The organism is Porphyrobacter sp. MBR-155 (assembly GCF_040547625.1).
Taxonomy (GTDB): domain Bacteria; phylum Pseudomonadota; class Alphaproteobacteria; order Sphingomonadales; family Sphingomonadaceae; genus Erythrobacter.
Genome location: NZ_JBEPQB010000004.1, coordinates 55,698 through 171,040, shown reverse-complemented (window position 1 = coordinate 171,040; position 115,343 = coordinate 55,698). Strand labels below are relative to the sequence as shown.

Below are 115,343 nucleotides of genomic sequence, written 5' to 3'. Positions count from 1 at the left end.
CACCGCGCAATTCCAGATCCTCCTCGGCGATGCGGAACCCGTCCTGCGTTTCGCGCATCAGGGCAAGCCGCGCGCGCGCGGTTTCAGACAGTGCCCCGCCGCGCAGCAGCAGGCAGGTGGATTTCTCCGCCCCGCGCCCCACCCGCCCGCGCAGTTGGTGCAACTGGGCAAGGCCAAAGCGTTCGGCCTGTTCGATCACCATCAGCGTGGCCGCCGGGACATCCACCCCCACCTCGATCACCGTGGTCGCCACCAACAGCCGCGCCTGCCCGCTGGCAAACCGCTCCATCGCGGCGTCCTTTACCTCTGGCCGCAACTGCCCATGCACCAGCACCACCGCCTTGCCAAACCGCTCTTTCAGCGCGGCATAGCGGGCCTCGGCGGCGGCAATATCGGCAAGGTCAGGCACCCCGTCGATTTCGCGCACCATCGGGCACACCCAATAGGCCTGTTGCCCGCTGGCGAGATGCCGTTCGACGCCCGCGACCACCTCATCCATCCGTTCCTGCGGCACTACGCGGGTATCAATCGCCTGCCGTCCGGGGGGCAGTTCATCGAGGCGGCTGACATCCATCTCGCCATATTGCGCCAGCGTCAGCGATCGCGGAATCGGGGTCGCGGTCATCGCAAGGGTATGCGGAGCGCGCCGTCCCTTCCCCGCCAGCGCGAGCCGCTGCGCCACGCCAAAGCGGTGCTGTTCATCAATCACCACCAACCCCAGATCGCGGTAATTGACGGTGTCCTGAAAGATCGCATGGGTACCAACCAGCAGCTGGATCGACCCATCCATCAGGCCCATCAGTATGCTCTCGCGCTCGCGCCCCTTGGCGCGGCCCGTCAGCAAAGCGATTTCCACCCCTGTCGGGCGCAGCATGGTGCGCAACGTTTCAAAATGCTGGCGGGCGAGAATTTCAGTGGGCGCGAGCAAAGCCGCCTGCTTGCCCGCCTCCACCGCGATCAGCATGGCATTGAGAGCGACCACGGTTTTGCCCGCACCGACATCACCTTGCAGCAGCCGCAGCATCGGCGCTTCCTGCGCCAAATCACCCGCGATCTCGGCAATCGAGCGCGTCTGCGCGCCCGTCAGCGCGAAGGGCAATTGCAGCTTGGCGCGCAAGGCGCCGTCCCCTGCGAGCGCCTGCCCCCAGCGGCGGCGGCCTTCGGCCTTGACCAGCAGCAGCGCGAGGCTGTTGGCCAGCAATTCATCATAGGCGAGCCGGTCACGCGCCTTGGGATGGTCCTGCTTGTGCGCCAGGTGCAACGCATCACGCCACGCGGGCCAGCCAGCCTTGGCGAATTGGCCCGGATCAATCCATTCGGGCAGGTCTGGCAGGCGGGTCAGCGCCTGTTCCACCATGCTCGCCACGCGCGGCTGGGTCAGCCCTTCGGACAGGCGATAGACCGGTTCACACAGCCGCCCCAGATGCGCCGCGCTGGCTTCCTCGACATGATCGGGGTGGACGATCTGGAGCATATCGCCATAGCGATCAAGCCGTCCGGCGATCCAGCGCGTCTCCCCCACAGGCAGCAGCTTTTTGGCGGTATAGGCGGCCTTGCCGAACCACGTCAGCGCGCAGACATTGCCCTTGGCATCCTGTGCCAGCACCCGATACGGCCCGCGGCTTCCGGGGCGGGGGCTGCGGTGTTCAATCGGGGTCAGCGCGATCACCACCTGTTCGCCCTCACCCCCTTCATCCAGATCGGCAATCGCATGGCGACTGACGAAGCGTTCGGGCAGGTGATAGACGACATCCTTGATCCGCGTGAGGCCGAGCTTCTCCAGCGGCTTCATCAGCTTTGGCCCGACGCCTTCGAGCGCTTCGGTTTCGGCGAACAGGGGATTGAGGATTTCGGGCCGCATAAGGGGGCTCTAACCCCAATCATCCGTTCTGCGAAGCCTTACGACGGCGCTTGTTTGCATGGTTAATATGTGGTCTAATCTGCCCTTGACGTTACGACACGCAATGATTGCATTGCTTCGTCCTTGTAACAGTCAAACCAGTAGGGTCGCTCGCAAACGTGTTTTTCACGGGGGGAAGACCTGACTATGATACGGAAACTTATGTTCGGAATCGCCGCTAGCTCAGCGGCGTTGGTTGCCATTCCAGCCGCGCCAGCCATGGCGCAAGAAGCTGAAGAGGCGCGGACCACTTACCGGGTTGTCTATCTCAAGCTTGCCGATGGCGCAGGCCCGCGATGGACGGAAATCCAAGAGACTTATAATGCGCGCGCAGCCGAAAAGGCTGGCTTGAAACCGGTCACGGTGCATTGGTTGATGACCGGAAATTGGGATTTGATGCTTCTCATCCAAATGCCGGATGGTCTTTCCGCGCTCGACACTCATAATCCTCCGGCGCAGGCAGCATATAACAAGGCATTTGTCGAAGTTGCTGGCGGCGAGGAAGCTGCGCGGAAAATTCGCGATGAATTGGGTGGGTTGGTAACGGATTCTCTGGTCACTTACAGCCACACCCACCCATAACCGCGATACTCACTTGAACCTGAATGATTGATCTGGGATTAGGGGCGCCTTTCCAACCGAAGGTGCCCCTTTTTCCATGCCGGAACCGCATAGCTTTGCCGATCGCCTGGCCCGCGCGAAGTTCCGCGCGTGGCATCGCGGCACGCGTGAGGCCGATTACATGATCGGCGGTTACTTTGATCGCTACCACGCCGTTTGGGGCGAACCGGAACTGGCGTGGTTCGAAGCCTTGCTCGATGAAGATGACGTCGATGTGATGGCTTTCGCGCTTGGCACCGCCGCGCCGCCGGAGCATCTGGCGGGCGACCTGCTCACCTCCATGCAGAAACTCGATTACGTTGATATTCCGCGCTGATCGCGCGCGCCGCTTTACTGGAAACCTATGCCCGATCTCTCGCGCATCCTTGCGGCCAATGATCCGCTGACCCTCGCCTCGCTCCCGCGCGGGAGCCTGCCGCTGGTGCTGGTCGATCTCGCCCGCGCTGCCAAACGCCGGGCGGTGTTCATCGCGCCCGACGATGCGGCGATGCGCGCGGCAGTGGACGCGGCGCAGTTCTTCGCGCCCGAGATTGATGTCTTCGCCTTCCCCGCGTGGGATTGCCTGCCCTATGACCGGGCCAGCCCCGCGCTGACGATCAGTGCCGAACGGCTGGCCGCGCTCCACCGCTTGCAGCAACCCGGCAGCGCGCAGCAATTGCTGGTCACGACAGTCAACGCCGTTTTGCAACGCGTGCTCACCCCGTTCCGCGTGCGCGAAAGCGTGCGTGAATTCCGCGTTGGCACCAATATCGGCCATGCCAGCCTTGCCGCGCTGCTGACCCGGCAGGGCTATGCGCGCACCGACACGGTGATCGACCACGGCGAATTTGCAGTGCGCGGATCGATTGTCGATATCTTCCCCTCCAGCCTTGATGCAGGTCTGCGGCTCGATTTCTTCGGTGATGAACTGGAAAGCCTGCGATTGTTCGATCCGGCCACGCAGATGACGGTGGAACGGGTCGATCAGCACCTGCTGCTGCCTGCGTCCGAAGCGCTGCTCGACGACAACAGCATCAAGCGCTTTCGCAGCCGTTACCGCGAACTGTTCGGCGCGAACGCCACGCAGGATCCGCTGTACGAAGCGGTGTCTGACGGGCGGCGACTGGCGGGCATGGAACATTGGCTGCCGTTGTTTGAGGAACGGCTGGCGACGCTGTTCGATCACCTCGGCACGGATGATGTCGTGGTCATCGATCAGGGCGCGATTGGCGCGGCCGAGGAACGGCTTGGTGACATTGCCGATTACCACGAACAACGCGGCCGGATCGCAAGCGAGAAGAAAGGCAGTTATCGCCCGCTCGGTCCCGATGCGCTGTATCTGACGCGGGCTGAATTTGACGCTGCACTGGCCGCCGCCCCCGCCCACCGGGCCAGCGGTTTTGCTGCCGAGGGCAGCGCCAATGTGCTCGATTTCGGCTTCCGTTCGGCGCGCGATTTTGCGCCTGAGCGCGGGCGCGGTGAAAATGTTTACGAAGCCGCCGCAGGGTATCTCAAATCCGTTGCCAAGGTCGGGCGCAAGCCGCTGTTCGCCGCCTATTCCACCGGCAGCGCCCGGCGGATCGCGTTAATCCTTGAAGAAGCCGGCGCGCCAACTATGCTGGCGGACAATTGGCAACAGGCGCTGGGGCTGGCCGCCAAAGGCAAATGCGCGGTGGTTGTCCTGCCGCTGGAAACCGGGTTTGCCAGCGACACGCTCGAACTCCTCACCGAAGCCGATGTGCTGGGCGACCGGCTGGTGCGCCGCAAGAAAAAGCGGCGGGATTCCGATGCCTTCCTTGCCGAGCTTCAGGCCTTGTCGCGCGGCGATCTGGTGGTGCATATCGAACACGGGATCGGGCGCTATCTCGGGCTTGACCCGATCACGGTCGGCAAAAGCCAGCATGATTGCGTCGCGCTGGAATATGCGGGCGGGGACAAGCTGTTCATCCCGGTCGAAAACATCGATGTTCTTAGCCGCTACGGCTCGTCCGAACAGGCGGTGCCGCTTGACCGGCTGGGCGGTGAGGCATGGCAGCGCCGCCGTGCCAAGCTGAAAGAACGCATCACCGCCATCGCGGGCGAGTTGATGCAGGTCGCCGCCGCACGCGCGCTGCGGAAAGCCACGGTGCTGGCGACCGATCACGCCACGCTTAACCAGTTCGTCGACCGCTTCCCATGGTCGGAGACCGAGGATCAGGAACGCGCCATCGCCGATGTGCTGGGCGATCTGGAAAGCGGGCGTCCGATGGATCGTCTCGTCTGCGGCGATGTCGGCTTCGGCAAGACCGAGGTCGCCTTGCGCGCCGCATTTGTCGCGGCAATGGCGGGGCAGCAGGTGGCCATCGTGGCCCCCACTACCCTGCTCGCGCGCCAGCACTATCAGAACTTTGTCGAACGATTCGCAGGCTTCCCGCTCCAGATCGGGCGACTCTCACGCCTCGTCTCCGCCAAGGAAGCGACCGCGACCCGCGAAGGGTTGAAAAATGGCCAGGTCGATCTGGTGATCGGCACCCACGCGATCCTGTCAAAATCGACGCAATTCAAGAACCTCGGCCTTGTGATCGTGGATGAAGAACAGCGCTTCGGCGTCACCCACAAGGAAAAGCTGAAACAGCTGCGCGCCGACGTTCACGTCCTCACGCTCACCGCCACGCCCATCCCGCGCACGCTGCAAATGGCGATGAGCGGCCTGCGCGAACTTTCCACCATCCAGACCCCGCCGGTCGACCGGCTCGCCGTGCGCACCTATGTAATGGAATGGGACGACATGGTGATGCGCGAGGCGCTGCTGCGCGAACACCACCGCGGCGGGCAGAGCTTCATCGTCGTGCCGCGCATTTCGGACATGGCGGGTGTCGAAGAATGGCTGCACGAACACGTGCCCGAGATCAAGGCGATCTCTGCTCATGGCCAGATGGGTGCAGGAGAAATCGAAAGCCGGATGAGCGCTTTCTACGAAGGCAAGTACGAGGTGCTGCTTTCGACCACCATCGTCGAGAGCGGGCTGGACCTGCCCAACGCCAACACCATCATCATCCACCGCGCCGACATTTTCGGCCTCGCCCAGCTCTATCAGCTGCGCGGGCGCGTGGGCCGGGCCAAACTGCGCGCCTATGCCTATCTGACGCATGAAAAAGACGTTGCCCTATCCGAAGTCGCGCAGAAACGGCTGAAGGTGCTTGGCGATCTTGATTCGCTGGGTGCAGGGTTCCAGCTTGCCAGCCACGATCTCGACATTCGCGGCGCGGGCAATCTGTTGGGCGATGAACAATCAGGCCATATCCGCGAGGTCGGGTTCGAACTGTATCAGGCGATGCTGGAGGAGGCGATTCTGGCGGCCAAGGCGGGCGAAATGGGCCTCGCCCCGGCGCGCGACAAGGTTTCGCCGCAGATCACCGTCGATGCGCCAATCATGATCCCTGAGGATTACGTGCCCGATCTGGCGGTGCGCATGGCGCTCTATCGCAGGCTCAATCAGGCCGAGGGGCAGTACGAGATCGAAAGTCTGGCCGCCGAAATGATCGACCGTTTCGGCGACCTGCCGCAGCCGACCAAGAACCTGATCCGCCTGATCGAAATCAAGCATCAGGCAATCGGTGCCAACATTGCCAAGATCGATGTCGGCGCACGCGGCACGCTTGTCACCTTCCACAATGATGATTTCCCCGATCCGATGGGCTTGATCGCCTATGTCGAACGGATCAATCAGGGTGCCAAAGACACCGCCAAACTGCGCCCCGACATGAAACTGGTCATCAACCGCGCATGGGGCGACCCGCAAAACCGGCTGAACGGATTGTTCCAGCTGACCAAGGGGTTAAGCGGGGTTGTGAAGAAGGCAGCGAAGGCGAAGCGCGCGGCCTGATGGCCACATAGGAGGTATGGCCCCAGTTGCGGGATTTCTTCTAGCAACCTTGTAGTTGCCATAGAACTCTTCGCTTTGAGAATGTTGCAGAGTTGGAGTTGCCTTAACCAACTCTCCAGATCAAAGTGATGCTGAGCGCGACACAACGCTTCATCGCGCGCGGTAGAGGCCTCCATGTCAGCAAGAAATGTCCAGATCTACCTGCCCGAGAATCAGATCCCTTTGCTGGAAACCATTCTTGCCCGCCACACCCGGCGTTTTTGGCGCGAGAGCTTGCCGGGAGAACAAGAGAAATACACTTGTATCGTCCAGCAACGTTATACCGAACGCCTACTAACCGATCTGGACGATGCCTTTCGAACTGTGCCGTCCTTCGCGGCCCACGTCGCGCATCTAGAAGCCGTGCTACCAACGCTGGAGGAAAACCCATCGACCGAACTGCTGCTCGCGTCCAATCTTCCACCGCCAACGTGGCTCGAGCGCTTTTTCAGCCGCGACCGCCTTAGCACGGATGAAATCTACGATGACATCGAAGAAAGCCTGAGGATCCGACCTTCGTTCGTGCTGACGGTAACGCTGTCGGCGATCATCGCAGGCCTCGGAATGCTCAGCGGGCAGGTCGCTGTCGTCATCGGCGCAATGATTATTGCGCCCTTGCTTGGCCCCGCGATGGGACTGGCGCTTGCGGCAACGGTTGGCGACTGGACGCTAGGCCGGAAAGCGATTGCGGCCTTGGCACTGGGCTGCGCGCTCGCGGCGCTGACGGGCTCAGTAATTGGAATGATTGTGGCAATAGATCCATTGACCGCTGAACTGCGCAACCGGACGCTGGTTCAGCCGGCTGACATTGCGCTTGCCCTAGCGTGCGGCGCAGCCGGGGTGCTGGCCTTTAGCCGCGGGGCGTCACTCGCGCTAGTGGGCGTAATGATTGCGGTAGCGCTGGTTCCGCCGCTCACCGCTGCGGGCATCTACACCGGAGCAGGATTACCTGCTGCAGGGGCCAATGCAATGTTCCTGTTTACCGTCAATCTCGTGTGCGTGAACGTCGCGGGAATAGTTACCTTCTTGTTTCAGGGACTGCCGCCCAAAAGCTGGCGTATGACTACGGGGATTATGCTGGTTTGGGTACTTTTGCTGGGATTGCTGATGGCGATGATGGCAGGCCGGATCTTGCTCGGCTTAGGAGCAGGAGAAGGTATTTTTTCAGCCCTAGGCAACAGCGCGGTTTGATCGCAAGATAACCTGTTATCGTCAATAAAGATGGGCGTTCTTTACGGAAACTCTTCATCCACTTGCAGCCATCAACAACTCAACTCGCACCATCCGAAAGTTGACAGCTGCCCCCTTACCCGTGCCCTATCCCGCGCGCCGTTCGCGCCAGTGCCAGCACGCTTTCGCTCGGCATCGGCTGGGCGCGCAGGAAGCCTTGCCAGTAGTCGCAGCCTTCGGCGGTGATCGCCGCGCGCTGGATTTCGCTTTCGATCCCCTCGGCATAGACCGCCAGGCCAAGCGCTTTGCCCAGCTGCATGATCGCCCGCAGCACCGCCAGCGCGGTGGCATCGCCCGGCACGCTATCGACCATCGCCTTGTCAAGCTTCAGCGCATCCAGCGGCAATTCGCGCAGGTAGCGAAAATTGCAGAACCCCGCGCCGAAATCATCGAGCGCGGTGCGGAACCCCAGCCCGCGCAACGCCTTCAGCGCGCTGGCCGCCTGCGGCAGATTGCGCAGCAACAAATCCTCGGTAATCTCCAGCATCAGCCGCTGCGGTGCAATGTCCGAACGGCCGATCAACGCGGCAAAATCGGCAGCAAAGCGCGGATCGCCCAGTTCTTCGGGTGTGATGTTGAGCGACAGCGACAGATTATCCGGCCAGGTCGCCGCATCCTCCAGCGCGCGGGCGACCACATGGCGCGACAGCGGGGCGACCAGCGCAGCACGCTCTGCCACCGCGAACAGATCGCGCGCGCCGATTTCGCCCAGCGAGGGGTGCTGCCAGCGTGCCAGCGCTTCGGCCCCGACCACTGCCCCGGTAACGCAGGAAAATTGCGGCTGGAACAATACCTCAATCTCACGCCGGTCGAGCGCGCTGAGCAAGTCGGCTTCGAGCACACCGGTGCTGACGCCGGGAAAGCGCCCGCGCGTGCTGCCGCGCAACGATGTCCGGCCTTGTTCCATTCCGCTCCCTTATGGATCAGCGTTCTTAATCATGGAATCTGCGCAATGCTTGCTTCAATTGCAATCCGCCCAAAACTGGCACATCAGGCCATTCTGCCGACAATGCACCGGGGATAAGTCAGCCGGGATCACGTTCAACCCGGAGGAGAGCGATAGATGGCGAGCAACGCAGCACCCTTTGAGCGCCTCGCGCTGGTGGTTTCGGATGTCCCGCGCGCGCAAGAAGCCTTCGCGGCTTTGCTGCCGCAGCACGATTGGGTGCCGCTGGAACAGGCCGACGCGGTGGTAGTGCTGGGCGGCGACGGGTTCATGCTGCAAACGCTGCACGCGATGATCGATGAGGGCCGCGTGATCCCGGCCTATGGCATGAACCTTGGCTCGGTCGGGTTCCTGATGAACCGCTTTGACAAGCGTGCAGCCATTGCCGCGCGGGTCGCCAAAGCGCGGCGCTGGACGATTGCGCCCTTGCGGGTCGAGGCGATCACGCAAGACGGCAAAAGCCACGCAATGTGTGCGATCAACGAAATATCGCTGCTGCGCGAAACGCGCCAGACCGCCAAGATTGAAGTGACCGTGGGCGACCGGGTGCGGATACAGGAATTGGTGTGCGACGGGGTATTGGTAGCAACCCCTGCGGGATCGACGGCGTATAACCTGTCCGCCAATGGCCCGATCCTGCCATTGGACAGCAAGCTGCTCGCCCTCACCCCGATCAGCCCGTTTCGCCCGAGGCGCTGGCGCGGGGCAATTTTGCCTGACCGGATGAAGATCGTGCTCAAGGTGCTCGAACCGGCCAAGCGCCCGGTGTCTGTCGTCGCCGATCAAAAGGAACTGCGCGACATTGCCGAGGTGCGTCTCCAGATTGCGCAGGACACCCAGTTGACGCTGCTGTTCGATCCCGGCCAATCGCTCGAAGAACGCATAGTGGCCGAACAATTTGTCACGGGATGATTGCAGCGTAGGCAGGCTCAAAACCCCCTTGCAATCCTGTGCCCTGCCCCATATAGGCGCGCTTCCGCTCTTCCTTAGACCGCTTGGAAGAGTTGCTCCCCGATAGCTCAGCGGTAGAGTAGGTGACTGTTAATCACTTGGCCGTAGGTTCGAATCCTACTCGGGGAGCCAATTTCTCAACTGATTTCCGCTGATTGGATATGCAGCGCTGTCACGGCGCTGCGTCAGCCCCACCCTGCTCCACCCTTGAAATCATAGCCTTGTATTGCGTTCACTCGCTTATGCGTTAGTTCGTTGCCAGTGCTTCTCATCATAATCATCGCGCTGATTTTCCTCATCGGATATTCCAGCCAACGCACCGGAGTGTGCATGGTTCGTGCGATGAACGAGGTGATTGAGCGGCGGCGTGGGCACCGTCTTGCAGGGTTCTTGCTGGCAGCAGCAACCGCGATGATGGTGATGGCCGCTGCCGAATATTTGGGTGCGCGGCCCTTTACCACCATCCTTGGCGCGCGGATGGACTGGATCGCTATCGCAGGCGGCGTGCTTTACGGGCTTGGTTCACGGATCAACGGTCATTGTGCGATTGGCACGGCGGCGGCGCTTACGTCCGGCCAAATGTCCCGCAGCGCCTCCATCGCCGCGATGCTCGTCGCGGCCATATGTCTCGGGCCCAATATGTTACAGGCGGCATTGTTGTTACCGATGCGCGAACAGGTTGTTTCACCGCTTGCGGGTAATGCGCCGCTCGCATTGGCAGTTGGCGGAACACTGGCTGCGATGGCTGGTTATTATTTGTACCGCCGCCTTAAATTGCGACGCCCTGGCGGAGGTTGGTCGCCGTTATTGGCGATGGCCTTGATCGGCGCGGCGTCGGGAGCGCTGTTCGCGCTCGACCAGCAATGGCTCTACACCAGCAGCATTGCGAAAATCGCATATGGAGACACGCCCTTTACGTTTCGCGCGATTGCTGTGCCGATTGCGTTGATCGTCGGCATGGTGGTCGCAGTGGTGATCGGCGGTATGTTTCGGTTGCAAACAGGTGGCATCCGCGAGTGGGCCAGAGCGGCCTTTGGCGGCCTGCTGATGGGCATCGGCGCAACCTTGGTTCCGGGCGGCAATGACACGATGCTGTTTACTGGCATTCCGTTGCTGTTGCCCAACCTGCTGGTCGCCTATGCTGCCTTTGTTGTGACCCTTTACCTCGCATTATATGTCGGCAGGCCGAAGGACGGGCAGCACATTTCCGCCGATGTCTGATTCTGATCGAGGCGGCGCGCTTCCCGTTCTTCTCACGCCCCCGCCAGCAGTCGAACTCCCACCACCAGCACCAGTATTGCAGTCAACCAGCGGATCCATTTCGGCGGCAGCAAGCGCGCGGCAAACAGACCGCCGATCTGGCCGCCGATCACCACCGCGATCAGGAGCGGCAGCGCTGTGCCAAGAGCTTGCCCGAACAGGTCGGGGCCGTTCTTGAGCAATTGCCCGGCGAGGCCAAACAGCGAGTTCACCAGAATGAACAGGCTGGCCGTCGCCGCAATGGCACGCGCGCCCTGCCAGCGCGTAAGGTGCAGCAAGGGCGCGAGGAAGATCCCCCCGCCGATACCGACTAACCCGGCAAGGAAACCCAGCAGCGGGGCTGCAACGGGTATACAGCGGGCATAACGCGTCGGCTCACCCGCGTGTTGTTCGGCAATCGGGATCAACATGGTCAAGCTGGTCAGCACCAGACTGACACCCAGAAGCGTGAGAAACGCCTCTCGCCCGATCGGGATCAGCCCGCCGACAAAGCTCGCCGGAGCAGCCAGCGCCACCAGTAGCAGCGCGCCACGCCACGGGGTAATCCGCGCGCGCGCAAACCGCACGCTCGATCCGGCCACAACCACGATGTTGCAGGCCAGCGAGATCAGCGGCAGCAAGCGGTAATCAAGCCCTGACAGCGCCAGCAGCGCCGCATAAGTCGATCCGCCACCAAACCCCACGCTGGCATAGAGCAAAGCGGTGACGAAGAACGCCACCGCCAGCAGTATCGGAACCGCGCCGATCATTACCGCCCCTTGTTACGCATTACGCTCCCGCTCAGGCGTTTTGACGCCCGCTTATCGCGCCGTGGCAATGCTTGTATTTGTTGCCACTGCCGCACGGACACTGTGCATTGCGGCTAATGTCGAGATTGGCGAAGGGATTGTCTGTATTCGCCCCGCCCGGCCCGGTCGCAGCGCGCGGGCTTCCGGCGAGCGATCCGAACAATTCAGGCCGAAGTTCCGAACCATCCCCGTCGCCCGAATTATCAAGCCCGGTCAAAGGATCAATATGGCCGGTGAGGAAGGCAGGCAGATCGGGCAGTGATTGCGGCTGCGGCTGTTCAACCCTGAGTTCGGCCCGGAACAGGATCCTGGTCACTTCCTCACGCAGCGTGTCGAGCATCGATTCAAACAGGCTGAACGCTTCCTGCTTGTATTCGTTGATGGGCTGTTTTTGCGCAATGCCGCGCATCCAGATCACCTGCCGCAGCGCATCGAGCGTAGCGAGGTGTTCCTTCCAGTGATGATCGAGCTGGCGCAGCAGCACGTCCTTTTCGACTATCCGCCAGACTGCCGGGTCTGCGGTCATCTTGGCCTCGGTCATTTCGTCGGTAAGAGTGCGCAGCCGTTCTTCCAGGATCTCAGGTTCGACCTGGTCTTCTGCCAGCCACTCATCGAATGGCGGTTGGAACCCGAAGATCTCCTCAACCTTGGTGCGCAATCCGGCAATGTCCCACTGTTCGGGATAGGAACCCGGCGGGCACGCGGTGCCAACAATCGTGTTGATGGTGTCGTGACGCATATCCACCACGACATCATCGACCGCCTCGGAATCCATGATCTCGGCGCGTTGTTCGTAAACAACCTTACGCTGATCATTCATCACGTCATCGTATTGCACGACCTGTTTGCGGGTGTCGTAATTGCGCGCTTCGACCTTCTTCTGCGCAGTCTCGATCGCCTTTGACAGCCACTTGGAACCGATCGCCTCACCATCGGCAAGGTTCGATTTCATCATCTTGGAAAACAGCGTGTCGGGGCCAAAGATGCGCAGCAGGTCATCTTCGAGGCAGAGGTAAAAGCGCGACAGGCCCGGATCGCCCTGACGGCCCGAACGACCGCGCAGCTGGTTATCGATGCGGCGCGATTCGTGGCGTTCGGTGCCAAGTACGAAGAGCCCGCCGGCCGCGATCACCTGCTGCTTTTCCTCAGCCACTTCGTCGCGGATGCGGGCGATGGCGGCATCGCGATCCGGCCCTTCGGGCAGGTCTGCCAGCTCATCCTGAATGCGGTATTCGACATTGCCGCCTAGCTGAATATCGGTACCGCGACCGGCCATGTTGGTGGCGATAGTCACCGCACCAAGCCTGCCTGCCTGCGCGACGATGCGCGCTTCCTGTTCGTGGAAGCGGGCGTTGAGCACCGCGTGCTTCACCCCCTCCTTGTCGAGGAACTGGCTGAGCAATTCGGACTTTTCAATCGAAACCGTGCCGACCAGCACAGGCTGACCGATCTCGTTCTTGTCCTTGATCGCCTTGGCAATCGCGCCAAATTTGTCGATTGTGCTCTTGTAGAATTCGTCTTCCTCATCGATCCGCGCGACGGGCAGGTTGGTCGGAATTTCGACCACCCCGACCTTGTAGATATCCCAGAATTCCGCCGCTTCGGTGGCGGCAGTGCCGGTCATGCCCGACAGTTTGGGGTACATGCGGAAATAGTTCTGGAACGTGATCGAGGCCATCGTCTGGTTTTCCGGCTCGATCCGCACGCCCTCCTTGGCCTCAACCGCCTGATGCAGACCGTTCGACCAGCGACGGCCATCCATCATGCGACCGGTGAATTCATCGATGATGACGATCTTGCCGTCCTTGATGATGTAATCAGTATCCCGCTTGCGCGCGAAATTGGCGACCAGCGCCTGATCAAGGTGATGGACGACCTGGGTGTTCTCGACATCATACAGATTGTCGGTGGCGAGCAGGCCCTTTTCGATCAGGAGCTTTTCGACTTCCTCCAACCCGTCTTCGGTCAACTGGACACGTTTGACCTTTTCATCGATGTCGAGCCATTCGACCGGGATTTCGCGCGCCACTTGGTCGAGCGCGACGTAAAGATCGGACTTGTCCTCGGTTGGGCCGGAGATGATCAACGGCGTGCGCGCTTCGTCGATCAGGATCGAATCGACTTCGTCGACGATGGCGAAATTGAACGGGCGCTGCGCCATCTGGCTGCGTTCATGCTTCATGTTGTCGCGCAGGTAATCGAAACCGAATTCGTTGTTGGTGCCGTAGGTGATATCGGCGCCGTAGGCGTCACGCTTGGTTTCTTCGGGCATTCCGGGGACAATCACCCCGACACTGAGGCCGAGCCAGTTGTAAAGCCGCCCCATCTCTGCCGCGTCGCGCCGGGCAAGGTAATCGTTCACCGTCACCACGTGTACGCCCTTGCCTTCGATCGCGTTGAGATACACCGCCAGCGTCGCCATCAGGGTCTTGCCTTCACCGGTGCGCATTTCCGCGATTTCACCGCGGTGGAGCACGATCCCGCCGATCAGCTGCACATCAAAATGCCGCATCCCGAACACTCGCACCGATGCCTCGCGCACAGTGGCAAATGCTTCGGGCAGAATGTCATCAAGCTTGGCGCCATCATCGATCAGCCCGCGCAGTTTGGCGGTCTGTCCCTGCAATTCAGCATCAGTCAGCGCCTGCATCTGCGGTTCCAGAGCATTGATCTGATTGACGATCTTGCCAAGCGATTTGACGTATCGGTCGTTGGTAGAACCGAACACGGATTTAACGATGGAATTGAACATGAAAAACAGACCTTTGATCGGGTGCGGCCCTGCAATGCGGGCCTGAATCGGGTTTGGGAGAGAGCGCGCTTGGCCACCGGGCGCAGCGCTAAAACTAAGACGAAGGGCGAACGTGGCCTATTCGTAGGCGCGTTCGATCCCCATCAGCACCGGCAGACGCAGCGCGTGGGGCGTGGCCGGACGGCTGGCGGGGGCTTCAACCTCACGGCTTTCCCGCAAGGTCGCAGGCGCGGGTTGCGCTGCAACGCTTTCGCCGCCCGATGCATCGTCGCCAGTGGTCGCAGCGATGCTGGAATCGCACGCCAGCGCCTCAGCCAGCGACGCCTGCGCCGGGCTACCAATCGCAGCCAGGCCGGTAAGCAGAGCCAGAAGGGCGAGGATATGACGGGTCATAGTGGCGACCAAATAGGGAATCCTGAGCGTTTCGTCCACCAGCTTTGCTGATTTACTGCATCGCAACTCACGCCTAGAGGCTCTCCCCCATGGAAATTGAACGCTCGCCGCTCGCCCGCCCCTTCCCCCAATTGCCTGCAATCGCGGGCGTGACGTTGCGCGTGGCGCGGGCGCGTTACAAGGAATGGAACCGCTGCGATCTGACCTTCGCGGAGTTGGCGGAAGGCACCAGCGTGGCAGGCGTCTTCACCAAAAGCGCCTGCGCCTCGTCAGAAGTGGAACTGGGACGCAAGGCGGTGAAGCTGGGCCGTGCGCGGGCACTGATCGTCAATGCAGGCAATTCCAATGCCTTCACCGGCTATCGCGGGCGCGAGGCGGTGGAGCAGATCCAGTCGCAGGTCAGCGCGGCGCTGAGCTGTGCGGCAGATGATGTATTCGTCTCCTCCACCGGCGTCATCGGCGTGCCCTTGCCGATCGACAAGGCGCGTGCCGGGATCGCTGCTGCTCTGGCGGCGCAGCCCTGCACCTGGGAAGATGCCGCAAACGCTATCGGCACCACAGACACCTTTGCGAAAGGCGCAAGCGCGAGCGCAATGGTGGGCAACACGCGGGTTGAACTCGCCGGGATCATCAAGGGTTCGGGCATGATCGCACCCGACATGGCGACCATGCTCGGCTATGTGTTCACCGATGCAGACATCGCTCCTGCCTTCCTGCAAGACGCGCTGGAACGCGCCAACGCGGCGACTTTTTCGTGCATCACGGTTGATGGCGATACTTCGACCAGCGATACCGTGCTGGTGTTCGCCACGGGCAAGGCTGGCAACGCGCGGATCGAAAGCTGGGACAGCCCGGGAGCGGATGCCTTTGCAGCTGCGCTGGCCGATGTGTGCCGCAATCTTGCGCAGTTGGTAGTGCGCGATGGCGAGGGTGCGCAAAAATTCGTCACGATCCGGGTGTCGGGCGCGGTGAGCGACGACAGCGCGCGGCGGATTGGCCTCACCATCGCCAATTCGCCGCTGGTCAAGACCGCCATCGCGGGCGAGGACGCCAACTGGGGCCGCGTGGTCATGGCGGTGGGCAAGGCTGGCGAACCGGCAGATCGTGACAGGCTTTCCATCGCATTCGGCGGCGTGTGGGCCGCGAGGAACGGTCTGCCGGTCGAAGATTATGACGAAGCCCCGGTTTCAGCGCATCTCAAAGGCGAAGAAATCGATATCGCCGTCGATATCGGCCTTGGCGAAGGCCGCGCGACGGTGTGGACCTGCGATCTCACCCACGGCTACATTGCCATCAACGCGGATTACCGTTCATGAAAGCGGGCCAATTGTCGGCCCTTGACGAAGAAATCCGCGATCTGATGCGCTTCGCTGCGCAACGATCGATGCTGCCACGCTTCCGCCAGCTGGCCGCGCACGAAGTCGAAATGAAGGGCAATGACGATCCTGTCACCATCGTCGACCGCGAAGTCGAAGCATTTCTGACCGAGGCGCTGACCAAACTTGCGCCCGGTGTCGCGGTGGTCGGCGAAGAAGCCGTCCATGCCGACGCGGCGGTGCTCAATCACTTGTCAGGCCAGTGCTGGATCATCGACCCGCTCGATGGCACCGCCAATTTTGCCGAGGGCAAGGAACCGTTCGGCATCATCATCGCGCTTGCCGATGCGGGACGGGCGGTGGCGGGGTGGATCTATGATCCGAACACCGACCGTTTCTGCCATGCGCGCCGCGGCGAAGGGGCGTTTGTGGATGGGGAGCGCATCGCGGCCCGCTCGACCGGGCGGGATCGGCCGGTCGCTGCGGTCAGCCGCATGTTCCTCACCCCGGAACAATCGGCCATGGTCGATGCGAAGATCGCCCCGCATTACACGCTGGTCGACATCCCGCGCTGCGCCGCCGAACAATATCCGCGCCTTGCGCTGGGCGAGAACGACGTCTCCAGCTTCAAACGCACGTTAGCATGGGATCATGCGGCCGGTGTGCTGTGGCTTAACGAATCTGGCGGCAAGGCCGCCCGGCACGATGGCAGCGATTACCGGGTGGACGAGGCGGACAAGCCCGGCCTGATCGGTGCATCCAGCCCGGCGATCTGGGACGAATTTATCGGCCGGATGGCGGGGTAAAGCGCGAATATCCGATCAAAGCTCGCTTTCAAGCCACGCTTTCAGCTGGCCCTTGGGTGCCGCGCCCAGTTTACGCGCGACCGCTTCGCCATTCTTGAACAGCACCATCAACGGGATTGACTGCACGCCAATCTGCGCGGCGACATCGGTGTTTTCGGTGATGTCGATCTTGGCGATCCGAACCTGACCGGCCAGTTCCTCACTGATTTCTTCCAGCGCCGGTGCAATCATCTTGCACGGGCCGCACCAGTCAGCCCAAAAATCGACCAACACGGGGGTGTCGCTGTCCAGCACATCGGCCTGAAAGCTGGCATCGGTAACGTTGACGGTAGCCATAACTGCATTCTCCTGTTTACCGGGCAGCATAGAAGCGCGCGGGCTTATAATGCAATCTAGTGCGCGCGGCTTTTCACTCAATAGCCAGCGGCAAATAGCTTTGCTGCGCGGCGTCCAACCCTGACTTGTGCGGTGCCAGCCGTTCCGGTGCGAGGTCGAACAGCGCAGGCGCATGAGTATAAAGCACGCCCGCTCGCACTTCGCGCCCCGGATAGATTGCCTCCAACGCGGCGACATAGGCGGCCATCTGCCGCAACGTCGCCAGCGGAATCGCATCGGCGCTGGCGGGCGGGCGGCGGGTGGTCTTGAAATCCACCACGGTGATCCGCGTATCCTCGATCAGCAGTCGATCCGCCGTGCCTGCCACCACCACCCCGCCCACCGTCGCGGCCAGCGGCACCTCAGCCAGCGCACGCGGTGAAAACAGCGCGGCAAAATCAGGGTGGGCGAGCACGGCCGTCGCAGAGCCAAGCATTTCCGCACGTTCCGCATCGGGCAGATCGCCTGCCTGCCGTTCCAGCCAGCGGTGCGCGGTCAGCGCCCGTTCGGCCTCGGGCACATCGGGCAGACGTTCGAGCAGACGATGGATCAGGCTCCCGCGACGGGCCGCAATCCGCGCGACATCGGGCGGCAGCGGCGGTTCGCCGCCCTTTTCCTCACCCGCGCTTGATGGAGCAAGCGGGCGCGGTGGGCGCGGCTCGGGGCCGATCGGCGTTGTCATCCATGGCGGAAGCTCAGGCGGCGTTGCCGCGTCCGATTGCGCATTGTCGCCGGGCATCAACGGTTCAGCGTGATGACCCCACTCCTTACGCCATCGCCACACCGGATCAGCGAGTTCCTCGCCGTCGAACAAGGGCGCAAGCCGCGCATACCAGCTGTCATCATGCGGGACGCGGTTCCTTGCTTCGTTCTTGTTGAGCGATCCGCCGATGAACAGCGCTTCTTCGGCGCGGGTCATGGCGACATAAAGCAGCCGCCAATGCTCCTGCATCGCCGCCGTCTTGGCCGCTTCCTCAGCCGCGCTGACCCGCCCCTTGCGTTCCTCCTTGTTCAGCGGAGGCAATAGCACCGCGCGCACCCGTTCAGGATCGTTCGCTAATCCAAAGGCATCATCATCCAGTGCCAGATCGCCTGGCTTGCCCGGTTCGCCCGTGGCGTCGGCAAGGATGACGATCGGCGCCTGCAAACCCTTCGAACCATGCACCGTCATCACCCGCACCTGCCCGGTGGCGCTGTCCGAATCGCGTTTCAGATCACCGGTTCCGGCATCGAACCACTGCAAGAACCCGGCAAGGCTCGGCCAATGCTCCGCTTCAAATGCGAAGGCTGCGTTGACCAGCTCATCAAGCGGGTCGTTCGCCTCGCTCCCCAAGCGTTCAACCAGCCGCGCACGGCCTTGCCACGGGCCGGTCAGCAGCCAGGTTATCAGCGCCTGCGGGGTCTGGTAATCGGCGCGGCGCAGGAGTTCGCGCAATCGTTCAGCCGCGTCCCGCACCAACGGCGGCGCATCCGCGCGGCGCAAATGATCCCACAGCCGCACCTTGTCCGACCGGGGAACGTGGGCGAGGATATCATCCTGCGTCCACCCCGCCAGCGGCGAGGCGAGCAGGTTGGCGAGGCTCAGATCATCGAGGGGTTGCGACGCAAAGCGCAGGGCCGCCAGCACATCCTTAACCGCCAGCGGCGCGCCCAATCGCAGCCGGTCAACCCCGGCCACCGGCACGCCGCGCGCGTGCAGCTTAGCCACAATCTGCGCAGCGAGCGCTTTTCGTTGGCGCACCAGCACCATGATGTCGCCCGCCTGCGCATGGCGGCGCGAGCCTTTTTCCAGCACGAACGGATCGGTCAGGTTCACCCAGCGCTGCACCTGCTGCGCGATGCGATCGGCGAGCAAGGTATCATGCGCCGGCAGCCAGTCGCCGCCATCGTCACCTTCATCATCGCCGTCGCCCTCACCCTCGCCCGCGTGGGGAAAAACGGGCGGCCACAGCGTGACAAGTCCGGGGCGCTCGGCACCTTCATGCGGCGCAGGTTCGCGATCAAGCCCGAAGGCGGGAAAGCCCAAAAGCGCAATCGTGCGATTGACGAAATCGAGCACCACATTGGCTGTGCGGAACGATTGGCCGAGGTCGAGATCCTGCCAGCCCGGCTCGCGCCGATTGATGCGGCTGGCGCGGATGCCGTCACGCGCCTGCATGATGCGCGCCTCAACCTTTTGTTTGGCGCGGGCGAAGTTTTCCGGACTGGTGCCCTGAAACCCGAAAATCGCCTGCTTGTAATCGCCCACGGAGAAGATGGTGCGCAATTTATCCCCGCGCGCGCCTTCGCCGCTGAAGAAATCATCGATCAGCGCGAACACGATGTCCCACTGGCTCTGGTTGGTATCCTGCGCCTCGTCGATCAGGATGTGGTCGAAATGCCGGTCAAGCTTGTAGCGGATCCAGTCTGCCGCCGCAGAATTGCCGAGCAGGTCGGCGGCCTTACGGATCAGGTCGGAAAAATCGAGCAGCCCTTCGCGGGCCTTGCGCGCTTCCCACCTCAGCGCAAACGCCCGCCCGATTTCGAGCGCGGCGGTGACGATTTCGGCGGTGGCGAGCAGCGCACGGCGAATTTCGACTTCCTCAATCGCGACGGCAATCGTCTCCTGATTGTCGATGAAATCAGGGTCAGTCTCCCGCGGCTTCTTGAGGGTTAGGCTCGGCATGCCATCCGCCCTGAGCAGCGTTCCACGGAACCCCGCAGCGGCAGAAATCCGCGCGGGCCAGTCCAGTTCCAGCCATTCCCGCATGAAGCTAAGGCACTTGGCCGCCGTCGCCGTGCCCCACGCTTCAAGCGGGGGGATCATCGCCAGCAGATGATCATCGGGGAAAATATCAGGGTGCAGCGGCTCGTTCGCCCAATCTGCGCCCGCATCGGCTGGCATCCCCAAGGTCTGCCGCACCCGCGCATCCATCGGGGATTGCCACGCGCCCTGCCCTGCCCACAGCTCATGTGCATCGGCGGCGCGCATCAGCCATTTCTGTAACGCGCCCGGTTCCTTGCGGGTGGTGAACAGGGTGGTCGCATCCAGCAACCGGGCATCGCCCGCGCGCTCAGCCCCCTCAATCAGATCGGTGAGAACATCGCGCGCCAACAGGTCGCGGCTGCGATCGTCCATCACCCGCGTGCCGGGGGCAAGGCCCGCCTCATCGGGGAAATTGCCAATCAGAAACTGCGCAAAGGCGTGGATCGTATCAATCCTGAGGCCGCCACCGGGGCAATCGAGCACGCTGGCAAACAGGCTGCGCGCGCGTTCCAGGGTGGCCGGGTCGATATCCGCGCCAAGATGGCCAAGTTCCCGCGCCAGCGTCGCCTCGGGCAATCGCACCCAGCGTGCCAGCACCGCGTTGATGCGGTTGGCCATTTCCGCCGCGCCCGCCTTGGTAAAGGTCAGGCACAGGATCTGCGACGGTGCAACATCTTCGCGCAGCAGCAGGCGCAGCACGCGCGCGGACAATACCTGCGTCTTGCCCGTCCCGGCCGATGCCGACAGCCAGACGTTGTCAGCAGGGTTCGCCGCGAGCCGTTGATTGCCCGCCAGCGGGAATACCAACCCGCCGCCGCTCATGCTGCATCATCCTGATCGGTGAGGCCCACGATCCATTCTTCCAGCCGCATTAGCTGATCATATTCATTATAGCCTTTGTAATCAGGGTTCTCGCGCGCGGTAAACGGTGCGCTGCCCTTGATATATTCGCGAATGGCGTGGCCCAGTCGCTCGGCATGGAAGGGCAGGTATTCGCCGGGTTCAAGCCCGGTTCTTGCGTTCCCTTCTTTCATCGGGGTTTGCTGATAACCGAATCCATCGCCCTTTTGCGGCTTCCCCAGCGACCAATATTCAAACCGCGTCGGCGTGCCGGTCACCACCGTGCCATGGCGTTCAAACCGGCCATGCTGCGCGATCAAGCCAAGGATGCCGAGTTGCAGCGCATAGCCCGCCGTCACCTGTGCCTTGCTTGGCGGCGCGCCGGTTTTGTAATCGACGATGGCCAGTGTCCCATCGGCGAGCTGATCAATGCGGTCAGCACGGCCCTTCACCTTCACGTCATCGAAGGTCATCTCGCCCGAAAATTCGCTGGCCAGCACCTTCCGGCCCTCGGCCGCGGCAGCATCCAGCCATGCCTCGAAACGTTCGAGCGCCGCGATCAGGCGCGGCTGCCACAGCGCCCGGAACAACGGGTGCACCTGTTCGGCGGCGAACTGCGCGGCGGCAAATGGCGCAATCGCCTGCGCCGGGTCAACCACGCGGGCGTGATGCCATTTTTCCAGAATATCATGCACCAACGTCCCGCGCAGCGCCGGATCGCTGAACGGATCAGCGGCGAGCGGCTGCAACTGCCTGAGATTGAGGATCGCCTGCGCATAGAACTGATAGGGATCGCCCAGCAGCCGGTCGAGCGCAGTCACCTTGATCGGCACATCGCGCAAGGCGGGCGCAGGATCGGGCGCAGGGCGCGGATAGGCCGTGCTTCTCGCACGTTCACGGTCGAGATGCGGCAACAGCGCCGGGATTGCGGTTTCGCGGTGTTCGCGCGCCAGATCATCGCCCAGCAACGCCTCTACCCTTAGCAGGAAGCGCGACGGCAGCGTCGGCCCCTCGGCATCGCGCAAGGCCCGGCTTAGCACCACCTGCGGCGCGCCCATTGCCCCGGCCAGATCATGCGCGGACAGCCCAATCCTGAACTCTGCCCCCGGCACGCCGAGCGCGCGCAGGATCGCAGGTGCGAGCAAGGGATCAGCGGCGGGCGGCTGCGGCCAGCTGCCTTCATTCAGCCCTGCGCAGATGACCATATCAGCCCGCGCCATGCGCGCTTCAAGCAAGCCGTAAATCGCCACACGCGGGTGCCCGCCATAACCGGGGCGCACCGCGACTTCATCCATTGCATCGCGCAGGATGCCCGCGATATCGGCGCTTTCGATCACGGTACCGAGCGCTTCGGCGTGGCCGCGCAATTCCTCGATCATGGCGCCAAGCGCACGCCCATCTTCGCGCTCCCATGCCGATGGCCCGGCAAAGGCTTCGCACGCGGCGGCGAGGATTCCGAGCGCGTCGGCCAGCCCAATTTGCTCCGGCCAATCGGAAAGCGGTGCGATCAACCCCGCAGCCTCGGCCCACCACGCAACGACGCCCGCCTTGTCCGCCGCCTTGCGCAGCGGCTCTATCCCCGGCGCAGGGGACGGCCCGCGCAATTGCCGGTCAAAGGCGCGCAGGCCGGTCAGCCACGCCTGCCGCGCTTCGCCGTCACTGCCGCGCACCAAGGGATGCCCGAAAGCCGCAACCAGATTGCCGGGATCGGCCCCATGCGCGGCGATTTCCACCAGCAAGCCCAGCAACCGGCCCGCCGGGGTCAGCGCCAAGGACTGACCGGCGCTATCATCGGCGGCAATATTCCAGCGCGCCAGATGCTGCACCACCCGCCGGGCAAGACCGCGATCAGCGGTGACGATCGCGATCCGCTGTTCGGGTTGTTCAAGCGCTTCGCGCACCATCAGCGCAATCGCCTGCGCTTCGATTTCGATCGTCGCGCTGGTCAGCACGCGAACGCCTGCCAAGCGCCGCTGATCGGGCTTTAACGCCGCCCACGAACGGCTCGCTCGCGGGGGCAGAAACAAGGACGAGATCGCCCGGCTGCGGGCTGGCTCTGCCGCAGCAATCCCGCGCCGGTGCCATTGCTGCACCTCTGCGCGGTTCACCCCCATGCGGTTGAGCAGCAGCTTGAGATGATATTGCGGGTGCGACAGCACATCATCCGTGCCGAACACCGCCCCGCCGGGCGCGTCGGCTGCACCTGCACGGCCCAATTCCTCCCACGCGGCATCATCCATCGCCAGATCGAGATCGGGCAGCACCACCGCGCCCAACGGCAGTTCGGCCACCACGCGCAGCAGCCGTGCCAGCGCCGGGGAAGCACTGGTGACACCGGCTGCAAGGATGGGGTGCGGCGGCGGCGCAACTTTCCAGCGAAGCGCGGCGCGATCAAACAGCAGGTTGCGCCGGGTGGCGGCATCGACCTCACCGCGCGAATCCAGCTCCGCCTGCCAGCGGGTGTTGACCCGCGCGAACAGGCGGACGGCGCGTTTCCAATGATCAGCCACACCCGCCACACTGTCGAGCACCGGTTCGCTCAGCAGATCATCAGCGCGCTTTTCCTCGACCAGCAACCGATCCATCGCCCGCGCCATTTCGCGCGCCAGATTGAGCCGTGCGCGGCCCGGCAGCGGTTCCATGCCCTCGCTGGCGCGCTCCTCGGCAATCAGGCGATCCAGCGCGAGCCAGCGGCGCACAGGATCGCAGGCAGGCGGGATGTCCGCCGCACCCAGCGGATCGAGCGCCGCGCCCAGTTTTTCGTCAAGGTCAAGATCACCCACCGCAATCATGCGCGGCATCAACAGTCCGCCTTCACCCGTTTCCCCGGCATGGCGGATGAAGGCTTCGGACAGGGTGCGCGCGGCGCGACTGCTCGGCACCAGCACAGTAAGGCGGGCCAGCCCGAAACCCGGTTCGCGGTAGCGCGGCACCAGCCCTGCCACCAGCGCATCGGCAAAGCCGCGATGCGCGGCGCTGGAATAGACCAGCGGCCCTGTGCGGCGCGCCTCAGCCACCCTGCAACGCCGCTTCAGTCGGACGGATCGCTTGCGGAGTGCCGACTTCGAACCACAACCCGGTGAAAGACAGGCCGTAAAGCCGCCCTTCTTTGATCGCGCGTTCCCACAATTGCATTGTCCCGAATGGACCAGTCGGCGCATCGCGCATCAAGCGGTGCGAAACCAGTTGGATACCAGTATAGATAAACGGCGCGATCCGGCCATCAAGGCGGCGCGACAGCCTACCCAGCGGATCCATGTGGAAATCGCCCGGCCCGCTAAAATTCGCCGCGCGCGCGTGGGGAACCACCAGCAGCAGCGCGTCCATCGCGTCCGGATCCCAGCGCGACGACAGATCGTGAAACGCGCTTTTCGGACCGTCGAGCCAGATATTGTCAGCGTTCAGCGCAAAGAACGGGTCGGGCAGACGCGGCAGCGCCTTCGCCATCCCGCCGCCGGTTTCGAGCAACAGCGCGCGCTCATCCGAGACACTCACCTGCGGCGCGCGACAAGCAAGCACATGTGCCTCCAGCGCATCGGCGAGGTAATGCACATTCACCACCGCGCGCGCGACCCCGGCCTCGGCCAGCCGATCGAGCGCGTGGTCAATCAACGCCTTGCCCGCAACCCGCACCAGCGGTTTGGGCTGCGACGCGGTGAGCGGGCGCATCCGCTTGCCCAGCCCTGCGGCAAGGATCATTGCAGTATCAGAAGCGAGCGGCCCTGCGGTCATGCGGCGAATGCCCCATTGGCAGCGCGCAATGCGGGCGGGATATTGGCATCGAACCAGCGCGCCACCGGTGCCAGCGCAGGGTGCGCCAGATCACGCTCCATCGCTGCCCAGACGCGCGGGATCATGGTGAGGTATTTGGGCTTGCCATCGCGCCGATCAAGCCGGGTAAAAATGCCGACAATCTTGGCATTGCGCTGCGCACCGAGCCGCGCGTAGTCGGCAAGGAAATCATCATCGCTAATTCCGGCACCAGCGCAATAATGCGCGAGCATCGCACCCTCCAACACCTCTGGCACATCGCGCCGCGCGTCCTGCAACAGAGAGACAAGGTCATAGGCCGGGTGGCCGACCAGTGCGTCCTGAAAATCAATCAACCCCTGCGGCGCGCCCGCTTGCCCGCCCAGCAGCATGATATTTTCGGCATGGTAATCGCGCAGCACGGTAACGCCGGGATGCTGGCGTTCCAGCAAAGGGGTGAGCGCTTCCTCCCACGCCGCAGCATAGCCGGCCCCATCCACATCCAACCCCTGCGCCGGGCAATACCATTCGGTCAGCAACGCCGCCTCGCGGGCATAGGTCGCCATGTCGTAGGCCGGAAATGGCCCCGCTGGCAGGCGGTGGAGCGCCACCAGCGCATCGACGGCTGCAGCATAGGCCGCCGCCTCATCCGCCGGGTTGAGATCGAGCCAATCGCGCATCCGGTCGTTGCCGAAATCCTCGGTCAGCACCCAGCCTTTGGCCGCGTCTTCAGCAAGGATCGCTGGCGCGCGCATCCCGTTTTCATTGAGCCAATGCGCGACATGCAGGAACGGCGCGGGGTCTTCATGCGGCGGGGGCGCGTGCATCAGCATCGCCGATTCGCCGCCTCGAACGAGCCGAAAGTAGCGACGGAACGATGCATCGCCGGGTAGCGGCGCAATATCGGCCCCGCCCCAACCTGCGTCGGCGACAAATTCGGCAAGACCGGAAGGAAGCACGCTCATGGCATCCGCCCTACCCAATCCGAGCCGCCGCGGGCAATCGCAATGCGCCCATCTTCGCCGCTTTCCCCCACCAATTCCAGCGTGATCGAAAGACAGCCTGCCTCACGGTCAAACCCGCCCGCATGATCGGGCCATTCGGCCAGCAGCGCCGCGCCTTCGCGGTAATCATCCAGCCCGATTTCATCGAGCTCACTGGGATGTTCGAGCCGGTAAAAATCGGCATGGACGACAGGTAGGCGCAGCGGCGGCGCATCATAGGTTTCGATGATCGTGAAGGTCGGCGACGGCACCTCGCCCGCATGGCCCAGCGCCGCCAGAATTGCACGCGCGAGCGTGGTCTTGCCTGCCCCCAACCCGCCGGTCAGCGCCACCACATCGCCCGCGCGCAGCCGTGCCGCAATCGCCGCACCGTAATGCGCCATCGCCGCCAGATCAGGCAGGGTCGTGCGCGTCTCGTTCACGGCAGGCGGATCGTCGCGGTGGTGCCTGCGCCCTTGCGGCTGGCGATATCGAGGGTGCCATCATGCGCTTCGATCAACTGCCGCGCGAGCGGAATGCCCAGCCCCGTGCGGCGTTCGGGCGCGCCGTCCTTGCCCGGCCGCACCCCGCCCTGCGCCAGCGCGAGTTCGCGTGACGACATGCCCCGACCGTTGTCGGCGATACTGATTTCGACACCCCAATCCGATCCATCGGGTGCCTTGTTCAGTTCGATCACGATCCGGCCACCTTCGGGCGTGCCAGTGATGGCGTTGTCCAGGAGATTGCCGACCGCCCGGCCCAACTGGCGCGGGTCGGCATCGACCACCCGGCCCCGACGGCCTTTGAGATCAAGGCTCAGGCCCGCAGCGATGATCACCTGTTCGCGTTCGCGCACCAGCGTTGTGAGGAAATCGAGCAGATCGACCCGTTCCTTGCTGATCGGCAGCAGCCCCGCTTCGCTCTGCGACAGGTCGAGCACATTTTCGACCTGCTCGGTAAGACGCGCGACTGCGCTCAGGATGGCATCGACATATTCACCCGCCTGCTCCGGCCCTTCAGCCACGCCGCTTTTCAGCAGTTCGGCATAGCCGCCAATCGTGGTCAGAGGGGTGCGGAATTCGTAGGACATATTGGCGAGGAACCGCGCCTTGACCGCGTCGGCCTCTTCCAGCGCTTCGGCGCGTTCGCGCAGAGCCTGCTCGGCCTTTTGCGAGGCGGTGATGTCGAGCACCGTCAGAAGCCCATTGCCATCGGGCAGCGGAATCCCGGCAAAGCGCAAGCTGCGCCCATCGGCAAGATCAACCTGCCCACCTTTTTCGCGCCGGTCCAATGTCGCCGCGCGCACCGCCGCACCGATCAGCGCCACCTCGTCCGGGCGCACCAGATTGCGTCCAATCGCGCTTAGCAATTCATCCGCGCTGGGGTGCTGATCGAGCAGTTCCGGCGTCAGACCCCAAGTTCCCGCAAAGCTTCGGTTCCACAATTGCACCGACCCATCGGGCGAGAAAATCACCAGCGCTTCGAACAGGCTATCAAGCGTCGCGGTGCGGGTTCGCAGCAGAGTATCGCGCCCAGCGGACAGCGCCAGGCTTTCAGTGCGATCTTCGGTAATCAGCACCAGCCCGCCGTCGGGCATGGGTTGCGCGACCACCCGCAGATGCGTGCCGCCGGGTAGCGGCCAGGCTTCCTCCTGCGTCCCTCGCGCGCCGAACCATGCTGCGCGTTCACGCCGCCATTCGGGAAAATCGCGCACTTCGGGCGTGCTCCCGCGTTCGCGCGCATCGGAAAGGAAGCGGTCAAACGCAGTGCGCTCAGCAATTGCCTCGTCCGTCAGCGCGAACAACCGCCGGAAAGGGCGGTTTGCAAATATCAGACGCTCTTCCGGGTCGAACTGCGCGACGCCGACTGATAGCTGATCCAGCATCACCCGCTGGGCATCGCGAAACGCCCGGAATTCGCGCGCGACTTGCTGTTGCTCCTCAATGTCGATGGCGTAGCCTGCCACGCCTTCCTGCCCCAATGGCAGATCGCTGACACGCAAGGTGCGGCGCGCGCCATGGATCGTGGCGGCGACGATCCGTTCGGATTTATCCTGATTTTGGAGCGCATTGCGCGCGATGTCGGCAGGCGATCGCGCATCATCGGGTTCAAGCAGTTCGATCTGGCTGTCCACGACTTCCGCAGCGCTGCCCGCGCCCACTGCATCGACATAGGCCTGATTGACGAGCTGCAAGGTCAGATCGCTGCCCCTGAACCACATCGGCATTGGCGCCGCTTCGATCAGGCCTACCAATGCGGCAAAATCCCCGGTCGCCCGTGCCGCAGCGGCGCGCAGGCGGGCCAGTTCGCCGTGGCTTTCGGTAAAGTCGAACACCCACACCAGCGCCGCCCCGCCCGGCGAAACCTGCGGATCAGCGAGCGTGCCATGCAGCGCAAGGCTGCGCTGCGAACCGGGCAGGTTGATTGCCATGCGAAACGGAGCAGCGCTTTTCTGCGTCGCCTGCACCCGCGCCCATAATTGGTCCACCTGTTCGCGGGATAGCCCGCCGCCCTTGCTCGTCCCGCCGTCGGGCGCAAGTTCGCTGAGGTATTTCGGCATCGCGGCAAGGCCCAGCAGCCGAGCCAGTTTGTCGGGCGCTTCAATCCGCCCGTCGACTCGCACCAGCAGAGGCAGCGCGGGCGCGACATCGAGCAGTGCCTGCATCCGCTTGAGGCTGGTCTTGAGCGCCCTTGCGCGCTTCATGCCCCGATTGGCGCGGATGATGACCACCGCAGCGCCCACCGCCCAAGCGGCGAGCACCAGCGCAATAAGCACAAGCGAGACGGGCGAGATGTCCATTGCCCCTTCGCTATGCGCGCCCGCGCGTCAGTGCAACGGGGATGACCCCATCCGCCCCCAACCCCGTGAGAAAACAGGGTGGGACGGACGGTTTCTTGCGATCAATAGCGGTAATGATCAGGCTTGAACGGGCCAGCCTGCGGCACACCGATATAATCGGCCTGTTTGTTGCTGAGCTGGCTGAGCTTCACGCCCAGCTTGTCCAGATGCAGCGCTGCCACCTTTTCATCGAGGTGTTTGGGCAGGACATAAACGTCGTTGTCGTATTCATCCGCCTTGGTGAACAGCTCGATCTGCGCCAGCGTCTGGTTGGTGAAGCTCGCGCTCATCACGAAACTCGGGTGGCCGGTGGCGCAGCCGAGGTTTACCAGACGGCCCTTGGCAAGGATAATGATCGACTTGCCATCGGGGAAGGTGACGAGATCGGTGCCTTCCTTGACTTCACGCCAATCGTAATTCGACAGCGCGCTAATCTGAATCTCGCTGTCAAAGTGGCCGATGTTGCAGACGATCGCCATCGGCTTCATCGCCTCCATGTGTTCAGCGGTGATCACGTCTTCATTGCCTGTGGCGGTCACGAAGATGTCGGCGTGCTTGACCGCGTCTTCCATCCTGACAACCTCGAACCCGTCCATCGCTGCCTGCAATGCGCAAATCGGGTCGATTTCGGTCACCAGCACACGCGCCCCGCCATTACGCAGCGAAGCCGCCGAACCCTTGCCGACGTCGCCATAGCCCGCGACGCAGGCGACCTTGCCAGCCAGCATCACGTCAGTCGCGCGGCGGATCGCGTCGACCAGCGATTCCTTGCAGCCATAGAGATTGTCGAACTTCGACTTGGTAACGCTGTCATTGACGTTGATCGCCGGGAACGGCAGCTTGCCCTGCTTGGCAATCTGATACAGCCGCATCACCCCGGTGGTGGTTTCTTCCGACACGCCCTTGATAGCCTTCACCGCCTTGGTGAGATAGCCGGGCTTGGCCGCGACAAACGCCTTTAATGCGCGCTGAAATTCGATTTCTTCGGCATTGGCAGGAGCAGGCAGTTCCTCGCCCGCTTCAATCCGCGCGCCCCACAACACGAACATGGTCGCATCGCCGCCATCATCGAGGATCAGATTGCAGGTAAGATCAGGATCGGCCTCGGTCGACCAATCGAAGATCCGGCCGACATAATCCCAATATTCGCCCAGCGTCTCACCCTTGATCGCAAACACGGGAATCCCGCTCTCGGCAATCGCGGCGGCGGCGTGATCCTGCGTGGAATAGATATTGCAGGTCGCCCAGCGCACTTCGGCACCCAGCGCCACCAGCGTTTCGATCAGCACCGCGGTCTGGATCGTCATGTGCAGCGAACCGGTAATGCGCGCGCCCTTGAGCGGCTGCGCCGCGCCATATTCTTCGCGCAAGGCCATCAGGCCGGGCATTTCGGTTTCGGCAATGCGGATTTCATCGCGGCCAAAACGGGCCAGAGTGATATCCCTGATGACATGTTCCTGCGTCGGGGCGGTAGTGGTGGGGGCGGTTGCCATGATATATCTCCTGTGTCGGCCCACACGGAATTAGCGCGGGCGCTGACCAATGCCGTGCCCCTAGCGACGCGGGCGACGTGAGGCAAATATAAACTTATCTTTATATGTCTATTTGTTGCCCCTGCCGCAGCGATCACTATACAACGGCGCAAGGTTCCCCCGCACAAAGGATGCACACGACATGACGATTTCTGTTGGCGACAAACTCCCCGAAGTCACCTTGGTAAAGGCTACTGCCGAAGGCCCGCAGGCGGTCAAATCGAGCGAATATTTCGCAGGCAAGCGGGTTGCGCTGTTCTCCGTCCCCGGCGCCTTCACCCCGACCTGTTCGGCCAAGCATCTGCCCGGTTTCGTCGACAAGGCCGCCGATCTCAAAGCCAAGGGCGTGGACGAAATCGTTGGCACCGCCGTCAATGATGCCTTTGTCATGGGGGCCTGGAACAAGGCCGCTGGCAGCGACGACATCACCATGCTCGCTGATGGCAATGCCGAATTTGTCGAGGCGATTGGCCTGACGATGGATGGGTCGGGCTTTGGCCTGGGCAAGCGCGGCCAGCGTTTTTCGATGGTCGTCAATGATGGTGTTGTCGAACAGCTCAACATCGAAGAACCGGGCGATTTCAAAGTGTCGAGCGCCGAGCATATGCTCGGCCAACTCTGACCGGCTGCATTTCGGACATAATAAAGGGCACCTTTTGACAGGTGCCCTTTATTGAATTCAGGCAAATCTACCGATCAATAGCCCATCAGGCTCATCACTTCCTTGCGGCTGCGTTGATCTTCCAGAAAACAGCCGAGCACCCGGCTGGTAATCATGCCGACGCCGGGCGTCCTCACCCCGCGTCCGGTCATGCAGCCGTGCTGTGCCTCGATCACCACGGCCACGCCATGCGGTTCAAGATTGTCCCAGATGCACTTGGCGACTTCCGCCGTCAGCCGCTCCTGAATCTGGAGCCGCTGGGCATAGCCGTGCAGCACCCGCGCCAGTTTTGAAATGCCCACGACCTTCTTGTTCGGCAGATAGGCAATCGCCGCCTTGCCTGTAATCGGGGCCAAGTGGTGTTCGCAATGCGACTGGAACGGGATGTCTTTCAGCAGCACAATCTCGTCATACCCGCCAACTTCCTCGAAAATCCGCGAAAGGTGGATCGCCGGATCCTGCTTGTAGCCTTCGCAATATTCCAACCACGCGCGCCCGACTCGCTTAGGCGTATCGCGCAACCCTTCGCGGTCTGGGTCATCGCCCGCCCATGCGATCAGTGTGCGAATAGCATCCTGCACGTGATCGGGCACGTCGGGCTTGCCCAGCGGATTGTCCCCATCGAAATCATCATCGCGATACTGGGCAGAGCTATAATCCATCTTCTGGCGTCTTTCTTCACTCATCGGCTCTGTCGTAGCCCCCTTGTCTGTCGATCCCAAGTGTCCGTTCAGGCCGAGATACGCAAGCCGTTGCGCGCGCGGATGCTGATTGCGCAAAAACATTGTTCCCAATTCGCCATGTAGGAGCGATCATTGCCAATTCATCCCCCGGATTTGGACAGGAGGCACCCATTGCGCGATCACAGCATTGCCGAATTTGAAGCCGCCGCCCGCGCCGTGCTGGCGCGACTGCCAGCGATGTTTCGCGATCAGGTGGCGGATATCGTGTTGCGGGTTGATGACTTTGCCACGGCTGAACAGCTGGCGCTGGTGGGAATTGCCGATCGCTGGGAACTGACCGGACTGTACGAAGGGGTCGCCCTGCCCGATCGTTCGCAATGGGATCACGAGACGATGCCGCCGGTCATCACTTTGTTCCGAAAGCCATTACTGGAGGAAATGGCCCAGACCGGGGTCGCGTTCGAGGCGCTTGTCCGACACGTCGTGATCCACGAAGCCGGACACCATTTCGGCCTGTCTGACGCCGATATGCACGCGCTTGAGCAAAGTGCCGGACGGTGATTCGGCCAAACAGCGCCGAGCCATAAATCAATCAGGCCATGAACCAATAAAGCCCGCCCCTCGGCTGAGGAGCGGGCTTTATTGGTGCACCCGGAGCGATTCGAACGCCCGGCCCCCAGATTCGTAGTCTGGTGCTCTATCCAGCTGAGCTACGGGTGCGCCTTGGAGGGCGGCTCATAAGGGGGTCTCAACCGCTTGGCAAGGGGCCTTGGCCGCCGCTCAGCGATTTTGAAAAAGCTGCTGAGCCAGCATGACATCCAGCGGCGGCTTGGCCAGCGCGAGCGCCTGTTGCGGGGTGAACCAACCGACCTCGCCGCCTTCCAGCGACTCAGGAACCCCGTCCCAACCACCCACTGTGTAAAGCAGAATGACAATCGCGTTTGCCGACTGAGCGATACTGGTCTCGGCAAATCCCGCTGGCGCACATGTTGCCGAATCGCACCGGATTCCGAGCTCCTCGCTTAGTTCGCGAATCAGGGATTCTATCGGCATTTCATCGGGTTCAACCTTGCCGCCGGGGAACTCCCACAGGCCGGCATGGTGTTTGCCGGGCGGGCGTTTGTGCATCAACCAGCGGCCATCGCCCCCCATCAGTGCCCCAGCAACCACCGCAGTCCAGCGCTGCATCATGTCGGTTTTTTTTCCATCTCGGTGGCTCTCATCAACTATTTCTTAACCCGCCTAGGCGATTTTCATCCTCATCAGGACGCAAACAATAGGTGTTACCCCCATGATCCCGACATTGATGAAAGACATTGTCGAAGACCAGCAAGGGGCGACGGCTATCGAATATGGCCTGATCGCGGCTCTCATCGTCATTGCCATGATTGCATCACTTTCGAGCGTTGCAGGTTCAACAATCGAAATGTGGAATGAAGTTGAAGCCAAAAGCAGCGAGGCCATGAGTAATTAATTACCTGCCGCATTCGCGTTAGGAATTTCTCAATAGGTGTCGATTAGCACAATATCTGCCCGCCTTGAAACAGGGGGGTTAGGGTACCGAAGACTGAACCAGGAGACTAGACATGACCTTTTTCAAGAATCTCGTCCGTGACGAACAGGGCGCCACCGCCATCGAATACGGCCTTATCGCCGCTCTGATCGCTGTTGCCGCCATCACCGCGATGACTGCACTGGGCGAAAGCCTCGAAGACACCTTCACCAACGTTTCGGGTACGCTCGATTCTGCCAACACGCCGACCCCGTAAGCTTCGGCACGGTGAAAATGAAAGACGGCGGGGAGCAATCCCCGCCGTTTTTCTTTGTCCGCAAGAAGTGTGCGCCAATCTGGCAGGCAAGCACGCTCGGCATCGTCTGACGCAGCACGAACCGTCCCCAGATCAACCGCGAGAAGCCCAGCACCATGGAGAACAGCCAGACCACCTGCACACGATCCGGCGCATCAACAAAACGCACCCGGAACTGCGCAAAGTCGACCTGAGCCTGCTGGCCCGGCGGAGTCTCGAACCGCACGGCATAGGGCTTGCCGCCCCCGGCCGGACGCATCGAGCGCACCGTGTCGCGCACCGTGCTGTATCCGCCCGTATAGCCTCGGTCGCCAAGCTCACGAGCTAAGCGCTGGGCGCTGAGCCCGGGATAGGCCTCCAGTCGCGCCCGCAGATAATCAATATGTGGATCCAGCAGGCGCTCCCGCGGCTGCCGCGGGCCATAGGTCGGCACCTCGACCCCGCGTGCAATATATTTGCGGACCGTCTTGCGGTCGACGCCCAATTGCCGGGCTATCACGGCGACCTTCACGCCTTGGCGATGCAAATCCAGGATCATCATCAATTCTCCAAGCTTCTTCATCGCAGCATCGCCTCCCAACAGGAGGACTATGCCCGATGTTTCCAATTTGACCCTGTCCGGGGCGCGCCCCGGACAGGGTCAAACAAACGAAGTGGGGAATTTTCAAATGTCACTTCTGGGGCATTTTAATCTGCCAGCGACAGGAGAAAGATCAAGGTTGATTTAGTCATGTACGCCAGCCTGCGAGGCCCATCTCGAGCTCGGTTTATAGTGGATGCAATCGACCGCGAGCTCGCTGGCCCGCTTCGCAATGGGCTAGGGCGTTTCGAAAGCCTGTTGAACGCAGTTGGTATCACCATAGAAATTGATGATAATATCCGGCGCGATATCTTCGAGCTCCAACAGATTAGAAACTGCCTGTCTCATAGGTTTGGAGTGGTTGATTCACGACTGGCCAAAGCTTGCCCATGGCTAAAGAAGCGCGTGGGCGAACGGTTAGAAATCTCAAGGGATGATTTCGTCCGATACGTGAATGCAAGTGGGGGTTTACTACTTGCCTTGCTCTACTCAGTAGCCAATCTAATGGGCCTTGACTTAAAGGGTGACGTTGAGAGACTGACTTCGAAGGCGCATGGTGATGATCCCAATATCCCCACAAAAGAAAGAAGGGCATCAGGGAAGCGCTTAGCTGCTGAAGAGTAGGTTGGCTCAGGCCCCCAGCCTCTCCAGTACCCTCTTGACCCCCGAAGGATGCCAGCTGCCGCCCCTCGGGGCTTCCACGTGCCTCTCATTGAGCCGCTGGGCGATCTCCCTCAGACTGGTGGCACCTGCAGCCCTCACGGCTTCGATCTCCACGGCAAGCTCACGGGCAGCAGCGAGGAACGGGAGCTGAGCTTGCGCCGCTTTGCGGTCCCCTTCCCCCGTGCTGCGGTTGAACTCGCCCTTGAGAAAAGAGGCGACGTCAGTCAGCCAACGCTTCCGCACCTGCCACTTAGCGGATCCGGCTCTACGGGACAGTTTGAACATCTCTTCCATGCCTTCCGTGTAGCACTTTTGCGTAGCAGTCGGAAGGAATAAACCGTTGTTTTTCAGTCTTTTCAACGCTCTATAAGCGTGTGGTGGCAGGGCTTGAATCGAACCAGTCCAATAACGCTATGATATCAATATTGTTATTTAGATCAGATCAAAGCCTCCCCCACACTCTCCCCCACATTTTCGTTAATCTAACGGCAATTCGGTTCAGCATTTTGCTCGAAAAGCTTAACGAATAGGGTGCCTGCAGAATACCAAAGTCCTTGGCTCAGCTCTGGGCGCTGAGTGCTGCCCGCCCTAGGTCGGTAATAAACCAATATGCACCATCGTCGATGTCTAACGGATCGGCAGCCTCACCATCGCGGTTCCGACAGCCTACAAACCCTCTCGTCTGCAAGTCACGAAGCACATCAGTTAAGCCGTCATGCCACCATGCGCTCGATGCCCACATTACGTTTTCGGTTAACTGGCTGAGACAATCGCGTTCATTTTCGTCGAGCATTTGGGGTACCTGTAGATGTGCGTGGCTAGAGTTTTGTCACTTCTCGACCAAATCGTCGGATCTGCCGGTGTAAATCGCAGGGTCTGGAAGCGCGCTTGTTGATGTGCCGAGGTGGCTGCGTACGTCAGGGAACACCTCGATAACATAACGTGCCAAGCGATGCCGCGGACTGAGGCCAAGTGCATGAAGTGCGACATGGTATGCCGCCATCCACTCTGCCGCCGAGGTAGGCCCCGCCATTTCTTTGTCGTTGAGAAAGTTGACCAGCACCAGCCGCGCGTCAACACCTTGATCACGAAGCCAGTGAAGGTGTGCTAGACGGTTGGCGAGCTGATAGAAGACAACATGCCAGTCTGCACGCTCGCGCTTGGCGCGCAGGGCCTCCGCAGTCTCGTACAGGCGGCGTTTTATGAGATTCAGCGAGGCTTCACTCGCACCTGAGCCAGGCGAGCACATTTCCGCAATATGCGCCTTGGCTTCGACAAGGAGCACGGTCCCGCTGGATGTCACGCCAAGGGCATCCCACTGCGGACCTCCAGACGGCCAGAAGGCAGCAAGTTGGGGCCGCAAATGGCCAAGACCAAGCCGTTCAACGAAGGTGCCGTCGCGATACTCGGCATAGTCATCGGCGAGGAGCGGCGATCGCCAATCGATCGTCTGGTCTTTGCCCACCGCATTGAGGATTGGCTCATTAAGCGATGGCCATGCTTCGTTCACGGCTCGCTGGATCCATTTAAGGCTCCCACGCTCACCTGGAGGCTGCGATACTCTGCTCATGGTCGCGACCATGGCGAATTAAGAACGCAAGCCGGCGCTCGGCGCGCGACGTAACCGCTCCAGTCCATCCCATTCGACAGGCTGGGGTGGCCTCGTGCGCGGATCAGCAATGTCGAGCTGCCTGACGGTATAATCGAGCTTGCCAAAGTTACAGAGCGCGCAGCAAATGACGACATTGTCCTCATCAGATCGCCCGCCATGGCTATGGGGCACAACATGATCGTACTGGAGCCAGAAACATGAGAACGCGGCATGTTGCTTCTCGGGCACGCTGCTCACCCACGGCACTGCAGCAGGATAAAGGCTGTGCAAGAGTTTCCTGATGTCTGCATCGATCACGGGAATTCCGCAGTAGCGGCAGCGGTGCCCGTCACGGGCCAACACGTTGCGCTTAGTGGCTGCTTTTGGAGCCCTGATCGGGTCGAGCTGGTCTTTGGGTAGCTTCTTTGTGTCGTTTTCCGGTCTGGGAATGCGGATATTTAGACTTGGCTTCTGCCAATCAACCCACGCCCACTCGTACACCGCCGGCATATTTGCATGGATCAACAAAGTCTCGGCCTCGTCAAAGTGATCTTGGAGATGAGCATCCGCTGCTTGCGAGAGCAGCTCCCATGCCTGAAAAATCTCAGGGATCGGCACTCTGATCGAGTGTCTATCTCGTGTGAGCGTTGTCATTTCCAAACCTGGCGCCTCCCGTTCCGAAAGCCTTTCGCTACGAGCAAATGTGTACCTCGTTCCCATTCGATAACCGCATCAGGTTAAAGAACGCCGAGGCTCCGAGGCGGCATCACGGCTACGACATTGTCCTTTACCATCAACAGAGCCTCTCGTGCCCTTGACCTAGATGCGGAGTGAACTCTGCTGGTCAGGGTGCAAACCGTGTCTATCGTATGCTCATGCCTTGGAGTTACTGCTGTGTCGACTGAACCGTTTCGCCGTATTCTTCTGCCTGAGCCAGTCGCTAAGATCTATGAAGCGGTGCAGGAGCTTTCTGCCCTGTATCCCGGCAGGCCGTTCACCCCTGACGGACATCTCGTCGGTTCGATTGGTGAGGTGATTGCTGCCGAAGCACTCGGGCTCAGCCTTTATCCCCCGTCCCAGCCGCGGCACGACGCCTATGACGAAAATGGCGATGTGCAGATAAAGCTCACTGCGGGGAGGGCGATCTCGATGTACGACACCTGCGATCGGCTCGTGGTGCTGCGGATCGTTTCGCCGCACGAAGCGGAAGTAGTCTACGATGGTCCTGGCGAAATCGCCTGGCTCTCTGCGGGCGCGATAGCGAAGAATGGCCAGCGTCGCATTAGCCTATCCCGTCTCAGAGCCCTGGCCGGGCAAGGCTGGGACGACTGACGCGCCGGAGGGTGGCAGCTTAGCGCTGACCTCAGCTGAAACCAACCGTTCGCCCCGCGAACTACGATCGGCAGCTTCGGGGCAGTTTGATGTAGGGAGGGTTCCGCTCGCTGAGCGCCGGAAAGCAGCAGTCTAATGAGGCAATCAACATCGACATCTGTCGACCAATCCAAGCCGTTCCCCAACCAACGTACGAATGGCCGCTCCTGCTGAAACCCGCCATCCGTTTCCGCCTCGTCACCGATGGTCAATCTCCCCATTCCACTCTTACGAAGGCCTCAATGCTCGCGGCGCGCTCCCGTACGGCTTCCTTATTCCACTTAGTCCCGCTCTGAATTGCACGACCGACATCCATGGTCGCCTGCATGCCACATTCCAGATACCGCGCGGCCTTGTCCTCGGGCGGCTTGTCCTTGAGCGACGAATTCACGTTCGGGGGCAGCATTGTTAGATTGCCGAGCCCGTGAACATAGCTCTTACCCGAACTTTGCGGCATGATGTGTTCAATCGATCGGGCCGGGTCAGTTGCCCAAACCTTCGCCCACTGTGATTCATTGATTTTGACGCCAGCGGCGCGCGCGAGATGCTCCTCGTATCGGAACAAGAGGTATCGCACCTCCTCGTTGTAGCCCCCGTACCACTCGTCCCATGTTTCGGAGTCGATGATGTCGTCAATGTCGAAACCCTCGCCTAGGTCTCTAAGGGCGTCTAAGATATCGTCCGCCGCCATTTTGCTTTTGAGTACGTCGTATCCAAGCCGGACAAATTCTCCGACCTTAGTGCGGCTGTCCTTGCCCGCGAGCGTGAAGATGCGGAAAGTGACCCGTTCCCAGGCTCCAAGCAGCTTTTGTTCTGTCTGATCGTCGAATTCGCGAAGCATAATGGCGATCGCTAGAAACCGGGCCTGCCCAATGCGCGTTACGGCGGCTCTTCGTTGGTCGTTGTGCAGATCGACCACTTTCCCGACGACCAATTTCAGCCATGTGGCCGCTTTGACAATCGTAGCCAGCTTGGTTCCTGCCGCCTTCAACAGAGCCGCTGAAGCGTCCTGTTCGCTCACCACGCGATTGGGCCTGGTTGTTTCCGACCATGTTCCTGCAAACCGCATGGCCTCGTTGCCAAGGCTATCGTCAAGCCCCAGCCGGCGATAGATATCCTTCCAAAGGTTCTGCATCTCATGAAGACCATCAGACCGAGAGCCATTGTCAACATACTCGTAGATGGATGCCATCAGTTGGCTCTTGGTCTTATCGATCCAACGAACGTCGAGCCCGCGGCTATTTAGCACTTCAAAGACCCGGTAGACCGTGCCTTCGTTATCCAGCTCATGATAGATCACCGAGAGCTTGTGTCGAATGGTGGCGACAAGCTCGATCAGCGTTCCGATCGGCTTCCAAGACTCGACGAATGCTTCGCACTCACGCGCTGCGTCGATGACATTCTTGTCCGCCGCCGTGACGATCGCGTCCTTCTTGATCTCGCCAGTTCTAACATAGCTCGCAAAGACATCGCTGCTGTCGTGATTAGTTTGCAGGAGGACGAGATTGTGATCGTCGCCCTTCACCAGAAGGCGCCCCAAATCAGCATGGACCTTTCCCTCTTTTGTGTCATTCGGATCAAGAGCCCTTTCAATCGCCTTGAGCAGGATAACCAGCGTCGTGATGCGCTGCTGGCCATCGACCAACTCTACGACCCCGAATTCGTCTGCGTCGATTGATCTGGTGTCGCGAGCAAGGCCGACCACCGTGGCCATGAAATGGTCGCGCCCAGACCGATGCACTTCTCGGATGTCTTCGAACAAATCTTCGCGTTGACGCTTTTGCCAAGAGTAGGCGCGCTGATATTCCGGGATGCGGAAGAGGCGGCCTTGCATGAGCTTGGCAACGGTAAGGTGCTGGGGGTTGAGTTGCATCGGGTCCTCTGTTGACTTGTTCGATCCCTCGAATACCATGCTCCGGCAGATACACCAGAGATGGTCAGAGTGACGACGACGCGCGCTCGAAAAATACCACAAATGGTTCTTAAAGCGCGATTTTGTGCTCTGCCGCAAATGCTTAAGTCTGTCAGGTGGCGATGTCGAACGGCAGCTTTCCCAGATCACTTCCCGAAAGGCACTGGACCGCTTCCGGCCAGTCATTTCCATTCCGGGCCGTCGTGGGTGTGCGGCTTGTAGGTCCGGTGCTGGTTATAAGGCCGGACCGAGGAAGGCATGGATGGTCCGCAGGCGCAGACCTAGCCTCCGCCATGCTTCTTCAACAGCGACTAGCCCGGCACAGCCTACTGCGAAGGCGCCGCGATGCGGCGAGCTCCTTCTCCGAGGCCGGACGCAAAGATGGTCTTGTGCTGCGGTCGATAGCTGTCCAGAGGCACATGCTTAGTTGCTTAGAGGTGAGCTATGAGCCGCATACAATTCGTGAGCCTTTGCATGTTTTTATCGGCCTGCAACAGCGAAGCAGCAGCTTTAGGAGATGCCGCTAGCAATGCAGCTGTGCCGTCTCTAGGCGAGGAAGTAATCGAAAAGCCCGCGCCTCTTAATGTTACTAGCCCATCACCAATGAGCTTAGCGGCTCAAGCTCTTGAGAATCAACTTAGCTGCAGAACACTTCCCGAAGCCGCGATCGCGATAAGAGCGATGTTAAAGAATAAGATCATCCGCGAGATCGAAGGAGGCGGAGACGGCTCGGTAGTGTTCCAGCCTACAGCATCAATGAGGGTTTTTGACTTACCAGTTGTAAGCGTGACTGGCTGGCAGATGGACGATAATGGCGCGATGAAGCCGTTTTATCGCGGCCCCGGCACTGCGCCTCCTAATTTTATCTCAGTCAGCGTTCGGGCTACCATGGATGAAGCGAAGGCGGCAGTATTGCGAAGGGGCTTTCGCGAGGAAGACTACGTCGAAGATCACACGCCAGGAGCTCCTACGCCATACAGGCGAATATCGGGAGTAAGCTTTGAGGAAGGCGAGGCATTTGAGGATGCACCGGGTGTGGTCACCCTTACGTGTCGTCGCGGGCACCCTGGGGAGCGAAACCCGTAAAGCCGTCTTGGGAATCTACCTCTCTTCGCAGCAGAAAGGCTCTTACGTGCACGGTCCCATGGCCGTCCGATCGGGGGTGATCAGGCTTGGCTCGCCAATCAGTCGATCCCGCCGCTGTCGGTCCACTCGGGCGAACATAGATTGACGGCTTCTGGCAAAACCTGCCGTCGAACACGTCACGCGCCCAAGGGGGGTATCCAAAACATATTCTGTTTGCGCAACAAACCCAGCAAGTGTCGCAGCGTTTGCCAAGGCCGCGACACTCGGTGTCTCGTTGTAATGAAACGGATCAAAGTTGTCAGACCACGCATGAAAACGCCGACGAACCTCAGGCACCTTGCCGAGCCAAGTTGGCCAGTGCTTTGCCTCCCTCGTCCGTTGATCCCCCGTTAGAATGGTAACGCCCATAAGCGCTACTCCCCCCATTTCATTGACAAATTGTGGCAGGTAAACAATAACTTATACGACATCATCCCCGCGAGTTACCGCTGGCCGTTGAGATTTACTCCATAAGTTTTTGGCGGGGCCTAGATATCTGAGCAATTTGTTGTAGGCGGCGCCCCCCTTTAACGACGTTCTAAACCTCAAGCGAAACCATGCTCACCATATGCCTTTGGTCCAAAGCTTATCTGGCTTTGGATCTCCCATGATCTCTGATGCTACGCGAAAGCGAGGCCGAAAGCCGAAGCCAATTGTCGCATTCCCTGAACCAATCGCACCGGGCTGGCTCGATCCGCCAACTTTCCAGGATGCGTTGACCTTGCAGGCACGACGACATGGCGAGACGATCTGTGGCTTGCATCGTGCACTGACCCATCAGGGCGACATCATCGAGCGATCCACGCTTCTGCAGTGGGCAGGTGGCAAGAAGTTTCCGCGCGCCGTAGCCAGCCTGGCGATCCTTCATCAGATTGAGCGGCGGTATCGGCTTCCAGAAGGCTATTTTAAATCGAAGCTCCCGAACCAGTGCCGTGCACCTTCCGGACACCGACGGCTCAAGGGCGTTTCTGATGCTGAGCGGCGGCGGCTAGCTTGGCATTTGCCCGATGACTTCGACAGTCGCCCTGCAGCTGAAAGACGAGATATCCTCGATTGGGTCCGAACTGTCATCATTTCCGGATCAACGGACTATCGCCGCTACCAGGCAATAGCATCAAGGAACCGCTTTGCAGTCCGCTTCCCAAGCTTAACCGGCAGAAAACCGCTGAAACAGACTCGGGATGATGATCGAGATGACGACCGGTTCTTGGACGACGTTGAGCTTGATTTGCTGGATGCCAACATTGATGCGCCTCCGGCCCTTGCCGCTGAGGTCGCTGAGCTCATTCGCTTCAAGACCTCGACGCTGACGGACATCGGGTATCAGCGCAACGGCGTTTGGAACGAGTACACCTCTTCGCAGAAAATCGAGCATCTAGGCCTACTTTTCGGGGCACTTGCCGCATCCCCTCAGAGCAAGGTTCGGGGCTTCGGTGTTCCATCGAAACACTTAACAATGGGCATGCTCATCTTCCCGGCAGTGTGGGATTGGTACATCCAATGGCGTGAGGCCCGGCGTGGATGCTACACCTCCTGGGAAGTCAACATGCTCCAGCTGGGCCTGTCTTTGGCACGCGCGGAAACCGGGTGGCTGCGTCAGAGTCCTGCATTAGGCGATGAGCTCAAGCCAATCCCCGGCCTGGTGTCTGAGGATGAAATCACCGCTTCACGCGCGGATTGGGACGGAGCCTGCGACCAATTTTATCGTTACGGAACAGCCCGGGTCAAAGAGATCCAGCGGCTCGCCAGAGTTCACCGAGACCCGTTTGAGCCGATCATGGTCGTCCTGGAGTCTGATAGTCCGGTTGGCACCTATCGCTTGATCACCGAGGAGATCATGCGGTTGATGCCCGATCCAAAGCGATATCCGCGAACGGCGGCGGAATCAGTGCGCTCTTTTCTGATTTTGCGTTTTGGGCTCCACTTGGGCCTCAGGCAAAAGAACCTACGAGAATTGCTTGTTTGCCCTCGCGGTACGCCGCCGACCTCAGAGCGCAACCTCGCATCCCGCAAGCGCGGAGAACTTCGCTGGAGTGACCGTGACAATGGTTGGGAGGTTTTCATCCCGGCGTCTGCCTTCAAGAACGCGCACTCGTCGTTCTTTGGGAAGATGCCTTTCAGGCTGATCCTGCCTGATCTTCTCGGGCTGTACCTTCAGATTGATGCCTATCTGAATGTGCACCGGGCCGCCCTCCTTGGCGGCGCCGAAGACCCCGGGACGTTCTTCGTCAAGACTGCGAAGTCGACAAGCCTGAATGCGGCTTACGATCAGAATACGTTCTACGAGGCATGGCGTCTCATCATTCAGCGCTATGGGATCTACAATCCCTACACCAATCGCGGTGCCATCAAGGGCCTGCTGCCGCACGGTCCCCATAATGTGAGGGATATTTTGGCGACGCATATCCTGAAACAAACCGGGTCATACGAGCAGGCTAGCTATGCTATTCAGGACACCGCCGACACAGTCGCCAAGCACTACGGAAGGTTCCTTCCTCAAGACAAGGCCGCGCTGGCCGCGCAGATCCTCAATCGCGTTTGGGAGGCAGCCTAACGACCTACTCAGACACAAAAGGAGTGTCCCAAGCCTTTCGCCGTTGGCCTCCCTCAATAACCACTAGGCCAGCGACGTGATTTGCGGGAAAGCCAAATCCCGAGCAAGATTCTCAATCTTCCCGCGCCAAGCCAGCTTTTCGAGCCATGACTTCCGGATGGACGAGGCTCCATACAGAGCTCCCGCTAGCTGACCTGTGATGGCCGCAGTTGTGTCGGCGTCGTCCCCCAGGTTTGCTGCCATGAGCACGGCGTGGTCAAAATTGTCTGTGCTTGCAACGCACCAGAGAGCCGCCTCAAGGCTATGCGCCACAAAACCGCTGCTGGAAATCTGGTGGCGCTGTTTGCCGCGCCAGCTGCCAGCAATGATTGGCGCAATCACAGACCCATACTCGCCATGAGCCTGGGTCAGTGCCCCCTCGAAATCAGCGCCGAGAATGGCTGCACGAAGGATCAATGAGTAAGCGTCGCAGGTATCAAGACAGGCTGGTGCCGCGTGGGTGGTCGCGCTTTGCCGACGTGCAACACGAGCCACGGTCGCGGGATCCTCATGGATTCCCCAGATTGCGACGGGCGCCAGCCTCATGAGCGAACCATTTCCCGCAGAATAGGCGTCAGCTGAGCCCGAAATGGGGTCGCCGGTCGCTTCAAACCGGCTCAGCGCTTGGCTGGTCGTAATCCCGATGTCGAAACAGTCACCTGTCGGGCTGTATGCTCCATTCCTCCACCAATCGACAAAGCGCCGCTGCGCCTCCTCTGGTTCGAAAATCGAGCCCTTGGCTGCGCTCGCAAGTATCGCGTCCGCCAGCGCCAAGGCCATCGATGTATCATCGGTCCACGTGCCCGGCTCCAAACCGAACGGTCCTCCCCCGACCATGTCGGTAATGTGCTCATAGGAATCGCGCGGCCTGAACTCGAGGGTCGTCCCCAAGGCATCGCCCACAGCCAATCCAAGCAAGCATCCACGAGCGCGGTCGTAGATATTCCAGATCGAATGCAGGTGATCTTCTTGAGGCACAGTCTCGATTGCGCCGCGGCGGACTTCGCGCACGCGTGCAATTGCATCTTTCGGCTCGGCTTCTCCCAGCTCAATGAGGAGCCTCGCGGCTACCGTCCCCGCGCGGCCGAGCCCGCCCTTGCAATGAATGAAGACGCTTTGTCCGCTGGCGAGTAAGCCGCGCACATGGGGCCCGGCAGAGCGCCACCCATGCTCGAAATCAGCGCCAGGTGCGGTGACGTCGGGGATTGGCAGGTGAAACCACTGCATCCCTCGAGCTGCCACCTCCGACGCCAGATTTGAAACGCCAAGCGCATCAATCTCATGGTCCTCTATGAGCGAAATCACCGCTACAGCGCCCCACTCAGAGACCGCGTCCAAGTCAACAGCGAGGTCACGCCGCCAGTCAAGTCCACCAACGGACCTACTCTGTTTGCCCGGGCAAAATGATACGCCGATGCGGCCACTGCCAGCTGCCAGCGCCGCAATCTGGATGGGGTCGGTGAAGCTTGTGCGGAAGTTTGAGTTCATTCCGACCTTATATACGTTCTCTACGACAAAATTGGTCGCAACAATGCGCCAGTGCTTGGTGGGTTCATGACGCGACCACGCAGATGCATTTTCAATGACGCTTAGCGGTACTCGATCGCCTTGTGCTCTCTGGCCGTTAGATGCGCCGACAAAGTTTCGATGGCCAGAGCGAGATCACAATCGAAAAGCTCCTTCGAAACGACTGCCGCCCCATTCCGTATCCAGAGCCTTTCATTGCGAAATTCGAAAAGCGAGCGATGCACGGCGATCTCTTTCGCGCCGGCATGTTCTGCCCAAACCGTCATGCAAATCCGCCAGTCCCACGCTCCGCCGTAGCCGTCGAGATTCGCGATGTAGATCCGATTGTCCGGATCGTCGCTTGAGAAGCCGATTTTGATCAAACCCAAATCCGACGACTGGGCAAGGTAAAGGTAGCCTGGCAATTCACTCCGGCGCGCGAATGCGATTGAGGCCGGGAAACACTCAATGCAGTTTCCGTACCGATTGCGCAAAGCATGGCCGTTTTGACACGGCGTGACACCGTAGGCGACGAACTTCCCCTCAGCCTTCATTCTCGGTCGATATTCGGCGCGTTTCAGACCCGGGGCATCAAAAGCTTCTTCGGGTTCGATCCCATGGCGTCTCATGTAGCTCAAATTCGCTTTAGTGAGGCGAGCCATCCGCAGTGATCCCTCGTCAAACCTTCAGCACACCAGGCGAGCCAAGCTCACGCAGGAGCGAACTGGGAGGATCATGAGGGCTTGGCATGTTTAGCCTTAGCCTTGCCCGCATTTTCCGAGGCAACGACGCGGATCTGCAAGTGTCCCGTATCAGTTCGGCGAGATTCGAAACCCCCGGCATTTTCGACCAAGTCGCTCAGCTTGCCTTGGCCATAGGTTCGGGGGTCAAAGTCGGAAGCGAGCGCCGCAAGACGTTGGCCCACGCGGCCGAGAGGTACCCATCCCCCTTCATCATCAAGCTGTGAGATAGCGGTCCGGATGAGAGGAGCCGCGGCTGTGGGCGGTTTCATGACATTGGCTGGACGGGAGTCCTGTCCGCCCGGCTCATCGGGCGTGGGCGCCTCTGGCAGCAGGTTTTCAGTGTAGATGAAGCGGCGACAGGCTTGGCGAAAGCTCTCGGGTGTTTTCTGCTCTCCGAAGCCGTAGACGTCGATGCCCTGCTCTCGGATACGCGAGGCCAGGCCAGTAAAATCACTGTCGGACGAGACAAGGCAAAAGCCATCGAAACGACCGGTATGGAGAAGGTCCATTGCGTCGATAACCAAAGCAATGTCCGAGGCATTCTTGCCACTGGTGTACGCGAAGTTCTGGTGCGCCTTGATCGCATGCGTGGCGAGAACGTCGGCCCAGGATTTCAGTCTTGTGCCTGAGAAATCGCCGTAGATACGTCGGACACTTGCCTCACCGATTTTGGCTATCTCTTCAAAGAGCCGCGGTGCGATCCGGGAGGATGCATTGTCGGCGTCTATCAATACAGCAAGTCGGGGGTTACGAGGTTCAATAGCCATCGTGCATCATTGCCCGAACAACCATTAATCAGGCGATAAAGCTTTGAAGGCGCTGCCTGACGATTGCCTCGTCTTGAGGTAACCTGAGTAGGCGCTTGGCTCTATCATGCGCGAATTCATGCACCTCGAGAACGACTAAGCTATAGCCATATCTGGGCAGCACTTCGGCGCGGCGCTCATCATATCGTTGGCGCTGCTCGCCCCGAGACACGCCGGAAACCGTCGGCTTATCGTCGAAGAACCCGACGCGTTCGCGGTGTTGGCGCTCATGGTATTCCACAACAAGGCCAAGATCCGGGTAAAAGCCATCGACAGGCAATGGTTTTTGGCGACCATGCCGATCCGGATCTCCAGTGAGAAATGGGAAGCAATGCTGCCTGGCAGCCTTCATTCCGAGAACAGCATCGCAGAGATCGAGCACGTAATGCTCGTCGCGGTTTGCAGCCGTAGAAACGCCCTTTACGGCCTTCGAATTCGATCGGCGCCTGACTCGCCCTGCTGCCAGCTGCGCCATGACCCTCTCCATGTCATGGTGCTGATCGCTCCCTCGCACGACCTCCCAACGCCCGTTGTGTGGATGCCAATCGAGATTTGCAGCGCGAAGGGCCGCTCGAAATCGTTTCGGATCTATTCCGCCCGCAACTGCCATATCGACGGCGCTGATCAACTGCCCTGGGATCGACATGCGTGCTTTCCCTTTAAGCCAATCCGCGGACCATTGCTGCTTCGATGCCAGCCCATTCCTGCTCGTGTGATCCAGAATTGTTCGGCATGCCCGCCTTGGTCAAACAGCCTTTTGGATAGGTGTAGCTGTCGATCCGTCGCTCTGGCTCGTCGCGCCAGGCGATGTTGACGGCCCAGAACTTCGGGAAGAAATAGAGGCTCGAATAGGGAAGTTGGTCGTGGATCCACCAGGCCAGCTTTCGCCAATCCCCGTCTGCCTGAAATGTGTCCCAAAATGCCGGAACGACGACGCATGCCGTGGCACCCATCCGGCCTTCGGCATCGCGTCGATCCCAGATATGCCCGGCAAAATTGGCCTCGTTCGACGCGCAGTTGTACCCGCCCTTCCCTGCAGCTTGCATCTCATTGCCCAACCCATTGACTTCGCACGACCGAAAGGCGGATCGAACAGCGATACGGCCAAACCGATCCTGCAACGGTTCAAGCAGTTCTTCGCAGAGCTTACTTCCTGCTGCGATCGCCAGGTCCGGATCATCAGGCACGTTGGTCAGCCCATGAATCGCGGCGATGTCTGAGAACAGAAAATCCCGCATAAAGAATGACTTTGATAGGCGAACACGGCCAAATTCGGTCAGCGCCACAACAGAATCAGGTTTTCTCATGTGCCAAGCCTTTTATCCCAATACGTCAAAAACGGTCGCATCTTGGGCCAATGAACCACTTGATCCCTCATTTTCTCTTGCAAGACATCTAGATGCCCTGCGTCTTTCAGCCGAGACTGACCATCGGAAGGATGGCGAGCAATCAGACCGATCTCACAAGCATCAAGAGTTCCTTGAACTCCTCGTTGTCACTTGCCCCTTTCCAGAAATTTACAAAGCGGCACACGATCTGGATATTTCCCCGGACGTAGTGCCCGCCGCTGTCGATCCTGTCTGGAGACGGCAAAAGATTGCTGTCAGCGTTAGGGCCATGAAAGTGGAAAGGGATACCGGTCAGCGCGCAGCGGTTTCCCTGCAGATCAAGCATTTCGGCGAGAAGAGCTTCGAGCTCTTGCGCTGTATGGCCGGATTCCTTGTTCTTGATCGTGCGTTCGACGGTTTGTCCGTTCGATTTCCTAACCGTGTCCTCGATCGATAAGCGCATGGCGATGACAGACTTTTCTCGTCCGCCGATCACACGGCCTGCGTCTTTGCCTAATGTAGTTTGGCCAATCGCGCCTTCGGCCTCCAACTTCAGCAGGTGGGCATATATCCAACAGAATGAATGGGCATCTATCAGCCTGACATCACGAATGCCGGCCGCTTCCTCAATTAGCGGGACGAGCTGCAACAGTGTCTGATTGAACGTCTGGTAGTTGTCCCAAGTGCACTGCTGCCGCGTCGAGAACTCCAGGTTCAACGCCGCAAAAGCGCGATCAAAGCCCGTTGGCTGGATCGGCATGAAGCGGCTATCGTCCTTCAGGAAGTGAAGATAGGCGATCAGCGGGTATTTGCGCCCAGTGAGTTCCGCGAGCTCTTCGAAAATCACGCCTTCCTCGCGTTCTCCCCGATAGAGTTCGAATAGCAATGTATCCAGCGCTTCCTTCAGGCCACGGCTATTGCGCGCTTCGAGAAGGACGCCATGATCTCGGTTGGCATGCCCAAAGCGGTTTTGCCAGAACACAAGGTTATTAACGAGATTTGCCTTGGCCTCCTGTATCTCGATGCTGTCAATGGCGTGCTCAACAATCGAACCAGACCCGATGTTATCACGAGACCAAGCGTCGGAAGAAAGCCGCTCAAGGGCAGCCTTACGCAAAGTCGGCTTGTAGCCTTCCCACGCGGCGATTTTGCCTACAGCGAAATCGGTGAAAGGGTGCCCCTTGCTCTCAGCAGTTATGAGCATCTGGAACCGGTCAAAGTGTCTCTGAAAGTCGGCTGCGCTAATCATCGTCATGGCTTCGCTTCCCAAGCAAACTGTTCCCGGTTGATGCGTCACACGCTCGGCCTAGGATCTCGTCCGATCGTTAGCTCGCCAGTCTCCGTCCAAAAAATGGCTGCCCCAGCAACCGCCCTTCCGCCCTTTGTGCCGACTGCATCGATGTACGCCACCAGCTGCGGCCAGTAGCTTTCGAAACGCAGAGCGTGGTCAACAACGGGACCACTCTTGTGATCGACGATCATAAAGCCGTCGGTCCCCTCGGCGATCAGATCGACGATGATGCTCTGACGTCCTCCATCGGCCAGCTCGAACTCGATTGGCTGTTCGACATGCAGACGGGGATAGCCGAGATCCGTGAGTGTCTGACCAAGTGCTTGCGCCTGCTTCGCGAGAAGCTCGACCTCGGCCTCGGACGCCCGGCAATGCTGGCCCACCCTATCTCTCAAATCTGGTCGGCACAGCAGGATCCGCAAAGCCTCGTGAACAGCAGTTCCCTTATCCGTTGCCTGGGCGAGATCCGTGCCTGAGAGCCGAACACCATCCGCAATCGCTCTGGTCTCGATCTCACGCGGCAACGGGCGATGAGTTGAAAGCGCCAGTGACGGGCTGACCACCGGCTCCAGCTCCATGACTGGTCGCTGTTCAATGGCGAAACGCAGCTCGCGAGCCGACGCATCCAAGGCAACCCGGGTTTCAGCTGCGAAGGAAGCCGGGATTTCCTTGTCGCAGATCGTCATGCGAGCAGAAAAGCTGTCCGCATTGATAGTTATCTGATTTCCCTGCAGCGTGACGCCGCAGACATCGTTCATCAGACGGCGGGCCGTGATCGGCAATGGTGGCTCGACCTTCTCGTCATCCTGCGGCCACTCAATAATGAGGCGATTGCGCGCTCGCGTGAGCGCCACGTAGAGCAACCGACGCGCCGTTTCTTCGCACTCCGGGTAGAGCTCTTCGAGAAAACGATCGGTCGCTTCGGGCGCGGCAAACTCCGGCGCATAGGCCAGAGTTGCCTCGCCAATAACATGGTCGAGATTGTCAAAACCGGGAAACTTCGTGCTGAATGTCGCAGGTCTGGGGTCGAACTTGTGGTCCAATCCGCAAACTACGACGATCGGCCATTCGCGTCCCTTGGACGCGTGCCAGGTCACAATCTCGATCCCGTCTGCTTCAGCGCTTGCGGGATTGGGCCGCAGGTCCTCACCCTTCAAGCCAACCTTGTTCTCGAGCCATCCCAGGAACACGTTGGCGCTTTGACCATAAAAGCCGGAGGCCTCGCGCATGTCACGGTGAGCCTCCATGAAGGCTCCCGCTTCTGCCTCAAAGCGCAGCAGGTCTGCTCTCATCTGCGGCGGGTCATCGAGCAGATCGCACCACTCCCGAAGTCCTGATGCCCGGATCACCTGATGAACAAGGTGATCAACAGGGGTGGCAAGGGACTCGGGCCAGAGCGCTTCCAGCCCCGCGAGCTCCGGCGCAGCTATGCGACCATGCTGCGCAAGCGCGCCGAGCGCTTCGGGAAGAGGCGTTGCGCCCGGCCCCAAGGTCGCCATGCATATTGTCGCGTGGCGGTCATTGGGGTCCACGGCGACGCGGAGAGCGAAGCAGGCGGCCTGAACCACCTTGCTCTGCCACCAGCCGCCTTCAGCCACGCGTACTGGCAATCCCAGCGAGCGCAGAGCACCTGCATAGCTCGCACAATGACTATGCGTTGGGCACAGAACGGCAATGTCTCGCGGCTCGAGTTCTCGCAGCTTCTTCGAGTGACGATCAATGATCACAATCTTCTCGTCGGCCAGCAGCGACAAAAGCTTGTCGGCAATGAAATGCTGAGGTTTGCCGCTGGACCTCGAATTGCGTTTGCAAGCCAGCTGCATCACCTCCAGCGCAGTGTCAGGTCCTGCTCGATTCTGTGCAGTCAGCGGCGTGTAATCTTCGCCAAAGAGACACGGGCCGAGCGCATTGACGAAATCCATGATCCGCGCATCGGAACGCCAGTTGCGATGGAGCGGGCTGGTTTCGAACTGGTTCGTGAGGGCGACCGTGAGCCGCGGATCAGCGCCCTGAAAACCCATGATCGCCTGTTTGGTGTCGCCCACAATCAGCGCATGCTTGGCTTGGCGCGCCAATGACCACAGGAAGGTAAACTGGATCGGGTTTGTGTCCTGGAACTCGTCGACAATGACGCAGTCCACTTCGTCCATGATTGCTGCAAGGACTTCAGGCTTTTCGTCGAGGATCCTCGCGGCGTTCGTCACCATATCGCTGAAGTCGATAACGCCAAGCTCTCGCTTGCGGGTTTCATAGTCAGACATGGCTGCCTGAGCGCCCTCGACCAACGCGCGCGCGTGGAGAATGGCATCTTCAAGCGGGCCCGGATGGGAGACGAGTTTGTCGGCGGCCGCCATGACTGCATCTGCCAAGTCGTCGTATCCATCGGGGGTCGGGCTGCCGCGCTTCGACTGACGAAGACCGCGGAGCTTCTGCCACAGACGCCAGTCCTTGCCCTCTCCTGCCAGCATCTGCGCAGACTGTTTGAGCGCCTGGAAATTTTCCCGGAAGTCGCTCTTTGCGGTCGCATTGGTTGCAGTCTCGGCCAAGGATCTCGGGAAGGCATGAAGCAGGTCGTCGACGGCTGCCTTCAACCCGGCTGCCAGTGCATCAGTCCTGCCCTGCGGCTCGCCATAGCCTTGCCGGATCGATGCTTCGACAAAATCGGCCATAGCCGGATCACTGCCGCGCGGGCCAAGCGTTCGCAGCAGCGCGATGACGCCCAAAAGCCGTTTGCGAAAACTGTCTTCAGCACTTTCGTCCGAAACAAAACTGCCGCGATAGCCGAATGCCGCGAGGTTACGCGACAGCTCGCGCAGCGCATCATTTTCCTCGATCGAGCGGCGGATCAGCAGGTCCTGCTCATCTTCGGCGATCAAGCGCTGCTGCGGCGATGACCCGGACGCAAAGGCATGCTCGATCAGCAGGCGCCGGCCGAGACCATGAATGGTCGAGACATAGGCCCGTTCGACAGCGAGCGCCGCCTGGAGATTGCCATCACTGATCAGCGCACTCCTGATCCGCTGGCGCAGTTCGCCAGCAGCGGCCTCGGTGAAGGTAACGGCCAATATGCGCTCGGGCCGCACCTTTCCTTCCCTCACCCACTGGGTAAGGGTTTCCTGAATGTGGTGGGTTTTGCCCGCCCCTGCCCCTGCCGGCACAATCGAAAGTTCAGTCATTTTGATTATCCGTGAAGCTTACTGACGGCGCTGTGTCGTCGCGCATGAACGCTGCGATGAGCGGACTGTCTTCGAGCGCATAGGTGCTGAGGGCGGCTGATTTCTGGAAAGACTTGGCGTCAGCCGTGGTGTTGGTTTCCAAGCGGCCCGCTTTGAGCGCCTTGAACCTTGCGGAAATGAGTGAGACGGCATTCTTGGCAATGTCGCCGCCGACAAGTTCGACCTCAGCGTTGTCCAGGTCGTCGACACCGTTGAGCAGCAGATTGCCATCATTGAGCGTGTGGTAAGCGACCGCTGGCGGCGTCGGCCAACTGGTCAAAGTCTCCGCAATCCGAATGACACCTTCGCCGCTGCGCTCATCCACCCGAACCTCCATCCGGCGGTAGAGATCGACTTGCAGATCCCACCCCTTTTGAAGCCGGTCACGCCGGTTGCCGGAACTGCTTTTCTTGTAGTCGACAACGACTGGTTGCCCGTTGGGCAGCCGCAGCAGGCAATCGGCCTTCCCATGAATGGGGTGATCGAACAGACTGCCGCCCAGCCAGAATTCATTGCCCACGATCTCTGCGTCCAAAGACTTGAGAACCAGCGACCAATGCTTGGCGGATTTGATGATCTCCGTCTCAAGCATGTTGCGCTCTACGGTCCATGCAGAGGTCTGCAGGAACGGCGCGATGGCGCGGATGCGGTCAAGAAGCAGTTTGGGAACCTCGGCTTCGATCTGTTCAGGCGAAGGGTGGTCTTTCCCTGGCGGGAAGATGCGTTCGAACACTTCGTGAGCAAGCGACCCGCGCAGCATCACGTCGAGCGTCTCGGGCTGCCATGAGACATGTTCGGCCTCGAGTTCGGCCAACACCCAGGCGAGCGGGCTGACCAGCAGCTTCTCAAGCCGGCTCGGGCTTTGCGCGCGCGGTGTGCCGTCGTCTTTCTTGCGCAGGCTGAGGAGATCAAATTCGAATTCGTAGTGCGCCGGGACCTCGGGATAGGCCTTCGGCTCGATGACCGGACGTGGTTTCCAGCTGACCAGTCGGTCCCAGATCGTCCCATCGCTATGGCTGAGCGGTTCAATCAGCGTCTCTGGATCATCGATGCCTTCAACGAGCCGGGAGATCAGCGGCAAGCTCGATGAGACGGACTGCGCGTTGCCGGCGCGATCGCGCTCGGAGAGAAGGACAATCACCTGCTCGCTCGCAGCAGCCATCTGGCGATTGAACAGATCGAGCGCATTGCCGAGCTGCCTCGCCTGCGATGGCAGCTGAATGCCAGTCCGGTCGGCGATCAGGGCCACTTCACTATCGAGAAAGAAAGGGTTGCCGGACGGGGTTGAGGGATATTGTCCGTCGTTGAAGCCCAGCAGAAGCAGCTTGCGATAGGCTCGCTTTGGCGCCTCATGCGCGAGCATCACAGAGAGACCGCCAAGAAAGTATGGGGCCCTTGATGCAGCTTCTGCCTGATAGGCCGCAGCGATCTTGATGGCCCTTTCGAGCTCCGCCTCACCAGCATCCTGACCATTGCCAAGCGCGTTGATGACGCGTGCCGCATGCTGCTTGGCCTCGAAAACATCCTGCGCAAATGCGCTGCTTTGACTGAGGAGCCGCACGAAGGATCGGATTTGCTCTTTGAGCTGCCCATTGGTTGCAGGCGAAGGCGAGCGGATCAGCGAAAACAATGCCGCCTGATTGCCGGTCAGATCATAGGTCAGGCGCGGTGCAAAATCGCCTGACATCGCAGCTGTGGCGAGCGCGTTGCCCAATTCGGGAGGCCAACACAGGACTGGCGAACAATAAAGCGATGCAAGCGCCATCGCGGGCGCCGGGCGCCGACGACATTGGAGGAAATGCAAAAGCGCTTCCGGTCCGACATTTCGGCGCGCGCAGGGGCTTGGCAAAGACGACGCACTCAATCCTGCATGCTGCAGGCTTTCGGCGAGATAGAGACCATATTCGCTATTGGGCGGTACGATGACGCCGATGTCGCTCTGCTTGAGGTCTTGATCTTCGGCAAGCCAGCGCTGGATTATGGCTGCGGCCGCCTCGCATTCGGTCAAAGAGTCGCGGACGGAAAGAACGGCGAGGCTGTCGTCTAGGGGTGCAGGAGACGCATGAGCATCAAGCAGATGACGCTGCGCATGACCCAGGAATGTCGATGGCGAAGCTGAGTGGTGTTTACGCGCAGCGATAAGCCGGCCGAAATCAGGGTCCTCATCGATCAATCTGCCGTGATGACGCTCGAGGCGCTCAAGAACGGAGCGCTCCATACGCGTCAGATCTTCCCGATTGCGATCCCACACGACATCTAAGGACTGAAGCGCATCACCCACATCGCAGGCCAGAAAAGCTTTCAGTGCCGCAAGATCGGCAGGAAGAAGGTCCTGATTGCCCGACCAAAGGTTCGAGAGAGCCTCAAGGTGAAGGCGCGCCCGCGTGCCGGCGGGCAAGCATTCGGTTGTGATAGATGCCGGATCAAGATCGCTTGTCGCCATCATCAGGTGACGCAGCATCGCGCTCACCGCTGCTGCCGTTTGCTCCGGCGCGATTGCATAGCTTTCCGCCCATGGTGCAGCTTCACCAAGCTGCTCGAGGGCTTCGCGGACAGGCTTTTCGGTTGAATGGCGCAGAGCATAAAGGCTGGCGAGCAGTTGCGCGTTAAGCGGCATGCAGCTCGTAAAGGGCGCGTCCCCGATCCGGAGATAACAGTCTTCAAACATCAAAAAATTTCCCCCCAGCGCTCTGCTGACTGCCGACGCGCTTGTTCCCTGCCTCTCGCTTACGACAAATCTGGTCGCACCATAGTTTGGGCGGCGGCAAGTCGTTCGCACATAACGTCTTTGAGCCCCTCCGGCTGCTCGATGATCAGGTCCCCTGCCCAGCCAAACAGGTGGTTGGCCAGCTCGACCAAGCCTCCGGAACTGAAGCGAACCACGAGCTCTTCGCCATCTTCTTCGATCTGTTGTTTGGGATGAAATCGCCAGGCGCGGGCCCGCTCGGTGGCATGGGGCAGAATTCTCAAAACGATGTCGTGGTCAGCCTCTTGCCAGATGCCGAAGCTTCGGGCCATCCAGGCATCGAGATCCCAGTCCTCCGGCGGACAACCCACGACCCCGCTGTCCCGCACGTTGGTCATCCGGTCGAGCCGGAAGGTAAAGGGTGGATCGTCCCGGTCAGGCATCTTTCCGAGAAGGTACGTGATCGGTCCATGGATCAGGCCAAAAGGGATGACCCTCCGCCAAGAAGGCTCATCTGCCCAACCCGGTCGATAGTCGAAATCAACACAATGGCTGGCAAGGATTGCCGACTGGATTGTTGTGAGGTCTTCCGGAGAAACCATTACTGCTGGCCCTGCCGCAACGCGTGATCGTTGCAGCTTGGTCAGGAGCTCCAGATCATTGTCGAGACGGCGCCGCTCGGCGCTGTCGAAGGCAATTTTGGTCTTGGAAAGCAGCTTCTCGAGGGCATCGGTGTTAGCCGTACCTTCTCGCCGCCCTGCTTCGACCACGGATTGAAGCGCAGCCACCTCAGCTGAACTCGGCCGGGCATAGGCTCGGCCAGGGCTATCCTTGATCCTGAAGCGCTTGATGCGGCCATCGACCATTTCCTCAAGGTCGAAGTGGATCAAGATCACATTGCGCATTCGCTCAACCGTGCGGCGGTTCACTCCGAGCAAGGCCGCCATTTCGTCCAGGGTAAGGCCTTCGATGCTCTGGGTGAGCGCGTGCACAAGTTTGAGGGTGCGATCGAGGTTGCTGAGGCGCTGTGACATGAACAAGCACTGCTAACTATTTGTTCGCAGTGAGCAAGCTGGATCGAACAGTTGATGCAATTATATGACCAATTTTGTCGCACATCGGTGGTTTAAGGTCATGGCCGGAACCAAACCAGAGGGAAACCACCGCTATCATGGCACGCCGCTCGCCTTATCAAACCAATCTCGATCTCGACACCAAGGGCGAAGCCGCACACTTCGCGCAGGCTGCAGCAAAAATCCTGCAAAGCCTGACAGCGCATCAATTGAAACGCTCCGGCGAGGATTTGATCGAGCTTATCGAACGGGAAACACCCGTCCCTGGACTGCGCAGGATCGCCAATCGTGAAAGCCCTACGATCGCCGAAACGAAGGTTATCGCTCGCCAGCTGACATCAACGCCCGGTGAAACGACAGAGCTCGATCGGCTCCTGTCCTGGATCAGCGATCTGTTTGGCCTTGAGCCAGCCGACACGGTCATTCTGGGCGTTTTTGCGCGCTGGGGACGATACGAGAGCTGGCGCGAACTGGTGCGGCGCGGACCGTTCTCATGCAGCAACTTGTCCCCGAGGGTGATCGGACGCCTCGCCAGCCTTCCAAGCAATATGGCAGAGCAAAGGCTTGTTCAGGGATCGCCGCTCTTCGCATCGCGGCTCATCAATGATGATCGCGATGGCGAATACAGCCTGAGCTCTCTGCTCAAGCGCCTCATCTGTTTGAACGCCGCAACGCGGGAGGAGATGCTGCGCTGGCTTTTGCCCGAGCCCGAACTTGGTGCGCTGGGCTGGGACGATTTCGAACATCTCAACCCGCTGCGAGACATCGCATTGAAGGTTCTTGCGACCAGACACCCTGTCAGCATTCTTCTGTTCGGCGACCCCGGCACAGGCAAGACCGAATTTGCGCGGACACTCGCTGCTAAGGCGGGCAGCGGAGCAACTTTCGCTGGGCTAGCGGATGACTACGGCAACGAGCCTGACCGGTCGGAGCGACTTGACCATCTTATGGTGCTGCGCGCCATGTGCCGTCACCACCGAGATCGGGTCATCATTGTCGACGAGGCAGACGACGTTCTGAGGATCAGCGAACGCCGGCCGACCTCGAAGCAATGGATTCACCGACTGGTCGAGAACCCCGAAGTGTCTACCATCTGGATCGTCAATGATCGGTCGCAGCTGAGTCCTGCAGTCCTCAGGCGAATGACACTGGCGATTGGGTTCGACAGGCCTCGCTTTGCCGTACGCGAACGAATTGTGAGGCGGTCGGCCGAGAATGTTTCGCTATCGCTAAACTCAGCGGAGTTGCGCGACCTTGCCAGTATCAAGGCGCCCCCTGCGGTGGTCGCAGCCGGGCTCAATGCCGCCAAGTTGACGAGCGGCGGAGCGGAGGTGGCAAAAACTGCGATCCACAGTGTCATGCGCGGCCTCGGTCAGTCATGTAAGCCCGAGATCTGCACGCGGTCGACCTATGATCCGCGATTGTCGAACGCAGAAACGGACCTCAAGCGTTTATCCCAGCAACTGGCCGCTTCACCGGATCGAGCATGGAGCCTGCTGCTTTCTGGACCATCCGGCACAGGCAAATCAGCCTTTGCCAGGCATCTTGCCGAGCTGATGGGGATCGAGATCGAAGAGCGGCGGGCATCAGATCTGATGAGCCCATTTGTGGGCGAGACCGAGCAGAACATTGCCGAGGCCTTTGCCAGCGCAGCAGAGCGCGGTGCCCTGCTCCTGATCGATGAGGCCGAGAGCTTCCTGTACCGGCGTGAGGCGGGACAGCGCAGCTGGGAGGTAAGGCAAGTGAACGAGATGCTGGTCCAGCTCGAGCATTTGCGCGCGCCCTTCGTCGCGACGACGAACCTCGCGGACAACTTCGATGCTGCAACCCAGCGCCGTTTCACCATTCGCACGTCATTCAAGGCGATGACGCAAAGCCAGGTAAAGGCGTTTTTCGAGAAAACCTTCGCACTCAGCTGGCCGCAGCGTTTTCCGCTTCACGAGGGGCAGACTCCCGGTGACTTTGCGGTTGTCGCGCATCGCGCGCGATTGCTGGGTGAGCGCGACCCGGGGGTTCTGGTCAGATGGCTCCTTGAGGAAATCGAAGCACGCGGAGAAACCACCAGGGGACCTGTCGGATTCCAATTGCCGTCCCTCGAGCCAAGTTCGCGCTTCCAAAACCCCGATCAAAAAGCTGCCTGAGTGATAATGGATCGCGTGTTGCGACCCCCTCTCGATTGACACCATCATCCATATGTAGTTGAGAAACCTTGATGTCCTATCTCGCCTGGATTGATTTTGACCCCGAAGAGCGTCGCCGCGCTCAAACACTGATCGACCTGTTCAAACAGCCCGAGGCCCGAGACGAGCTCGGCCTCGGCACGGTTCGTGACGGACTTGCCGATCTCCTCTTTCCGGGGACAAGCACCATCCAGACACGGCTGCGTTACATGCTGTTCATCCCTTGGATCTACCAAGAGGCCCAGAGCCGTAAGGCCACACAGGCGGAGCGCGCAGCGATCGCGCGCGAGCTCGAATTCCAGTTGAGCGAAGCACTGCTCCGTGGCGGCGAGACTGTCGGTGTGATCGGGCGCGACGCCGGGCGAAACCTGAAGCGCCTTGCATCAAGCGTTTATTGGGCAGGCTTGAGCACGCTCGGCATTCGGGGGCTGTCGGGCAGCCAGTCAACATTTCTGTCATATGGTCCCGAGAGCTTGAAAGATCATGATCTCAAACTTTGGGCGTCAAACCTTCCTAAGGCGCCGGCAAACCTCTTGGATGAGGCTTCCTTTACGCTCGAAAAAGGCGAAGCGGACTTCTTGCGAGACCGGCTTGAAAGTCACGCAGCTAACAGCTTGCTGAACGAACTGGCGCGCAAGGGCAAAACCTTCACGGAGGATTGGCCCTGGCAAGTCGGCGTCGACACCATATCAGACTACAATCGCGCAATCCTCCGGCACGCCGAACGATTTTCCGGCGTGATGTACGGAGCCAGCCTTCTTTACAATCTGCTCCTCGCCCTTCGTGCTGCGGATCGGCCGAACGCCAAAACGCACGCCGATGCTGCTGATTTAGCAGCACACTACCGCGCGAGCATTGAAGACTGGAAGTCGGAGCTCGACAATCTGTCGTTGAACGATTGGGATCTCGATGATCTTTTCGCTCTGATCGGCAAGACCAGCCATAACCTCACCAAGCCGTCGCGAGACTTCATCCGAGGATGGGTGACAATTGTGCGGGACAGCGGTGGCACCATCGAAACCGATCAAGCGGCAATAGAGCTGATCAAGCAGCGAGAGCATGGGCTGAAACACAGGAAGGCGAGGCTCCTACACGATGCGCCGCTTGAACGTTGGTCAGGTGCATCAGGTGACGCGCGGCTCGATTTCAGATGGGGTATCGCCAGCCGCTACCTCGGGGAGCTTGCTGATGCCGGTTGACCCTGCCTTCGACCCTGAAAATCGCGAACTCTACACAGCGCTCATGCGTTCGCCAGATGGCTACAGGTTCGATCACGCCGTAGCCACCACCTATTCCCTCGATTTCGAGACTGCCCTCGCGATCCCAATCGCAATCGTGTTTCGCGACGCCGAGAATCGTGACGAAATGCTGCGGAGCCCCTTGGCTCTGCTGCAGAGCGTAGAACGGATGGCGAGCCGGATGGCGATCTACTGCGATCGTGGCCGCATCAAGGAAGCGCGTCCGAGTGCGGCCCGCCTGATGGCCCTCTATGAGAAAACGATCACCGAGGTTTCGGCCCCGGGAGGCGGCGCATTTCACCCCAAATTGTGGTGCATTCGCTTCCAGCCAGATCGTAAGGGCATGCCGGTTCGCATGCGGCTGGCGATCCTTTCTCGCAACCTGACCAATGATCGATGCTGGGACTTGGCGCTCTGTCTCGACGGCACGGTCGCTGACGAGGTTTGCGAAGACAACGAGCCAGTCGTTGCGCTTCTACGCGCTCTTCCAAGCATGGCAAATGCAGCCAATCGGCCGACACCGCCAAAATTCTTGCCTTCTCTGCTGCGCGATCTGTCCCGCTGCTGGTGGGAAGATCTTCCAGCCGGCGCAACGAAGGTTCGCTTTGCCGTTAATGGCGTTGAAGCGGGAGCTTGGGCGCCTCAAAAGGGCGAGCGCATTGCAATTCTGTCGCCGTTTGTAAGCGGCAAAGCGCTTCAGCAATTGGCATCGGGCTACGATGATCCTGCGGCTTGCCAACTCATTGCTCGCGCGGAGGAACTTGACTGCATCAAGCCCGACATTCGCAAACGATTTGAGCTACATACTCTCGAAGACCGCGCGACCGAGTACGAGGAAGAAGACCGGGAAGAGGTCTTTTCAGCCGATCTCGAAGGTCTTCATGCCAAAGCCTATGTGGTCGAGCGCGGATCACGCCTGCACATTCATCTTGGTTCTGCCAATGCAACGACCGCTGCACTCGTCCCAACCCACCAAGGCCGGACGCAGAATGTCGAGATAATGGCGACGCTTGATGGCCCGAAATCGCGGATGGGAACCATCGAGGATGCGGTTTTTTCCGAGGGATTTCGGCGCCTTCTCGCCCCTTACACGCCCTCTGAGCCGCCTGAGCAGGATGCCGCAGCGGCAGCCGAGAAGGTACTCGACAAACTCCGGATCAAAATCGCGTCGATCGCTCTTGACCTTCACTGCACGCAGCTGACGGATACCGTCGCGCTCGAGGCGGAGATCGCAGGGAAAGCCCCATCGCTCGAACTGCCCGACGGGGTAAGCTGTTCCATCCGCGCAATCACAGTGGCGAACGAGCGCGGGCATGACGCCGCTGCGCTGTTCTCGAGAGCGCAGCCTCGATTGGCACTCGGTTCGGTGCCTTTGAGCGAGGTCACCCGTTGGTTGGCCATTCGCCTTCGCGACGATGAGACGGGCGTGGAGATCGCCTTCACCCTTGGCGCACGCCTCGTCGGGGTGCCCGATGGGCGCGACGCTGCCGTGCTCAGAGCTCATATTGCGAATGTCGAGAACTTCTTCCGGTATCTCAGCCTGCTCCTCGGTAGTTTGGGTGAAGGTAGCTTCCTCGAAAGCGAGGCTGCCGGCGAGGGGCAATGGCTGCGAAGGCTTGGCCAGGGCGGAGCATCCCTGCTTGAGCCGATGGTTCGCGCGTTGAGCCTTGATAGCGGCGAGCTCCTCGAAATTGATCAGCTCATCAAGCGTCTTGAAGATCCCGCGGGTCCGAGCCTTGTGCCGCCAGAGTTTCTCGCACTTTGGTCAAGCTTTGCGCCGCTCTTAGGCAGCAAAGGAGCGCGGGTATGACCTACCGGGCGGACGATCATCTGGCGCTTTTGAAGCCTTTCCAGCGCGCCACGGTCGATTATGTGTTCCAGCGTCTGTTTACGGATGCCTCTCCCACGCGCCAGTTTCTCGTTGCCGATGAAGTCGGCCTGGGAAAAACCATGGTTGCGCGTGGCGTTATCGCCAAGACGATCGAAGAACTGACCGGGAAGGTTGACCGGATTGATGTCGTCTACATCTGCTCCAACCAGGCGATAGCCGAACAGAATATCAAATCGCTCAATGTCATCGGATCAGCGACGAAGCCGCTGAACACCCGCCTCACGCTTCTGCCGCTTGAAATGGATTTGAAGGGAGGGATCGGGTCCAGGCCCATCAATCTCATCAGTCTAACGCCGGGAACCGCACTCGATCTCAAGTCGTCGTTGGGGACGGCAAAGGAGCGCGCGCTCATCTATGAGATGCTGCGAAAGAGGATTGGCATCCGGCATCGCGGCGTGCAGCGCATTTTTCGCGGCGGAGTGACTCCAGACAATTGGCCCGGCTGGACAGACTGGATGCGCGTCCAGCCGATTTCGAAGGAGATATCCGAGAAATTCAACGCAGCCGTCGGGGATGATTTCATTGAGCGCATTCGCGAAGCAGCGGAACTGGCGCGGAACCAGAAGAAGCCGGACTACCCGTCCGACCAGCGACCGGCCGCGATAATCGGCGAACTTCGCCGGATCCTTGCACGGATTTGCGTCGACGCCCTTACCCCGGATCTCATCATTCTGGACGAGTTCCAACGTTTTGCTGAATTGCTGCATGAGCATGATGAGAACGTTTCGCCCGAAAAGGCAGCGGCTGCGGAGCTTGCTCGGGCACTGTTTTCATACTCGGGCTCCGACGGTTCTGCGGCACGTTTGCTGTTGCTGTCCGCTACGCCTTACCGAATGCTCAGTTTGAGCAGCGACGATCCCGAAGAAGGCGATCACTACAGCGATTTTCTGCGAACCATGCGCTTTCTATTCGGCGACGTAGACGGCGAAGCGCGTGTCCGGGAACTTGAGATTGAGCTCTCCCAATTCCGGCGGGCGCTGCAGGCCATGCCTCAGTCAAGATTGGCCGCACGCATCCAGCGCGACCGCGTCCACCACATCCTCAGCCAGGTTATCGCTCGGACGGAGCGCGTAGACTCCACTTCCGACCGCAACTCGCTGGTCAGAGAGTTGAAGCCGCCGCTGACGGTCGAGACGGATGACCTGCGGGAAGCGAAAGCAGTCGCGCAGGTGGCAGAGCTGGTCGGCGCGCCGGGCGTCATCGAGTATTGGAAATCGTCGCCTTATCTTCTCAACTTCATGCGTGGGTACAAGCTGCGAGAACGGCTGCAGACAGTCAAGTTGCGGCCAGCCAAGGAACTGCGGACGGCGATCAGAGCCGCCGCACCCTTTTTGATCGACAAGGCTCAGGTCGAAAACTTCGAAGAGATCCCGCTTCGTAACGGACGGATGCGCGCCCTCGCCGACACTGCGTTCCAAAACGGCCTTGATCGCGCGCTCTGGGTTCCTCCGTCCCGTCCGTCATTCGGAGATCCCGTTCCGGCGACAAAGACACTGGTCTTCTCGGATTGGTCGATGGTCCCGGATGCGATTGCAGCGCTGCTCTCACATGAAGCAAGCCGACGCATGAACATGTCGCCGGACCTGGTGGGACGCACAAGCCGTCCAATCGGTGTCGAAGAAATGATGCCGATGTTGTGTCCTTCTCCGACCCTTGCGGCTTGGGTTGATCCCTTGCAGCTCGAGCAGCGCTATGGGCGAGCCACCAGTTATACCGATTTGCTTACCCAAGCTCGTCAGGCTCTCAGGGAACGCCTCGATCCGTCCTGTCTTGCTCGACTGGCGGAGCGGTCCGACCGTCTGCTTCCTCTTGCCATCGAGGCCGAGCTCGGCCGCGGCGTAGATTGGGGCCGCGTCGCCGCTATCGATCATGAGGCGCACGAAGAGCATGGCGCTATGGCACGGACGATCGACGTCATCGATGCGGCGCTTTCATCCGACGATCACCAAGGTGATCCGGATTCAAGGGACATTCTCGACAAACTTGCGGAATCTGCGCTTGGCTCGCCTGCCATATGCGCACTTCGGGCCCTCGCTCGCCTTTGCCCAGAACTGAAGATCGACGATCCTGTGCTCATCGGTGCGTCTATCGTGATCGCGCTTGGTTTTCGCAGCCTCTACAATCAGCCGGAAAGCCGGGCTCTGCTCGAGGAAGCTTCGCCGCTCAACTATTGGCGCCAGATCAATGCTCACGCAGCGCAGAATGATCTTGCTGCAGTGCTGGATGAGTATCTGCACCTGGTCCTTGAAGGTGAGCGCGCCGAGCAAGCCGATGCAATCGAACGGGCCCGGACCATCGCCATCAAAGTGGTCGAGGTTGTCGCCCTGCGGCCGGCTCAGATTACGCTCGACCAATGGACTGCCGGCCGCTCTCGCTTGCAGGATGAGACATTCGAGATCCGCGCTCGGTTCGCCATGCGGTTTGCAACCAAAGCCGAAGAAGAAAAGGGCGTGCGCCGAACCACCCTGGTCCAGGCTGCTTTCAAATCACCTTTTCGCCCGTTCGTGCTGGCATCCACGTCGATCGGTCAAGAGGGGCTCGACTTTCACCCATATTGTTCGCGGATCGTCCACTGGAATCTTCCGCGTAATCCGGTTGATATCGAGCAGCGTGAGGGGCGCGTCCATCGCTTCAAGAACCATGCTGTGCGCCGAAACATTGTGGCAGATTTTGGCGCTTGCGCCTCGGCGCTGGTCGGTGTCGAGGCGCCATGGACCGCGATGTTTAGGGAGGCGGAGGATCAGCAGACGGCCGATGGGCATCCTGGGGATATCGTACCCTACTGGATCTATCCTGGCGACGCGAAGATCGAGCGCGTGGTGCTGATGCCACCGTTCAGCCGTGAGATCGAACGCTATGAGAACCTGAAGAAGTCTCTCGCCACCTATCGACTTGCATTTGGCCAACCGCGGCAAGACGAGATGATCGAACTCTTCTCCGGGATGAGCGAGGAGATCATGGGTGAGCTGGCCGAGCTTCAGATTTCGCTGAGACCAGGAACTCGTTTGAGTATCGAACCAAATCAATCCACGACGGGGTAATTGGGCATCGGCCACTCGTGCTGCGGATTGTCCATCATGAGATCGATAAAGATGGGCAGGAGGCAGCCTAGCAGCGAAGCACCATCGCGAACCTGATCGCGATTGACGTCGCTGTTCCAGGTCGACCCACCGTGCACCAGCTGATTGCGCAGAACGTAGAGTCGGTCGAACAGGATCGATAGTATTCGGGCTGTGTCGTGCTCTCTCAGCGCGTTTTTCACAGCAGTCCGGCTACGCTCAAGCCTTTGATCCCAATCAGCGTAGCCTGGGACGCCATTTTTATGCTGCCAAAAGGTATGAAAGACATAGCGATTGTCGAGGAGCAGCCGGATCTCCTGACTGAAACGGTCCCAGACCGCATCATAAACGCGGTGGCGCCCGTCAAACTTCACCAAGGTGGAGAAAAACGCCTGAAACAAGCCTCGCTCGCCCTCGGGTGCTGAGCTGCTTGCCGATGCTTCAACGTCGCCCGCATAGGCCGCATTGAAGCCAATCCACAGCAGGATGAAGCGAACATCATGGTCCGCGTCTTCAATCTCAGCGCGGCGAAGCCACGATAAGGCGCGATGAGCCCGGAGGGCTAAAGGCGTAGGAAAGGCATCGCGGCAAAGCCGTTGCTTTTCCTTCAACGCTTCAGGGTGAAGCGGATCGCCCGCCGGGTATCGATAAACCATGTCTTGGACATAGCTGAAGGAAATCCAACGGCATAGACAATCAGTCAGCGTGGTTTGAAGAGCAAACGATGCTATCGATCCAGGCATTGATCTCGGCTTCCACCCAGACCGAGCATCTGGCGCCCAGCGTGCGGCATTTGGGAAAACGACCCTCGCTCATGCGCTGATAGATCGCCGAACGGCGAAGCCCCACCCGGTCCATAACCTCAGGCAGGCGCAGAAGACGCGGCGGGTGTGTGCTGGCAGGTTCGATTCTAGCAGCGGCGTCGGCGCTAACTTCGGCGGGTTTGGAATTTGCAGTCATTGACGTTCCTGTCGGGTTCTTGGCTCGGTCCCCTCCGAGTTGCCCTGCTTCAGCGGGTCAGGGACATGGCGATGTCGCGATTGGCGAGATCATCAATGTGTTTGGCGAGCAGCTTGGCCACGAGCTGGGAAGTGCCGGTTGCCCAGCGCGGCCTGAGGTCCGCCACCCGGCGACCGAGGGTGCGATCGAGCTGCCCAGGCAAGCTCGTGATGAATTCATCAAGGAATGCGCCCATGTCGCGGTGCATCCATTCGCAGGCCAGCACCTCTTCACCGGCAAGCGTCAACACGATGGCTGCGTGAGGACATGCGCCGCAGACCTCGAAGATCCGCACAGCCCTGTCGATGCTGATGGCACGCTGGCCGCGCATGACCTTGAGGAGGGTTTCACGATGGATGCCTGCCTCACTGGCGATCTGATGCTTCGGCTTGTCGGCCGTTTCGATGGCGTGGGTCAGGACGCGAGCGAGGCTCGCATTCGTATGGTCGGCGGATTGATGCATGGTGACGACTCCTCTGGATGAGCATGTGAGTCGAAGGCTTATCGCGCGCAGCGCATGTAGGAAACAATTTAGAACATATAGCGAACATCTCGTTTCTAGGTGAATCAATCTCAGAGCTTGATTCGGCGTGGAATGCCGACACGCATGATGGGAAAGACCGACAGGTTACCTCAATCAAGTGGCTGTTTAAGGTCGCATTCACCGCCAAAGCCCGTTCCCAATGTCCGTATGCATCCGCCTGCGGGCCATCGGCTTCGTTCGAACTTTCCTACGCCAACTTCCTAGATGCATAGAGAACACACAGCGAACGAAAGAACGCTGTTCCACCCTCCCACACGGAGTTCTTTATGCAGTCCCTCCCCTTCCACAGACGCACTGGCGCGTCCCACCAGCGCACCGCCAAAGCCAACCGGGCGATGACCTTTGCCATCCCCGTGCTCATCGCCAGCCTCGCTGCAGGCGCAGCTTTTGCAGGCGCTGATACAACCTTCGATCCGGCGCTCGCCCAGTTCACGAACTTCCTCGAGGGCTCGGGCGGCAAGATCATCACCGTGCTCAGCCTTGCTGGCGGCCTCATTGGCCTTGCCTCCGGTCGCTTCTCGCTCGGCCAGGTCGCTGTGCCGGTGGGTGTCGGCATCGGCGTCGGCACGGGTGTTCCGATCGTCACCTCGGTCGTGACCGCGATCATCTGACGCATCGGACACGGGAAGGCGGCGTTCTCATGGCAGATCCCTACATCATCCCCCGGCGGCTCGACGATCCAGAGCTTATTGGCTTTTGGACCATCGACGAGTTTGCCGGGATGATTGTCCCCTTCACCTGGGGGATCCTCAGCCAGCATATCTTTATCGGCATTATTGTTGCGTTCGGCGCCTGGTTCGCGCTGCGAAAGGCAAAAGCAGGACGCGCCAGCTCCTGGGTAGCCCATGCCGCCTATTGGTATCTGCCGGCCGGATTGCTGGGTCTGAAATCCACGCCGCCTTCCCACTGCCGCCTGCTTGCCGGTTGAGGGGAGACACTCATGTTTGCCGACATTTCCCATGAGCGCCAGCAGACGCTGCTGCGCCAACGCAATCTGTTTGCACTGACCAGTGCCGGTCTCGGGATCGCGCTTGTCGTTGCCACAAGCCTAGCTGCGACACGTGACCGCGAGGTTGTCCTGCTGCCCACGCTGCCGCGCGAACTCACTGTCAGCAGCGCCGGGGTCGATGCCGACTACCTTGAGCTCGTGACCCGCGATACCGCGCTGGTGCTGCTCAACCGCAGCCCGGAGGGTCTCGACTACTGGATGGGCGAGATTCTGAAGCTCGCCGACCCGGTCAGCCATGGCCAACTCAAAGCCGACCTCGTGAAGATCGTCGCCGAGCAGCGCGGCTCGGACGTCACCCAGGCCTTCATCATCCGCTCGATGACGGTCGATCCCAGAGGCCTCACCTCAGAGGTTACGGGCACGCTCAAGACCTTCGTGGGCGCGCAGGTGATTGCCAGCGATGATCGCCGTTTCCGGTTCACCTGGACCTATCGCGGGCTGAGGCTCTCGCTTGCCGGGTTCGCCCAGCTCCCCACCAAAGAGACATCCAAGGAGGCCCGTTGATGGCTTACGCCCATGCCTTGCGACGCGCGAAGAGGCTCGCCTGTGCCAGCGCTCTCGCCTTTGCTTGCCCTGCTCTTGCCGCTGACCAGTTCAAACAAGCCGCCGATGGGTCGAGCATCGAATGCGCGGTGTCCGCGCGCGAGCTCACCCGTTTTGCGCTGATCGACGATCAGTTTGCGAGCGTCTCGAAGATTTCCAGCGGCACGCCGTACAATGATTTTGCGGTGACCAACGAGCCGCTGCGGGGCGATATCTATGTTTCGGTGCCCGAGACCTTCGCGGCCCGCTCGATCAGCTTTTTTGCCACGACCCGCAAGGGCTTCGTCTACAAGGTTGCCTGCCGGATCGAGCAAATCCCTGCTGTCCAGGTCTTCATCACCAATCCGGCGATTGCCCGGAACATGGCGGCGGATTGGGAGAAAGAGACCCCGCTCACCGCGAGCGCGGTGCGGCTCATTCAAGCGATGGCGGACGACCGGTCGGTCGAGGGCTTCGAGGTACGGCAACTGGCTGCGCCGCCCGCGCGCGTCGGCGACCTCGAGGTTCAGCTGATTGCCGATTACCGGGGCAGCAGCCTTGCCGGCAAAGTCATCCGCATCGCCAACCGCGGCGCGCAAAACGTCACTCTTGCAGAGCGCGACCTTGCGCCCGCTGGCGCCCTAGCGATCGCAATTGTCAGCCCAGTGCTCGCACCGGGCATGAGCACCACCGCCTTTGTTGTCGGTGGCAACGGGGAGCAGGGCCAATGAGCGACGCTCCCACCCCTCCCGTCCCGGCTCAGGCCGAGAAGGCGACAACCTCGCCGGTTGCGGATCTCAATGCCAAGACCGCGCGCCGCCAGAAGCTGCTGCTCGGCACGATTGGCGCGGCCATCCTTGCAAGCGGCAGCTGGTTCATCCTCGGGGGCGATGACGGCGCCAAGGGAAGCGACCCTGATGCACCGCAGACAATCGATACGGCGGGTCTCGTGAACCGAGACCTCTCCCAGCGTGAGTTCGTGGCAACTTATGGCAATCGGCTCGATGCGGTGTCGCGTGAGCAAAAGGCGCTGAAGGACACGAGCGTTCCGCGCTCGGAGATCGAGGCACAGCTCGCCGCGCTCAAGTCAGAAAACCAGGCGATGCGGACCGACGGCCAGGCGGCGATCGACGCAATCTCGGCAGAAAATGCTGAATTGCGCTCGCGGCTTGCGAGCCAGAGCGCTCCGCCCCCACCAAGCGCGCCGCTGCCAGCCTACGGCCCGCAAGCGGGCGGCTATGATGCCCGCGGACGCGCGCCAACTTCGGTTGGAGCAGGAGCGCCGAATATCGCAGAGCCGGTCTTTGCGGCCCCGGGCGAAGTCAAGCTGATGAGCTTTGGCAGCGACAAGGCAGCAGGCGGCGGTGCCCGGTCCATGCGGCCTGAAGTGCCTCCGGTGGTGGTCGAGGACTCTCCCGATTACCTGCCGCCCAACTCCTATGCCTCGGCGCGGGTGATCGTGGGCGTCGATGCCTCTACCGGGGTCAGCAGCCAGACCGATCCACTGCCGGTGGTGCTGCGGATCACCGGGCCAGCGCGCTCGGTCATGCAGAATGGCAAGGTGCTGACGACGCGTATCGAAGGCTGCATCGTCAACGGGGCAGCCCGCGGCGATCTCTCTTCGGAGAAGGTCTATGTGAAGCTGGCCCGCATGACCTGCGATCAGCCTGGTGGCCGGGTCGCGGTAAGCGAGGTCAAGGGCTTCATCAGCTTTGCCGGTAAATCCGGTGTGCGCGGGCGTGTCGTCAGCCGGGAAGGCAATCTGGTCAGCCAGGCTTTGCTGGCTGGCATTGTCGGCGGGTTCGGGCGCGGCTTCTCAGCCAATGCCAATGGCATTTTCGCCGGACAGCTTGGCGCTGGCCAGCAGCGCCCCTCCTTGTCAGCGACTGACATTGTCGCTGGCGGTCTCGGCCAGGGCGCGGGCGAGGCGGCTGACACGGTCAGCCGGTATCTCATCGAACGCGCCGAACAATACCAACCCGTCGTCGAAATGCCGACCGGCATCGCGGTCGAGATCGTCTTTCTCGACGGCGTTTATGTGAGGAATTCGCAATGATCCTTGACGCAAACCACTCCCCAAAGCGCAAGGCGCCGCGCTGGATCCGGCCCGCTGCCGCCTTCGCCTCGCTCATAGCACTTTCAGCTGCAACAGGCTGGGCTGCCGCCAGCTTTGCAAGTACCACCAAGGCTGCGGACACGGACACCGTCAAGAAGGCGCTCGAACTGCGTCTGCCCAAGACGCCGATCACGCAGATCGACTGCAAGGGGATCGGGGGCCTGTGCGAGGTCGCCTCTAAATCGACGCTGTTCTATGTCGACCGGGCAGCCCGCTATCTCGTGATCGGCCGTGTCTACGACATGGAGACGCGTCAGGATCTGACCGCTGCGCGGTTGCTGGAGCTCAATCCTGACCTTTTGACCGCAGGAGCGCCGCGCAGCGCGGAGCCGCAAGATAGAGCGCAGCAGGCCCCGCGCGCAGCGGCAACAAAGGTTTCGCTTGCAGGCCTTCCGGCCAATGGCGCGATCACCTGGGGGCCGCCGAACGGCCTGAAGGCCGTGGTCTTTTCGGACTTCAACTGCGGCTATTGCAAGAAGCTCGAGGAGGAGTTGAAGGCAATCGGCGCGCGGGTCGAGGAACGCCCGATTTCGATCTTCGGGCCGGAAAGCCGCCGCGAGGCCGAGCGGGTGCTTTGTGCGCCGAAGCCCGATCTTGCGCTGAGGCTGGCCTATGCCGGGACTGCGCTCGCCAATCCCAAACCCTGCGACACCAGCGGGCTCGATGCCAACGAAGCCTTTGCGAAAGCGAACGGTTTCATGGGCACGCCGGTGATCGTGCGCCCGTCTGATGGCGCCGTGATTGAGGGCTACCGCCCAGCACATGTGCTCCGCGCTTTCCTCTCTGGGAAGACTGCGCCGACCCCAACCCCGACCAAGAAAGGATGATCGCCATGCGTCGCAATTTTCGACTTCCGCTGTGCGCCAGCCTCGCCGTCCTGTTAAGCGGCTGCGCCACCTTTGGCACCAATGTCGAAGGCTCCTTCCAGTGCCGTGCGCCCGAAGGCACCTGCGCGCCTTCGCACATCATCGATGCCCGTGCTGCGAGCGAAATCAGGCAGACAGAGAACCCGGTGAACGCCGTGCACCCGCACCGCATGGTCGCCCCGGGCGATCAGGCGCGCACGGCCGAGCGCACCTTGAAGATCGTCTTTCCAGCCCGTGTCGATGAGACCGGAACGCTGCACGATGAGGCTGTTGCCTGGACAGTCATCGAAAACCCGCGCTGGGCGGCTGAGCTGCGCAGCAAGCCGGGCAGCGAGGCCGCAACGCCGCTGATGCGGCAGCTGCGCCGTCAGCTGAAGACCGCGCAGGAGCAACGGGTGTCCACCACCAATCCTGATGGCGCACCGGACAGCCAGGACAATCCCTCGCAGCTGTTTACGCCATCGCCCTCCGATGACCTTTTTCCCTTGGCCTCGCCGCTGGCCCTCCCCTCCACGGCGCGCGAGGCTGATGCCGGTGCTGATGCACCGGCGGCCGAGGGGTTCGACATGCCAGTGTCCCCGCATGATCGAGCCCCTCGGCCTTCTGCCTCACACAGCGCACTGACCTATCCCAGCATCGAGGCGATTGAGGCCGCGAAGAGTGACGCAGCCGGTTCCAAGGAGCCAATGTGATGGCGCAGCGGATCAAAACTGTCGTCGATTCCGTGCTCAGCGGCCTGCTGGGTGATGCCGAACATGCCGAGGCGGGGCGTCCAGTCCTGATGCTCGACCTGTTGTCGGACTGGCTGCCTTACCGGGTCTATGATCCGGCAAACCGGCTGTACCTCAACGCGCGCTCCGAAGGCTTTGTGTTGTCGGTCACGCCGCTGATCGGCGCCGACGAGCGCACCGGCGAGATCCTGGGTCAATTCTTCTCAGAGGGTCTGCCGCCCGGCGCGTGCCTGCAGGTGCTGCAATGGGCGAGCCCGCGCATCAGCCGGATTATCGGGCCGTGGTTTGCACCGCGATACCTTCAGGGCGGGGTTTATGAGGCGATTGCGCGCCACCGTGCCAAACGGCTCTATGGTCTCGTTTGGCAATCGGGCTCGGCTGATGCGCCGTTTCATGCACGCCACCACCAGGTGATCGTCTCGGTGAGCGTGCCTGCCGCCAAGCACGTCAGTCATGAGGAATTGAAGCAGACCCGCGATGGGCTCATCGCCATGCTGCGCTCGCTGAACCTCGGGGTGGTCGAAGTCGGCCCTGAGAGTCTTATCGCGCTGATCGATGATCTGACCTCACCTACCACTGCGCCGCAGGAAGATGCGACGGCCTACAATCCTCATGATGCCATCGCGGCGCAGGCGATCCGCCATGATATCGAACTTCTTGTCGAGGAAGATCGCATGCGGCTTGCGACCGAACGGTTCCGCCCGACCGGCAAAAGCCATGGCGGCGTGCCGGAGATCGGCACGATCTATCCTGATGCCTTCGATGTCCGGCATTTCTCGGTGCGCAATACGCCCGCCCGCTGGGCGCCGTGGGAATGCGCGCGGCTGATCGGCGACATGTTCACCGACAAGCTGCGCTTCCCCTGCCCTGCGGCAACGATGCTGTGCCTCGTCTATCCGGACCGCGAAGCCGCCGAAGCAAAGGCCGGGTTCAAGTTTATGCGCACCACCAGCCTGTCAGGTACGCGCAGTGCGCGGTTCTTGCCGCGCATCGGCGAACAGGCGGCCGAGTGGCAGCATGTCCAGGCAGAGCTGCAGGAGGGTCGGCGGCTCGTGCGGGTCTTCTACGGCCTCCTCACCTACTCGCCGCTCGGCCGCGGCGACAGCGACGAGCGCGCCATCAAGTCGATCTACAAGGCGGCAGGCTGGGACCTTGCCGACGAGCGCTTTCTCCAGATTCAAGGCCTGCTTGCCGCTATGCCGATGACCCTTGCTGACGGCCTCGGGGCCGACATGGAGCGCCTGAAGCGCTTCCGCACGCTGCTGTCGACCACGGCCGCCAACATCGCCCCGATGCAGGGCGAGTATCTCGGCAGCGCCCTCCCGCACCTTCTGTTTGTCGGACGGCGCGGCCAGCCCTTCTTCTGGTCCCCCTTCGAGAACGAGGCGGGCAATCACAATGTCGCGATCTGCGGCAAGTCCGGGTCGGGCAAGTCGGTGCTGCTGCAGGAGATGTGCGCGGCGCTGCGCGGTGCAGGCGCGCAGGTGGTCGTGATCGATGACGGCCGGAGCTTCGAGCATTCGGTCAAGCTGCAGGGCGGCCGCTTTGTCGAGTTCACGATGAAGGCGGGGTTCTGCCTCAATCCCTTCTCGATGATCGACGCCGCGCGCGCCGCCGAGGACGAAGACTACCGGCTCGACTGCTTCGGAATGGTGAAGGCCATCATTGGCCAGATGGCACGGCATTCGGCGGCGCTCTCCGATATCGAGCGCGGGCTGATCGACCGGGCGGTCAACACCGTCTGGAACGAGGCCGGCACCGCAGCAACGGTCACAAGCGTCGGCGAAGCGCTCAGCCGTACCGGGCACGACATGGCCGATGACCTTGCGACCTCGCTAGCGCCTTACACGGCAGGCGGGACCTATGGCGCCTTTTTCGAGGGCGAGGCGAGCCTCGCGCTCGACAGCGATTTCACGGTCTTCGAGATGTCTGATCTGGGTGCGCGCGAGGAGCTGCGCGCAGTCGTGCTCTCGGCGATCATGTTCATGACCAGCCAGGCGATGACCCGCACCCCGCGGCAGGTGCGCAAGCTGCTCCTGATCGATGAAGCCTGGTCGATGTTGAAGGGCGGCTCGATGGGTGAGTTCGTCGAGACCTATGCACGCACCTGCCGCAAATATGGCGGGGCGCTGGCAACAGCGACGCAGTCGCTCAACGATTACTACAAGTCTGACGGGGCAACGGCCGCGCTCGAGAACAGCGACTGGATGCTGATCCTGCAGCAGAAGCCCGAGACGATTGCCGACTTCAAGGCCTCCAAGCGTCTCGACATGGATGACCGTACCGAGACGCTGATCCGCAGCCTCAAGCGCTCGGGCAATGACTATTCCGAGGTCTTCATCAAGGGCCCGGAGGTCGAAGCGATCGGACGGCTTGTGCTCGACGCGTACTCATCGACGTTGTTCTCGAGCTCGCCCGACACCTTTGCTACGATCGATGCCGAAGTCGCGCGCGGACACCAGCTGGCCGAAGCGATCGAACGCATCGCCTTTGGCCCATCGTCCTGACCATTCCGATCACTGAGGATCACCTTCCATGACCACATCCCCGCCCCTCCCTCTGCTTGCCGCCGCAGAGCCCAACCCCGCGCAAGGCGACGCGCTCGATGCGTCTCGTGACGAAAAGGCTCACAAAGGCTGGCGCACGCGCGCAGGGGACCTGTGCTTCATTACGCTGAGGGTCAGCACCTTTTTGGGTTCGAGCTACCTGATGGCGCTCGGCGTGCCGCTGGTCTTCTTTCTCGCGATCTCGGGCGGCGACGCTCCGAGCCTCTTTGCGCACCTTGCCAATCTGGCCGAGCGCTTCCTCGCGGCGGACCACGCCCGGCAGGTCAGCTTTCTCGCTGAGTTCAAGCTGGTGCTGATCGCCGCCGCAACACTGATCGCAGCCTGGCGCTTGCCGCGCTTCCTCAGGGATCTCGAGCGCGACCTTTTGGGAGGAAAGAAGTGAAGAACATATTGGCAACACAAAAGTGGCGCGGCCTCGCTCTCAGCCCGACTGCGATGCTGCTCGGAGCAAGCATGATCGGCTCCACGCTTTGGGGTGTCTGGGCGACCGATCGGCTGCTTAACCTCGAAAAGCGCGAGGTCGTTACGGTCCAGCTGAGCCAGATCATGGGCGAATTCATCGAAGCCGAGGCGCGCGCCGGTCGTCCCCCTGAAGAAACCCGCATGCGGGTGGAGCTCTATCTGAAGGCGGTCGAGGCATCGGTCCAAGCTCTGGGGCGCGAGGGCCGCACCGTGCTTGTCGCAGAAGCAGTGGTCTCGGGCAGCGCGCCCGACTTGACCGAAAGCGTCCGCGCCGATGTGGCGCGGCGCATTGCCGGTGTTCCCGATGCGCGGCGCTGACATCTTTGCCCGCTCGGCCACGGCTCGCCGTCTCGCGCTCGTAGCGTGTGTAGGCGCGGGCGCGTTTGGCCTTACCGCGCTCAGCGGCTTTGCCACCAGCCACGCGCTGATGATCAATGTGAGCCCAAGCCTGCCCTATTGGGCGATCTGGACGAGCCGCGACGAGCCCGCTCAACGCGGCGATATCATTCTCTTCACCCCACCCGCCTCGCCGCTGCTCGAGAAGCACTTTGGGACGCGCCCTCAGCCCTTTGGCAAGATCGTCAGCGGCATGCCCGGCGATCTCGTGACCCGCGAGGACCGCACGTTTCATGTAAACGGTCGCCCTGTGGCAACCGCCAAGCTGACAAGCCGCCTCGGCGAACCGCTGGCGCTTGGGCCCACCGGCAAGGTTCCTGAGAACTGCTACTTCGTCGCCACCCCGCACAAGGACGGGTTCGACAGCCGCTACGCCGCGATCGGATGGATTTGCCGCGAGCGCATCCTTGGGACCGGGAGGGCGATCCTGTGAAACCGCTTCTCGTCCCTGTCCTGCTCCTGCTTTCCTGCAGCATACCTGCGGTAGCAAAGGACTATGGCCAGCACGGAACACTCTGGCCGGTGATCGAGCCTGATCTGCTCGAGCAGATCGAAGCGCGGCTCAAACACCTCGAGGCAAGCGGCGAAACCGCGCGCCTCAATGAGCGCCTCAAACAGCGGACGATAGCCAGGGTCAACCGGCCCGAGCCGGTCGCCGGGATCATCCATGCGGCGAGCCATCGAAGCTGGCAGTTCGATCCGACCATCAGCGCTGAGCGCGATATTGCCGACGAGAAAGGCCGGATCATCATTGCGGCCGGCACGCGGGTCAATCCGCTCGATACTGTGTCGATGCGTGCACCGCTGGTGTTTCTTGATGGCGACGATCCTGCGCAGCTGGCCTGGGCGAGCGCACGCTTCGGCAAGACGAATGCCAAGCTGATCCTCGTGCGCGGCGCACCGCTCGCCCTCATGAAAGCGCGCCAACGCCGGTTCTATTTCGACCAGGGCGGCACCCTGGTGAAGCACTTCGGCATCCGCGCTGTGCCCGCCGTGGTCGAGCAGCAGGGCCGCGTCCTCCGTATCACCGAAACACCGGTCAAAGGCGGAGGTCATACGCCATCATGAACCGACAAAGCATCTTCTTAAGATGGATTTGCGCTGCACTCTTGATGTTGGCGATAAGCTCGCCGGCAAGTGCTGACGCGGGCCCGGGCAAATGCACCGGCAAGTTCGTCAACCCGATTACCGATATCTGCTGGTCGTGCCTGTTCCCGATCTCGGTGGGCAGCCTCAAGATCTGGCCCTCGAACCGCCCTGACCCCGACAACCCGGATCTTCCCGTGTGCCTGTGCGGCATTCGTCCCGGGATCGCGATGGGCTTCTGGGAGCCGGTGCGCCTCGCCGATGTCAGCATGAAGCCGTGGTGCTTCGTCAATCTTGGTGGGATGAAAATCGACCCGGGCTTCGACATCGGATTCAAGACCATGGCCGGGCCTTCAGCGGTGGGCGGCGCAACACAGTACCATTCGCAGTGGCATGTCCACTGGTATGCCTACCCGCTGATTTACTGGATGGAGCTGGTCGCCGATTTCCTTTGCCTTGAGGCAGGCTCGGTCGACATCCTCTATGTGAGCGAGATCGATCCGCTGTGGCAGGACAGCGAGCTCACTGCGATCATCAATCCTGAAAGCGTCCTCTTCGCCAATCCGCTGGCACTCGCAGCCTGCGCTGCCGACTGCGTTGCAGCCACATCGAAGCTCCCGGTCGATGACCTGTTCTGGTGCGCTGGCTGCCAGGGCACGATGTATCCCCTGAATGGTAATGTCTCGGCGACGATTGGCCATGTCCAGGCCTCGCGCCTCGCTCTGTCGCGCTTCTCCTACAAGCTGCATCGCCAGCTCGTCGCCTGGGGCACGATGGGCAGCAAGGGTCTGTGCGGCAAGTACCTCATGCCGGCGATGAGGAAGCAGCAATACCGCTTCCAGGCCACCAACCCCAATCCGCAGACCAAGGGCCGCTATGCCTGCGCGCCGATTGGCGCCTCCACCACCTTCATGTCAGCAGGACAGGTCTACCCCGCCATCGGCGAGGACATGGGCTACCTGGTCTGGCGCAAACGGAACTGCTGCGCGCTATGAGAAAGCCCTACACCCTTCCTGTACTTACGTTTTTCGTAAGCCTTGCAGCCCTCGGGGGCGCGGCCGCGCAGACGATCGAGCCCGAGCTTGATCTCGCTGCCATTCGCGCAAGGGCGCAAAGTGATGCGGGCGAAGCCGATGCACTGGCTGCCACGGCCCGGGACCGGGCCAACGCGGTCATGGACCAAGCAGATGCGGCTGCGCTCGAGGCGCAGGCGCATGGCCAAGATTATGCGCGGACAGTACCAACTGCGACCCCGCAGCCATCGGACCTAATCTTCGATTTCGATCAGATGGTGACCGCTGCCGGGAAAGCGGCCAAAGGCAATCTGGGTGAGGCGCCGCGCTTCATTGCCTTTGCCTCACTGTCGATGCCGCCCGCCGCCTTGCGCGACATGATCGGCCGAGTGAACGCGGCAGGCGGCGTTGTCGCGCTGCGCGGCTTTCCATCAGGAAGCGCCAAGGTGCTGACCGAAGCGCTCAGCAAGGTTGCGCTGGATCAGGATCAACTTGGCAGTGTCGGGATCGATCCCCGGCTGTTCCGGGCGTTCAACGTCACTGCCGTCCCAACCTATGTGGTCGCAAGTACCGACTTTGACCTGTGCGACGGGTTCGACTGCCAGACGCAAATCCCGCCGCATGACCGCCTCAGCGGCAATGTGACGGCCGATTTCGCGCTTGAGACGATCGCGCGGGGCGGCGGTCCTGCCGCGCGCATCGCCGCCCAGTATCTTGCTCGTCTCAAGGGTGCGGACCAATGATCCGGACTCTCATCACCGGGTTCGCTGCCTTCGGAGTGTGGCTTGCACCTGCGGCCGAGGCGCAGAATGCGCCGCAAGCCCCAGGCAGCACCGTCGCGGCCAAGGCTGATGGCAAGGCGTTCGGGCGCGAACAGGCGGCGGCTGCGCAAGGCGCCGCAACCACCCGCCCCGATGCGAGCCGCATTCCCAATTTCAGCAGCGATCCAGGTGAAGCACGCTATTTCAATGATCCGGCGCGCATGGAGCGCGAGGCAGCCAGTCAGGCGAATGGCCACAGTGGCTATCGCACGATGCGTGATTCCATGGAGCGGCGTGCACGCTTTGCACCCCAGGATCTTGATGCCGTGATCGCGCGCAGCGATCTAATCAACACCGATCCGCTCGCCTTCACCAGCGGCATGAGCGTCAGCGGATCGCAGGGCCGCTGCGTCCCGCTACCCCCCGGGAGCGGGAGCGGCGCGCGCTACATGGCAACCTGCAATGTCGGCTACACCGCGAGCGAGGAGACGCGCAGCTGTGCGATCCTGCTCAATGTCGAAGTCGAGACACAGACTCGCTACATCTATTGGTGCAACGAGTTCGGCTCTGGCGATCAGGAGAGCTGCACACGGTTCGACGCTGCAGGCTGCGAGCGCACGGGCTTTATCGAAGGTCCTTGCCTGCAATGGGCCGACTTCGGCGGCCCGCGCTTCTGTGCAGAGCCCGGAAACCCCATCAGCGTCATGTCCTGCCCCGCCCCAGTTTCAGGCGGCGAACTTCAGAACATCGTCGCGACGCGGAGCATATCAACCAATCGCGACGAAAGCCGGTGTGCCAGCCTCGCATCGGATACCAGCTGCCGCCAGGCCACCGAGGTCTGCAGCGACAGCGATCCGGTCACCCGGATCATTGACGGCGTTGCCGTGACGCAGCCCTGCTGGGCGTGGGAGCGGCAGTACGCTTGCGCGCAATATGTCGAAGCACAGGACTGCCAGACACTCGAGACAACGCCGGGCTGCAACTTGGTAGGCGAGGAGTGCTTGTCGGGTGAACCCTGCCGCACCTGGGAGCGGGTCTATGACTGCCCGGTGCCCGATCAACCGGGCAGTCCCAACCAGTTTATCTGCGACGCCGATGTCTACTGCATCGACGGCTCCTGCGAGACGATTACGCGCGAAGCCAATGACGAGTTCAAGGACGCCGTGGTCGCGCTTAATGCGATCGACCAGGCACGCCGCGAGTTTGATCCCGACAACCTCAGCCTGTTCAAGGGCACTCGCAACACCTGCTCGTCCAAGGTCTTCGGCGTGCTCAACTGCTGCAAGGGCAAGGGCTTTCCGCTGATCCCCGGCATCCAGCTCCTGGTCAGCCTTGGCTGCAGCCGCGAGGAAATGCTGCTGCATGAGCGCGATGCGCAGGGCCTGTGCGCCTATGTCGGGACCTATTGCTCGGACAGCTTTCTCGGCGTCTGCCTGACCAAGAAGAAGGTCTATTGCTGCTTTGAATCGAAGCTGTCGCGGATCCTGCAAGAGCAGGGTCGCAAGCAGCTGAACAAGCCTTGGGCCAAGCCCAAAACCGAGCAATGCCGCGGCTTCACCCTCGAGGAATTCTCGCGGCTCGACCTCAGCCAGATGGATTTCAGCGAGGTCTATGCCGAATTCACCGAAGCGGCCCGTCTGCCCGACGAACTCGCGGTCGCGAGCGATCTCCAGCAAAAAATCGAGGACTATTATGCCAGTGCCAGCAACTAGGGGCGCTTGGCGCCCGCTTGCCGTCTGCCTCGGCGCCCTCGCCTGCCTGGGTGTCCAAACCGCTCCGGCACAAGCACAGGAGCAGCCCGCACCCAAGAACGTCGAGGCGCAGGACAGCTTCTACTGCGAGGAGCGCAAGCTCGGCTACTGGTTCTACTGCACCCGGCCAAAGCCGGCTGAGCAGACGACACCGACGGCCGCTCCAAGTGCGTCAACCCAGCTCGATGCGATCACCTCAACCCTGCGCGAGCTCAAGGCCAAAGCCATTCTCGAGCCGACCCCGGCGAATGTGACTGCCTATATTCGCTTTCAGCGCGAGCAACTCGATCGTGCGTCGTTGTTCAGCGATGTCTGGCAGCGGGCGATCTGGCAGGATCCCGAGCTCGACTACACGCTGCAGCGGCCGGTCTCGACGCTTGGCAAGCGCCAATGGCAGGACAGCCGCAGCGCCGAGCGCGATGCCACGATGGCGCAGCTCTCGGAGCGCTACGGGCTGTTCTACTTCTTCGCCCAGAGCTGCGCGGCCTGCGAGGTGATGTCGCCGATCGTGCAGGGCGTAGCCTCGCGCTGGAAGATCACGGTGCGGGCGATCTCCACCGACGGCGGGCCCTCGCGCCATTTCCCGGGCTACACGGTCGAGACCAACCAGCGCACCCGCATGGGTCTGGAGCCCAGGATCACGCCCGCCGTGGTCCTGTGGGACGCCCTCAAGAACCAGCCCATCCCGATCGGCTACGGCGTGATGAGCGCTGACGAGCTTCAGGACCGCATTTTCCTCCTCACATCGAAGGAAGCCGGACGTGACTATTGATCCATCGCGCCAGAAGCGTAGTCTCCACCCCGCCCCAAAACAGCGCGCAGCGCTGACCGCAAAACGCCTCATCGCCGGCTTTCTTGCCGTAACGCTCCCCCTGTCGAGCGTCTCGGCGGATGTGGGAAGCTCGATGGATTCCTTCCTCAACGATGTTGGCGGCGCCGCCAATGTGACGGGGCCGACGGCGTTCGAAGGACAGTCGGCAGGCTATTACAGTCTCGGCAATGTCTGGACGCGCTTCCCGCAGAAGACGACCAACATCGCCAATCTGCAGCTGCCCCGCGCCCGGGCCGGCTGCGGCGGCATCGACATCTTTGCCGGGTCCTTCAGCTTCATCAATGCCAGTGAAATCGTCGCGATGATGAAGGCGGTGGCCAACAACGCGGTCGGCTTTGCCTTCAGCCTCGCGATCGACACAGTCTGCCCCGAGTGCTCGAAGATTATGCAGGAGTTCAGCCAGAAAGCGCAGCTCATGAACAACCTCAACATCAACTCCTGCGAAATGGCGCAAGGGTTGGTCGGCGGCATCTGGCCCAAGGGCGATCTGGCGGACAAGGCCGTCTGCGAGGCGATCGGAAACTCGGAAGGGATCTTCACCGACTATGCCGCAGCCAAGCATGGCTGCGGCACCAGAGGCCAGCGCACCAGCACGACTGCGCAGGGTGCAGGCAAGTATGACGACGTCAATCCGGGCGTGGCGCGCAACTACACCTGGACGATCCTCAAGAAGTCCGCGTTCTTCTCACCGGGCGGCAACTTCGATCGCGAACTCGCTGAATATGCAATGACCCTGCTCGGGACGATCATCTACGTGCCGCCGACCGACGACCAGCCGGGCAAGTTCATTCCGATTGCGGGCGAAGCGTCCTCGACGCTTGTGACCTCGCTGCTCGATGGCACGAGCGGCAGCAATGTCCTGATCTATGACTGCGACGAGCCGGACAAATGCCTCAACCCTGGCTTCAAGCCATTGAGCCTTTCCGCATCGAAGGCGTTGCGCCCGAGAGTATCGGCGCTGATCGCCGGCATGGTGGGCGCGATCCGCGAGGATACACCGATCACCGACGCGCAGAAGGAGCTCCTGCAGGTCTCCTCGATCCCGCTCTACAAAATCCTGACTGTGCAAGCGGCCTATGGCCGGGGCATGCCGACCGATGACCGCGAGACCCTCGCTGAGATCGCGAGCGTCGACCTCCTGTTCGCGGTGCTTGACCGGATCGTCAGCGAGGCAGGCCGGTCGATGTCGAGCTTCATTGGCGCTGACGAGGCCAAGATCGCGATGTGGCAGGGTCAGGTGAATGTCGTGCGCCAGACGTTGGCGGACCGGCAGGCCAACACGCACCTCAAGGTCGGCGCGATCATGCAGATCATCGAGAAAACCGCTTTCATCGAGAACGTACTGGCCGCCTCGATGTCGCCGGGCATGGCAGCGTCGCTCGACTGGTCGCGCGGCGTTCAGACCCGCGCCCTCACCCAATAATTCCACTGACGAGCCGAAAGCGCAGCACAATGGTTGAGATCTTCACGGTCGGCGGCGGCGATTATCTCGTCAATGTCTTTCAGGCTGTCGCTGCCTGGACCGGCAACGGCGGCTACAAGAGCCTGCTGCAGGTCGTGATGGTCATGGGCCTCGCTCTGTCGGCGATCACGCTGGCCTTCAATCAGGACTGGCGCGCATGGATCAACTGGTTCCTTGGTGCGACCCTCATCTACTCATGCCTGATGGTGCCGCGGCTCGATGTGCGCGTCACCGACCGGCTCAATCCCAGCCTCGCGCCAGCCACTGTCAGCAATGTGCCGCTAGGCCTTGCGCTAATGGCGAGCTTTACCAGCCAGGTGGGCGATTATCTCACCGGCTCGGCCGAGGTGGTGTTCGCCCTTCCCGGCGATCTCAACTATTCTAAGAATGGCATGATCTATGGCGCGCGGCTGTATGATGCGACGCGCTCCTTGCGCATCTCCGATCCGGAATTTGCCGCCAATCTCGATGAGCATTTCCGGCAATGCGTCTTCTACGATGTGCTGCTGGGTCGCTACTCGATGAAGGAACTGGCCGAGAGCGGCGACATCTGGGCGACCATTGCGCCCGGCAGCCTGGCACGGGCGCAGCGCTTCCTCACGCGCGATGCGAGTTCGGGCGAGGTGATCTCGGATATCGTAACCTGCCGCGAAGCTTATGGCGCGCTCAATGGCCAGTGGACGAGCCTCGTCGACAGCATGGGCACGGTCTTCGGGCGGCAGCTCTATCCCAATCAGACGGCGACGCTCGCCAAAGCCAAGCTGTTTGCCGATCTGCCCGTGGCCTACCAGTACCTCACCGGCGTATCGGCCAATGCGACCGACATCTTCAAGCAGACGCTCACCATCAACGCCATGAGTCAGGCGATGCATTCCATGTCAGCGGCAACCGGTGCCGGGAATGTCGATGTCTATGCGCAGACGCGCGCCGACATTCAGACCGAGCGGACCTATGGCTCGATTGCCAGCAACGCGATGAAGTGGGTGCCGCTGCTCAACATCGTACTTACGGTGCTGTTCTACGCGCTGTTCCCGGTCCTTTTCCCGCTGTTCCTGATGCCCAAGACTGGGCCGATGGCCCTGAAAGGCTATGTCACCGGCTTCTTCTACCTTGCCGCCTGGGGCCCCCTGTTCGTCATTTTGCACATGATGCTGATGTACAAGGGCTCGGCTGACATGACTGCGGCGACGGGCGCGAACGGTCTGAGCCTTGCCAGCTTCACCGGCATGGCCGACGTCAACAGCGATATCGGCCTTCTTGCAGGATACCTGATCGCCTCAGTCCCTTTCCTCGCTGGCGGTGTTGCGAGGGGCGCCATGGCGATCTCGCATCAGGCAACGAGCTATCTCAATCCGAGCCAGAACGCTGCCGAAGAAGCTGCCCGCGAGGCGAGCACCGGCAATGTCTCGCTCGGCAATACCAGCTTCGAGAACTCGAGCGTCATGACACGTCAGTTCGCACAAGGAACGGTAGCCCCAAGCTTCACCTATGGCGCACAGCAGACCCGCACGGTTAGCGATAGCGGCGCGGTCACCACGAGCTTCGGCCAAGCCAGCTACGATCAGCTGCCGAATTCGAGCTATCCCTTCACTCCGACGCTGGGGCAGGAATTTACATCGCGGCTGTCGACGATGGCATCGGAGGCTCGTGCCAATAGCGAAAGCTATGCCAACGTCGCCGCGGAATCGACATCCAGTGCAGTGAGCAGGTTCCGCGAGCTCAGGGACCAGTTCAGCAAGGGCAATTCCTTCGAGAGCGCCAGCGGGACATCGAACTCCGACAGCATCCAAACCGCGTTCAGCGAGGTCGATCAAGCATCCACCAACCTACAGCGGCAGTTCGGGCTTTCGCGCAGGGCCGCTGATGACATCTCTACGGCCTGGTTCCTTGGTGGCGAGGCGGGAGCCAAAGCGGGCCTGTCAAATGGGGTGCTTTCTGGAAGCATAGGCGCAAAGGGCGGTGGGACACGGACCTGGACCGACAGTGATATCGGCATAGCATCGGAGGATCGTTCGCGAATCTTCGGGAGTCTGTCTCAAATGTCGGATAGCCGAAATTGGTCGAACACCCGCGACGGCTTCGTCCGGTCCGTCAGTACCTCGTCTAACTCGTCAGTCTCTAGCACCGCGAGCGGCTTGAATGCCTCTCTGACAGAGGCGCAAAGCTACACCGTAGAGGCACGCCGGGCTGAAGAGCTTGCCAATCGCCTCGAAAGCCAAGCATCTTTCTTCGAAGGCGACAGTGCAGCGGGCAACCTCAACCTATCGCAAGCCTATAGAGACTGGGGCTTGGCCGAGATCGAAGGCAATCGCGATTTCTACGGCACCGCGCGGTTCGACGACATCGCTTTCCAGCTCAGCTCGGAAGGCCAAGCACTGCAGGGGAAATTCATCGGAAGCTACGCCGAGCAACTTCGCGACGGGATTGAAGATCGCCTTGTTCTATCCGCAGGTCAGCCCGTTTCTCGCCCTTCGATATCCGGTCCAGGCTCCGTGCGTGGGCGCGCGCAGATTGGCCAGGGAGTTCCAGCTGAGGTCCCTCAGGTGGACACAGTAACCATCCAAAATGAGGTGCAGCGAGCTCAGGCTGGCGGTCGCCAGACGATAGGCGGATCGAAATCGCGCCTGGACGCAGTTACCAAGGGCGCCAAGGGCGCGAGTGCAGAGGCAGCGGATGATGTAAAGCAGTGGTGATGTTCGGATCACCACAGTCCGAATGACGCGCCTGCCAAAAAAGCGAACACTGCAACGATGAGGGAAACGCCTAGTATCGTCAGCTTGCGTCCCCAAGGATCAGCCCAAGATTTCTTGACCCGGTACTCCATCAGCCTGTTGTCACGGATTGCCTGATCGATCTCGGACAGCCCATCCCAATTGCGGGTTTCGCGAGCTTTGGAGCTTTCGTTATCGAAATTGGTCATGATGGCATTCATCCCGCTTCTTGTTAGAACATAGAGGAAACACTCGAGCGGGGCTAGCAAATTTCGGCAGATGCAAATTGGTTCCCAGCCGCGCCAGAGCATTCTGATCGCGCCGGCGAGTACACGGTCCACAATGATGCCTTACACATCGCGATCCCCAACGAACCGTCAGGCTGCACTTCATCAGTTAGTAGGCGACGCCAAGCGCCATAAGGCCAGCCATATGCGACATCAGCCGAAGCCGTTATAAACGATTTTCCCTTGGAATGCGATTCCATTGACATTTTCTGATTTTTGGCTAGAACTAGAATCCATGAAAGCGATCCACCTTCAGGCATGCGCCAGCATATTTAGCGGTTCCGCCGTTGTGCGGGGAGCAAGCGACTCGCGCGCCGTGATGGTGGGCGACCTTGATGGCGGCGGCGTTCTTCCCCGGCTGCTCACAAAGGTGGGCGCCCCTCCCTCTGGAAGCTCTGGGACCTTGCGTGCATTTGACATCGTGATCTCATTGCGCGGCAATGCCAACAACGCCGCTGTGATTGACCCTGCCGATCTTGAGGGCACGCCGCTGTTCGCCACCCTTGACCTTGCCGTTATCAGGCTCGCCGATCCAGAATGCGTCAGCCCGCACTACATCGTTACCTACCTCAATCTGCCGACAACGCAGGCAATCCTTGCCGATGGCCGGGAAGGGTCAGCAGCCAAGCGCCTTCCGCTAGGCCCGTTGAAAAGTCTTCAGGTTCCCATTCCTGACTGGCAGCGTCAGTCGGCGATTGTTTCCCTTGCACGCGAGGCGGCAGAGGAACTGCGTCTGGCCGTTCACCTTGCCCGCCTTCGCTCCACCCTCATCAATCATTGTCTGGCCGAGGCCGCTGCCCTGCCCATGAAAGAAGCCACCCTATGACCCCCGTCAAACAGTCCGACGTCAACAAAGCCGCATGGGATGCCTGCGACACGTTTCGCGGTACCATCGATGCAGCCAACTACAAGGACTACATCCTTGTCTTCCTGTTCTGGAAGTACCTCAGCGACATCTGGGCGGACGAGCGCAAGCAGGCTGCCGAACAGTACGACGGCGACAAAACGCGCATTGCACGCCGCCTTTCGCGCTTCCGCTTCCAGCTCCCTGACGGCACCAGCTTCCATGACCTTTACTCGCAGCGCAACGCCGAGAACATCGGCGAGCTGGTCAACATCGCCCTCGAAGCGATCGAAGACGCGAACCTTGCGAAGCTGGAGAACGTGCTCACCGCAGTCGATTTCAACAGCCGCAACAGTTTGGGCGAAACGGCAGATCGCAACCGGCGGGTGAAGGATCTGTTCGACACCTTCCACAAGCCAGCGCTCGATTTCTCGCCCTCGCGCTTCTCGGGCAAGGACACCGCCGAAGACGTGATCGGCGAAACTTACATCTACCTGATTTCGCGCTTCGCCAGCGATGCGGGAAAGAAGGCGGGCGAGTTCTTCACCCCGCGCAAGGTGTCTGAGCTACTGGTCAAGCTCGCCGATCCGCAGCCGGGCAACCGCATCTGCGATCCGGCCTGTGGTTCTTCCACGCTGCTGATCCGCGCTGCCGAATATGTGGCGGAGAAGGAAGGCAAGCACCACGCCAGCGAGGCCAATGTCGCGCTGTTCGGACAGGAGGCAACCAACCAGACCTCGGCACTCGCCCGGATGAACATGTTCCTTCACGGGCTGGATAGCGCGCGCATCGAATGGGGCGACACGCTGACCAACCCCAAATTCCTGACCGAAGATGCGCTGATGCGGTTTGACCGGGTGATCGCCAATCCGCCCTTCAGCCTCAAAAAGTGGGGCAGCGAGACGGCGAAGAACGATCGCTTCCACCGCTACCACCGCGGCCTGCCGCCGCAGTCGCGCGGGGACTATGCCTTCGTCAGCCACATGATCGAAAGCGCCCGTCCGCGTGAGGGCAAGGTTGCGCTGATTGCGCCGCATGGGGTGCTGTTCAGGGGCGCGGCCGAAGGTGTGATCCGGCAGAAGCTGATCGAGGAGAACCTGCTCGATGCGGTCATCGGTCTCCCCGCGCAGCTGTTCCCCTCCACCGGCATCCCGGTGTGCATTGTGATCTTCGACCGTTCGCGGGAAAAGGGCGGCGCGCGCGCTGGCGTGGATGATGTGATGTTCATCGATGCGAGCCGCGATTTCACCCCCGGCAAGAAGCAGAACGAGCTGGAGGAAGGCCACATTGCCAAGATCGTGGCCACCTATCAGGCGCGCAAGGATGTGGAGCGTTATTCCGCCCTCATCGAGCGCGCTCAGATCCGGGAGAATGGCTACAACCTCAACATCCCCCGCTACGTCGACACCTTCGAGGCCGAAGCCGAAGTCGACATTGCCGCTGTTCAGGCCGAGATCGTGGCGCTGGAAAAGCAGTTGGCCGATACGCGCAAGCGCATGGACGGCTTCCTGAAGGAACTGGGGGTCTCGCTCTGATGGCCAGTGACCTGATCCAGTACCAGACCCAGGATGGCGTCACCATCATTCGCCTTCAGGCGCGCGATGGCAATGTGTGGCTCAGCCAGGCTGAGATTGCCGAGCTATTCCAGGTGACCCCGCAGGCTGTCACCCAGCACATTCGCGCGATATATGAGGACGAAGAGTTGGAGCAGGCGGCAACCTGTAACGATTACTTACAGGTTCGAATGGAGGGGAAGCGCGAGGTATCTCGCCGCATCGCCCACTACAGCCTCCCCATGATCCTCGCTGTCGGTTTCCGCGTCCGCTCCCCGCGCGGGATGCAGTTCCGGCGCTGGGCAGCAGAGGCGCTCAGCCAGTATCTAGTCAAGGGCTTCGTCATGGACGACGAGCGCCTGAAGGACCCCGATACCGACTATTTCGAGGAACTGCTCGCTCGCATCCGCGACATCCGCAGTTCGGAAAAGCGGTTCTACCAGAAGGTGCTGGAGATCTACGCGACCAGCGTGGACTATGATCCACGCGCCGAAAGCTCGACCCGGTTCTTCAAGACGGTGCAGAACAAGATGCACTACGCCGCGCACGGGCAGACGGCGGCCGAAGTGATCTACAGCCATGCCAATGCCAGTAAGGACCATATGGGCCTGACGCACTGGGACGGCCAGAAACAGGGCAAGTCCCCGCGCAAGGCCGATGCGATGATTGCCAAGAACTACCTGAGCGAAGAGCAGATCGAGCCGCTCAACCGCGTCACCACGGCCTATCTCGAATTTGCCGAATTGCAGGCACAGGGGCGGCGCCCGATGCATATGGCGGACTGGATCGCCAAGCTGGACGAGTTCCTGAAGCTGGCGGATCGCGACATCCTTACCGGCGCAGGACGGATCAGCCATGCCGCCGCCATGGCCAAGGTGGAGGCGGAATACCCCATCTGGAACCAGCGCCGCATCAATGCCCCCAGCGCGGTCGAGCAGCATTTCCAGGAGGCGACACAGGCGGCCAAGCGTATCGCGGCAGAGAAGAAGAAACCGAAGCGCAAGGGGAAGGACGATGTCTGATCCCCAGACCAATAAGCTCTCCCACTACTTCACGCACAGCAAGCGGAAGGGGCGGCCCGGTCTTCCGCTTGCTTCGGTCACCATGAACGACGGCCTTGTGCTTCGCGAAGACATGGACCGGAAGATGGATACCAGCCTGTCCGCTGAGCAGCATTCGCTCGTCGAACCCGGTGACATCGCCTACAATATGATGCGCATGTGGCAGGGAGCGTTCGGTCTCGCCAGCGCGCCGGTCAATGTCAGCCCAGCCTACGTTGTGCTGCGGGCCAAGTCGACGCTCGATCCCCGTTTCGCCGCGCACTGGCTCAAATCAGACCGCGCGCTCTATCTGCTCTGGGCTTATTCCTATGGCCTGACGGACGATCGCCTACGTCTATACCCCAAAGAATTCTTGCAAATTCCGGTGCAATGGCCTGATCTTGACGAACAGCGCCGCATTGTGGCGGTGCTGGATGCATGGGATGAAGCCATTTCTGCTTGCGAAAAGCTCGCCAAATCAAAACAGAAGCTGTTGATCTCCGCCGCAGAAAGGCAACTGGACTGCTGGCCTGATGCCGTCGAGCTCGGCACCCTGACGCGCGTCAACTCAGCGTCGTTGCCCAATGCCACTGCGCCTGACTTCGAGTTCGAGTATTTTCCTATTGGCGACGACGACGAGGCTGGGGGGTGGATGACATATTCGGTAAGCCCGTCTCGCGCCCGTCGGCTCGCAAAACCCGGAGATGTGGCGTATTCTACGGTTCGCCCTCTCCTCCGCCGGCTCTTCATTGTACATGAGCACCCAAGCGCGGTGTTCTCGACTGGCTATGCGATCCTTAGCCCGAAGGAAAATGGCGATAGCGCATTCATTTTTCACCTGATGACGTCCGCAATCGTCGAACGGCAAGTTCACGCTCGCGTTACGGGTTCGGGCTACCCCGCCATTTCTGCGTCCGACCTTAAGACCATCAAGATCCCCAAAATCCCCAAGGATCAGAGGACGCGGATAGGGCAGACCCTCACAAGCGCTTCCGATGAGGTCAAGCAGCTCGAAGCTATGGCAAATCTTCTCCGCAACCAGAAGCGCGGCCTCATGCAGAAACTGCTCACCGGTAAGTTGCCGGTCCCCAAAAGCATTGACGCACTGCTTCCCGGCACCATCGAGGTGGCAGCATGAAGTTCATCTATGTCGATGAAAGCGGCGGCCGCGATCAGGGTGACGTCTTCGTCATGTGCGGCCTGATGGTCGACGCCTACAAGCTTCGGAAGAAAACCGCCGATTTCGATGCGAAGCTTGAGGCGCTGTTTGCCAAGCACCCCGGCAACCGGGGCGATCTCAAGACGAGCCGCTTTATCAATGGCAAGGGCGCCTGGAATCAGATCGATGCACAGGAACGCAAGGATTTCCTCACCGAGATCTGCCGCCTCGCTGTGGCCAATGGCGGCAAGATCTTCGGCATCGGACTGTCATTCAACGCCTTCGACGCGGCCGTGGGCGCTGGTCATGGGCACCCGTTCGGCAACAGCTATTGGATCGCTGCTAGCATGTTCACCAGCGCGCTGGTGCAGAAGAAGATGCAGAGCGTAGCCAACAGCAAGGGCCTGACTGTTCTCATCATGGATGACAACAAGAAGGAGATGCCACAGCTTTCAGACGGTCTTTACGATTGCAGCGACTGGTATGACGGGCTGTATCAATGCCGGGGCAAACGGTATGGGAAAAGCGTCTGGCTCCCGCGGACAGACCAGAACCGGTTCGATCACATCATCAACACGGCGTTCGCCATCAAGTCGGACCATTCGTCACTGGTGCAGGTCGCTGATGCGATCAGCTATGTGTATCGTCGCCACCTTGAGTTGAAGTCGCAGCCGGAAGCTTATGCTGGCGAGCAAGCCTATTATCAGGGGCTGATCGACATTCTCGAACCGCATCGCGAGAAGATCGGGCAATCGCCCAACGAGCTCTGCGTTGCCTTTTACCGCGCAGCCCAACATCCGGATTGGCCGCTTTGAGCGCGCCCCGCTTCACGACCTCGGAAATGGGCGGTGTGCAGCTTGCCGCCTTGATGACGCTCGCGCGCAATGGCTGGCGCTACATGCCCCGCGCTGAGGTGGATGCCGAGCGGCGCGGGCGGCTTGATGGCATTGTGTTGGAAGATGTGCTGGCCGAACGCATCCTCGCACTCAACACGGTCCGCCAGCGCGGTCGCAGCCATCCCGTGACCGAATCTGCGGCGCGCGAGGCGGTGGACCGTCTGAAGGGTCTTGCCGCCAACCTCTCTGAAGGGCTGCTCACCGCAAACGGCAGGGCGAGCGATATGCTGCGGCTCGGCACCTCGGTCGACATGACGATCGAGGGGGAGACCAAGGGGCGCCAGCTGCGCGTCATCGATTGGGACAACCCCGCCAACAACCGCTTCCACATGACCTGCGAATTCGCGGTGCGGCGTGAACGGCGGGACGATACCCGGCGGCCCGACATCGTGCTGTTCGTCAACGGCGTGCCGCTGGTGGTGATCGAAGTGAAGAAGAGCGCCGTCGCCACCGCCGAGGGCGTCAGCCAGATGATCCGCAACCAGAACCCGGACGGCGAAATCCCCCGGCTGTTCGTGCCCGCGCAACTGCTGATCGCCGCCAATGACAGCGCTCCGCGCTATGCCACTACTGGAACCCCCGCCCCCTTCTGGGCGCATTGGCGCGAGGAAGGCTTTGGCGAGGGCGAGCTGCACACGCGCGTCAATCGCGGGCTCGACCCGGAAGAGGCAGCGCGGATCTGGACCGATTTCAGCCCGTTCCGCCGAGCCCATGACCGTCTGATGGATGCAGGCAGCGGCGGGCGTCTGCCCACCAAACTCGACCGCACGCTGATCGGCCTCTGCACGCCCGAGCGCTTGCTCAAGATCGTGCGCGGCTTCACCCTGTTCGATAATGGCGTGAAGAAGGTCGCCCGCTACCAGCAGTTCTTCGGCGTTGAGCGCACGCTGGATCGCGTGGCACAGGTCGATAAGGCAGGCAAACGCGCCGGGGGTGTGATCTGGCATACGCAGGGGTCCGGCAAGTCGCTCACCATGGTGATGCTGGCGGGCGCGATCGAGCGGGCCTATCCCCGTGCGCGGCTGATCCTGGTGACCGACCGGGTCGATCTCGACGACCAGCTTACCGGCACCTTCCGCGACACCGGCAAATCGCCCGAACAGGCCGCTACGGGCAAAGAGCTGATCCGGTTGCTCCGGGAAAAGCGCGCGGTGGTCACGACACTGATCCACAAGTTCCGCTCGGGCCTTGCCGCTGCGGGTCAGTTCGTGGACGATGATCAGGACATTTTTGTGCTGGTCGACGAAAGCCATCGCAGTCAGGCCGTGACTGACATCGACAGCCTGCACGCCCAGATGCGCAAGGTGCTGCCGCGGGCTGCCTATATCGGCTTTACCGGAACGCCCCTGCTCAAGTCGGAAAAGAGCACTTTCGACCGCTTCGGCGGGCTGATCCACGACTACAAGATTGATCGCGCCGTTGAGGACAAGGCGGTGGTCCGGCTGCTTTATGAGGGTCGCCATGTTGACATGGCGGTGCAGCAGGCCCCGCTCGACAAGTGGTTCGACCGCGTGACGCGCGAACTTTCGGCCGACCAGTGCGCCGATCTCAAGAAGCGCATGGCCCGGGCGCAGGTGGTGCAGGGAGTGAAGCCCTGGCTTCAGGAAGTGGCCTGGGACGTCGCCAACGATTTCGAGCGCAACCTGCGTGGCACGCCATACAAGGCGCAGCTGGTCGCACCGTTCAAGCGGGAAGCGGTGATGCTCAAGAAACTGCTCGACGAAACCGGGCTCGTGACCAGCGCAGTCATCATATCCGAAGAAGACGACAGGCAGGGCCACGACGCTGTGGGTGCCGAGGATGAGGATGATGTCGTCAAGGCATACCTCAAGCAGGTGACGGCGTTGCAGCCGCTCAAGACCTTTGAGAAGGACACGATCCGGGCATTCATCGCAAGCACTGGCGTTGATGTGCTGATCGTGGTCGACAAGCTGCTCACCGGCTTCGATGCGCCGCGCAACCAGACGCTCTACCTCGCCAAGGAACTGCGTGAGCATAAGCTGTTGCAGGCGATTGCGCGGGTGAACCGGCTGTTCTCGTCAAGCGAAGAGGACGAAATGGGCCGCCCGCTGCACGAGAAGGAATATGGCCGGATCGTCGATTATGTCGGGAGCCTCGGCAACCTCGATCAGGCGCTGACCAGCTATCGCGAGTTCGCAGGCTACGACGAAAGTGACGTCGCCGAGGCCATGCTTTCGCTCCACGATGAGGCACAGCTCCTGCCAGACCGGCATGCCGCGCTGCTCGACATGTTCAAGGGCATCGGCAATGCGTTCGACATGGAAGCCTACCAGCTCCATTTGCGCGAGGAACTGACCCGAAGGCGCTTCTATGAAAGGCTGAGCGCGTTCGCCCGCACGCTGCAGACTGCGTTCTCGTGCCAGCAATGGATCGCTGAGACCAACGAGCGGGTCATTGCCAACTACAAGGCGGACCTGAAGCGCTTCGAGGAGCTGCGCCGGGCGGTCCGCCTTCGTTACGGCGATGCTGACGAGGATTACGACTATCGCCGCTATCAGGCGGCTATCCGTGCCCTGCTCGACAAGCATATCGATGCCAGCGAGCTGATGTCCGTGGTTCCCCCCGTCGATATCTTCGACGATCAGAGTTTCCGGCAGGTGGTCGAAGGACAGAACGGAAGCCCCGCTTCCGTTGCCGACACCATTCTTTCGGCGGCAACTCGCACCATCAATGAGCGAATGGAGGAAGACCCCGCGCTCTATGTCCGCTTCTCGCGCATGGTTCAGGAAATCATCGACGCATTCCGCGAGGGGCGTCTGAGCGAGGTTGAGTATCTGAACCAGGCGCAGGATGTGCGTGCCACTGTTGTGCGCGAGGCTCAGGGTGAGGGTGGCGGTGACCTGCCCGAAGCTGTGCGTGGCAATCCATTGACCAGTGCGCTTTACCGGCAGGCCGCCGATTCCATGCGTGAAGTCTCGGGCGTCCAGGCCGAAGAAATGGCATCGCTCATCGCTCTCAAGTTCGCGAACATCATTGGACAGCACGCCCGCGTGGGCTGGACCAACGACGCAGACGTCGAAAAGCTGATGCGGCAGGACATGGACGACTTTCTCATCGATGAAATCAAGAACAAGCGCGGTCAGTATGGCCTAGATTTCGATCTGGTCGACAATATGCTCGATCAGGCCATTGCCCGCGCCAGAAAGCTAGCGGCTCAATGACCGAGGTGGCCGGACGGTTGGAAATCGGCACGGAAGCGTTCGACTACACGCTCCGCAGATCTGCGCGAAAGACCCTGGGAATCTCTGTAAAGCCGGACGGCAGCGTCGTTGTCACTGCCCCTGAGGCTGCCGAAGCAAGGCAGATTGAAGCTATTCTCCGCAAGCGAGCCTCATGGATTCTCGACAAGGTCGATGAGTCTGCCTTGCGAACTCCGCCCTTGCCCCCTCGCCGATACATCCCGGGTGAAACCCACTATTTTCTTGGTCGGCAATACCGTTTGCGGATTGAACCTGAGGCGCGTGGTACCCGCCGCGAGGACGATCGGATCATTGTTGGCGGCGTGCCTTCAGATGAACCGCGTAGAATCCGAAATCGCTTGATGCGGTGGTATGAGGTTCAGGGTTATCGTATCTTTTCTGAACGATTATCGGCGTGCATTCAGCCATTCAGCACGGACTTCGAACGCCCCAAGTTAAAGATTGTCGAAATGGAGCGGCGTTGGGGCAGCTATGTTCCAACGTCGCACAGCTTGGTGCTCAACCATGTTCTGGTGCAGGTGCCGGTGCCACTGATCGACTATGTGATCACCCATGAGCTTTGCCACCTTCCATACCCAAATCACGGGCCAGAGTTTGCCCGCCTGCTAGGGAAGCTGATGCCTGATCATGCGCGACGTAAGGCCAAGCTGGAAATCGTATTCACGTAGCTGTTCCAGCAACTATTTCATCGATCCGCAGAACGCAGTGATCATCGATGTGGAGGCAACCACCGCCATCCATTAGGCTGATGCCTCACCGACGCGCCACAGCAAAATAGCTTTCCCCAGTCCCCGACACCGCAGCATTTGATCGATAAAGGTCGCCAGCTTGTGCAGCTGGAGCAGCGCGGAAATCATAGCGGGGTAAGTTACCAACGATACGCCAGTACCCGAAACCCTGATCAAGAAGCACGAGGGCTTTGCGTCCATCCGCGAATTCTAATTCGAGCTTCCGCCCGTGAATGGCGGTATCGGTCACTTCCAACGCAACGTCGAGACTGAGCTTCTCGCCTAGGAATTGCGCCACGTCCGCGCGGTCGTCCTCGTGCTCCCAGTCGTCAAAGATTCGATAGTGTGGACGGTCCTTTTTCAATGGCTGCACCACGATGTCGACTTCAACTGTGTCGCCAGCCTTCAGCTCGGCGGCAAGAAACTCACAGGTCCGCAGGAACAAAAGCATGGGCAGCGGGGCATTGAGATAGCGATCGGAATAGGAAATTCTGACCAGCTGGCCCGCATGCCAGACGCCTGCGGCCTCGATATGCTGCTTCAACTTTGCGCCGAAACGTTTGCCGAACTGCCCCACCGGGCATTGGCCAAATCCAAGCATAACCTCCACTTTGTCCCCGGGAGCGACTTGGCGCTCGAGATCGTCAGCAGCTATCAGAGTGAAGGGCGTCGGCGGATTGACGCCACCGGCAACGACAGCATGTGTTTCACCAACGCCCCACCTCTCGCCGGGCTGCGCTGCATTTTCGTCGCGTGAAAAGAAGCCTTTGGCGCTGTTTTGGGAGACAAGTTCGGCGATACGATGGCTGCCGAAGTGACCTCTTTCGGCTTCGCCCAGCGCAAGCTGAAAGTCATTGCGGATGGCTGCGTCGCGCAGGGACCGGCGTTCCACCTCTGCCAGATTGTTCAATGAATTCGGGGTTAAAACGAGCGTGACCGGAACGCCGCGTGCTGAGGCGGACGAGAAGAACGAGCGCATCTTGATTGAGGACAGCTGAGCAAGATCGAAAGCATCAGGTGCAAAAACCGTGACGCGATCTCCGCTGCGGGCGCGCAATAGAATGGCGTTGGCCGCGTCGTTGACTGCCTTGGCGTCTGGAACCGCGCGGTCTTCCGCGGGCAGTTCGGCGTTTTTCGCGAGAAAAGCCTGCACGGCGATCAACGCTGCCCGCCGGTCTAGTTGACCCTGCTGCTTGTAGAGATCGGCCGCAAGAACACAGGCCGAACACCCCATTTCACATTCCTTGGGGCAATCGAGAACACGAGATACTCGTTCAAAAACATAATAGATATCGTCGAGTAGTCTTGGCGCATATCCAGCACCACCCGACGCCTCGTCGAAGAGATAGATCGAGGGCACACGCCGTCCCAACTGGCCTTCCCGTGGAGCGACTGAGATACCAAGTTCGCGCGGCTCAATGCCGAGCCAGCGCGCGAGACTTTCACGCAGCGCCGCCCCTGCTGCCCAAGCCGCGCCATCGCTTTCAAGCCCTGGCAACTGGATCTCGACCACGTCAGTCAGTACCTGATGCCCCAGGGCCAAGGGCCGCGCAATCGCGTAGCCTTGATCGTTACCCGGACAGCGATCGATGACCTTGCGGTCGCGCGGCGTCAGCGGCCAGTGATCCTTGAGCGCATCGGCGCCTGCTTCCCCGGCCCGTCCGCACTCCAAGCAAATCTCGTAGCCCTTGTCGTTGGGTCCGCGCGAATGGTGGTAGATGTAGCCATCGTGCGATGCGCGAATGCGACCCGTTTCCGGCTGCAACAAAGGCTGCCAGAAGACGTCCCCGACGCTGACTTTTGGTGACTTCGGTTCGATGTAGACAGCCTGATCGGTGTCCGCATGGGGTTGCGCGTTCCAGTCGACCCTGAAACCTGCCGGTTCGAGGAATTGTTCAGTCTTGACGTTCGGCTCGCCACAATGGCCGCAGCGTTCGGGCATTTGGTGGTCGGAGCCGGCTCCGCCACATTGATCGCACCACCAGGCCCAACGCAAGTTCTGCGGCTCGCGCTGACCGCTATCGATCGGGCTCAACCAATTCAGGGTTACGCCTGCCGACTTCCAGACAAGCCCATCGACCACAACCTCAGCGCCCGGTGCATATTCTCGTATGGCGATGTCGGCGTTACGGGTGGGGCATTCGTAGCGACGATCCCGGGTACCCTCCTCGTCGGAGCGATAGCGCTCCTGCGCCTTCTGGGTTTCTGCGCACAACGTATCGAACGGAACAACGGCTGTCGGGAAGCCGCTTCCTGGGATCAACGAGCGATTGGCCAACTCCTTCAGCAAGTATTCCTTACACAGGCGCCGTGCCTGGAATTCGATCGCCTTCTTTGCGGGACCATCGAGGGCATCGATATCATCCTTCAATCGTTGCCAGGTCTGCCGGAAGCTCGCGGCTTCTTCCTCGAATTTGGCCGCTGCGTGCTCCCGGACCTCGCTGTCAAATGCGAGACCCGTACCTTTCAGTAGACGTTGAAGACCAGCTTCCGCCTTCTGTGCAGTGCTCGGCAGGCGAACCCATTCACAAAAGGCGTCCACAGGAGCCAGGCCCTGGAACGGTTGGAGATCGGCTCTGCATCCAAAGAAGTCGCCGGTCTTGGTACGGGCGAACTCACCATCCACCTCTCGAAACCACTCCGCGAGCAAATAGGCATTCGCGTGGCGCTGAGCGATGCGGTCCGAATCCAGAGACACCCGCGGCGAAGCAAGCTTGCGAGCGAGGTAGCTGGCGGGATCGGCAAAAGTCTCCAGATCGAGAGGTGTGTTACGCGCAATTGTCAGGCTTGTCGAAAACCCTTGGCCTCGTCTGCCCGCACGACCGGCACGCTGATTGTAGTTGGCAATCGAAGGAGGCACATTGGTCATCATGACCGCCTCGATCGAGCCAATGTCGACGCCCATCTCCATCGTCGTCGAACAAGCGAGGAGGTTAATATCGCCCTGCTTGAACTGTTCTTCAAAATCGCGCAGCCGGTGTGGGGGTTGCTGCGCACTATGTTCCTCGGCGCGCAGATAAGGGGTCGCGAGCGCGGCCTGATCGTGCCAGTTCATCCAGATCCCGCGCTCCCGCAGCATCGATACCGCTTCGCTTGCATCAAGCCACGTTGTTATTCTTTTGCGGTCTTCCGCCGAGAATGGCCTCGTCGCAGGAAGGCGCGGGAACTCCACTTCGCTGACGGGCAGGCCTGCAAAAACCTTCCCTGCGCTGACCAGATTAGCCGACCTGCCAAAAACCAGTCGCGGCAAAACACGGCGGGTAAGCGGGCACTGCCAGGCCTTGGTCACCGCCTCGACTTCAGCAGTCTTCTCGAGACGCAGGCTGTACGTTCCGCCAACTCCCGACAATAGCGGCTCGAGCTGACCCCATGCCACTCGCATGAGCTGGTTGATTTCGTGACAATCCCGTTGCGAGGAGAGATCCAGATTTAGGACAGCGGCGAGCAGGAGAATGGAATCGGGCTGCCGCCCCTTCAAATTGACCGTTGGCCAAGAGACGTCGCGCTTTGCACCCGGTGGTTGATCGGGGCCGATCACATTGCGGGGGCGAGCGCGTCCCGGCATCCACCGAGCATCGCCGTCGTCGACCTCAAGGGCGAACTGACCGCGCAGGTAGTCAACCATGTAATAGAGAAAATCGCGCCAATCCTGAATCGTGTAGCCCCTCTGGGCCACGACCTCGGGCAGCTTTTCCTGACCTATTTTCTCGATGCTTGGGAAGCGGAGCCGCGCAAGTCCAAGCGTCTCCATCGCGTTGGCATTTCGCGGTCGGCGAGCGAGCTCGCGCAAAAGCATGAAGCGAGCGAGTGCCTCCCGGTTGTCATGAAAGCGCTCGCTGCGATCCAAATCCCAGACTTTGGCCATCATGCCAATGGCGGGCTCTGCAGCGAGTGCCGCAACCAGATCCTTCCACGGTATTCCTGCAGAACCTCCGTCACTAAGCTCGGCGTCGATCTTCGCGATGTCGTCTATGAACGACGGATCCTCTTGAACAAATTTGGCGTATCGCGCCCGCCTTTGAAGCAGTTCCTGCCGGTCTTTATCGGAGAGAGCGCCGCCTTGAGCTGCCTTTTGGACGGCATGGTAGATGAAGCCGCGAACAAATCCGCGCTCGCCATTGGTTTCAATGTTGGCTGCGAACCGGGCGGTCCCTTGTCGGCTGTCGGAGAAGCTAATCAACTGACGACCATCGAATGGCAGGGCATGCTCTGCATCTTGCGGAGAGACCCCTTCGAGCAGAATTGGGGCTGCATTCTGGGTCAGGAACGGGGTGCCAAAGCGGAAGGGCAGCATTGCAGGCCGTCCGTGGCGTTTGCTGCTGAGGCAGGCAGGACAGCGCCCTTCGTTTAGCTGCGTAATCGAAAACCGGTTTTCGCTATCGTTCAATTCTCCGGTGATCACCTCAAATCCTACAGGGGTCCCCTGTGCCGGCGCGTTGACTGTGATCAGGCGAGCATGCGCGATCCCATCTGCTTGCTGCGCTTCCTCGTCGTCGTCCTCATGATCACGATCGCGGTAACTGTTTTCGCGAAATTCGTCGGTGTCCTGGTTGCTCTGCCGCGGCAAGATCCGGTCCCCGAGGTCGTCGGCAGGGAGGAAGGGCTCGCCACAGTCGGGACAGCTGTGGATCTCGAAAACAAGTGATTGGCAGTGGGGGCAATTGTCCTTCTGATCGAAAAGGATGGGGCCGAATGGCCAGTCTTTTGGACGTGTCCCCCCCGTGCAGTCGTGGTTGATGCAAGTCCAAAGGCCAGGAATGGCGCGCGTGAAGCTGTGCGCGCGCATTGGCAAAATCGGCCTCATTTCTTGGGCATTGTGCGCAGACAGGTCGAGAAGGATCTTTTCGGCGGACGCTGTCATGGACGACAGCATCTTGATCGTCTGCGGCTTTTGTTCGAGCATCTCAGCCACTGCGCTGGCTGCCGGATCGTCCGATGCAGTCAGTACCTTCGAAAGATCGACCGGTTGCTGCTTACCGATCACCACATGCGTGCGATCAAGGGGAACGCCGGCGATATCGGACAAGAACCGCTGCAATGAAGCGACCGCCTCCGCTTCATCGGCCGACCCAATCGTAGCTGACGTCGCCACGAAGCGCACTTGATCGGGCGTCACGTCAAACGCATTCATGACGCGGCGCAGCAACAGTGAGAGCTCCGCAGCCGCCGAACCGATGTAGCTATGCGCCTCGTCAATCACGATCCAGCGCAGCTTTCCGCGTGAGGCATCGAGTATGGGACGATCCTCGCGCCGGATCGTCATGTATTCAAGCATCGTCTGGTTCGTGACCAGGATTGGTGGCGGGTTCGCGCGAAGAGTTTCGCGGTAGAGAACCTGATGTGGGATTTCGTGTTCGGCCTTGTCGCGGCTTGATTTCCGCGCCGTCCCCATCATGCCATTGTAGAGAGCGAAGCGTACATCGCCCTTGAGCGGCTTCGTCCAGGCCGTGAGGCGCTTTTCCTGGCTCGCGATCAGCGCGTTAAGCGGATACAGCATGAGCGCCCTCACGCCTGTCAGCTGGCCCTCCGCTTCAGATGCACGCACCAGATCATCGAGCAGCGGAACGAGGAAGCACTCAGTCTTACCGGAACCTGTCCCACTGGACACCAAAACAGATTGAGGGTCTGGACTGCCGAGCAGCTCCCAAGTTCTCAGCTGGTGGGCGTATGCAGGATAATCGAATCGCAAGGCGCTGTCAGGCGTTTGCGCGATTGCCTCAATTGTTCGGGGGTGGAGCAGCTGGGTTAGTTCGGCAGGGCGTTTGCCTGATGAAACATAGCCGGGTGCCGCCTGAAAGAGCTGTTCCGATAGCAGGGCTCCGTTGGAGAGATCAGTGCCTGCGAGATGGTGCCGAAGGAAGGCATTGAGGCCCTCATGCCTAATGCCAGCCCGAGACACGACCGCCTCTGCGAGACCAGCCTGCAAGCGCCGATGGACATCCATCGGCGATAGACGAGCAGGCTGGGAGACATGATCAGCGGTCATTCTTGAGCTCCGTGAGGGCGTAGCCATAGGCTTTTGAAAAATATGCGAGATGACGTCGCTCGACGTCTTTCACCGTAAGAATTTGAATCTTGTCGAGCGTGATGCGACCCATCGCCGCGAAGGCTGCGGCAAATGGCGCGTCAAGGACCCGCATCAGGGATTCGAGGAAGTTTTCTTGCGGGAGCAGGTCGCGAAAGGCGGGACGGAAAGGGTTGAAGCCAGCCGCGTCTGTGCTGATGCCCTCGCTGGTGTGCCCGGTGAAGTGACTGCGCACCTCCTCCCAAGTCACCGGGGAAAAATCGCGACAAATCAGCGGTGCTAACTGCGGCGCACGCGCAGCGATTTCATTCTGCCGTTCTGTTAGCCTCGTTATCGCCCATTGGGGATCATCCAGGCGGCTAACAAGATAGTGCCCCTGAGCCTGGAAAGCAGAATCCCATGCTCCATAAGGCAAGAGAACCCAGCTTGAGCAAAGACCATCGAACAATTCGAGAATGGTCGACAGGTGTTGTTCTTCGCAGCGGTAGAGTAGCAGCGGGGCCAATGCCCCCGCTTGCTCAAATTGGCCGAATATTTCGAAAGTCTGGGGCGGGAGTCCGTCGAGTGACAGGGCGAGCTTTAAGACGGCTTGTATCGTCTGGTTAGCATCTGTCGTAGTCGGATTTTGAACAATTTCACTGACGAGTGCTTGTAAATCCTCCCGAGCCAGTTCGAGCGGTTGGGCCATTGCTCTTCCGAGCCGGTGTTGCGGAACTTCGTGATCGGGGTCACCTGCGACAAACTTGGGTCGCGTAAGAACGCGAGCACCCTCACGGAGGTAGACCAGCCAATCACCTTTGAGACGCGGCAAGTGAATCATTTGCCCACCAAGTCCGCTCTGCAGGCCGTCGTAACTGCCAAATTCTACTTCTATCTCCGGAGTCCCGAGGGACCGTCCGCAGACTTTAACATCCTCCCCGACTATCGCTGTTTTTGGACGCAACCCTCCGTTTGGCTCCCGTTCGAGGGCATTCCCAAACTCGGTGACATACCAGTGGTCGTTGCTCCCGTTATGAAAATCGAGCCGGACCTGGGCATCGATGCCAAGGGGGCGCATCAGTGCTGCAATATCTGTTCGCAGGGCCGAGAGACCAAGTTGACTGTCGATCCGCCAGCTTGCCTCTAATGCAGCACCAGTATGTTGGCGCACTTCTCCCAAAAGAGTCGACGTTGACGGCACGCGTGCCACTGCGTCACGAAGATCGGCAAGGCCCAAAACTGCGTCGCGCGGAAGTAGATCTCCGTCCCATGTTGTGAGCCATTCCTTTGATCGAATCGGAACTATCAGATCGAAGGCAGGAGCAAACGCGGAAGCCAAGCGCAAAGTCAGCAACGCCCGGCGTGGCGGATCAATCCGGATCCTCCAGCTGTGCCTTGAGCAGGGTGTTTCTGCGCCAAGGGCAGATTCACCGTCCCAACCGTTCAGTTCTATTTCGGCAAAAGTCCCGTTGTTCCGCTGGGTGAGCGCAAAGGCAGCGGGCAGCACGAAGGCGGTCAGCCGATCGCGCACATGGCCTGTTGATCCATCGAGCCACGCAAATTCACACAAGCCTGGTCCCGCAGCGTCCAGATTTTCACACCATTCACGGTCGCCGGCAATCCGCCAACGAACCTCGCCGCGAGAGGCAACGCGGCGTGAAACGCCGTCCGACACTTGCGCATGGAGCGGGTGCCTGTAGAGCTGCTCGCCATCTGGCGTCTGAAGCCCAGAAACCGTCTCGGCGATCACTGAGAGCCGATCCTTGCGATCTGCGCTTTGCCCGGTGCGGATCAGGAAGCGGTCCCCGTTGTTCTTCCGAGCGATGATTGTGCCCGCACACCTATAAAGACAGCGTCCTGGCGCAAAAGCAAAGTCTTCGACCTCGATCTCGGCGTTGCCGTCCTTTCCTCGCAACGACCAGTCCTGAGGAGCATCGATAAAAACAGGCTCCGCCCGGAAGGCGCCGGAGCCCTGACCAATCAGAGCAAAGGCTGGGCGTTGGTCATCTGTGCCGCGTCGTTCGAACACACGCAGCCCCGCGCCCACGGGCTTGCCGCCAGGGAGTACAAAACTGCGTGTCAGCCGATCGCCGCGCGCATGAAATTCAGCCGTTACGGGAAGTTCGAATGGAAACGCGATTGCGGCTTCGCTTCGCATCGGTCTGGCGATCCAGCGGTTCGCATCCTCGTGCTCAAGGTAAGCAAGTCTGCCGGAAATTCTGTCAGCCAAACCATCAGATGGCTGCAGAAATATGCGACTGTGATGCTCTGGTGAAAGCAACTGATTTTTATCGTCCCATCGCCCGTCGAGATGGAATTCGAGGCACTCTCGCCAATCTTCACCATCTGCAGACATGACCCGCGCAATGCGGATGCTGCCGCTGCCTGAGAGCTTTTTCGCTTCCAGCAGCGTATCGATCAAAGCCGCCGCCGCCCCGTCCAAAGTCATTGGCAGCTCATCGCGCCAGTCTTCGTAGGCTTCGTCCAGACGCGCTGAGTAGGGGCGGTCGTCTGCGGGGCCTTCCTTGTCAGCGAAAGCCCGCAACTCCACGATCTTGAGTGCCAGCTCACCGCAGATTGCGTACATCTCCGGACTACGCCAAATCGGCGGGAGCAGGTATTCGTTCCTCTCGCAAGTGACGACAGCAGAACCGATGTCTTGCGCGTCTGAGCCCAGAAGCTCGCCAATCACCCGTTCGAGAAACTTTCTGGGCCAGCTTGCTCCGTTTGCCATCGCGGCGGCCGGAAATCCGCCATGACGCGCAAGGTTGGACAGCCGCTGATTCCCATGGTTGGTGATCAGAGGTTCAATTTTCCAGACGCGGAACCCCTTGTCTGTAAGGTCGCGCCAAACATCCTGAGGTAGCCGCAGTCCTAAGGCATTTTCGATATCCGCCCACCGCTGAAGCCCGCCCTGATATGAACGGCGAAACCAGTCTGCGGCCCAGAGAACAAATGCAGGGGCAAGGGCGGGATGTTGCAGTTCGGATTGCAGACCCGTCGACAACTTTCTCTCAATGCGCTCGAATGTTCCAGGCGCTAGCTTATAGCGGTAAAGTGGCAGGCCACTCGGCCTCGGCAGGCCCAGAGCTTCGCTCACTTTACCAAGCGGATGAGGACCGGCTTCGGCAGCTTTTGCGAGCTGGATTGCCCGGATCATGAGAATTTGCGGGCCACCCGCTTGGTGAATGTCGGCAGCGATCTTGCGTAGCTGAACGGGATTTTCGCGCGCGGCTTCGATCTCAGCCTTGTAATCGCGTTCCTGGATCAACGAATTGCCCCCGCACATTCAGCGCTAACTGATGTCATTCACTCACTGTTTGCCGACTGATGACGCTTAAAGCTTTAGATTCAATGATAGAAGCCAGGTTCACGAGTTTACAGCGTAGGAGCGCGGCTGGGCGTCATCGTAGAAGGCGTTGACCACGCACGACCACTTCGCGTTCATGATGCCATCAATTCCTCGTCCCAAATCCCAGATCACGCAGCCTCCGCTGGAAAGATGTGCTTTGACATAGCGGTCGTGCAGATCGCCTGCCGAACGGCGTGATTTTTGCACGAGGCGCAACGGCACGGAAGCGAGCATGCGTTCCCAGCGTTGCTCAAGGTCTTTTCTTTGGTCGTTCGTACCTTCGGGTTCTCGGGTCTGAACCGAATCCGCATCAAAGGTCACGATATGGACAGATGTGATTTCTGAGGCGAGCTGACCAAAGCGACCTATGAAATTGATAAGCCGCCCGCGCGCTTGTCCATCGGCGCAGCAATACGGATCCTGGATTTCCAGCAGCGTGATATGCGCGTCGCGGGCATATTGCTCAAAGATGGTCCAGTCTCGCTGACCATACTGCTCGAAGACCACTCGCTGAACGTAGGAGGCTCGCGCTTCTGCGGCTTCGATAGGAGATCGCACCGAGAGGATCGGACGACCAACTGCGGGCCGGTCGATCTTCGCTGGCGAGAAGTCCTCAGCCTCTTCCCTGGGTTGCGCCTCTTGCCTTGCAGCCGAAGCTGGAGTTGCTGCCTCCTTGGGCCCGCTAGGCAGAGACTCGGCTGACGGCAAGTCGAGCCTCTCATGCTTGATCTGCGCCTCCGAGGAAGCGGGGCGCTCACTAGCGTAAATGATCCCCTCACCTGAGGATGGGGAACTCTTCATGGGACCAGTTGAAGACTGCTCCTGCTGCTCGGCCCGCTTCCCATCGAGCACATCGGCAAGCAAGTCCTCGACGTCTCGCTCGCTCTCGGGTGGCATCAACAGACCACGACTCAGTGAGCGCTTGCGCTCCATCAGAACATCAAGGCGCTGGTCGAAGCTCGACGGACCGATCGCCTCATCCGGATGAATGGCCATCGGGATGTGTATCGTGACCGGACGAGTCTGACCGATCCTGTAGGCGCGGTCAGTTGCCTGATCTTCCACCGCCGGATTCCACCAACGCGAGAGGTGGATTACGTTATTGGCGGCGGTGATCGTGAGGCCAACTCCGCCTGCTTTGGGGGACAGGATGAGAACATCAAAGGGAGACGGGGAGGCCTGAAATGCGTTCACCATCTCTTGCCGCTTGTGCCCGGCTACCTTTCCGCTGATGCACATCGGCCTGTGAGGCAAGTCAAAGTGCTCCTGGATGGCCATGGCCAAGAAGGCCTGCATTTCCAGATCTTCGCAGAACAATAGGACTTTCTCGCCGCGCTCTTTGAGGTCAGCCAGAATCTCGAACGTTTTTGTCAGGCGAGCCGACTGGGCGACATAGGCACCAATGTCGGTGACGCCTCGCGGCGCCGAAGGATGAAGCGACGTGCCGCGCAACATGTGCAGTACTTTGAGCATCGCGCCTTGTTCTCCGCTTTCACGAAGCGCGCGAGCTCTTGCCAGCACGAGGTCATAGGCCTGAGCTTGGACAGGCGGCATTTCGACCGAGTATTTGCGGGCTGTCTTTTTTGGCAGACCGGTGAGAATTTCGTCCTTCATGCGCCTCAGCATGAAAGGGGGGAGGTCGTCGTCACGCTCGACTAAGCGCCGCTGTAGGTCTTCAAGACGTTCCAGATCGTTGGCGGGGTAGCAGCTTTCGAACTCCCGGCTTGATCCGAGGAAGCCCGGATACACGGTGTCTGCGATTGACCAGAGATCCTGAAGGCGGTTCTCAACCGGTGTACCAGTCATTGCAATTTGCAGGCGGCCGTTAAGCGCTTTGGCTGCCCGAGTCATTTGACTGGCCGGATTTTTAAGCTTTTGGATTTCGTCGTATACGATCGCGTCAAACGGGATGCGTGCGAAGCTCATGTGATAGTCGCGCATCGTCTCGTAGGTCGTAAGAACGATCCCTGCGCCTTCCCACGCACTGGAATCTAGCCGAGAGGTGCCGCCGCGGATATCGCTTCCAGCCTCCAGTCGATAATTGCGTAGATTTGTGCCGAACGCTTCGATCACGGGCCCGATGAGGCCGGCCTCCACGTGCTGTGCCAGTTCAGCCTGCCAGTTCCTCAGCAACCCTGTCGGGGCGACGATTAGGACGGGTTTGGGATGCGCCGATTTGGACCGCAACCATAGCAGGAACATGAGTGCCTGGAATGTCTTCCCCAATCCCATATCATCGGCGAGCAGGACGCCCGGCAACCTACGTTCCCACGCTTCCGTCAGCCAGGCAAACGCATCACACTGATGAGGCTTTGGCTCGGACTTCAGTCCTTTTGGAAGCGCCGGAACCTCGAATGATTCGTGAACAAACTGTGCCCGAGGCAAACGGGCATAATCGAGCTGCTCAAAATTCTCTCCGACCTGCAGGAAGAAGGTCTCGACCGGTTCACGTTCACTCTCAGATTGCGAACGGCCGCCTGCTTCTGCGGCAATTTCCCGTTCAAGATCGGCAATCCCGCGCGTTGCCTGGAGGGTCGCTGTGGTAGCGGGAATCCTCTCGTCGCGCCATGCGACGGTCTCGTTCCCTGTTTCGATGGCTGTTTCGATTTCGCCAACGAGCACTTCGGCCTCGCCGGGAGCCAGCGGGATGTGGCGCGCATCCGGTGGATCACCGATCCGCAGGCCAAAGCTTTCAGGCAGCCAGCTGTTGGGTTTCGGTTTTATCCAGGGCAGGACCGGCTTTTGCCAGACCTCGATCCCGCTGACCCGCTCCGAGAACTGCTGCGTTTCTATGAACAGGCGGTCGGCCGCTTCGTCATCGCCGGTAGCATCGAGCTTCAGTTCTTCGCGCAAAACCCGCTGAGGTGAGCGCAGGAACTCCCGCTTTTCCTGTGAGCTTCCGGCCTGTTTTTTACGGACTACGTCGAGCGCCTTGCCCAGCAATGGGTCAAGGAAAAGCAGCGTTCCGTCTGAAAGGAGATAACTGCGGCGTCCTCCTTCCTGGCTCCGAAATCTGAGTTGGAAGTGCGCGTTGTCCTGCGGGGTCAGCAATGACGCTTCACGCTCATCAACGAGGTCGCCCTCGGAGGTCTCCCCCACGTGTCGCGAGAAGAGCACGGGATCGAAGTCGAAGCGACCGTGATCGGTCTTCGCGTTCAACGAGAAGTTGGCAGCATAAGCTATGCGAATGCGTTCGAGGAAACCATCGGCTTCTATCCCTGCGCCCATTTTATCGCCAAGCAGTGCGCGGAGCTCTGCAAAGGCCGCTCTTCGCTCGTCGAACTCAGTTGCCGACTTTACGCCTTGTGCAGCTTGGAACACGGAAAACATTGGTTCAGGCATGCGGCTAACCCGCCCGCCTTCTCGGACACGAGCGCCAACGACATCAGCACGAACAGGCGCGCCGCCGCGACGAACCCACTTCGGATTGACCGTAATGGTACCCTCCGCGAGCGATCCGGTCGAATTCAGCTGAAGGGTCAGCGGCGTGGTGGGCGGGAAGCCGAGCGCAAAGGCATCGGACTCGTCCAATTGCGCGGCAATATGAGGGGGAAGGATTATCTCCCCTTCCTCTTCGAGAATTTGTCCCTCTTGATCGAATGAGCGGGCGAGCGCCAACGCCGCCTGACCAGCCTCTGGAGCAAATCTCGGCCAATCGGTGACCGGTACAGTTTCGCTCGACGCCCGCTTGAACAGCCCACCCGGCAGATCGCGTAAGAGCGTAATGGCCTCGCGGCCATCGCTCTTCTGGGTCGCGATGAACTTTGTATCTACCACCGGCTATTCCAACTGCGAACTGTCCCTCGACCCAACTCTGGATGTTGAATCGAAGTTCTTCGGAATATTAGAGCGGCAAACTTTCCCTGCCAACTTGAGCTGTGCATGGCGTGTTCAAAGTCACTACGACCGGTCATTACCCTAAGGCTGCCACCTTCGTAATATTTTAGATACAGGCCAGGTGCCTTGCCATCATCACTCGCCCAAAATCTACATAACCCATTGTCGCTCCATTCAGAAATCCTGAGATCACCGATCTGCATGATGATCGAGGAAGAGGACGGAGGCCCTCCTCGGATGATGCCGTATTCCGGGCGTTCGCCACTTTGCCGAATGATATCTTCGATCTGGTTGCGCGCGCGGATGCCAAGGGCTGGCCACGCGTCACTAACCAAGCCTGCGTCGAGATAGGCCATCCAGAACTTTTCACGTTGCGCCCATTGATCGGGCCGATCAGTTGTCTTGGCGATAGCCCGAAAGAATTCGCGCATTGCGACTTCTGTGAGCCAGCGCTTGAAGACCTGTGTGATTGTTAGTGCGCGTTCTTCACCAATGCTTTCGGCCAGAGACCGAATAATCCTCTCCCAGCGTGGCCGCTGAAGGCGCGGGTCACCAACCTGGTCGAGCAGAAACCCGGAAATGGCCTTGCGATGCTCGGGCTCGGGCTTTTCATTGACCCAAGGTTCCAGCAGCGCGCGCACGACGAGCTCAATCTGTCCTGCGAGCGCCTCTTGGTCGAAGAGCCGCAAGAGGCTCCGCTGTGCCTGGACTGCCTTGCCAGGCGCCAACTCTGCAGTCGCAATGCAAAATCGGGCGAAGGTTGCTTGTCCAAAGCCGCTCGCCGCCAAATTTCCTCCCAATCCGACTTCCCGCATCAGCTGGAAGATCTCATCGTGATCGCGGGTGACCAAAGCTTGGGCCACCTTTGCCGGACCATGCGAGGGAGCAAATAGGTTCCAGTTCCGAGACCTCTCTCGCCATGCCCACTCGTGCCGCTGGGCAGCGCTCGAGGCTGCCCCTGCGAGCTTCTCCATGATTGGCCGGCCGAAAGGAAAATAGGTGAGATAACCATCGATCATGGCTTGATCGGAACTGCGCCGTTGGTCCGCGAGGGCCCGGTCGAGAGCAGCTGACCCAAGCGTATCGAACTCCGGATCGCACCATGCCCCGCGCAGAACCCGGTTGAGCTTAAAGCGCGGAAGCGCCTCTGCGCTCTTCTCGGCCGCGCTGCGCAGAAAGGGTTTCAACTCTACAACGGGCTCAGCCTCACCGATGCTCTCGTCAAGCTTGGCAAGCTGCCGTTGTAAGTCAGGTTTCGTCGTCGGGGGCTTTGCAAGCCCGGCAGAGGCGAGTGCGTCCATCCGATCGATTGCTGCGCGCAGAAAGCTCATGGCTTCTGCCTTAAAATGTCTTTGTCCAACCCGGCACTGGGTGTGGTCATTAAAAACCGCAAATCGATCCGCCGATTACGCTTTTTTGCGGCCTCGCTATCACCTTGTGCGATAGGTCGATCCGGTCCGTAGCCGCTCAAACCCAGGATTGGTGCAGAACCTGGCTCTCCAGCTGGCCTGTTTAGGAACTCTCGTAGGGCCGGCTGATTGAGCTGAAGCATGGTGAATGTCGTCTCGGCCCTTCGGACCGAAAGGCCATAGTTGTTCATCCCTCCGTACATTGCATCGGAATCAGTATGTCCCTCAACAAAGACGGCGTCGATGAGGTGCTTGGAGCGCTCATCTTTGCAAAGGTCCGACGTGGTGTAGCAGGGGAGAACCTCTACCATGGCGCTGGCGACTTTGCTGATTGCGGCCTGCCCTAAGTCGTTCAGCTCCCAGCGGCCTTTGTCGAAGAGCACGTCGTCTGGCAGACGCAGCACGCCCGTCTTCGTATCGATTTCCACCTGCAGACCCTTGTCCTTCAACGACTGCTGAAGGTCATTGAGGATTTCTGCTCGGGTTCGATTTGCGCCCGTCAGCTCCTCAGTCTTCGACTGCAAATTCAGTGCGAAGTAAGCCAGTAGGATGATAAAGATGAGCAGGAGGCCTACCATCATGTCTGTCATCGACATGAAGTAGCTTTCCCCCTCTTCAGGAGGTCTTCTGCGAACGGTGCCTTCCATTATTCAGCTGCTTCCCTGCTCTGGTTCGCAAGAATTCCGGCTAGCTCCTCAACAGTGTCCCGCAGGTTTGTAAGCGGCTCAAGCGCACCGGCCAGCTGCGCAACTCCCTCGCCAAGGGCACGATCGACTTGGCCAACGCGTTCATTAAGGTTCGTCGCGTGACTTCCTGCCGCATCGGTGATCTTCTCAAGCGCGGCTCCGAGTGATCGATCGACTTCCTCGAATCTGGCCCGATACTCAGACCAGGCAGAGGAGGCAGCGGCCGCCGTCTGGCTCAACGATACGGCGAGCTGCCGCATCTCTTCACGGGCACTTTCGGACGACTGCGCATTCTTCGTGACAACAGCTTCAACCGATTTCACGGCTTCGGCAATTGATACCGCAGACTGGCGGACTGGACCGGCCGCCGCTTCCACATCATTGGCAACAGTTCCGAATGCTGTGGCCAGATCGTTCGAGCGAGCGGCGACCTGCTCGATGGCCCTTGCGTGGTCGCCGATCGCAGTCTGAGCGGAAGATAGCCGATCAGCTGAAACAGAAATTGCACTGCCGGCGTCCTTCATGCTCGTGACTAGCGGCGCGCCTGCTCCGTTAAAGCGTTCCACGAACTCCGCGAAGGATCTTTCCATTGCCTCCTGGCCAATGCGAGCCGCGTCATTTGCGGCGTTGCTCGATGCTTCGCCAAGTTGAGTGGCCGCCGCAGCCAGGCCTGCCTTCATGTCGTCAAGGGTGGAGCCAAGGCTGCTGAGGAGCTCATCCATGCGTTGGCGTGCCAGTGCGCTTGCCTGCTCGTTTTCCTCTCGCATGCGGTCGGCAACCACGCCAAAATTCCGGTTAAGCTCGCCGAACGCAGTGCGCATCTCTTCGGAGGCTTGGGAAAACCGGCGTACCGCCTCTTCAATTTGCCGGTCAGCCTCACCCGTCTGCTTCTCCAGTCGGTCTGACATCGAAGCCATGGACGCGGTCATCGCCCCGATGGCGTTCGCAAGGCCCGCCATTTCGGCGCCCGCGCTCGATGCGATTGCATCCCGGACGGCCTCACCGCCGCCACCGCTGATCTTGTCGATGCCCTGCTGGATAGAACCCAGATGGGTGATCATTGGCGCCATCTGTTTCTCCAGCGCACCATCGAGTGCAGCCGCCAATTGCTCTGAGAAGGTCCTGAGAGCCGGAGTCTGCTCTTTCAGCTGCTCAAGCTGATCGCTCGCGATGCGCTGCGGTGGCAGATAGGCCATGCCATGCTCAAGCTTGTCGCAAAGCATGGAAAGACCGTCGTCAATGCGTTTGCCAAAACGATAATCGTAAGAGCGCAGGACGATCGAAGCCACGATACCGCCGACCGAGGCCCAAAACTTAGCGCCTGCGACCTTCATGAGTTCATTAAGACGTTCCTGCATGACGTCGACACCGCCGCTGAAGTCGAGGGTCGACAGGGCTGCAATAATGCCAAGGAAAGTGATCAGCAGTCCGATTGCAATAAAGATATTCGCAAACCAGTTTAATCCGCGATGGCGGTCTCCGAGGCTCACAAAGAAATGTTCAGGCCTCGCTGAATTCTGCAAAATATCGGCTGATGGATCGACGATGGTCTCCCGATACTCTTCCCAGGTCCTGCGAAGTGGCATCGCCTCGGCGTGACTTGCATCCATCATCTGTGCATCGATATCGTGGAAGCGCCTTGCAAAGCCTATGCGCGCTTCATCGACATCGGTCATGCTGCCGCCAGTCACTTCGTCGAGCAGTCGGACACGCGCGTCAATCGCTTCTGCCAGCGGTGCGTGATATTTGCTTTGATATCTATACGATATCGCGAAGGCGGTTCCTATCAACACGATCGCCAGAAACGCAGCCATCGCGTCACCGATAAGCGGAATCTCGGTGAAGAAATAAATCAGACCCTGACCGAGCCATTCTGTAATTTCCACGGAGCCCCCTTGAACACATCGAGTGATTTGGAGCTCCAAGTAAACGGTGCGCAGGTAAGGCGAGCTTACGAGGTACGCCCGAGGAAGGAGCTCGAGGTCTCTAGTGGTATCGAACCGTGCAGCTTACGCCAAGTCACGATGCGACGAGCAACCCTCAAATTCCCAGAATAACTCAATTTTCTCGAAAGGAGTTTCGTTGCTGGCAAGCAGCCTTGCGAAGCTCCACTAATCGGTCTTGATATCTGCAGCTTCGTTTGGATGTGGGATTCCCGCGCCGTCAAGAAAGCTTGTTAACCGATCTTGCGTTCTCTGCCGCGGACGACGCCCTGCTTTCAGGTCAGCAACAAGTCGTGGGTCGCCGACAGACATTCGGCCAAAGGTGCTGGGCGACACCCCACTCTCCTCAAGATAGGCCTCGATTTGCTCCAGTAGCTCCATCACCAACGACTCGCATTTTGCTTGTGTTCCTGATATGTTCTTACTAGGGAGCCTTCCTAGAGTCTAGGATCGAATTTCCTAGATGGATGAGGTAGGAGCGGTAGCATGGACGATGCACGTAGAGCCCTGGACGAATTGATCCAGAAACGAGGCTGCAACTATTCCGAGATCTCCAGACTAATCGGGCGCAACGCAGCCTACATCCAGCAATTTATCAGGCGCGGCAGCCCGAAGCAGCTGGATGAACAGGACCGCGCGGTCCTTGCCCGGTTTTTCGGCGTGGACGAGAAGGTGCTCGGCGCCCCGGCCCGCCGTGCGGGCCCCGTGGTCGAACTGGCGCTGGTGCCGATACTCGACGTGGAGGCTTCTGCCGGACACGGCGCGCTTGCCGAGATGGAATCCAAATCCGCGCAATTCGGGTTCGATGAAAAATGGCTGCGCCGCCTGACCTCGAGCAAGGCCTCGAACCTGTCGATTATCGGGGTCCTCGGGGACTCGATGGAACCGACCTTGCACGACGGCGATGAGGTCATGATTGATCTTGCAGATGGTCAGGCGCGGCTACGCGACGGCATCTATGTGCTGCGCATGGACGATATGCTGAGCGTCAAACGCATCGCGATCGAACCGCAGGGCAAGCGCGTATCAGTCCTCAGCGACAATCCCACCTTCCCAAGTTGGCCCGGACTTGAAAGGCGCGCGCTTAATATTGTCGGCCGCGTGCTTTGGTTTGGCCGCGCACTGCGCTAAGGCTGCGTTGAAATGCTTACACTTCTCGCCGCATCCGTGGTTGCCGCAGGGCAAACCTTTACCTGCACACCGACCCATGTCTGGGATGGCGACGGGCCGGTTTGGTGCCAGGAAGGTCCCCGCCTGAGAATTGCCGGTATTGCTGCCCGCGAAATTGACGGCACCTGCCGCACCAATCAACCGTGCCCGCAAAGCTCTGCCATCGAAGCGCGCGATGCGCTGGTTCAAATCCTCGGCGGTGCGCGCGGAACAGCCTCAACCGGACATGTGCTTGTCAACGGCCCCACACTCACCTGTCGGTCTGAAGGTTCAGCGGGAGGAAATCGGACGGCAGCTTGGTGCAGCCTACCAAATGGCGCCGATCTGTCCTGTGCCATGATCCGCACGCGCACGGTGCTGCGTTGGGACCGCTACTGGAAAGGTCCAGCATGCCGTTAGGCTCCGAGATAAACCTCTCCGGTCGGCTAAATAAGAGAAATCACGATCTCGTGCTCTGCGTGGATGGGGGGGAGTGGAAGCTCATCACCCCCACTGGCGCAGCATCTCTGATCGGGCGTGACGTGAATGTCTTGGGGCAGCGCACAGGTTTCAATGAAATCATGTGCGAAGCTGTGTGGCCCACCAACGAACCCCGCCCGAAATTACGAGCCATCAAATGGGAGGCGCTGCTTGTGGGAGCTCTGGTGCTTGGTGGGTACGCAGCCATGCTTGGCTGGCTGATCAAAGTCCTGATCTGAATTGCTCACGCGCGACATCTATCGAATGCGAGCCGCTAAAGCCCGATCTCAAATGGCTTGGTGATCGAGCGGTCGAGTTCCGGGGGTTTGCGCTCGGGAGCAGGCGCTCTCCCCTTGGCCTCACCGGTGGCTGCCGCGTCGCGCAGAAGGTTCACGGTTTCGAGCGCAGAGCGTTTCATGCCGGGATTGTTTTCGACAGCAGCCTCAAGCTTGCCGGGATTGTTGACAAACAGGGTCAGCCCATCGCGCAGCCGGGTGATGGTCACCAGAAAGGTCTGCTGGTTGGCAAGATTGCGTTCCCGGCTATCCATGACGGCGATGCCGCGGTCAGAGGTCAGGCCCTGCGCCATATGAGCATTGAGCGCATAGGCGAGATCGAGGCGCCTCAGCATAGGATCATTGGCGGCGAGCCGGTGCTCTGCGCCGAGCGAGGTCTTCACCGCGACACCTGTGGCATCGACCGCCACAACGCGCGCCTGATCGGCGTTGAGTAGCCCGCGCTTGTGATCGGTCGCAGTCCAGCGGATCCGGTCGCCATCATGGATTTCAATTTGGCGGCGTTCGAACAGCTGCAGCGGATCCTTTTCGCCTTGGGGGCGGAGCTGGCTAGGACGAAATTCGAATTGCCGTCCGCGCTCGTTCTGCAGGGTCACCCGCTCGCGCGATGGATCGGTTGCAACCACTTCATATTGGCCCTTTGCGAGGCCCTGCCCCCTCTGCCGGCGATCGACCTCAAGCAGCATGCCTGGGGCATAGCTTCGCGCATAGCGCAGTTCCTCGCGGGTCAGATTGACGCGGGAGAGCACCTCGAGCTGCAATGAACCAGGCCCCAATTCGCCGTTCGCCTTGAGACCCGTCTGAACCGCTTCATTGACTTGCCCACGTAAGGCCCGGCCCGAGGCGTAGATCGATGTCACCTCGCGCTCTGCCGGAGACAGCGAGAGCCATGCCGCCGCAGCGTCCACGGCGGAATTCTCGCCAGCAGTAACAACGTTGTCTCCCAAATGGGCGAGCGCCTCGCTGATCTGGCCGCCTTGGGCCGCGCGTTGGGCATTGCGCAGCGCATCGTCTCGCGCGCGCAGATTGGTGTTCATCACCGCGGTTTCGATGCCAGCCTGCTGCATGACATCGAAGGGCTTGCCTGCATCGACCGACCCCAACTGCTTGGTGTCGCCAATGCTGGCAAAGCGATCAAGTTGGAGAAGGTTGGCAAGACGAACCAGCTTCTCCTTGTCGGCATTGCCGACCATCGATGCCTCATCAAGCAGCACGACGGTCCCGCGCATTTCGGCCCGCGCTTCGGCCAGACGGGCACCGCTTTCGCCCTTGAGCAGGTCTTGATGTTGCCTCAGGAAGCGCGCGACCGTCATCGAGGGAATGCCGGTTTCGCGCTCGAGCATCTGTACCAGCGTGTTCTGCACGGCGAGCCCCAGCACGGCCTTGCCCTCCTCACGCAAAATGTCGGCCACGGGTTTCAGAACCGTGCTTTTGCCAGCACCGGCAACGCCCTGGATCGCGACAATGCGGTTGTTGGATCCGAGCAGTAGACGCCCTGCCCCCTCCTGTCCTGCGTTCAGTGTCAGGCCGTATTTGAGCTGCGAAAGCGCCTGCAGTCGGCTCCCGGCAATATCGGCCGGAACGATGGCGGGTGCAGCGCCCCGCCCCGCATCGACGCCGGCAATGATGCGCTGTTCGAGGCTGATGGCATCGCGGGTGGTGAGCAGCTCGCGGTCCGCGCCCTTGCCCTTCTGAAGGTATCCCTGGCGGATGAGCTGATCGACGCGCCGCTCGATATTGTCAAAGGCAGTTGGCAAGGCAAAGCCAAGCGCAGTCCGATAGATTTCGGCCTTTGTGAAAGCCGCTTCGCGTTCCCCCAGATGGCGGATCGCCGAGGCGACCACATGGATGGCGGCGACCTCTTCGGCGCGGCGGCGACCGATCCGCGAGGGTATCAAGGGATCGTCCTTCACGAGCCCGAGGCGCTCGGCAAAAGCGTGGGCAAGATCTCGCCCCTGCTGGGCCACCTTGCGAACCGATGACCCCAGTCCGCTGACATTGCCGAGGTCCTGCGCGCTGCGCGCGTTGGCTCTTCCAATGACCATCGCCGGATCGAAGCCGAGCTTTTCCGCGGTGTCCTTCCACTGCTGTGTGAGCGCAGCGCGGTCCTCGATCCCCTCCTTCTTAGCCCGGGTCATGAGGTTCGCGGCATTGCGAGCGGCAAGCCCCGTCCCTTCCATTGTCGCAAGCTGCCCGAGGATTTCAGCGCGGCGCGAACTGAAGGCATCGCGCACCGCCTTGGGCACGCCGGCCGCCTCGAAATTGCCATGCTTCCCGAACTCGCCGACCTCGTAACCGAGTTTCTCCACGCCGAGCCTGAATCGTGCCATGGTCATGGCGTTGAGGAGAGTGTTGTGCTCCCAGAGCTTATCATTGCGCAGGGCCCGCCACTTACCGTCCGGGCCTTTAGTGACATTCGCGATCACGGCGTGGAAATGAGCATTGGGCTCCTGATTGCGGTTGGTGTCATGCTGGAACAGAGCCACCACAAGGTTGCCGGTTGCGACCACCCGCTCCTTGCCGCGCACCTCCATCCGGGTCTCGGCAAGGTTCTTTTCAGCCCAGGCGAGCGTCTCGCGGACCGCGGCGCCGTAAGCATCGAGGATCCGCGTGTCGCCGCCGACGAGGGCTAGAAGCGACCAGCTTTTCGGCATGGAGAAGGTGAGATCTGTGCCTGCTCGGTGAACACGATTATCGCTGCCCACGCGGCCCCCGTC

Annotated in this window: 87 protein-coding genes, 2 tRNA genes and 1 pseudogene (2 of these 90 cut by a window edge); 49 read left to right on the top strand and 41 right to left on the bottom strand. The window is 60.5% G+C overall.

The genetic code is table 11. From position 1 onward, the window contains the following. On the bottom strand, nucleotides 1–1,861 hold the 5' portion of the coding sequence (recG, locus tag ABIE62_RS05750) for an ATP-dependent DNA helicase RecG (RefSeq protein ID WP_354324316.1). 230 nt of this gene lie to the left of the window's left edge; the window shows 1,861 of its 2,091 coding nt (coding positions 1–1,861); its start codon is at nucleotides 1,859–1,861; its stop codon lies off the left edge, out of view. 201 nt (nucleotides 1,862–2,062) lie between these two features. On the opposite strand from recG, the gene ABIE62_RS05745 reads away from it, so the two are divergent. From ABIE62_RS05745 to ABIE62_RS05730, 4 genes are all read left to right on the top strand, one after another. Beyond that, nucleotides 2,063–2,482, top strand: coding sequence for a hypothetical protein (locus ABIE62_RS05745; RefSeq protein WP_354324314.1), 420 nt, complete (start codon nucleotides 2,063–2,065; stop codon nucleotides 2,480–2,482). 76 nt (nucleotides 2,483–2,558) lie between these two features. After that, entirely contained in the window at nucleotides 2,559–2,837 is a 279-nt protein-coding gene (locus tag ABIE62_RS05740; protein WP_354324312.1) for an FAD assembly factor SdhE, read from the top strand. A 27-nt stretch (nucleotides 2,838–2,864) separates the two neighbouring features. Then, nucleotides 2,865–6,365: a transcription-repair coupling factor gene (gene mfd / locus ABIE62_RS05735; RefSeq protein WP_354324311.1), complete on the top strand. Its 3,501-nt coding sequence runs from the start codon at nucleotides 2,865–2,867 to the stop codon at nucleotides 6,363–6,365. Nucleotides 6,366–6,539: 174 nt separating this feature from the next. Further along, nucleotides 6,540–7,595, top strand: coding sequence for a TIGR00341 family protein (locus ABIE62_RS05730; protein WP_354324310.1), 1,056 nt, complete (start codon nucleotides 6,540–6,542; stop codon nucleotides 7,593–7,595). Nucleotides 7,596–7,710: 115 nt separating this feature from the next. Here ABIE62_RS05730 and ABIE62_RS05725 read toward each other — a convergent pair whose 3' ends face one another. Then, complete coding sequence (locus ABIE62_RS05725; protein WP_354324308.1) at nucleotides 7,711–8,541, bottom strand: EAL domain-containing protein; 831 nt, start codon at nucleotides 8,539–8,541, stop codon at nucleotides 7,711–7,713. A gap of 156 nt (nucleotides 8,542–8,697) precedes the next feature. On the opposite strand from ABIE62_RS05725, the gene ABIE62_RS05720 reads away from it, so the two are divergent. From ABIE62_RS05720 to ABIE62_RS05710, 3 genes are all read left to right on the top strand, one after another. Then, on the top strand, nucleotides 8,698–9,492 hold the full coding sequence (locus ABIE62_RS05720) for an NAD kinase (protein ID WP_354324306.1): 795 nt from the start codon (nucleotides 8,698–8,700) through the stop codon (nucleotides 9,490–9,492). A 96-nt stretch (nucleotides 9,493–9,588) separates the two neighbouring features. After that, nucleotides 9,589–9,663: transfer RNA gene (locus ABIE62_RS05715), tRNA-Asn, on the top strand. A 129-nt stretch (nucleotides 9,664–9,792) separates the two neighbouring features. Then, complete coding sequence (locus ABIE62_RS05710) at nucleotides 9,793–10,752, top strand: YeeE/YedE thiosulfate transporter family protein (protein WP_354324304.1); 960 nt, start codon at nucleotides 9,793–9,795, stop codon at nucleotides 10,750–10,752. A gap of 32 nt (nucleotides 10,753–10,784) precedes the next feature. Here ABIE62_RS05710 and ABIE62_RS05705 read toward each other — a convergent pair whose 3' ends face one another. The 3 genes from ABIE62_RS05705 to ABIE62_RS05695 form a co-directional block, all read right to left on the bottom strand. Beyond that, nucleotides 10,785–11,540, bottom strand: a complete 756-nt coding sequence (locus ABIE62_RS05705; protein WP_354324302.1) for a sulfite exporter TauE/SafE family protein — start codon at nucleotides 11,538–11,540, stop codon at nucleotides 10,785–10,787. Nucleotides 11,541–11,571: 31 nt separating this feature from the next. Then, complete coding sequence (gene secA, locus ABIE62_RS05700; protein ID WP_354324301.1) at nucleotides 11,572–14,331, bottom strand: preprotein translocase subunit SecA; 2,760 nt, start codon at nucleotides 14,329–14,331, stop codon at nucleotides 11,572–11,574. A gap of 117 nt (nucleotides 14,332–14,448) precedes the next feature. Then, a complete protein-coding gene (locus tag ABIE62_RS05695; protein ID WP_354324300.1) occupies nucleotides 14,449–14,724 on the bottom strand; it encodes a hypothetical protein in 276 nt (91 codons plus the stop codon). An 89-nt stretch (nucleotides 14,725–14,813) separates the two neighbouring features. On the opposite strand from ABIE62_RS05695, the gene argJ reads away from it, so the two are divergent. Both argJ and ABIE62_RS05685 read left to right on the top strand, forming a co-directional pair. Further along, nucleotides 14,814–16,040 (top strand): bifunctional glutamate N-acetyltransferase/amino-acid acetyltransferase ArgJ, encoded by a 1,227-nt coding sequence (argJ, locus tag ABIE62_RS05690; RefSeq protein WP_354324299.1) that lies wholly within the window; start codon nucleotides 14,814–14,816, stop codon nucleotides 16,038–16,040. Next, nucleotides 16,037–16,846 carry an inositol monophosphatase family protein gene (locus tag ABIE62_RS05685; protein WP_354324298.1) on the top strand — a complete coding sequence of 270 codons (810 nt, stop codon included), beginning with the start codon at nucleotides 16,037–16,039 and terminating at the stop codon, nucleotides 16,844–16,846. Before argJ ends, ABIE62_RS05685 begins: the two co-directional genes overlap by 4 nt. Nucleotides 16,847–16,861: 15 nt before the next feature. Here ABIE62_RS05685 and trxA read toward each other — a convergent pair whose 3' ends face one another. The 8 genes from trxA to ahcY form a co-directional block, all read right to left on the bottom strand. Then, nucleotides 16,862–17,182 (bottom strand): thioredoxin, encoded by a 321-nt coding sequence (gene trxA / locus ABIE62_RS05680; RefSeq protein ID WP_354324297.1) that lies wholly within the window; start codon nucleotides 17,180–17,182, stop codon nucleotides 16,862–16,864. 73 nt (nucleotides 17,183–17,255) lie between these two features. After that, on the bottom strand, nucleotides 17,256–20,789 hold the full coding sequence (gene addA / locus ABIE62_RS05675) for a double-strand break repair helicase AddA (protein WP_354324295.1): 3,534 nt from the start codon (nucleotides 20,787–20,789) through the stop codon (nucleotides 17,256–17,258). Further along, a complete protein-coding gene (gene addB / locus ABIE62_RS05670) occupies nucleotides 20,786–23,824 on the bottom strand; it encodes a double-strand break repair protein AddB (protein ID WP_354324294.1) in 3,039 nt (1,012 codons plus the stop codon). Before addB ends, addA begins: the two co-directional genes overlap by 4 nt. After that, on the bottom strand, nucleotides 23,817–24,539 hold the full coding sequence (locus tag ABIE62_RS05665; RefSeq protein ID WP_354324292.1) for a nucleotidyltransferase family protein: 723 nt from the start codon (nucleotides 24,537–24,539) through the stop codon (nucleotides 23,817–23,819). Before ABIE62_RS05665 ends, addB begins: the two co-directional genes overlap by 8 nt. Further along, nucleotides 24,536–25,522 carry an aminoglycoside phosphotransferase family protein gene (locus ABIE62_RS05660; RefSeq protein ID WP_354324290.1) on the bottom strand — a complete coding sequence of 329 codons (987 nt, stop codon included), beginning with the start codon at nucleotides 25,520–25,522 and terminating at the stop codon, nucleotides 24,536–24,538. The genes ABIE62_RS05665 and ABIE62_RS05660 overlap by 4 nt, the downstream gene beginning before the upstream one ends. After that, entirely contained in the window at nucleotides 25,519–25,983 is a 465-nt protein-coding gene (tsaE, locus tag ABIE62_RS05655) for a tRNA (adenosine(37)-N6)-threonylcarbamoyltransferase complex ATPase subunit type 1 TsaE (protein ID WP_354324288.1), read from the bottom strand. Before tsaE ends, ABIE62_RS05660 begins: the two co-directional genes overlap by 4 nt. Continuing rightward, nucleotides 25,980–28,340, bottom strand: a complete 2,361-nt coding sequence (locus ABIE62_RS05650; RefSeq protein ID WP_354324286.1) for a PAS domain-containing sensor histidine kinase — start codon at nucleotides 28,338–28,340, stop codon at nucleotides 25,980–25,982. The genes tsaE and ABIE62_RS05650 overlap by 4 nt, the downstream gene beginning before the upstream one ends. Before the next feature lie 101 nt (nucleotides 28,341–28,441). Next, nucleotides 28,442–29,872, bottom strand: a complete 1,431-nt coding sequence (gene ahcY, locus ABIE62_RS05645; protein WP_354324285.1) for an adenosylhomocysteinase — start codon at nucleotides 29,870–29,872, stop codon at nucleotides 28,442–28,444. Between the two features lie 181 nt (nucleotides 29,873–30,053). Here ahcY and ABIE62_RS05640 point away from each other — a divergent pair, with 181 nt between their 5' ends. Then, nucleotides 30,054–30,533 (top strand): peroxiredoxin, encoded by a 480-nt coding sequence (locus tag ABIE62_RS05640; protein WP_354324283.1) that lies wholly within the window; start codon nucleotides 30,054–30,056, stop codon nucleotides 30,531–30,533. A 74-nt stretch (nucleotides 30,534–30,607) separates the two neighbouring features. Here ABIE62_RS05640 and folE read toward each other — a convergent pair whose 3' ends face one another. Next, a complete protein-coding gene (folE, locus tag ABIE62_RS05635; RefSeq protein ID WP_354324515.1) occupies nucleotides 30,608–31,234 on the bottom strand; it encodes a GTP cyclohydrolase I FolE in 627 nt (208 codons plus the stop codon). Nucleotides 31,235–31,426: 192 nt separating this feature from the next. Here folE and ABIE62_RS05630 point away from each other — a divergent pair, with 192 nt between their 5' ends. After that, on the top strand, nucleotides 31,427–31,816 hold the full coding sequence (locus ABIE62_RS05630) for a metallopeptidase family protein (protein ID WP_354324281.1): 390 nt from the start codon (nucleotides 31,427–31,429) through the stop codon (nucleotides 31,814–31,816). Nucleotides 31,817–31,898: 82 nt separating this feature from the next. On the opposite strand, the gene ABIE62_RS05625 is transcribed toward ABIE62_RS05630, so the two are convergent. Continuing rightward, nucleotides 31,899–31,975: transfer RNA gene (locus tag ABIE62_RS05625), tRNA-Arg, on the bottom strand. A 60-nt stretch (nucleotides 31,976–32,035) separates the two neighbouring features. Next, on the bottom strand, nucleotides 32,036–32,446 hold the full coding sequence (locus tag ABIE62_RS05620; RefSeq protein WP_354324280.1) for a (deoxy)nucleoside triphosphate pyrophosphohydrolase: 411 nt from the start codon (nucleotides 32,444–32,446) through the stop codon (nucleotides 32,036–32,038). A 100-nt stretch (nucleotides 32,447–32,546) separates the two neighbouring features. On the opposite strand from ABIE62_RS05620, the gene ABIE62_RS05615 reads away from it, so the two are divergent. Continuing rightward, nucleotides 32,547–32,729: a Flp family type IVb pilin gene (locus ABIE62_RS05615; RefSeq protein ID WP_354324278.1), complete on the top strand. Its 183-nt coding sequence runs from the start codon at nucleotides 32,547–32,549 to the stop codon at nucleotides 32,727–32,729. Nucleotides 32,730–32,841: 112 nt separating this feature from the next. After that, nucleotides 32,842–33,024, top strand: coding sequence for a Flp family type IVb pilin (locus ABIE62_RS05610; RefSeq protein WP_354324277.1), 183 nt, complete (start codon nucleotides 32,842–32,844; stop codon nucleotides 33,022–33,024). Nucleotides 33,025–33,094: 70 nt separating this feature from the next. Here the strand turns inward: ABIE62_RS05610 and ABIE62_RS05605 are convergent. Continuing rightward, nucleotides 33,095–33,625: pseudogene (locus ABIE62_RS05605) on the bottom strand (helix-turn-helix domain-containing protein); the annotation flags it as partial. A gap of 210 nt (nucleotides 33,626–33,835) precedes the next feature. Here ABIE62_RS05605 and ABIE62_RS05600 point away from each other — a divergent pair. Further along, nucleotides 33,836–34,267, top strand: coding sequence for a hypothetical protein (locus ABIE62_RS05600; RefSeq protein ID WP_354324276.1), 432 nt, complete (start codon nucleotides 33,836–33,838; stop codon nucleotides 34,265–34,267). A 6-nt stretch (nucleotides 34,268–34,273) separates the two neighbouring features. Here ABIE62_RS05600 and ABIE62_RS05595 read toward each other — a convergent pair whose 3' ends face one another. The 3 genes from ABIE62_RS05595 to ABIE62_RS05585 form a co-directional block, all read right to left on the bottom strand. Continuing rightward, nucleotides 34,274–34,600: a recombinase-like helix-turn-helix domain-containing protein gene (locus ABIE62_RS05595; RefSeq protein ID WP_354324274.1), complete on the bottom strand. Its 327-nt coding sequence runs from the start codon at nucleotides 34,598–34,600 to the stop codon at nucleotides 34,274–34,276. A gap of 535 nt (nucleotides 34,601–35,135) precedes the next feature. Continuing rightward, complete coding sequence (locus tag ABIE62_RS05590) at nucleotides 35,136–35,816, bottom strand: hypothetical protein (protein ID WP_354324273.1); 681 nt, start codon at nucleotides 35,814–35,816, stop codon at nucleotides 35,136–35,138. Between the two features lie 78 nt (nucleotides 35,817–35,894). Then, nucleotides 35,895–36,551: an HNH endonuclease gene (locus ABIE62_RS05585; RefSeq protein WP_354324271.1), complete on the bottom strand. Its 657-nt coding sequence runs from the start codon at nucleotides 36,549–36,551 to the stop codon at nucleotides 35,895–35,897. A 240-nt stretch (nucleotides 36,552–36,791) separates the two neighbouring features. Between ABIE62_RS05585 and ABIE62_RS05580 the strand changes: the two genes are divergently transcribed. Then, on the top strand, nucleotides 36,792–37,229 hold the full coding sequence (locus ABIE62_RS05580; protein WP_354324270.1) for a DUF6998 domain-containing protein: 438 nt from the start codon (nucleotides 36,792–36,794) through the stop codon (nucleotides 37,227–37,229). A gap of 247 nt (nucleotides 37,230–37,476) precedes the next feature. On the opposite strand, the gene ABIE62_RS05575 is transcribed toward ABIE62_RS05580, so the two are convergent. Beyond that, nucleotides 37,477–39,141, bottom strand: coding sequence for a DUF262 domain-containing protein (locus tag ABIE62_RS05575; RefSeq protein WP_354324268.1), 1,665 nt, complete (start codon nucleotides 39,139–39,141; stop codon nucleotides 37,477–37,479). Between the two features lie 483 nt (nucleotides 39,142–39,624). Between ABIE62_RS05575 and ABIE62_RS05570 the strand changes: the two genes are divergently transcribed. Continuing rightward, a complete protein-coding gene (locus ABIE62_RS05570; protein WP_354324266.1) occupies nucleotides 39,625–40,266 on the top strand; it encodes a hypothetical protein in 642 nt (213 codons plus the stop codon). A 646-nt stretch (nucleotides 40,267–40,912) separates the two neighbouring features. Beyond that, on the top strand, nucleotides 40,913–42,859 hold the full coding sequence (locus tag ABIE62_RS05565; RefSeq protein ID WP_354324264.1) for a hypothetical protein: 1,947 nt from the start codon (nucleotides 40,913–40,915) through the stop codon (nucleotides 42,857–42,859). Between the two features lie 63 nt (nucleotides 42,860–42,922). Here ABIE62_RS05565 and ABIE62_RS05560 read toward each other — a convergent pair whose 3' ends face one another. The 9 genes from ABIE62_RS05560 to ABIE62_RS05520 all read right to left on the bottom strand — a co-directional run bounded on the left by ABIE62_RS05560 (nucleotide 42,923) and on the right by ABIE62_RS05520 (nucleotide 55,507). Further along, on the bottom strand, nucleotides 42,923–44,386 hold the full coding sequence (locus tag ABIE62_RS05560) for an ADP-ribosylglycohydrolase family protein (protein ID WP_354324262.1): 1,464 nt from the start codon (nucleotides 44,384–44,386) through the stop codon (nucleotides 42,923–42,925). A 101-nt stretch (nucleotides 44,387–44,487) separates the two neighbouring features. Beyond that, a complete protein-coding gene (locus ABIE62_RS05555; protein ID WP_354324261.1) occupies nucleotides 44,488–45,066 on the bottom strand; it encodes a GIY-YIG nuclease family protein in 579 nt (192 codons plus the stop codon). A 71-nt stretch (nucleotides 45,067–45,137) separates the two neighbouring features. Then, on the bottom strand, nucleotides 45,138–45,914 hold the full coding sequence (locus ABIE62_RS05550; protein ID WP_354324260.1) for an NYN domain-containing protein: 777 nt from the start codon (nucleotides 45,912–45,914) through the stop codon (nucleotides 45,138–45,140). A 28-nt stretch (nucleotides 45,915–45,942) separates the two neighbouring features. After that, nucleotides 45,943–46,599: a hypothetical protein gene (locus ABIE62_RS05545; RefSeq protein ID WP_354324259.1), complete on the bottom strand. Its 657-nt coding sequence runs from the start codon at nucleotides 46,597–46,599 to the stop codon at nucleotides 45,943–45,945. A 13-nt stretch (nucleotides 46,600–46,612) separates the two neighbouring features. Further along, nucleotides 46,613–47,260 carry a hypothetical protein gene (locus tag ABIE62_RS05540; protein ID WP_354324258.1) on the bottom strand — a complete coding sequence of 216 codons (648 nt, stop codon included), beginning with the start codon at nucleotides 47,258–47,260 and terminating at the stop codon, nucleotides 46,613–46,615. Between the two features lie 142 nt (nucleotides 47,261–47,402). Then, a complete protein-coding gene (locus ABIE62_RS05535) occupies nucleotides 47,403–48,536 on the bottom strand; it encodes a hypothetical protein (RefSeq protein WP_354324257.1) in 1,134 nt (377 codons plus the stop codon). A gap of 38 nt (nucleotides 48,537–48,574) precedes the next feature. Continuing rightward, entirely contained in the window at nucleotides 48,575–51,748 is a 3,174-nt protein-coding gene (locus ABIE62_RS05530; protein WP_354324255.1) for a UvrD-helicase domain-containing protein, read from the bottom strand. Continuing rightward, entirely contained in the window at nucleotides 51,741–54,455 is a 2,715-nt protein-coding gene (locus ABIE62_RS05525) for a PD-(D/E)XK nuclease family protein (RefSeq protein WP_354324253.1), read from the bottom strand. The genes ABIE62_RS05530 and ABIE62_RS05525 overlap by 8 nt, the downstream gene beginning before the upstream one ends. A gap of 59 nt (nucleotides 54,456–54,514) precedes the next feature. Next, nucleotides 54,515–55,507, bottom strand: a complete 993-nt coding sequence (locus ABIE62_RS05520) for a helix-turn-helix transcriptional regulator (protein WP_354324252.1) — start codon at nucleotides 55,505–55,507, stop codon at nucleotides 54,515–54,517. A 137-nt stretch (nucleotides 55,508–55,644) separates the two neighbouring features. On the opposite strand from ABIE62_RS05520, the gene ABIE62_RS05515 reads away from it, so the two are divergent. The 4 genes from ABIE62_RS05515 (at nucleotide 55,645) to ABIE62_RS05500 (ending at nucleotide 63,896) form a co-directional block, all read left to right on the top strand. Next, nucleotides 55,645–57,687 carry an AAA family ATPase gene (locus tag ABIE62_RS05515; RefSeq protein ID WP_354324250.1) on the top strand — a complete coding sequence of 681 codons (2,043 nt, stop codon included), beginning with the start codon at nucleotides 55,645–55,647 and terminating at the stop codon, nucleotides 57,685–57,687. 71 nt (nucleotides 57,688–57,758) lie between these two features. After that, on the top strand, nucleotides 57,759–58,925 hold the full coding sequence (locus tag ABIE62_RS05510; protein ID WP_354324248.1) for a DUF6361 family protein: 1,167 nt from the start codon (nucleotides 57,759–57,761) through the stop codon (nucleotides 58,923–58,925). Then, a complete protein-coding gene (locus tag ABIE62_RS05505; RefSeq protein WP_354324246.1) occupies nucleotides 58,915–60,774 on the top strand; it encodes a phospholipase D family protein in 1,860 nt (619 codons plus the stop codon). Before ABIE62_RS05510 ends, ABIE62_RS05505 begins: the two co-directional genes overlap by 11 nt. Further along, nucleotides 60,771–63,896, top strand: a complete 3,126-nt coding sequence (locus ABIE62_RS05500) for a C-terminal helicase domain-containing protein (protein ID WP_354324244.1) — start codon at nucleotides 60,771–60,773, stop codon at nucleotides 63,894–63,896. Before ABIE62_RS05505 ends, ABIE62_RS05500 begins: the two co-directional genes overlap by 4 nt. On the opposite strand, the gene ABIE62_RS05495 is transcribed toward ABIE62_RS05500, so the two are convergent. The 3 genes from ABIE62_RS05495 to ABIE62_RS05485 are packed head-to-tail and all read right to left on the bottom strand — an operon-like array spanning nucleotide 63,878 to nucleotide 65,376. Further along, a complete protein-coding gene (locus ABIE62_RS05495) occupies nucleotides 63,878–64,570 on the bottom strand; it encodes a hypothetical protein (RefSeq protein WP_354324242.1) in 693 nt (230 codons plus the stop codon). The genes ABIE62_RS05500 and ABIE62_RS05495 overlap by 19 nt on opposite strands. A gap of 40 nt (nucleotides 64,571–64,610) precedes the next feature. Continuing rightward, nucleotides 64,611–64,874, bottom strand: coding sequence for a helix-turn-helix transcriptional regulator (locus ABIE62_RS05490; RefSeq protein ID WP_354324240.1), 264 nt, complete (start codon nucleotides 64,872–64,874; stop codon nucleotides 64,611–64,613). A gap of 49 nt (nucleotides 64,875–64,923) precedes the next feature. After that, nucleotides 64,924–65,376, bottom strand: coding sequence for a helix-turn-helix domain-containing protein (locus ABIE62_RS05485; protein WP_354324239.1), 453 nt, complete (start codon nucleotides 65,374–65,376; stop codon nucleotides 64,924–64,926). A 416-nt stretch (nucleotides 65,377–65,792) separates the two neighbouring features. On the opposite strand from ABIE62_RS05485, the gene ABIE62_RS05480 reads away from it, so the two are divergent. The 18 genes from ABIE62_RS05480 (at nucleotide 65,793) to ABIE62_RS05395 (ending at nucleotide 83,724) form a co-directional block, all read left to right on the top strand. Continuing rightward, nucleotides 65,793–66,068 carry a hypothetical protein gene (locus tag ABIE62_RS05480; RefSeq protein WP_354324513.1) on the top strand — a complete coding sequence of 92 codons (276 nt, stop codon included), beginning with the start codon at nucleotides 65,793–65,795 and terminating at the stop codon, nucleotides 66,066–66,068. 29 nt (nucleotides 66,069–66,097) lie between these two features. After that, nucleotides 66,098–66,385 (top strand): type IV conjugative transfer system protein TraL, encoded by a 288-nt coding sequence (gene traL / locus ABIE62_RS05475; RefSeq protein ID WP_066112198.1) that lies wholly within the window; start codon nucleotides 66,098–66,100, stop codon nucleotides 66,383–66,385. A 12-nt stretch (nucleotides 66,386–66,397) separates the two neighbouring features. Further along, the gene (locus ABIE62_RS05470) at nucleotides 66,398–66,970 is read left to right on the top strand and encodes a type IV conjugative transfer system protein TraE (RefSeq protein WP_354324237.1); all 573 of its coding nucleotides are present in this window, start codon (nucleotides 66,398–66,400) and stop codon (nucleotides 66,968–66,970) included. Continuing rightward, complete coding sequence (locus ABIE62_RS05465) at nucleotides 66,970–67,719, top strand: type-F conjugative transfer system secretin TraK (protein WP_354324236.1); 750 nt, start codon at nucleotides 66,970–66,972, stop codon at nucleotides 67,717–67,719. The genes ABIE62_RS05470 and ABIE62_RS05465 overlap by 1 nt, the downstream gene beginning before the upstream one ends. Further along, nucleotides 67,716–69,044, top strand: a complete 1,329-nt coding sequence (locus ABIE62_RS05460) for a TraB/TrbI/VirB10 family type IV secretion system protein (protein ID WP_354324235.1) — start codon at nucleotides 67,716–67,718, stop codon at nucleotides 69,042–69,044. Before ABIE62_RS05465 ends, ABIE62_RS05460 begins: the two co-directional genes overlap by 4 nt. Then, nucleotides 69,041–69,931, top strand: a complete 891-nt coding sequence (locus ABIE62_RS05455; protein ID WP_354324233.1) for a DsbC family protein — start codon at nucleotides 69,041–69,043, stop codon at nucleotides 69,929–69,931. The genes ABIE62_RS05460 and ABIE62_RS05455 overlap by 4 nt, the downstream gene beginning before the upstream one ends. Nucleotides 69,932–69,936: 5 nt before the next feature. Continuing rightward, nucleotides 69,937–70,662, top strand: a complete 726-nt coding sequence (locus ABIE62_RS05450; protein ID WP_354324231.1) for a phage virion morphogenesis protein — start codon at nucleotides 69,937–69,939, stop codon at nucleotides 70,660–70,662. Then, nucleotides 70,662–73,208, top strand: coding sequence for a type IV secretion system protein TraC (traC, locus tag ABIE62_RS05445; protein ID WP_354324230.1), 2,547 nt, complete (start codon nucleotides 70,662–70,664; stop codon nucleotides 73,206–73,208). Before ABIE62_RS05450 ends, traC begins: the two co-directional genes overlap by 1 nt. Nucleotides 73,209–73,236: 28 nt before the next feature. After that, a complete protein-coding gene (locus ABIE62_RS05440) occupies nucleotides 73,237–73,650 on the top strand; it encodes a hypothetical protein (RefSeq protein ID WP_354324229.1) in 414 nt (137 codons plus the stop codon). Beyond that, the gene (locus ABIE62_RS05435) at nucleotides 73,647–74,048 is read left to right on the top strand and encodes a type-F conjugative transfer system protein TrbI (protein ID WP_354324227.1); all 402 of its coding nucleotides are present in this window, start codon (nucleotides 73,647–73,649) and stop codon (nucleotides 74,046–74,048) included. The genes ABIE62_RS05440 and ABIE62_RS05435 overlap by 4 nt, the downstream gene beginning before the upstream one ends. Continuing rightward, complete coding sequence (locus ABIE62_RS05430) at nucleotides 74,026–74,559, top strand: S26 family signal peptidase (RefSeq protein ID WP_354324512.1); 534 nt, start codon at nucleotides 74,026–74,028, stop codon at nucleotides 74,557–74,559. The genes ABIE62_RS05435 and ABIE62_RS05430 overlap by 23 nt, the downstream gene beginning before the upstream one ends. Next, complete coding sequence (gene traW, locus ABIE62_RS05425; RefSeq protein WP_454184792.1) at nucleotides 74,511–75,194, top strand: type-F conjugative transfer system protein TraW; 684 nt, start codon at nucleotides 74,511–74,513, stop codon at nucleotides 75,192–75,194. The genes ABIE62_RS05430 and traW overlap by 49 nt, the downstream gene beginning before the upstream one ends. 44 nt (nucleotides 75,195–75,238) lie before the next feature. Further along, nucleotides 75,239–76,207 (top strand): conjugal transfer pilus assembly protein TraU, encoded by a 969-nt coding sequence (gene traU / locus ABIE62_RS05420; RefSeq protein WP_354324223.1) that lies wholly within the window; start codon nucleotides 75,239–75,241, stop codon nucleotides 76,205–76,207. Nucleotides 76,208–76,386: 179 nt separating this feature from the next. Beyond that, nucleotides 76,387–76,968: a type-F conjugative transfer system pilin assembly protein TrbC gene (gene trbC, locus ABIE62_RS05415; RefSeq protein ID WP_354324222.1), complete on the top strand. Its 582-nt coding sequence runs from the start codon at nucleotides 76,387–76,389 to the stop codon at nucleotides 76,966–76,968. Then, nucleotides 76,965–78,698 (top strand): conjugal transfer protein TraN, encoded by a 1,734-nt coding sequence (locus tag ABIE62_RS05410; protein WP_454184793.1) that lies wholly within the window; start codon nucleotides 76,965–76,967, stop codon nucleotides 78,696–78,698. Before trbC ends, ABIE62_RS05410 begins: the two co-directional genes overlap by 4 nt. Then, nucleotides 78,679–79,509 carry a conjugal transfer protein TraF gene (locus ABIE62_RS05405; RefSeq protein WP_354324221.1) on the top strand — a complete coding sequence of 277 codons (831 nt, stop codon included), beginning with the start codon at nucleotides 78,679–78,681 and terminating at the stop codon, nucleotides 79,507–79,509. The genes ABIE62_RS05410 and ABIE62_RS05405 overlap by 20 nt, the downstream gene beginning before the upstream one ends. 133 nt (nucleotides 79,510–79,642) lie before the next feature. Beyond that, nucleotides 79,643–80,992, top strand: a complete 1,350-nt coding sequence (locus ABIE62_RS05400; protein ID WP_354324508.1) for a conjugal transfer protein TraH — start codon at nucleotides 79,643–79,645, stop codon at nucleotides 80,990–80,992. Between the two features lie 29 nt (nucleotides 80,993–81,021). Further along, a complete protein-coding gene (locus tag ABIE62_RS05395; RefSeq protein WP_354324220.1) occupies nucleotides 81,022–83,724 on the top strand; it encodes a conjugal transfer protein TraG N-terminal domain-containing protein in 2,703 nt (900 codons plus the stop codon). Nucleotides 83,725–83,732: 8 nt separating this feature from the next. Here ABIE62_RS05395 and ABIE62_RS05390 read toward each other — a convergent pair whose 3' ends face one another. Then, complete coding sequence (locus tag ABIE62_RS05390; RefSeq protein WP_454184794.1) at nucleotides 83,733–83,951, bottom strand: hypothetical protein; 219 nt, start codon at nucleotides 83,949–83,951, stop codon at nucleotides 83,733–83,735. A gap of 313 nt (nucleotides 83,952–84,264) precedes the next feature. On the opposite strand from ABIE62_RS05390, the gene ABIE62_RS05385 reads away from it, so the two are divergent. Genes ABIE62_RS05385 through ABIE62_RS05355 form a run of 7 tightly spaced genes read left to right on the top strand, consistent with a single transcriptional unit; the run spans nucleotide 84,265 to nucleotide 93,410 of the window. Next, a complete protein-coding gene (locus ABIE62_RS05385; RefSeq protein WP_354324219.1) occupies nucleotides 84,265–84,855 on the top strand; it encodes a restriction endonuclease subunit S domain-containing protein in 591 nt (196 codons plus the stop codon). Then, a complete protein-coding gene (locus ABIE62_RS05380) occupies nucleotides 84,852–86,408 on the top strand; it encodes a type I restriction-modification system subunit M (RefSeq protein ID WP_354324217.1) in 1,557 nt (518 codons plus the stop codon). Before ABIE62_RS05385 ends, ABIE62_RS05380 begins: the two co-directional genes overlap by 4 nt. Next, the gene (locus tag ABIE62_RS05375; RefSeq protein WP_354324215.1) at nucleotides 86,408–87,448 is read left to right on the top strand and encodes a virulence RhuM family protein; all 1,041 of its coding nucleotides are present in this window, start codon (nucleotides 86,408–86,410) and stop codon (nucleotides 87,446–87,448) included. The genes ABIE62_RS05380 and ABIE62_RS05375 overlap by 1 nt, the downstream gene beginning before the upstream one ends. After that, a complete protein-coding gene (locus ABIE62_RS05370; RefSeq protein ID WP_354324214.1) occupies nucleotides 87,441–88,604 on the top strand; it encodes a restriction endonuclease subunit S in 1,164 nt (387 codons plus the stop codon). Before ABIE62_RS05375 ends, ABIE62_RS05370 begins: the two co-directional genes overlap by 8 nt. After that, nucleotides 88,601–89,440 (top strand): DUF3800 domain-containing protein, encoded by an 840-nt coding sequence (locus ABIE62_RS05365; RefSeq protein ID WP_354324213.1) that lies wholly within the window; start codon nucleotides 88,601–88,603, stop codon nucleotides 89,438–89,440. Before ABIE62_RS05370 ends, ABIE62_RS05365 begins: the two co-directional genes overlap by 4 nt. A gap of 26 nt (nucleotides 89,441–89,466) precedes the next feature. Beyond that, entirely contained in the window at nucleotides 89,467–92,703 is a 3,237-nt protein-coding gene (locus tag ABIE62_RS05360; RefSeq protein ID WP_354324504.1) for a type I restriction endonuclease subunit R, read from the top strand. Further along, nucleotides 92,700–93,410, top strand: coding sequence for a M48 family metallopeptidase (locus ABIE62_RS05355; protein ID WP_354324212.1), 711 nt, complete (start codon nucleotides 92,700–92,702; stop codon nucleotides 93,408–93,410). The genes ABIE62_RS05360 and ABIE62_RS05355 overlap by 4 nt, the downstream gene beginning before the upstream one ends. Before the next feature lie 85 nt (nucleotides 93,411–93,495). On the opposite strand, the gene ABIE62_RS05350 is transcribed toward ABIE62_RS05355, so the two are convergent. The 6 genes from ABIE62_RS05350 to zorA form a co-directional block, all read right to left on the bottom strand. After that, entirely contained in the window at nucleotides 93,496–99,456 is a 5,961-nt protein-coding gene (locus tag ABIE62_RS05350; RefSeq protein WP_354324211.1) for a DEAD/DEAH box helicase family protein, read from the bottom strand. Next, nucleotides 99,446–102,745: an STY4851/ECs_5259 family protein gene (locus ABIE62_RS05345; RefSeq protein WP_354324210.1), complete on the bottom strand. Its 3,300-nt coding sequence runs from the start codon at nucleotides 102,743–102,745 to the stop codon at nucleotides 99,446–99,448. Before ABIE62_RS05345 ends, ABIE62_RS05350 begins: the two co-directional genes overlap by 11 nt. Nucleotides 102,746–102,844: 99 nt before the next feature. Next, nucleotides 102,845–106,603, bottom strand: coding sequence for an SNF2-related protein (locus tag ABIE62_RS05340; RefSeq protein ID WP_354324209.1), 3,759 nt, complete (start codon nucleotides 106,601–106,603; stop codon nucleotides 102,845–102,847). Beyond that, complete coding sequence (locus ABIE62_RS05335) at nucleotides 106,597–107,994, bottom strand: EH signature domain-containing protein (RefSeq protein ID WP_354324207.1); 1,398 nt, start codon at nucleotides 107,992–107,994, stop codon at nucleotides 106,597–106,599. Before ABIE62_RS05335 ends, ABIE62_RS05340 begins: the two co-directional genes overlap by 7 nt. Continuing rightward, the gene (locus tag ABIE62_RS05330) at nucleotides 107,991–108,719 is read right to left on the bottom strand and encodes an OmpA/MotB family protein (protein ID WP_354324206.1); all 729 of its coding nucleotides are present in this window, start codon (nucleotides 108,717–108,719) and stop codon (nucleotides 107,991–107,993) included. Before ABIE62_RS05330 ends, ABIE62_RS05335 begins: the two co-directional genes overlap by 4 nt. Then, on the bottom strand, nucleotides 108,719–110,644 hold the full coding sequence (gene zorA, locus ABIE62_RS05325; protein ID WP_354324204.1) for an anti-phage ZorAB system protein ZorA: 1,926 nt from the start codon (nucleotides 110,642–110,644) through the stop codon (nucleotides 108,719–108,721). Before zorA ends, ABIE62_RS05330 begins: the two co-directional genes overlap by 1 nt. A 543-nt stretch (nucleotides 110,645–111,187) precedes the next feature. Between zorA and ABIE62_RS05320 the strand changes: the two genes are divergently transcribed. From ABIE62_RS05320 to ABIE62_RS05310, 3 genes are read left to right on the top strand one after another with little or no spacing between them, the layout of a single operon-like run. Beyond that, complete coding sequence (locus tag ABIE62_RS05320) at nucleotides 111,188–111,832, top strand: S24 family peptidase (RefSeq protein WP_354324203.1); 645 nt, start codon at nucleotides 111,188–111,190, stop codon at nucleotides 111,830–111,832. Nucleotides 111,833–111,844: 12 nt separating this feature from the next. Further along, nucleotides 111,845–112,270: a thermonuclease family protein gene (locus ABIE62_RS05315; protein ID WP_354324201.1), complete on the top strand. Its 426-nt coding sequence runs from the start codon at nucleotides 111,845–111,847 to the stop codon at nucleotides 112,268–112,270. Next, nucleotides 112,261–112,569 (top strand): DUF5818 domain-containing protein, encoded by a 309-nt coding sequence (locus tag ABIE62_RS05310; protein ID WP_354324199.1) that lies wholly within the window; start codon nucleotides 112,261–112,263, stop codon nucleotides 112,567–112,569. The genes ABIE62_RS05315 and ABIE62_RS05310 overlap by 10 nt, the downstream gene beginning before the upstream one ends. Before the next feature lie 35 nt (nucleotides 112,570–112,604). On the opposite strand, the gene mobF is transcribed toward ABIE62_RS05310, so the two are convergent. Next, nucleotides 112,605–115,343, bottom strand: partial view of a MobF family relaxase gene (mobF, locus tag ABIE62_RS05305; protein WP_354324197.1) — the 3' portion only. Its footprint extends 186 nt past the window's final position; 2,739 of the gene's 2,925 nt are visible here — the last part of the coding sequence; its start codon lies beyond the right edge, outside the window — the gene reads right to left on this strand; it ends in the stop codon at nucleotides 112,605–112,607.

What these genes read in the sequence shown, in the direction of transcription:
- ABIE62_RS05745 (WP_354324314.1), top strand. Translation starts at nt 2,063, where the DNA reads ATGTTCGGAATCGCCGCTAGCTCAGCGGCGTTGGTTGCCATTCCAGCC.
- ABIE62_RS05740 (WP_354324312.1), top strand. Translation starts at nt 2,559, where the DNA reads ATGCCGGAACCGCATAGCTTTGCCGATCGCCTGGCCCGCGCGAAGTTC.
- mfd (WP_354324311.1), top strand. Translation starts at nt 2,865, where the DNA reads ATGCCCGATCTCTCGCGCATCCTTGCGGCCAATGATCCGCTGACCCTC.
- ABIE62_RS05730 (WP_354324310.1), top strand. Translation starts at nt 6,540, where the DNA reads ATGTCAGCAAGAAATGTCCAGATCTACCTGCCCGAGAATCAGATCCCT.
- ABIE62_RS05725 (WP_354324308.1), bottom strand. Translation starts at nt 8,541, where the DNA reads ATGGAACAAGGCCGGACATCGTTGCGCGGCAGCACGCGCGGGCGCTTT.
- ABIE62_RS05720 (WP_354324306.1), top strand. Translation starts at nt 8,698, where the DNA reads ATGGCGAGCAACGCAGCACCCTTTGAGCGCCTCGCGCTGGTGGTTTCG.
- ABIE62_RS05705 (WP_354324302.1), bottom strand. Translation starts at nt 11,540, where the DNA reads ATGATCGGCGCGGTTCCGATACTGCTGGCGGTGGCGTTCTTCGTCACC.
- secA (WP_354324301.1), bottom strand. Translation starts at nt 14,331, where the DNA reads ATGTTCAATTCCATCGTTAAATCCGTGTTCGGTTCTACCAACGACCGA.
- ABIE62_RS05695 (WP_354324300.1), bottom strand. Translation starts at nt 14,724, where the DNA reads ATGACCCGTCATATCCTCGCCCTTCTGGCTCTGCTTACCGGCCTGGCT.
- argJ (WP_354324299.1), top strand. Translation starts at nt 14,814, where the DNA reads ATGGAAATTGAACGCTCGCCGCTCGCCCGCCCCTTCCCCCAATTGCCT.
- ABIE62_RS05685 (WP_354324298.1), top strand. Translation starts at nt 16,037, where the DNA reads ATGAAAGCGGGCCAATTGTCGGCCCTTGACGAAGAAATCCGCGATCTG.
- trxA (WP_354324297.1), bottom strand. Translation starts at nt 17,182, where the DNA reads ATGGCTACCGTCAACGTTACCGATGCCAGCTTTCAGGCCGATGTGCTG.
- addA (WP_354324295.1), bottom strand. Translation starts at nt 20,789, where the DNA reads ATGAGCGGCGGCGGGTTGGTATTCCCGCTGGCGGGCAATCAACGGCTC.
- ABIE62_RS05665 (WP_354324292.1), bottom strand. Translation starts at nt 24,539, where the DNA reads ATGACCGCAGGGCCGCTCGCTTCTGATACTGCAATGATCCTTGCCGCA.
- ABIE62_RS05660 (WP_354324290.1), bottom strand. Translation starts at nt 25,522, where the DNA reads ATGAGCGTGCTTCCTTCCGGTCTTGCCGAATTTGTCGCCGACGCAGGT.
- ABIE62_RS05650 (WP_354324286.1), bottom strand. Translation starts at nt 28,340, where the DNA reads ATGGACATCTCGCCCGTCTCGCTTGTGCTTATTGCGCTGGTGCTCGCC.
- ahcY (WP_354324285.1), bottom strand. Translation starts at nt 29,872, where the DNA reads ATGGCAACCGCCCCCACCACTACCGCCCCGACGCAGGAACATGTCATC.
- ABIE62_RS05640 (WP_354324283.1), top strand. Translation starts at nt 30,054, where the DNA reads ATGACGATTTCTGTTGGCGACAAACTCCCCGAAGTCACCTTGGTAAAG.
- folE (WP_354324515.1), bottom strand. Translation starts at nt 31,234, where the DNA reads ATGGATTATAGCTCTGCCCAGTATCGCGATGATGATTTCGATGGGGAC.
- ABIE62_RS05620 (WP_354324280.1), bottom strand. Translation starts at nt 32,446, where the DNA reads ATGATGCAGCGCTGGACTGCGGTGGTTGCTGGGGCACTGATGGGGGGC.
- ABIE62_RS05615 (WP_354324278.1), top strand. Translation starts at nt 32,547, where the DNA reads ATGATCCCGACATTGATGAAAGACATTGTCGAAGACCAGCAAGGGGCG.
- ABIE62_RS05610 (WP_354324277.1), top strand. Translation starts at nt 32,842, where the DNA reads ATGACCTTTTTCAAGAATCTCGTCCGTGACGAACAGGGCGCCACCGCC.
- ABIE62_RS05595 (WP_354324274.1), bottom strand. Translation starts at nt 34,600, where the DNA reads ATGGAAGAGATGTTCAAACTGTCCCGTAGAGCCGGATCCGCTAAGTGG.
- ABIE62_RS05585 (WP_354324271.1), bottom strand. Translation starts at nt 36,551, where the DNA reads ATGACAACGCTCACACGAGATAGACACTCGATCAGAGTGCCGATCCCT.
- ABIE62_RS05575 (WP_354324268.1), bottom strand. Translation starts at nt 39,141, where the DNA reads ATGCAACTCAACCCCCAGCACCTTACCGTTGCCAAGCTCATGCAAGGC.
- ABIE62_RS05570 (WP_354324266.1), top strand. Translation starts at nt 39,625, where the DNA reads ATGAGCCGCATACAATTCGTGAGCCTTTGCATGTTTTTATCGGCCTGC.
- ABIE62_RS05565 (WP_354324264.1), top strand. Translation starts at nt 40,913, where the DNA reads ATGATCTCTGATGCTACGCGAAAGCGAGGCCGAAAGCCGAAGCCAATT.
- ABIE62_RS05560 (WP_354324262.1), bottom strand. Translation starts at nt 44,386, where the DNA reads ATGAACTCAAACTTCCGCACAAGCTTCACCGACCCCATCCAGATTGCG.
- ABIE62_RS05555 (WP_354324261.1), bottom strand. Translation starts at nt 45,066, where the DNA reads ATGGCTCGCCTCACTAAAGCGAATTTGAGCTACATGAGACGCCATGGG.
- ABIE62_RS05550 (WP_354324260.1), bottom strand. Translation starts at nt 45,914, where the DNA reads ATGGCTATTGAACCTCGTAACCCCCGACTTGCTGTATTGATAGACGCC.
- ABIE62_RS05545 (WP_354324259.1), bottom strand. Translation starts at nt 46,599, where the DNA reads ATGTCGATCCCAGGGCAGTTGATCAGCGCCGTCGATATGGCAGTTGCG.
- ABIE62_RS05540 (WP_354324258.1), bottom strand. Translation starts at nt 47,260, where the DNA reads ATGAGAAAACCTGATTCTGTTGTGGCGCTGACCGAATTTGGCCGTGTT.
- ABIE62_RS05535 (WP_354324257.1), bottom strand. Translation starts at nt 48,536, where the DNA reads ATGACGATGATTAGCGCAGCCGACTTTCAGAGACACTTTGACCGGTTC.
- ABIE62_RS05530 (WP_354324255.1), bottom strand. Translation starts at nt 51,748, where the DNA reads ATGACTGAACTTTCGATTGTGCCGGCAGGGGCAGGGGCGGGCAAAACC.
- ABIE62_RS05525 (WP_354324253.1), bottom strand. Translation starts at nt 54,455, where the DNA reads ATGTTTGAAGACTGTTATCTCCGGATCGGGGACGCGCCCTTTACGAGC.
- ABIE62_RS05520 (WP_354324252.1), bottom strand. Translation starts at nt 55,507, where the DNA reads ATGTCACAGCGCCTCAGCAACCTCGATCGCACCCTCAAACTTGTGCAC.
- ABIE62_RS05515 (WP_354324250.1), top strand. Translation starts at nt 55,645, where the DNA reads ATGGCACGCCGCTCGCCTTATCAAACCAATCTCGATCTCGACACCAAG.
- ABIE62_RS05510 (WP_354324248.1), top strand. Translation starts at nt 57,759, where the DNA reads ATGTCCTATCTCGCCTGGATTGATTTTGACCCCGAAGAGCGTCGCCGC.
- ABIE62_RS05505 (WP_354324246.1), top strand. Translation starts at nt 58,915, where the DNA reads ATGCCGGTTGACCCTGCCTTCGACCCTGAAAATCGCGAACTCTACACA.
- ABIE62_RS05500 (WP_354324244.1), top strand. Translation starts at nt 60,771, where the DNA reads ATGACCTACCGGGCGGACGATCATCTGGCGCTTTTGAAGCCTTTCCAG.
- ABIE62_RS05495 (WP_354324242.1), bottom strand. Translation starts at nt 64,570, where the DNA reads ATGGTTTATCGATACCCGGCGGGCGATCCGCTTCACCCTGAAGCGTTG.
- ABIE62_RS05490 (WP_354324240.1), bottom strand. Translation starts at nt 64,874, where the DNA reads ATGACTGCAAATTCCAAACCCGCCGAAGTTAGCGCCGACGCCGCTGCT.
- ABIE62_RS05485 (WP_354324239.1), bottom strand. Translation starts at nt 65,376, where the DNA reads ATGCATCAATCCGCCGACCATACGAATGCGAGCCTCGCTCGCGTCCTG.
- ABIE62_RS05480 (WP_354324513.1), top strand. Translation starts at nt 65,793, where the DNA reads ATGACCTTTGCCATCCCCGTGCTCATCGCCAGCCTCGCTGCAGGCGCA.
- traL (WP_066112198.1), top strand. Translation starts at nt 66,098, where the DNA reads ATGGCAGATCCCTACATCATCCCCCGGCGGCTCGACGATCCAGAGCTT.
- ABIE62_RS05470 (WP_354324237.1), top strand. Translation starts at nt 66,398, where the DNA reads ATGTTTGCCGACATTTCCCATGAGCGCCAGCAGACGCTGCTGCGCCAA.
- ABIE62_RS05465 (WP_354324236.1), top strand. Translation starts at nt 66,970, where the DNA reads ATGGCTTACGCCCATGCCTTGCGACGCGCGAAGAGGCTCGCCTGTGCC.
- ABIE62_RS05460 (WP_354324235.1), top strand. Translation starts at nt 67,716, where the DNA reads ATGAGCGACGCTCCCACCCCTCCCGTCCCGGCTCAGGCCGAGAAGGCG.
- ABIE62_RS05455 (WP_354324233.1), top strand. Translation starts at nt 69,041, where the DNA reads ATGATCCTTGACGCAAACCACTCCCCAAAGCGCAAGGCGCCGCGCTGG.
- ABIE62_RS05450 (WP_354324231.1), top strand. Translation starts at nt 69,937, where the DNA reads ATGCGTCGCAATTTTCGACTTCCGCTGTGCGCCAGCCTCGCCGTCCTG.
- traC (WP_354324230.1), top strand. Translation starts at nt 70,662, where the DNA reads ATGGCGCAGCGGATCAAAACTGTCGTCGATTCCGTGCTCAGCGGCCTG.
- ABIE62_RS05440 (WP_354324229.1), top strand. Translation starts at nt 73,237, where the DNA reads ATGACCACATCCCCGCCCCTCCCTCTGCTTGCCGCCGCAGAGCCCAAC.
- traW (WP_454184792.1), top strand. Translation starts at nt 74,511, where the DNA reads ATGGATTTGCCGCGAGCGCATCCTTGGGACCGGGAGGGCGATCCTGTG.
- traU (WP_354324223.1), top strand. Translation starts at nt 75,239, where the DNA reads ATGTTGGCGATAAGCTCGCCGGCAAGTGCTGACGCGGGCCCGGGCAAA.
- trbC (WP_354324222.1), top strand. Translation starts at nt 76,387, where the DNA reads ATGGACCAAGCAGATGCGGCTGCGCTCGAGGCGCAGGCGCATGGCCAA.
- ABIE62_RS05410 (WP_454184793.1), top strand. Translation starts at nt 76,965, where the DNA reads ATGATCCGGACTCTCATCACCGGGTTCGCTGCCTTCGGAGTGTGGCTT.
- ABIE62_RS05405 (WP_354324221.1), top strand. Translation starts at nt 78,679, where the DNA reads ATGCCAGTGCCAGCAACTAGGGGCGCTTGGCGCCCGCTTGCCGTCTGC.
- ABIE62_RS05400 (WP_354324508.1), top strand. Translation starts at nt 79,643, where the DNA reads ATGGATTCCTTCCTCAACGATGTTGGCGGCGCCGCCAATGTGACGGGG.
- ABIE62_RS05395 (WP_354324220.1), top strand. Translation starts at nt 81,022, where the DNA reads ATGGTTGAGATCTTCACGGTCGGCGGCGGCGATTATCTCGTCAATGTC.
- ABIE62_RS05390 (WP_454184794.1), bottom strand. Translation starts at nt 83,951, where the DNA reads ATGACCAATTTCGATAACGAAAGCTCCAAAGCTCGCGAAACCCGCAAT.
- ABIE62_RS05385 (WP_354324219.1), top strand. Translation starts at nt 84,265, where the DNA reads ATGAAAGCGATCCACCTTCAGGCATGCGCCAGCATATTTAGCGGTTCC.
- ABIE62_RS05380 (WP_354324217.1), top strand. Translation starts at nt 84,852, where the DNA reads ATGACCCCCGTCAAACAGTCCGACGTCAACAAAGCCGCATGGGATGCC.
- ABIE62_RS05375 (WP_354324215.1), top strand. Translation starts at nt 86,408, where the DNA reads ATGGCCAGTGACCTGATCCAGTACCAGACCCAGGATGGCGTCACCATC.
- ABIE62_RS05370 (WP_354324214.1), top strand. Translation starts at nt 87,441, where the DNA reads ATGTCTGATCCCCAGACCAATAAGCTCTCCCACTACTTCACGCACAGC.
- ABIE62_RS05365 (WP_354324213.1), top strand. Translation starts at nt 88,601, where the DNA reads ATGAAGTTCATCTATGTCGATGAAAGCGGCGGCCGCGATCAGGGTGAC.
- ABIE62_RS05360 (WP_354324504.1), top strand. Translation starts at nt 89,467, where the DNA reads ATGGGCGGTGTGCAGCTTGCCGCCTTGATGACGCTCGCGCGCAATGGC.
- ABIE62_RS05355 (WP_354324212.1), top strand. Translation starts at nt 92,700, where the DNA reads ATGACCGAGGTGGCCGGACGGTTGGAAATCGGCACGGAAGCGTTCGAC.
- ABIE62_RS05350 (WP_354324211.1), bottom strand. Translation starts at nt 99,456, where the DNA reads ATGACCGCTGATCATGTCTCCCAGCCTGCTCGTCTATCGCCGATGGAT.
- ABIE62_RS05335 (WP_354324207.1), bottom strand. Translation starts at nt 107,994, where the DNA reads ATGAGCTTTCTGCGCGCAGCAATCGATCGGATGGACGCACTCGCCTCT.
- ABIE62_RS05330 (WP_354324206.1), bottom strand. Translation starts at nt 108,719, where the DNA reads ATGGAAGGCACCGTTCGCAGAAGACCTCCTGAAGAGGGGGAAAGCTAC.
- ABIE62_RS05320 (WP_354324203.1), top strand. Translation starts at nt 111,188, where the DNA reads ATGGACGATGCACGTAGAGCCCTGGACGAATTGATCCAGAAACGAGGC.
- ABIE62_RS05315 (WP_354324201.1), top strand. Translation starts at nt 111,845, where the DNA reads ATGCTTACACTTCTCGCCGCATCCGTGGTTGCCGCAGGGCAAACCTTT.
- ABIE62_RS05310 (WP_354324199.1), top strand. Translation starts at nt 112,261, where the DNA reads ATGCCGTTAGGCTCCGAGATAAACCTCTCCGGTCGGCTAAATAAGAGA.